Origin of the sequence: Geomonas subterranea (assembly GCF_019063845.1) — a bacterium.
Lineage (GTDB): Bacteria > Desulfobacterota > Desulfuromonadia > Geobacterales > Geobacteraceae > Geomonas > Geomonas subterranea.
Map to the genome: position 1 here is coordinate 4383464 of NZ_CP077683.1, position 115343 is coordinate 4498806.

Consider the following 115343-nt stretch of genomic DNA (forward strand, 5'->3'; position numbering starts at 1 on the left):
GACGCCGAGATCGAACGCCTCATCGAGGTGCCGCTGGCGCACTTCTCCAAACCCGGCGTCTACCGTGTCGAGTACTGGGACCACAAGGGCTTCAAGAACTACCCCATGTACTTCTACCTTTACGGGGATGACGAGATCTGGGGGCTTACCGCCCGCATACTGAAGAACTTCCTGGACGTGTTCTGGGGGGTGGAACAGGCGGGCGAGGAGTCGGAGCAGTTTTAGCGTGCCCCGGCGAGTAGGCTCCGAAGGGGGACAGACACTCTGCGGAGCCAGTCCCCCCTTCAGCGGTCGGGCCAGCAGCATCCTGTGAAAGGGGGACAGGCACCTTGCGGAGCCAGTCCCCTTTCAGTTTCTAGCGCGGTCCGGGCAGCAGCATCCTCTTCAGGTCGATGGCGAGACGCTTCTGCTCCTTTTGCAGCACGAAGCCCCGCTCGAGCACCCCTTCCTCGATTCCCTTCATGTGCAGCGCCCCCCATGGAACCACCACGGTGTCATAGCGCTCCAGCGCCCGGTCCAGGTTGCCGAGCAGCACCTGGTTGCGGCGGGTCAGGATGTCGTCCATGATCACCTCCTGCATCTGCGGGGTGACGTTTCGCTCCGCCCACCGGTTCAGGTTGAGCGCCGCCTCCGCGAAGGACGGGGTTTTTTGCAGCTCCTTGCCCACCTGGTCGAGAAAGCGGAGGGTTTCGGGGCGGAAGGTGCTCAGGTCGGTGTCGGCCACCAGGATGTCCGGCTGGTTTCCCGCCGCCTTGTCCGGCTCCTGAAGCTCCTCCTGGTCGATCATCCTCCCTGGAATCACGACCTTTTCCTGCGAGGCGAGCCCCAGAAAGCCCGCCACCTCCCGGTAATCGAAATGGTGCCGCAGCACCTGCTTTTGGTCGGTCACCCCTTCCGCCAGCACCACGGTCCGGCCGCTGGCGGGAACCCGTGCCACGTCCTGGTAATACCCCTTCTCCCCGATATGGACCATTCCGGTCAGCCGCACCGTCTGGTTGCCCCGCCGGTACACCCGCTCGGCCAGATAGAGCCCGCGTGGCGTCACCCTGATGAAACCAGACGTGTTGGTGAGGGCCAGCGCGTCGGCCGCGAACAGGGACAGCGTCGCCAGTACGACGGGGAGGAGCACGACGTTGACGGCTATGAAGAGCATGGTGTTCTTCGCGCCGAAGAACGGCCCCTCGAAGCGCCAGGGGGGGAGGGTGAGCCCCGGGTCCTTGCCGTCGCGATAGCGCGCGATCATGAGGGGCGGGACGCCGAGCTGCAGTGCTGACATCAAGATCGCGTAAAGCTTGGAGCTTCCGAGGGCGGGGAGGAGCCAGGCCGCCAGCGGGCAGATGAACAGGAATGCTATCAACGGGACGAAGAGCTTCTTGGGGAGGCGCCGGTCGATTCCCAGGCAGAGGTAGAGGATGACGGCGAGGAGCAAGACCGTGTTGGCCACCTGCATCCTGAACATGGTGAGTTGGACCACCGGGGCGACCAGCGAGGAGAGTTCGTCCAGGACGGAAAGAAAGCCGTCGGCGAAGAAAAGGATCAGGAAGATGTTGGCGAGGGATCTCATGGTGCTCCGGGGGTAAGGGTGGCGTGGCTGCAGGCGTCGCGCAGCGGGCAGCCGTCGCAGCTGGGCCTTTTGCGGCAATGGCGCTTGCACTGTTCCACGATCAGTGCGTGGTACTCGTTGAACAGCGGGACCTCGTGCGGCAGGTGGTTCATGAAAAGTGAGCGCACGTGGTGATAGTCGTCCTTCTCGTCGACGAGGCCGAGCCTGGAAAAGAGGCGCCGGGTATAGGCGTCCACCACGAAGGATGGTTTTTCGCCTGCGTAGAGCAGGATCGAGTCGCAGGTCTCGGGGCCGATGCCGCGCACCGCGATCAGTTCACCGCGCAGCGTCTCCCAACTTGCGGCAAACATCGCTTCCAGGGTGCCGTGGCGCTGCAACAGCCACTCCACGAATCCTTTCAGCCGGACGCTCTTCACGTTGAAAAAGCCGGAGGGACGGATCTGCTCGGCGAGGACGTCGTGGCTGGCGGCGCTGACCGCCTCGATGGAGAGGAGTCCCTCCCGTTTCATGTTGGCTATCGCCTTCTCGACGTTGTTCCAGTTGGTGTTTTGGGTCAGGATGGCGCCGACACAGACCTCGAAGGGGGAGTCGGCGGGCCACCAGTTGAGGGCGCCGTAGCGCCGGTACAAGGAATCGTAGATTTCGAGCAGGCGGGTTTGTGGTTGCTTTGCTGCCAACTGCTTCTCTCCGGGCCGGGGGATGTGCCGATGGCGGGGGGATTCCCGCGCCGGCGGCCGACCTGGCTACGGTAGCAGCATTGCGCCCTTCGTGTCCAGAGGTTCGTCGTCCGTCGCCGTAGGATGGCGACTCCCACCCCCGCGAGGGGAGGGGGCTGGGGGATGGGACCACGGGGCCTGCTCAGGATTTCCCTGAGACGTCCAAAACGAAAGGGCCGGCTGGTAGAGCCGGCCCTTCCTGGCGTTGTTTATTGCTGAGGCGAAGCTAGGGGGTGTTGTTGAGGTTCTGCGCTTCGGTGGCGGCGTCCTCGAGATACTCCCTGGAATACCTGACGTAATTGCCGGCGGAGCGTCCCAGCCAGGCGATCTCGTTCTCGGTGAGGTCCCGCTTGTACTTGGCGGGTGAGCCGACCCAGAGGGTGCCGGGGGGGATGACGGTCCCTTCGGTGACCAGGGCGCGGGCGCCGACGAGCGCACCCTTGCCGACCACGGCCTTGTCCATGATCATGGCCTGCATGCCGATGAAGGCGCCGTCCTCGATGGTGCAGCCGTGCAGGGTGACGCTGTGCCCCACGGTGACGTCGTTGCCGATGACCAGCGGAGCGCCCGGGTCCTCGGCGTGCTTTTTATGGGTGACGTGCAGCATGGAGAGATCCTGGATGTTGGTCCGGTCCCCGATGCTGATCGAGTTCACGTCGCCACGCACCACGCAGTTGTACCAGATGCTCGCTTCCTTGCCGATAGTCACGTCGCCGATGACGACGGCCCCCTCCGCGATGAAGGCGGACGGGTCGATCTTGGGGCGCATGCCTTTGAAGGGGCGGATCATATGCCTTCTCCTGTGTTTCGTGCACTCCCTTTCCCTCTGGTGGGGAGTGTTTGTTCTACTCTCCCCTAGGGGGAGTGCTTCGTCTAATCTCTCTCTCCCTCTGAGGGAGCTTCGTCTACTCTCCCTCTCCCTCTGGGAGAGGGGAGCCTCGGGCCAGAGGGGCAAGCTAGTCCCTCGGGATGGCGAGCATCCGGTCCAGGGCGCGCTTGGCCGGGATACGGACCTCTTCGGGGACCTTGACCACGGGGCTCATGCTCACCAGCGCCTCGTGCACGTCCTCGAGCGAGGTGAGTTTCATGTTAGGACAGATGAGGGCCGGGGAGGCGAGGATGAACTCCTTGTCCGGGTTCTCACGCTTGAGCCGCCACAGGATGCCCGCCTCGGTGCCGATGATAAAGCGCTTGGCGTCGCTCTTCTTGCAGTAATCGTACATGCCGGTGGTCGAGCAGACGTGGTCGGCGAGCGCCACCACGGCCGGATTGCACTCGGGGTGGCAGACAAACGGCGCCCCGGGGTTCTGCGCCTTCAATTCCTTGACCACCTCCGGACGCAGCCGCTCGTGAGTCGGACAGTAACCCTCCCACAGGTGGAACTTCTTGTCCGTGAAGCGGGCCACGTAGCTCCCGAGATTCTTGTCCGGGGCGAAGATGATCTCCTTCTCGGTCATGGATTGCACGACCTTGAGGGCATTGGCGGAGGTGCAGCAGATGTCGCTCTCGGCCTTGACCGCGGCAGAGGAGTTCACGTAGGTGACCACCGGCACGCCGGGAAGCTGGGCCTTCAGTTTCTTCAGCTCGTCGGCCGAAACCATGTCGGCCATGGGGCAACCCGCATCGAGGCGGGGGAGAAGTACGGTCTTGTCCGGTGCCAGTATCGAGGCTGATTCGGCCATGAAGTGCACGCCGCAGAAGACGATCACCTCGGCATCAGTCTTGGCGGCCTCCATGGAAAGGGCCAGCGAGTCTCCGGTTATGTCAGCGATCTCCTGCACTTCGTCACGCATGTAGTTGTGTGCCAGGAGCACGGCTTTGCGCTCTTTGAGCAGCGCTTTAATATCCGCCTTTAAAGATTCCTGCGTCATGTTTGTCACCACCAAAATCTGTCTTTCTCATTTGAAATATATGGTAAACAGGACCGATAGTAGACAATGTTCGGGATCATGTCAAACCAATTAAGGTCCTACCTTTGCAAGCTTGACACCCGTCGGTAAAACCTCTATTATTTTTTACAATTTTTGTATGACAAACGCGTGTTTGAACGCACACCAAGCGAGGTAGATAGTATGTTCGGAATCGGGATGCCTGAACTGGTCATAATTTTGGTCATAGCGCTCATCGTCATCGGACCGCAGAAGCTGCCGGACCTGGCGAAGTCGCTGGGGAAGGGGTTGGCGGAGTTCAAGAAGGCGACCGACGACTTCAAGCAGACCATAGAGGCCGACAGCAGGACCGAAGAGGAAAAGGAGCACCTGGCGAAGCTCGCCGAGGCCAAGAAGAAGGCTGAGGAGGAGAAGGTGCGCGAGGCCGAGGAACTGAAGGCCAAGGTCGAGGGTACCGCTGCCGCCGAGCCGGCGGCTGCCGCAGCCGCCGTGGAAGCGGAGAAGAAAGCCTAGTCTCTCCTCAATATCTGCACGTGAAAAAGGCGGGGTAACCCCGCCTTTTTCTTATTGAGCTGATAACCCAGCACCCGCCGCGGGGCGGGCACAGGTGACGCCATGTTCAACTGGTTTCGGAGCAAGAAAGAGGAAATCCGGTTCGCCGATAGCGCCGCCGCCTTCGCGCACGCCTGCTCCATCGGCTATACCCCACTCATCGGCGGTCTGGTTCCGGCGCTGGTGGAGGAGTCCGGCGGCTTGAACCGCGACGGCGAACGGTCCTTCCTGATCAGCCTGGCCGCCCCGGCCGGGGAGGTGAAACTCTGGAGCTGCACCCTCAAGGGGGCGCCAGGCTACCCGGAAGAGGGGGAGTTCGTCGGCTTCCGGATCGTCACCATCGCCTCGGACCTTCCCGATCCCGTCAACCTGATCGGTTACATCGCCTGCCGGCTCGAGCCGAGGCTGGTGCCGGGCAAGGGATGGGCCGTGGCGCAGAACTACACCCCCGAAAACATCAAGCCCGACTTCCGCCCCATGTAGGTAAAGGCGGGCGAATGATTATTCGCCCCTACACCCCGACAACATCAACCCCCGATTCCCGGCCCATATAGCCTATTTCTGCGCCAAAACCAGCTCGGCCGGGACCGGCTCGCTCTCCCAGGTGATTTCCGGGTAGAGGGACTTGTCCAGCTTCAAGTAGGTGCCATCCACCCCCGTTTCCGCCCACCAGCATTCGTTCCCTTTCACCGGGAGCTTGTCGAAAAGGTACAGGTCGTTGTTCTTGTCTCTGGCGAGGAACATGGTGCTTCTCCTTTTTCCGTGGCGGCCGCTGCCGCAAACGGGAAGGCCCCCCCGCTCTGGCAGGAGGGCCTTTCGGTAATCCGTCCTTGGCTTTCGCTACTTGATCTTGAACTTGTCTCTGGCGATCTTAGCCTCTTCCGATTTCGGATGCTCATCCACCAGCTTCTTCAGGATGTAGGCGGCGCTCTTGCTGTCCCCCAACTCCCTGAAGGCCATCCCCTGTTTCAGCATGGCGGCGGGAGCCTTCTCCTTGTCCGGGTAGTTCTTGATGACCTCCTGGAACTCCAGCACCGCCTGCTCGTAGTTCTTCTCCTGGTAATAGCTCTCGCCGATCCAGTACTGGGCGTTGGCGGCCAGGTTGTGCTTGGGGTACTGCACCAGGAAGCTGGCGAAGAACTCGCGGGCTTTGGCGCCCTGTCCGGCCTTGAGGGCGTCCTGTCCCTGCTGGTACAGCTGCTCGGGGGACTTGAGCGCAGCGGCCGCCTTCGCCTGCTGCTCCTCGATCCCTTTCTCCAGCTTGGCCATGCGCGCCTCGAGCGCGCCCAGCCTCTTGTTCAGGTCTTCCTTCAAAAGGGCGATGTCGTCGGCCGGCTTCTGGGCCAGGATGCGGACGTCATCGACCTTGCCGGTCAGAAGTTGCATGTCCACCCTGGCGCTCTCCAGGGTCGCCTGCAGGTCCGCTCCACCCTTGCGAATGGAGGCCATATCCTTTTGGTACCCCGCCATGTCCGCCTGCAGCGCCTCCAGGCTCTGCCGGTAGCCGGCCAGGGACTTTTCCACCCCTTCCTTCACCTCGCCGCGAACCTCGTTCAACCCACGGTCCAGCGTGAAAAGACGGTTTTTGATCTCGTCGTTGTCGCGGCGCACCGATTCCAGATCGCTTTGGCTGGCGCAGCCGAAAATGGTGAGAATAGCCAGCGCTCCCAGCGCCCCCCTCGTAAACGTCATGTCAAACCTCCTCCCGGGACGGTCGATAAAAAAAGGAGCCCGAAGGCTCCTTTGAGCTGCGTGGCAAACGTCACTTCACTACGACGAACTCGTCCCTTCTGTTCTTGCTCCAGGCAGCCTCGTCGTGGCCGGAATCGACCGGCTTCTCTTCGCCGTAGCTGATGGTGGCGATGCGCTCGGAGGAGATGCCCAGGTTCACCAGGTAGTCCTTGGCTGCCTTGGCCCTTCTTTCGCCCAGCGCCATGTTGTAGTCGTCGGAGCCGCGCTCGTCACAGTTCCCCTCGATACGGATCTTGACCGACGACTGACGGCTCAGGTACTCCGCGTTCTTGGTGAGGGTGTTGCGGGAGTCCTCGGAGAGGTCGGAAGAATCGAAGTTGAAGTAGATCTTCTGCAACTGGCCCTGCAGGTCTCCCGCCGGCGCCTTCTGGGTCTCACGGACGGGTTCCTGCGCCACCACCGGTTCACGTACCGGGGTCTGTTCGGTGACCGGTGCTTTCTGCGTTTCCGGCCGCTCCTGGGCCGGTTTAGCTGTTTCGGAGGCGGGGGCCGTGACTGACGGAGCGGGCTCCTCGGTTTTGACCAGATCCTTTTTGGCGCAGCCTCCAGCTACCAAAGCTCCCATGCAAAGAACAACGAGGCATCCGGCGATATTCTTGCGCATTCCCCACTCCTTTTGATTATGGAATATGAGCATCGCTGCTCCCGATGCCCTTGAAAAAAACGAATGAAGTATACCCACGTTTTCCTGGTTAATCAACGATCACTATCAGACCTTACCAGTTCACCGACCATGTCGGGTGCGTGTTCAGTGCCCGGTCCGGAGAGATTCTGGTCTGCCCGCTGCCGTCGGCGCGCATCAGGTACAGCCCCTCGCCGCCGTCGCGGGTGGAACTGAAGACGATGAAGCGGCCGTCCGGAGAATAGCGCGGATGCTCGTTGCTACCCGCGCTGGTCAGCTGGGTGTCCCCTGAGCCATCCGGGTTTATGGCGTAGATCTGGAAGCCGCCTTCCTTGCGCGCGTACACGATACGGTCCCCCTTTGGCGACCAGCGCGGCGTCACGTTGTAGGCGCCGTTGGTGGTGAGGCGCCTGAGGTTCCCGCCGTTGGCGTCCATCACGAAGATCTGCGGTTTGCCCATCCGGTCGGAGACGAAGGCGACCCGGGAGCCGTCGGGAGACCATGCGGGGGAGACGTCGATGGCGTGGTTGTTGGTGAGCCGCACCGCTTCCTTGCCGTCCCGGCCGATCTGGTAGATCTCGGAGTTGCCGTCCTTGGAAAGGACCAGGGCGATCTTGTTGCCATCCGGTGAGAACACACCCATCGCGTTCAAGCCGCTGCGGGACGAAACCCGCGCCTCCTGCCCGGTGAAAAGCTCGCGCCGGTACAGGTCGGGGTTCCCCTTCTTGTACGAGGTGTAGATGAGCTCCTTGCCGGAAGGGGCGAAATCGGGATAGAGGTTGATCGAGCCGTTGTTGGTGAGCCGCTGCGGGTTGTGCCCGTCGTAGTCCATGATGAAGATCTCCTTGTTGCCGGAGACCTTCGAGACGTAGGCTATCTTGCCGGTGAAGGGGCCCTTGGCGCCGGTCAGCACGCGCAGCACCTCGTCGGAGAAGGCGTGCCCCATGCGGCGCAGGTCCTTCACTCTGCCGCTGTAGCGCTTGGCGATCACCTCCCGGTGCAGCACCTGGTCGACCAGGCGGCACTCGATGATGGCCGTGTCACCCTGTACCCCGTAGGCGCTCTTCAGAAGAAGGGCACCCGCTGCCTCGCTGGGCGCGATCTCGAAGGGGCCGGCGATGCCGAGGTCGAAGCCGAACAGTTCGGGGAGCTCACGCGCCACCTCGGCGGGGAGGGAGCCGGAGAGCGCCGTGGTCGGGGCGATGGCGAGCTTCAACTTCCCGGTGGTCGGGGCGGTGACGTCGAGGTAACTCTCCGCCGCGAAGCTCTGAGGTCCCAGAAGCAGTAACAGCAGTAGTAAGATGATTTTCATCATATCTATTTCACCCCTTCAGGCATGAAGCGGAACACGCGTTTGTACTGCGAATGGTTGGGCGGCGGCTCCAGCGTCTTGCCGGCGAGGACGACGGCCCGTTGCACGGCGTCGTCGAAGAAGGGATCCCCTGACCCCTTTTCCACGCGGCACTCGATGCGGCCGTCGGGAGACACCGTGATGGTAGCGATTACCTGCGGCGCCCTGGTCTGGGTGGCGATGACCTGCTTGAGGGCGTCCCTGAGCCGGGACTGCAGGTACGAGGAATAGTCGCTCCCCGCCTGGGTCCCTGTCGCACCGGGCATGCCGGTGCGGGTGCTCCCCTTCTTCTTGAGTGCATCCAGCGCGACGGCCTGGCGCCGGTCCTCGGCCTTTTGCTGCAGCTTGGCCATCCGCTCGTTGAACGCCTTGTCCTCGGCCTCTTTTTGCTGCTGTTCGGTTTTGGCCTGGGATTTGGCTGGCGGACTCTTCGTTGCGGGCTTGGCCGGCAGCGCCATGGCCGGCTTAGCCGGCGGGGGGGCAGGAGCCGGCGCGGCAGGGGCCTTGCTTTCGGCCGGTGCCGGCGCTGCGGGCATGCCGCTTTGTGGCGAAGCGACCGGTAGCGTGACCATGTCGACGTAGGTGACCGGGGTTTCGTCCCGATGGAACTCAGGGAGGAAGTGCCAGTTGGCGATGATCAGGAACACGGCCAGGTGGCAGACAAGGGAGAGCGCCAGCATCCCCCCCGGCCCCGGGTAGTTGCGTGTGAACCCGGTTTTCATCGGCGTTGAGGGGACTCCGTCACCATGCCCAGGCGCTCCACCCCGGCTCCCTTGATCTGGGCCATGACCCGGACCACCTCGCCGTACGGTACCGCCTGGTCAGCCTTGAGGAACACCTCGCGCTTTTCCCGCCCCGCCAGCATGGTGGTTAGCTTGTCCTTCAACTGGTCGCCCGGGACTTCAGTGGAGTTGATGAAGGTCTTGCCGGACTGCTCCACGGAGACCACCAGGGTGTCCTCCTTGGGCGCCAGCGACTTGGTGTCCGCCTTGGGGAGGTTGACCTGGACCCCCTGCTGCATCATCGGCGCGGTGACCATGAAGATGATCAAGAGCACCAGCATGACGTCGACCAGAGGTGTGACGTTTATCTGCGACATGGTGCCGCGATCGCCGTTATCCCTGTTGCCGAACTCCATGGTTTATCTCCCCGCGAAGTTGCGCTGTACGATGTTGAGGAATTCCGTGGAGAAGCTGTCCATCTCCGAGATGAGCACCTTGATCTTGTGCTGGAAATGGTTGTAGCCCATGACCGCCGGGATGGCGGCGACCAGGCCGATGGCGGTGGCGATGAGCGCCTCGGCGATGCCCGGTGCGACGACCGCGAGCGACGCGGAGCCGCTCTGGCCGATCTTCTCGAAGGCGGTCATGATGCCCCAGACGGTGCCGAAGAGGCCGACGAACGGCGCGGTGGCGCCGGTGGTGGCCAGGAAGGTGAGGTATTTTTCCAGCCTGGTGATCTCGATGGTGGTGGCCCGGCGCAGAGCGCGTGCGATGTTGTCGACGCCGCCGAGATCGGTGCTGACGATGTTGGGGTCAGCTTTCTCCTCGACCTTTTCCTGCAGCTTTCTCAGCTCACCATACCCCTCCTGGAACAGGACGGTGAGGGGGGAGTGCTCGAAGCGGTCCAGTTGGGAGTTGATGGCGTCGAAGCGCTTGGCCTTCCAGAAGAATTCGAGGAAGCGCTCGGAGGCGCCGTTGGCGCGGTACACCTGCAGCAGCTTGTAGAAGATAATGCCCCAGGAGACCACCGAGAAATAGAGCAACAGCAAAAGTACCAGTTTTACGACCAGGCCGGTCGATGCAAGCATGCCCACGTAGCAACCTCCGCGGTTAGATGGAAACAAGCTGAAAAAATATGCTGAACCCTTTGGGAAGTCAACAGGAAACACGTGCCGCAGGATGCCCCGGAGGCGGATTGGTGATCGCGGCTTATACCTTTTTCGCCAGTTCCCCCTCGCCCCCCGGGAGAGGGAAGGGGTGAGGGCGCCTGTTGTCTCTACCGCAGTCGCAGTATCGCCCATGGCACCGCCCTCACCCGGCCTTCGGCCACCCTCTCCCATGGGGCGAGGGGGATGGACTGGTCATTCGTCGAGGGGAGAGCTGTCGTCACCGAAGTCTAGTAGCATTCCGGCCGCCGGTCCTGGAAGCAGTTGATGCTTGCGCGCCAGGAGGTGATCTCGGCGGGGTCGAGGAGCGCGGTGGGCTCGCAGTTGTCGTAGCCACCTTCGGCCAGCAGCTCCCCTTTCGGGTTGACGATGAGGGAGGAGCCAAAGAAATCAAGCTTGCCTATCAAGCCGCACGTGTTGGTGGCGACCACGAAAAGCTGGTTCTCTATGGCGCGGGCGCGGATCAGGGTGCGCCAGTGCTCTTCGCGCGGCTTGGGCCACTCGCCGCTGATAACGATGATCGCGGCGCCGTCGACGGCGAGCCTGCGCGCGAGCTCTGGGAAGCGGATGTCGTAGCAGATCATGACCCCCAGCTTTCCGACGCTGGTGTCGACCAGGCAGACGGCATCGCCGCGGTCCAGGTGCCGGTCCTCGTTCATCAGGCCGAAGAGGTGCATCTTGCGGTAGCTCCCCGCCAGCCTGCCGCGGTCAGCAATGTAGGCGGTGTTGTAGACCTTGTCGCCGTGCGGCTCAGGCAGGCTCCCCACGACGGTCAAGGCGAGCTCCGCGGAGAGTTCCAGCATCCGCTCCACCAAGGCAGGGGTCCGCAGGGCCAGCTGGTTCAGCTGACGGTAGTCGAAGCCGCAGCTCCACATTTCCGGCAGCACCACGAGCTCGACCCCGTCCCTGGCGAGCTGGCGCAGCTTGTCGGTTACGTACGCGAGGTTCTTGTCGATGTCGCCCAGCGCTATGTTGAATTGCAGTGCCGTGGCCTTAATGCTCTTCTGCATGTCCCCTCCTGTTTGAGCCCGGTGCCCTCTCCATACGGAGCGCACAAGAATTTGTAGGGGCGAATAATCATTCGCTCTTCTTTGGCATCTCCGCCCTTTTTGCCATGGTCAGCGGCGAGGCACCGGCCGCTGGGCAAATGTTTATTTGCCCCTACAGGGGGGCCGCCATGTTGTGTAGGGGCGAATAATCATTCGCCCTCTTTGGCCTCTTCGACCCTTTTGCCATCGTCAGCGGCAAGGCACCGTCCGCTGGGCAAATATTTATTTGCCCCTACAGGGGCCCCGCCATGTCCTGTAGGGGCGAATAATCATTCGCCCTCTTTGGCCTCTTCGACCCTTTTGCCATGGTCAGCGGCGAGGCACCGTCCGCTGGGCAAATATTTATTTGCCCCTACAGAGGCCCCGCCATGTTGTGTAGGGGCGAATAATCATTCGCCCTCTTTGGCCTCTCCGACCCTTTTGCCATTATCAGCGGCGAGGCACCGACCGCTGGGCAAATATTTATTTGCCCCTACGGTGGCCGGCCATGTCCTGTAGGGGCGAATAATAATTCGCCCTGTCCTTCGCAGCGTTGCTGGCACCCCGCCGCAAGGGGGAGGGGAGCTGGCGGAGTTGGAGTGTAATATTCCTAACCGGGGATTTCAAGCATCTTCATGCAGTTGCGGCGCTTTTGCGTGACAAGAGGAGAGCCGTTCTGCTAGAACGATAGCTGGTGTGTAAAGGAGCACGAGAGCCATGCGAGCTGGTTTATATATTCATTTCCCCTTCTGCCTCAAAAAATGCCTGTACTGCGACTTCAACTCCACCGCCTGGTCCGGCGACCAGTTGGACGGCTACGTGGAGCTGTTGCTGCGTGAGATGGAACTGCGCCAGGAACTCCTGCCCGAGGCGGTGCAGGCGCCTACCCTGTATTTTGGCGGGGGGACACCGTCACTCATGACCCCTGAGCTGGTGGGCCGCCTGATCGAGCAGGCCTCGCTGCGCTTCGGGGTGGAGCAGGGGGCTGAGATCACCCTGGAGGCGAACCCGGGGACGCTCACCCCCGAGCGGCTCGCCGGTTACCGCGCCGCCGGCGTGAACCGCCTGTCGCTGGGGATCCAGTCCTTCGACGATCGCCTGCTGCAGAGGCTCGGGCGGGTGCATACGGCAGCCGAGGCGCTGGCGGCCTTCGGGCAGGCACGCCGGGCCGGCTTTGACAACATCAGCATCGACCTGATGCACTCCCTGCCCGGGCAGTCCCTGGACGAGTGGCGCGCCGCGCTCGGCCAGGGGATCGCGCTTGCTCCCGAACACGTTTCCGCCTACGCGCTCTCCATCGAGGAGGGAACCCCGTTCGAAGGGCTCCACCAGCGGGGGGAACTCCAGTTGCCGGGGGAGGAGGAGGGAGCCCGGATGTTCGAGACGACCGGCGAACTTCTCACCGGCGCCGGCTATCTCCACTACGAGATCTCCAACTTCGCCAGACCCGGCCGCCTTTCCCGCCACAACCAATCCTACTGGAGCCGGCAGAGCTACCTTGGCTTCGGCTCCGGCGCCCATTCCTTCTGGAATCCCGACGGTCTTGGGCGCCGCTGGAACAACGCCGCCGACCTCGACGGCTACCGGGCCGCCATCGACGCCCGCCACCTCCCCGAGCGGGACGAGGTGTTGCTTTCCCTGGAGGACGCTGTGGCCGAGAGCTTCTTCCTCGGGCTTAGGGTGCTCACCGGGATGGAACTTGCTCCCTTGAAGGCGCGCTTTGGCGAGGACGCGCTGGCAGATCAGTTGGCGGAGGTCGAGCGGCTGCTGCAAGCCGGCCTGCTGGTCGCCGACGGGGAACGCATCCGTCTTGCCGGCAGCTCGGTAATCATCGCCAACAGCATCTTCTCCCGCTTTCTGTAAATCCGCCCTGTCCCGCCAGAGAACCCCTTGACAAAGCACAGGTGCGTTGCTAACTTGAAGCTCGTTTAGCACTCGAACTTTTTGAGTGCTAAAAGCTTTTGAGGACCCAGGCTATGGAAGAGCAACTTTCTGAACGAGGCAAACGCATCCTTGAAGCGGTCATCGAGGATTACATAGCCACCGCCGAACCGGTGGGGAGCAGGACCATCACCCGCAGCCACGAGCTGGCGCTCTCGCCGGCCACGGTGCGCAACGTCATGGCCGACCTGGAGGAGATGGGGCTGCTCGCTTCACCGCACACCTCCGCCGGCCGCATCCCCACCGACAAGGCCTACCGCCTCTACGTCAACTCGATCCTGGAGGCGAAGCAGAATCTCACCGTGGGGAAGCGTGACGAGATCCGCAGGCGCTGCCGCATGGCGGGCAAGGATCCGGCCGAGATGCTCAAGGAGGCAAGCCGGCTCCTCTCAACCACCTCGAGCTACATGGGGGTGGTGATGGCGCCGCGCATGGCGGCCAACGTGTTCCACCAGATGGAATTCGTGAAGCTGTCGAGCCATCGCATCCTGGCGATACTGGTCTCGCAAAACGGCACCGTGCAGAACCGGCTCCTGGAAACCGACGAGGAGATCCCGCAGGAGGACCTGGTCCGCATGGCCAACTACCTGAACGGGATGCTGCAGGGGCTCACCCTGGCCCAGGTGCGCGAGCGGCTCTTGGCGGAGATGCAGAGCGAGAAGGTGCGCTACGATTCGCTGATGACGAAGGCAATCGCCCTTTCCGAGCAGACCATCAGGACCGACAGCACCGAGATCTTCCTGGAGGGGCAGGCGAACATCCTGGACCAGCCGGAATTCGCCGACGCCGCCAAGATGCGGGAGATATTCAGGGCTTTCGAGAAGAAGAGCCTCCTTTTGGACCTGCTGGACCGCTCCATGCAGGCCGAGGGGGTGCAGATCTTCATCGGGTCGGAGTCACCCCTGCTCAAGATGGAGGGGATGAGCCTGGTCACCTCCACCTACCTCACCGGCAAGGACACGGTCGGCGTGCTGGGGGTCATCGGCCCGACCCGGATGGGTTACGGACGGGTGATACCGATCGTGGATTACACGGCCAAACTGATAAGCCGCCTGCTCGACACCGAGTAGCGCGTAGAAAAGGAGACGATAAAAGGATGGACAAGAAAAAACACGATGCGCACCAGCACGACAAGAAAGCGGAGGGGGCGCCGCAGGACCATGTAGAGCTGGCGCAGCCGCTGTCGGACGCGGATCGGATCAAGGAACTCGAAGAGGCGCTGGCCGCCAAGGGGCTGGAGTCGGCGGGCAACTGGGACAAGTACCTGCGCGAGCGCGCCGACCTGGAGAACTACCGGAAAAGGGTGCAGAAGGAGAAGGAAGAGATCCTGAAGTACGGCAACGAGCAGATCATCATGGAACTGCTCCCCTCGGTTGACAACCTGGAACGCGCCATCGACCATGCCAGCGAGGACGATCCCATCGTCGAGGGGGTGAAGCTCACCCTGAGCATGCTCGTTTCCACCTTGAAGAAGTTCGGCGTCACCGCGGTGGAGACCCCTCCGGGGACCCCGTTCGATCCCGCGTTTCATCAGGCGATGACCCAGGTGCCGAGCGAGGAGCAGGAGCCCAATACCATCGTGAACGTGTTCCAGAAGGGATACATGCTGAACGACCGGCTGCTCCGTCCCGCCATGGTCACGGTTGCCGTCAAACCGTAGAGGCAGGGACTAGGGACTGGGGGCTAGGGGCTAGTAAAGACTTTGTTTTTGCCAGCCCCTAGCCCCCAGCCCCTAGCCCCCAAAGTTTTTTTCCCCCGCCCCTTGTTTTTTACCGGGGGCATGACTAGCTTGCTGAGTGACAGTTACCATATGAGGAGGCAATCACATGAGTAGAGTAATAGGAATCGACCTCGGGACCACCAACTCCTGCGTGGCAGTGATGGAAGGTGGGGAGCCGGTTGTCATAGCGAACGCAGAGGGAAGCCGCACCACCCCTTCCATGATCGCATTCGCCGAGAACGGCGAGCGGCTGGTGGGCCAGCAGGCCAAGCGCCAGGCGGTCACCAACCCCGAGAACACCCTGTACGCAATCAAGCGCCTGATCGGGCGCAAGTACGATACCGAGGCGGTCAAGAAGGACATCGCCATCTCCCCGTTCAAGATCGTCAAGGCCGATAACGCCGACGCATGGGTCGAGGTGCGCGGCCAGAAGTACTCCCCCCCCGAGATCTCGGCCATGGTGCTGCAGAAGATGAAAAAGACCGCCGAGGACTACCTCGGCGAGACCGTCACCGACGCGGTCATCACCGTCCCGGCTTACTTCGACGACTCCCAGCGCCAGGCTACCAAGGACGCCGGCAAGATCGCGGGCCTGAACGTCCTGCGCATCATCAACGAGCCGACCGCTGCGGCCCTCGCCTACGGCCTGGACAAGAAGAAGGACGAGAAGATCGCCGTGTTCGACCTGGGCGGCGGCACCTTCGACGTCTCCATCCTGGAACTGGGCGAAGGGGTCTTCGAGGTGAAGTCCACCAACGGCGACACCTTCCTGGGGGGCGAGGACTTCGACCAGAAGATCATCGACCACATCGCCGACGAGTTCAAGAAGGACCAGGGGATCGACCTCAGGGGCGACAAGATGGCGCTGCAGAGGCTGAAAGAGGCGGGCGAGAAGGCCAAGTGCGAACTCTCCACCTCGCTTGAGACCGACATCAACCTCCCGTTCATCACCGCCGACGCTTCCGGTCCCAAGCACCTGACCATGAAGCTGACCCGCGCCAAGCTCGAGTCCATCTGCGCCGATCTCATCGCTAAGCTGGAAGGGCCCTGCCGTACCGCCCTCAGGGACGCCGGCCTCTCCGCTTCCGACATCGACGAGGTCATCCTCGTGGGCGGGATGACCCGCATGCCGATCGTGCAGAAAAAGGTGCAGGACATCTTCGGCAAGGTCCCCAACCGCGGCGTCAACCCGGACGAGGTGGTCGCCATCGGCGCAGCCATCCAGGGGGGCGTTCTGCGCGGCGACGTGAAGGACGTGCTGCTCCTCGACGTCACCCCGCTCTCCCTGGGTATCGAGACCCTGGGCGGCGTGATGACCAAGCTGATCGACAAGAACTCCACCATCCCGTGCAGAAAGAGCCAGGTGTTCTCCACCGCGGCCGACAACCAGCCGGCGGTTTCCATCCACGTCCTGCAGGGCGAGCGCGAGATGGCGGCGGACAACAAGACCTTGGGCAACTTCGAGCTTTCCGGGATCCCGTCCGCACCGCGCGGGGTGCCGCAGATCGAGGTCACCTTCGACATCGACGCCAACGGCATCGTCCACGTCTCCGCGAAAGACCTCGGCACCGGCAAGGAGCAGTCCATCCGCATCACCGCCTCCTCCGGCCTCTCCAAGGAGGAAGTGGATAAGATGGTGCGTGACGCCGAGGCGCACGCCGCGGACGACAAGAAGAAGCGCGAGCTGATCGAGGCGAAGAACCAGGGGGACAACCTGATCTACTCCACCGAGAAGTCGCTTAACGAGTTCGGCGACAAGATCGACGCCTCCGAGAAGCAGAAGATCGAGGAAGGTATCGCGGCCCTCAAGAAGGCGCTGGAAGGAAGCGACGCCGACGAGATCAAGAAGGCGAGCGAGACCCTGATGCAGGCTTCCCACAAGCTGGCCGAGGCGGTCTACGCCAAGGCCCAGGCCGCCGGCGCCGAGGGCGCCGAGGCGCACGCCGAGCCGGAAGCCGGCGGAGCAGCCAAAGGGGAGAAGGTGGTCGACGCCGACTTCGAGGAAGTGAAGGACGACAAGAAGTAAGTAATGGTTGCAAACCGGTGCCTGTTTGATAGAAGATGGCGCTGCATTTAGAAAATGAAAACGCGCAACGGGCAGCGTCTCATGAAATGGGACGCTGCTCTTTGTGTTACGAGGGCTTACATTGGCAAACGGCGACAAACAGGATTACTACGAACTGCTCGAGGTTAACAAGAACGCCTCCGAGACCGAGATCAAGAAGGCGTACCGGCGGCTGGCCATCAAGTACCACCCGGACAAGAACCCCGGCGACAAGAGCGCCGAGGACAAGTTCAAGGAGGTATCCGAGGCCTACGAGGTGCTCTCGGACCCGGAGAAGCGTGCGCGCTACGACCAGTTCGGGCACGCCGGCGTGGGTGGGGGCGGCTTCAACGGCTCACCCTTCGGCGGTTTCGGCGGCTCGCCCTTCGGGGACATCTTCGGAGACATCTTTGGTGAGGTGTTCGGCGGACGCCAGAAGACCTCGCGCGGCAGGCGGGGCGACGACCTTCAGTACAACCTGGAGATCAGCTTCGAAGAGGCCGCCTTCGGGGTGGAGAAGAAGATCGACATCCCCTACGCCAAGCGCTGCGAGGCGTGCGGCGGTTCCGGCGCCAAGGCCGGCACCCAGCCCAAGACCTGCCCCACCTGCCAGGGCGCGGGGCAGATGCGCTTCCAGCAGGGGTTCTTCAGCGTTTCCAAGACCTGCTCGCACTGCAACGGCGAGGGGCGCGTGGTGGAGCATCCCTGCCCGGGCTGCCGCGGCACCGGCACGGTACGGGACAAGAAGACCATCTCGGTGAAGGTTCCCGCCGGAGTCGAGACCGGCATCCGCCTGAAGCTCTCCGGCGAAGGGGGGCAGGGGATCAAGGGAGGGGGGAACGGCGACCTCTACGTGGCCCTCACGGTGCGTGACCACGCCCTCTTCCGGCGCGAGGACAACGACGTCCTGTGCGAGATTCCCATCAGCTTCACCCAGGCGGCCCTCGGATGCGAGATCGAGGTGCCCACCCTGGACGGCAAGGTGAACATGAAGATACCCGAGGGGACCCAGTCCGGCGCCGTCTTCAGGATGCGCGGCAAGGGTGTCCCGGCGCTGCAGGGGTACGGGCGCGGCGATCACCTGGTCATCGCCAAGGTCGAGACCCCGACCAACCTGAACAAGCAGCAGCGCGAACTCCTGGAGGAGCTGGCGCGCATCAGCGGTGAGGACGTGAACCCGATGCGCAAGAACTTCTTCGCGAAAGTGATGGACATCCTCACGTGAAAAGCGGGGTGGCACGCGGGGCGGTCCTGGCGCTGGCGGTTGTTGTGCTGGCGGCCCGTCCCGTACCTGCCCTGAGTGCCCCGGCCCAGGCGACGCTCCTTGCCGATGCCGCCTACGGCGGGGCGTTCAGGGAGCGGATCCGCGAGGCCAAAAGGCGCATCATCTGCGCCTTTTACCTTTTCAAGGTCACCGACCGCAGGGGGAACCTCCCCGCCGGCATCGCGCAGGACCTGGCGCAGGCCAGGGGGCGCGGGGTGGATGTCACGGTGATCCTCGAGGGGGACGATTCCGTGGGACGCGAAAACCGCGCCGCCGCGGGGTACCTGGCGCGCAAGGGGGTGCGGGTGATCTTCCCGCGCGGCAGGCGGACCACCCACGCCAAAGCCGTGGTGATCGACGACCGCTTCGTCATGATCGGGAGCCATAACCTCTCCCACGCCGCGCTGAGCCGGAACCGGGAGCTGTCGGTTATTCTGGACGCGCCCGAACTGGCGGCGCAGGTGACCCGGTACCTGGAGGGGATCAGGTAAGCGGGACGATTCGGATGGGGTCGGATGGGGACAAAGGCGGGCGAATGATTATTTGCCCCTACAGGTCACCCGGATCACGACAGCACCTCATTTAGGGCGCCATCACTGTAGGGGCGAATAACCATTCGCCCGGCGCTCTCGCCTCCCATACGTTCGTTGCCATCACGAAAACCGCAGCATCACCGTCGTCCACCTCCTTACAAGGAGTAGCAACCTTGCATAACCGTCGGCACGCATCACTCAAGAAGCTCTTCTCCCCGGTTTTCCTCGTCATCCTCCTGGCACTCACCTGCGCCGTTTCGGCCCACGCCGCCATCGCCACCTATCCCGAACTCCCGGCCGGCTACACCTCCATCCGGGTCTTTGACGGGCAGCAGCGCTACGTCGGTCGCATCCTCCCCACCCAGCGCTACTGGGTCTCCATCGACCGCATCCCGCTCTTTCTGCGCAAGGCGCTGGTCGCCACCGAGGACGCCCGGTTCTACGAGCACGGGGGCATCGACGTGCGCGGCATCGCACGCGCCCTGGTGAAGGACGTGGTGAAGGGAAGGCTCGCCGAGGGGGGCTCCACCATCACCCAGCAGCTGATCAAGAACAAGTTCCTCACCGGGGAGAAGTCGATCGACCGGAAGGTGAAGGAGGTGCAGCTCGCCATCGACTTCGAAAAGAAGTACACCAAGGACCAGATCCTGGAGATGTACTTCAACGAGATCTACTTCGGCAACGGCGCCTGGGGCATCGCGCAGGCGGCGCGGCTGTACTTCGACAAGAACCCGGAAGAGCTGACCGAGGCGGAGTGCTCGCTTCTGGCCGGGGTCCCCAAGAACCCGGGACGGTACAACCCGCTGGGGGACCTGGCCAAGGTGAGCCTGCGCCGCTCCGTGGTGCTCAAGCGGATGCTCGACGTGAAGATGATCTCGGCGCAGCAGAAACGGGCTATAGAGGCGCATCCGGCGACGGTTATCAAGCCGGGGCAGGCGCAGGGGTACCTCGACCTGGTGCGCAGGCAGCTCGTGGAGCGCTACGGCGCGCACATCGTGGAGCAGGGGGGGCTGGACGTGATTTCGGCCATGGACGTGAACCTGCAGAAGCAGGCGGAGCAGCTGCTGCGCGAGGGCGTGCGGAAGGTGAACCCGAACCTGCAGGGGGCACTCATCTGCATGGACCTGAAGACCGGGGACGTGCTGGCCGCGGTGGGTGGCGTCGACAACGCCAAGGGGGGCTTCAACCGGGCCTTCGCGGCCAAGCGCCAGCCCGGCTCCGCCATCAAGCCGCTCATCTTCGCCGCGGCGCTGGAGCAGGGGTACACCCCGGCGAGCCTTTTGGACGACGCTCCGGTCTCCTACAACAAGGGGAACGGCCAGACCTGGCGGCCGCACAACTACGAGAAGAAGAGCTTCGGGGAGCTGTCGCTTAGGCAGGCGCTGGCGCACTCCAACAACGTGATCACCGTGAAGCTGCTGGAATCGCTGGGGGTGAACAACTTCGTCACCTTCGCCGGGCGCGTGGGACTTCCCCTTCGGACACCCAACGACCTCTCGCTCGCGCTGGGGACCGACGAGGTGACCCTGAACGACCTGGTCTCCGCGTACTCGCCGCTTGCCAACGGCGGGATGCGCAGCGAGGGGCGCACCATCATCCGGGTCTACGACCGCAACCGCAAGAGCTGGAACGAGAATCCGCCGCAGGTGGCGCCGGTGCTCTCTCCGGCCACGGCCTTCGTCACGACCTCGATGATGAAAGATGTCCTGACCTACGGCACCGCCAAGGGGCTGAAGAACTTCAGCCGCCAGCGCCCCGCCGCCGGCAAGACCGGCACCACCGACGATTACCGCGACGCCTGGTTCGTGGGGTACACGCCGCAGCTGATCACCGGGGTCTGGGTAGGGTACGACAAGCCTAAGCCTGGGGGGAGGGGTTTTACCGGCGGCGTGGTCTCCGCGCCGATCTGGGAGAAGTTCATGCGTAGCGCCAGCGCCGGCAAGCCCGCGCTGGACTTCCCGAGGCCCGAGGGGGTGGTCACGGTGAGCATCGATCCCTCCACCGGCCAGCTGGCCACCCCCGACTGCCCGACCACGAAGGAAGAGGATTTCATAGCGGGGACCGAGCCGGCCAGCTACTGCTCCAGGCACGGCGGCGACGCGATGCCGCCGGCCGCGCCGGCACAGCCTGTGCGGCCGGGAGCCGCCGCTCCCGGCGACGAAGCCCCGCTGCAGGAGCCTGCCAGGGAACCTGCCAAGGCTCCCGTTGAGGTGCCGGGCAAAGGGGAACCGGGGGGCGAGGGGGGTACGGGTAGCGGGGGGAACCGCGCTAGGCGGGGGTGCCGCTCTCCGTCGCGTAGTAGTGACGGACCGGCTTCAGGTCGTCATCCAGCTCGTACACCAGCGGTGTCCCGGTCGGGATCTCCAGGTTGACGATCTCCGCGTCCGAGACCCGGTCCAGGTACTTGATGAGGGCGCGCAGGCTGTTGCCGTGGGCCACAACGAGCGGGCGGCGGCATTCCAGCAGGGCCGGGGCGATCTGCTGCTGCCAGCAGGGGAGCACCCGCTCCACCGTGTCCTGCAGGCATTCGGTCTTCGGGATGAGATGCCGCGCGAGGGAGGCGTAGCGCGGGTCGCTGCCGGGGTAACGCTGGTCCGCTTCGTTGAGCGCGGGCGGCCGGACATGGTAGCTGCGCCGCCACAGCTTCACCTGCTCCTCCCCGTACTTCTCCGCGGTCTGCGCCTTGTTCAGTCCCTGCAAGGCCCCGTAGTGCCTCTCGTTCAGGCGCCAGTCCTTGCGCTCCTCTATCCACATCAGGTCCATCTCCTTCAGCACGGTCCATAACGTGTCGATGGCGCGGCGCAGCACCGAGGTGAAGGCGACGTCGAAGAGGAAGCCTCTTTCCTTCAGGAGCCGCCCCGCGCTCCTGCTCTCCTCCCTGCCGCGTTCGGACAGATCCACGTCGGTCCAGCCGGTGAACAGGTTTTCCTTGTTCCAGACGCTCTCGCCATGTCGAACCAGTACCAGCTGCTGCATGAGTTCACCTCCGGAAGTGGCCGTGCCGCCGCGCTACCTGGCGCTTCCCCCCTGTTTTGCCTCTTCGAGTTTGCCGGTGACGTTGTTCCTGATCCAGGTCGGATCCCACCATTCGATAGGGTTTACCTCCTGCCCCGATATCATCACGCCGAAGTGGAGATGGTCGCCGCCGGCAAGGCCGGTATCACCGGTGTCGCCGATGATGTCCCCCTTTCGCACCTCTTCCCCTTCCTTCACCGCGATCCTGCTCAAATGGCCGTAGAGCGTCTGCAGGCCCAACCCATGGTCGATGATCACGCACTGTCCGTAGATGCCGAGATCGTCGGCCCACACCACGCGCCCGCGGTTGGCGGCCGGCACCTTGGAATGGGCCAGCGAGGCGAGGTCGATCCCCAGGTGGTACTGCTCGTCAACCTGTTTCCCCTTGTAGAAGTAGCTGCGCAACTGGCTGAAGGTGCCGCGCGGCGCGGAGTTTGGGAGGCGCAGGAACTCCCCCTCCCAAAGGGGGTGGGTGAGGTCTTGAGGCCGACCTGGTACAGGGTCTTCCGGTCCGCCTGGCGACCTTCGCCGTTCACCTTGAGAAATATCTCCAGCGGAGTGGCCGCCTTGGGAAAGCGGTCCTTGAATTCGCTGGCAACCTTCTCGAGAAAGGCGTCCGATAGTTCGATCCGGTCCCTGGGGAAGGACTTTTCCAGGACGTGGTAATAGATGCCGGTCAGCCGCTCGTTTCCCGCCCTGTCCACGGCCTGGACCTTGGGGATGAAGCGGTCCGGCGGCAGGTCGCTTGGGAAGGGGAACAGGCAGGCGTAGTACCCCTCCGGCTGCCGGTACCCGGGGTAAAAACGGTCGGCGAAGGTCACCCCACTCCTTGCGAGGTCGCGGTTCACCGAGTAGACGACCAACCCGGCACCACCGCGCGAGACGTTGTGGGCGGTGCTGAGGACGGCGACTGACGGCGGCTTGTTCTGATAGTCGAAGGTGAAGGACTGCTCGGTGCGGTTGCCCGAGCCGAACCCGTATATCGAGCGGTCCGTGGCCCGGATCTCCAGCCGGACCGCCCCTTCCTTGAGCCCGGGCTGGGGCGCAAGCCTGAAGGTCTCCGCCGCTTCCCTGGTTCCGGAGGGGAAATCCCTGCTCAGGACGGGAAAGCTCTTCTGTCCCTGCACCAGGTTCACACTCAACGATTTGAGCCCAGACCGGTCGCGCAGTCTCAGTGCCAGATCGAGTTTGGAGGAGACGGGACCGCTCTGGCGTGAGAGCGCGAGGGCGGGGCCGGAGGTGTCGAGAAAGTAATACACGCCGAAGCCGAGGAGAAGCAGGAGGATCAGGATGGCTGCAACAGCTGTCGTTTTCATGGTTCTCCCCCTGGCGGCAGGCTCAGCATGCGCGCCTGCCGCTGTCGAGAAAATTAACCCACGTCGAGCACCACCGGATTTTAGCACCCGCCCCCTCGAAGTCCAGCCTGGGCGCGCCCTGGCGCTCGCCAAAAAAATATATCGACCTCTGTAAAAAATTCAGACAGGTGGTATATTACTCATAAGCTAGCTAGCTGTAACAGAATGTCTCGGATAAGGAGGTAGCGGCATCGAAGTAAACTCCACTGAAGAGGATTCTAATTACCAGACAGCTGTACCAGCTCCGATGCCGAAAGCGTCGGGATGACCCCTGTAACGAGGGGATCGAGTAAAGAAAGAGGCCTTGCGTAGCGACAGCAGGCCTCTTTTCCATTGTCACTGTCACAGGTGGTTGCGTCCCTGTCATGGACGAAGTAATCCGAGCATCTTACATGTGTCTTCTGCTATATTAGGAGAATCGGGATAGAATCATTTCCCATAAATACATCACATGTCATAGGAGGAATTGCGATGAAGAGGATAACAGCGGCATTACTTGCCATGGTGATAGCCATGGTTTCCCTGCAGGGGTGCTACGGCAAGATGGCACTGACCAGGAAGGTGTACCAGGTGAACGGCCAGGTCGGGGACAAGTACCTGCGCAGCCTGGTGACCTGGGTATTCATCATCGTTCCGGTGTACGGCATCGCGGCACTGGTCGACTTCGTGTTGTTCAACACCATCGAGTTCTGGAGCGGCCACAACCCGGTCGCCCAGGGGGAAAAGGATTTTCAGTACAGCGAAAACGGCGACACCTTCAAGGTGCACGCTCAAAAAAGCGGGGATACCCTGCGCTACACATTCAACCGTTACCACGGTGATACCCATCTCGACACTCTGACCATCGACTGGAACGTGAAGACCGGCAACTCGGTGGCGTTACTGCGGGGGGGGGACAACGTGACCCAGTATCAGGCGATGCGCAGCAAGGGAGGAGTACAGGTGACGAGCTCGGCTCCCGACGCTTTCAACCCGGGCCGGCAGGTGACGGCTCTGTACCAGTAGAAGGGGAAGCACTCAGCGGCAGGAAGAGGTGTGGCAATGTTAGCGGATTCAAACTCATAGAGAAGGCAACTTAAGCAGTATACCTGGAAAAAAAAAATTTCAATAGACTGTTTCTTTCAGTCCGCCGATGTTATGTTTGACTCAGCTAGCTAGCTAAGAGGGATCTCGGAAAAAGGAGGTAATCAGCATCAAAGAAACTCCACCGATTCGGAATCTCACAACCTGAAGCTGTAGCCTCCCGGTGCCTACGGGCACTGGCAACCACCCTTGAAAAGGGTACCCAAGTAGACGCAAAAAAAGAAGGCCCGCCATCATGGCGGGCCTTTTCAATTTTGTCTTTCTCTGGTTTCGGTTCAGTTGCAAAAGCGAAGGGGTTACGGCGTGTGCCGTAACCCCTTTTTTCTGGAGCCGAAGAGCGGACTCGAACCGCCGACTTGCTGATTACGAATCAGCTACTCTACCAACTGAGTTACTCCGGCTGATCTGTTACCGAGGCTAATCTATTTACCGTAAATCCCCCCCTCAGTCAATCTCATTCTAAATCCCCAACCTTCAACTTCCCCAGTCACCTCGGCTTGCGAGCGCATCCCCTCGCGCGGCACCTGGTTTTTTCACATAGCCGTCGACGTTTGTATTTGATCGAATTCATTACCACGTACAACAGATGCCGAGAGCAAGGCTCAATCGGACAGGTCAGGGGAAGCTGGCTGTGCTAATCGTGATGTTACCAAAACGTTATCATTGAGGATAAGTCTAACGATGGCGTACTCCGTGTTTTCGCTGCTCTCTAATGTTATACCCCCGCCGGACGGCGGAGTTTGTCCCGTTTTGGAGAATTTATTTTCTTCAGTTAAAGTGCAATGCAAAAAAATTTTTAAAGAAAAAATGTCCAATTTGTTTCCATTTTATCCGGGTGGAGGGCCCTGCTCCGGGTGGAGGGTGCTGTTTGTAGGTACATTTCTTGCGGAGTCGCCCCCCTTGTAGGACTATTTCGTACCTCTAAATCGTCCATAACCGCACGTGAGGACCAGGGACAGGGGAAGGTTATGCTGAGAAAAACACTGGCTGTTCTGGCTGCTACGGCCGTCATATCGGGGGCGCTCTCATGGGCGGCAACATCGTTCCAGCTGCAGACCAAGCTGAACAACAGCGGCGGTACCCTCCAGATCCGCAACAACCCCGTCCAGACAGTGTCCGGCACGGTCGTGTACACCAACTTCACCACGGCGGAGCTGGTTCCGGTGAAGGTGACCGCCAACCCCGGCTACAAGATCACCAGTCTGACCAAGACGGGCGTGGCCCAGGTGATCGGCAACTACACGACCCACTACACCACCACCTTCAAGAAAGCTGACGGTTCGCCCCAGTCCCTGATCGCCGGCTTCACCGCCCAGAAGTACACGGTCACCGGCACCGCCTACGGCCCGGGCGGCATCACCCCGGCCAGCACCCAGGTCACCTACAACGGCACCGCCGTGTTCACCGCCACCCCCAACGCCAACTCGGTCCTGACCGCCGTCAGCGGCGGCACCGCCACCACCCTCTCCGGCGGCGCGATCAGCTTCCCCTACCTCGGCCAGGCCAACATCACGGCCAGGAACGTAACCGGTCCTGCCGCCGTGACCGCGTCCTTCTCCGCGGTCGGCATCAGCGCCGGCGAGAATCAGACCGGGATGGTGGCCACGAAGGTGACCCTGAGGGGCTCCATGCAGGGGGGGGGCACCTTCACCTGGAACCAGGAGAGCGGCCCGGCGGTCACCCTGCTGCAAGCCAGCACGCTGAACCCGGACTTCGTGCCGATGGTGCTGGGGACCTACGTGTTCCGGGCCACCCAGTACATGAACGGCGTCGCGGTCTCCACCTCCACCACCCAGGTCAAGGTGGTGGACTCGCTGATCGACTCCATGAGAACCGACTGCAACGGCTGCCACTCCGCCACCGGCGTTTACCCGACCCCGATGGCCTTCACCCTGTGGTCCTCCTCGAACCACAAGTCCCTGGGCGTATCCTGCGTTTCCTGCCATACCACCGGTGCCATGCCGACCCCGGTCAACGTCTCGAGCGTCGACTCCAACACCTTCGTGAACCTGCAGGCCTCCGCTGGCCCCGTGGGCGATTACTTCTGCGCCGCCTGCCACACCGACTCGATTTTCTCCGGCTACGATCGCTCCATGCATAAGAAGATGGGCGTCACCTGTACCTCCTGCCACAAGGGGGGAGCACACCAGCCCGAGGCGGACCCGGGCGTCTGCGCGGGTTGCCACTACAACGGCCTGGGGATCGTCCCCAACCACACGGTCGAGATCGGCAGGAACGTCCTCTGTATCTCCTGCCACAACCCGCACTCCAGCTTCGCGGCGGTACAGGGTGATCTCGAGACGCTGCACTACGGCAACATGACCACCGGCGCCTACCCGGCCACCTACGTCACCTCGCGTTCGGCCTGCACCGACTGCCACTTCTCGACGGTCAGCAACCAGGCGATCCGCCAGGCATGGTACACCTCCGGCCACGCCAAGGGGAGCGCGCCGGCGTACTCCACCTACGACTTCAAGACCATGAACGGCTGCGTGCAGTGCCACACCACCACCGGCTTCGTGGCCTACTCCACCGCCAAGGTGACCACGGCCTGGGGCGACTCCGCGGACAAGACCAAGGAGATGGTCACCTGCCGCGCCTGCCACGTCGACATCGTCGCGGGTGCGCTGCGCACCATGGCGCCGTCCAAGCCGTTCGCCAACGAGCCCACCTACCTGAACCCGGCGGTGGGCGAGTCCAACCTCTGCATGACCTGCCACAGCGGCACCAATACCGGCCAGGTGATCACGGACAAACTGCAGTCGAACGCGGACTTCACCAACCTCGCCTTCATACCGCCGCACTACGCAGTGTCGGCCGCCACCATGTATGCCAAGGGCGGCTACCACTTCCCGGGGCGCAGCTACGACCTGGGCGCCACCCACAGCAACCTCGGCTTCGACAACGCCAAGGGGCCCTGCATCATGTGCCACAGAAACGGCACCTACGGCCACTCCTTCAGAAGCGGGGTGAGCGCGATCTGCACCAACTGCCACGGCGCCAACATGCCGGAAGAGCAACGCCAGCTGGCGCGCGATTCCTTCACGAGCCTTTTGGAAGTGCTGCGCGCGCAACTGGCGGCCAAGGGGTTCATCTACATGGAGAAGGCGCCGCACTTCAACGAGCGTAACTGGGGCTCCGGTCAGCAGGGCGCGAACGTCATGGGCGCCGCCTTCAACTACGCACTCCTGGTGCGGGAGCTCGGCTCCTTCGGCCACAACCCGCGCTACTCGAAACAGCTCGCCATGGACTCCATCGACATCCTGGACAACGGCGTCATCGACGACTCGGTGACCACGCTGGCGGTGCCGACGCTGCGGGATGCGGGCGCCATCAGCCAGGCGGTGGCCGATTCCGTCGTCGCCTACAAGGCGCGCAACCTGTGCATCACCTGCCACGGCGGCTCCGCTTCGACCCCGAGCCCGATGGCGACCAACCAGCATGCTACCCACATCACCGCGGTCTACGGCCCGGGCGCCTACCTGGGGAGCGAGTACACCGTCTGCCAGGCGTGCCACATCGGAACCACCGCCACCCACAACAACGGCTCGCCGGACTTGAAGAGCGGCGACGGCTCGCTGTGCATGGGTTGCCATGCGGGTCAGCTGGTGGACTGGAAGACCACCGCCCGCATCGAGTGCACCGTCTGCCACGCTCAGAACGCCGCGGTGCTCCCCAACGGCACCCAGGCGCCGTTCAAGGCGTACTTCGGCACCAAGGGTCACGGCCGCTTCGCGGTGTCGAACCAGTGCACCGTGTGCCACGACCGGAACGCCACCCACATCACGGGGACCCTGGGCGACAGCAAGCGCCTCTTGATGACCAACGACAACACGCTGTGCGCCTCGTGCCACAACAACGCCGCGGTGGTCCCTGCGCGCATCCTGAACCTCGGCACGCACGTCACCAAGGACAACATGGAGATCGCCTGCCGCGAGTGCCACGACACGCACGGCACCGGGAACCTCTCCATGATCAGGGGCGAGATCCGGGGCTTCAACATCGCGTACACCGACCGTGTGAACACGCTGGTGGAGACCATCTACAACCGCGGCCTGTGCCAGGTCTGCCACACGAAGACCAACTACTACCGCGCCGGCGTTCCGGAGTCGAGCCACTTCACTTCGGGGTGCCTTGACTGCCACACCCACACCAGCGCGGGCGGCGCCTTCAAGCCGATTGGCGGCGGCTGCGACTCCTGCCACGGCTACCCGCCGGCACCGAAGAACACGGCGACCGGGTTCGGAAGCTACGCCAACTGGGCCAACGCGCGCTTCGAGGACTACTCGGGCGGCGGCGGCGCGCACCTCGTCGCGGCGCACATCTCTCCGTTTGCCAAGGCGGAAGAGGGGTGGACGAACTGCACGGTGTGCCACAACGGCGGCGCCACGGGGCTCACGCCGTACCACAAGATGGTGACGCCGGTTAAGGAGCACATCGAGAACGTGACGGTGCTGGTGGACAACAGCCTGCGCTTCGCGAACAGCTTCACCATCTACACCGGTGCCAAGCTGACCAGCGTTCCGGGGGCGAACCAGACCGGCAGCTGCTTCAACATCGCCTGCCACATGAGCCCGTCGGCACGGTGGAGCACCGAGCGGTAGGAGAGGACAAGTAGCAAAGCCGCACCGTTTCTGAATCAACGGAAGATTCAGCTTTTATACAATGACGAAGCAGGACACCAAGAGGAGGAGAAAATGTTATCAAAGTATAAAGGGCGCTGTTTCCTGGTGCTGGCACTGCTGGTGCTGACACTGATGCAGTTGTCCGCGGGGAAGGCACAGGCCGCCCCACAGTACAACTATGACTGTTCTTTCTGTCACACGATGCCGCCGCTGGATTCGGGTACTGTGAAGAAAGACCCCAACACCGGCGCTGTCCCGGGTAACCATGCCGGTCACGCAACCTCTGCGGTCAACTCCTGTGTGACCTGCCACGGTAACCAGGTGAGCAGCTACGCGATGGGGCACCGCAACAAGACCATCGAGCTTGCCGACGGCATGGGCTACTCCAGGAAGATCGCGGCCGGCTTCGTGAACCAGACTTCGGTACCGCCGAACCCGATGGGCACCTGCTCCACCGCGACCTGCCACAGCAACGGCAAAGGCACCCTGAGGGCGACCCCGGCCTGGGGTAGCGCGGCGCTCACCGTGCCGGGCGGCTGCTCCGCCTGCCACGATGTCGCTCCTTCCACCGGCAACCACCCGACCGCGGGCACCAAGCACGGCAACTACTACGGCCTCGGCACCGGCTCCTGCGTGAAGTGCCACACCGACCACTCGGTACAGGCCAAGCCGTTCGCCCACGCCACCTCCGCCGGCCACCGCGCCATCGAGGTGAAATTCGCTGGCGGCGGCAGCTTCGCAGCCAACCAGTGCTCCAACGTCTACTGCCACAGCAACGGCCGCGGCACCTACACCCCCCCGACCTGGGGTGGGACCCTTACCTGCGCCGGCTGCCATGGTGACGCGACCACCAACACCCTGTCGGGCAACCACGCGAAACACGTGAACAACGCGGCCTTCCTCGGCACCAACTACGGCTGCGTCGAGTGCCACAGCTCGACCGTTACCAACGACACCACCATCTCCAGCTTCGCAAACCACGTGAACCAGACCAAGGACGTGGCCGGCACCCGCGTGGGCACCCCGGTGTCCGGGACCTGCTCCACCTCCTACTGCCACAGCGACGGCAAGGGCACCATGAAGAGCGTGACCTGGACCGGTTCCACCGCGCTGACCTGTAAATCGTGCCACGGCGCCGATGCCGCTCCGGCCTTTACTTCCGTGGCCGGCGAGCCGAACTACACCAACGCCGGGGCCGACCAGCCGCGCGCCAACAGCCATAAAAACCACGTTGCTTCGGCCGCTGACTGCGCAAGCTGCCACGCCGACACCACCGCGAACGGCACCAGCATCAAGGCTGGTGGGTTCCACACCAACAGCACCCGTGACGTCAAGGCCGGCGCCAGGAGCTTCACCGTCGTCGGGAACACCTGCTCCGCGGTATCCTGCCACGACGGCAACGGCATCGTCGCCAACGTCCCCGCTGTCAAGTGGGGTGCTTCCCTTGGCTGCAGCGGTTGCCACGGCAACTCCAGCACCCTTACCACCAACGCGCACGCGGCGCACGTAAGCACCAAAGGGTATACCTGCGACACCTGCCACGCGGCTACTGTCAGCGGGAACACCTTCTTCGTCAACAAGGCTCTCCACGGCGACGCCACCGTCGAAGTCGCCGGCGCCAGCGTGACCACCTGGGGCGGCACCGCCACCAAGACCTGCGCCACCTCCTGCCACCTCTCGGCAACCCCGCAGTGGAACGTCCCTGCATCCGGTGCCTGCGGTACCTGCCACACAGCGCTTTCCAACACCGCCGGCGGCCTGATCAACAGCAACGCGCACACCGCGCACTTCACGGCAGCTTACGGCCCGGGCTTCAACTCGACCCTGACCACCTCCTGCTCGAACTGCCACACCTCGAACACCGCGAGCACCCATGCCGACGGCACCCTGCAGCTCGCCGGCGGCATGAACAAGATCGGCACCTGCTCCACCTGCCACAGCCAGAGCACCAACTGGACCACCGGCCGTGTCACCTGCGAAAGCTGCCACTCGACCGCAGGCGGCCCGCTCTCCGTCATCGGCGGCCTCACCGCTCCTGACAAGACCCTCGCGGCCACCGCGGGCCACGGCAAGGCCGGCGTCGCCCAGGCCTGCTCCGCCTGCCACGACAACAGCTCCGCTCACATCAACGGCATAGCCGGCGATCAGAAGCGTCTGCTCGGCGTCCTGACCGGCGCGGCCAACCAGGAATGTAACTACTGCCACACCAACGCCGCCAAGGTTACCGGCGCGGCACTCAACGTGAAAGTCCACCAGGCCACCGGCCTGGGCGCCAAGTGCTCGGACTGCCACAACGCACACGGCACCACCAACGCCATGATGGTGAACGGCACCATCAACGGCACCGCAGTCAGCTTCACCGGCAACAACACCTTCGCCAACGGTGCCAGGACCGGCGTCTGCCAGGTCTGCCACACCACTACCCAGTACTTCACCAAGGCTGGCCAGCCGCAGGCAGCCCACGTCGACTCCACCACCAACTGTCTCGACTGCCACGCGCACAACCCGGCCACCGGCCTCGCCTTCGTGCCCCCCGGCGGTTGCGACGCCTGCCACGGCTACCCGCCGGCACCGCGTCAGACCATCAGCGCGATCAGCTTCGGCGTACAGGGTAGCTGGTCTTCAGCCCGCTTCGAAGACTACTCCGGCGGCGGCGGCGCCCACATCGTCGCGGGGCACATCAAGAAAGACGCCAAGCCGTCTGAAGGTTGGGCTAACTGCCTCCCCTGCCACAAAGGGAGCGACGCTTCCCACGCCCGTGCCCTGCCGATCAGGACCCACGTGGAAAGCGTGAGCGTCGACATCGACCCGCAGTTCCGTTTCTCCGGCGATGCCCTCGCCACCTACACCAGCGCTACGCTGGTTTCCGGCGGGACCAACAAGTCGGGTAGCTGCTTCAACGTGAGCTGCCACTTCAAGCCAACCGCGAAGTGGAGCATCGAACGCTAAGCAGTTAAAGACGCTTTATCCGTTATAAAACAGCAGCATGTGAAAACCCCGGCGGGGGAGTGGATCCCCCCGCCGGGTCGTGGATGAACTAGCACTACGGTCAGGTGTTTTGAGATAAAGGAGTGGAAATGAGGGGCTACCGCAGACTCGGATGGTATAACCCACGAGTGATAGCTTTGCTGATGACGCTGGGAGTTACACTCTTGGCTGGCACAAAGGCCGAGGCCGCACCGCAGTACAACTACGGGTGCGACGCCTGCCACACCATGCCTCCTCTTGACTCGGCGAACGGCCGGCGTATTCCCGCCACCGGCGCATTCAAGGGCAATCATGGCAGCCACGCCGACAGTAACGCCTTGTCGTGCACGAAGTGTCACGGCTCCGCCGTACTCGTGTACCAGAACGGCCACCGCACAGCTGACATCAAGGTCTCCGGCAACATCAACGGTTCCGCGACGGGTAGTTACAGCCGGGCCTTCCTGAACCAGACCTCGGTGCCCCCGAATCCGCTTGGGTCCTGCTCCAACGTGAACTGTCACTTCGAGCGCACCAGCCCCGAGTGGGGGAGTGCTGCCTACTCCAGCCCCGCCGACTGCAACAGTTGCCACGGCAACTCGCCCAGCGCCGGCCATCCCGTCTCCGGTTCCAAACACGGCACCTATTACGGCACCGGCACCAGCTCCTGCGTCAAGTGCCATACCGACCATACCGTAGCGGCGACCCCCTTCGCGCATGCCACCAGCGTGACCCACCGCGGCATCGCGGTCAGCTTCAACGCGGCACCCAACAACGGCGGGAGCTACTCCGGCCCGACCAACGACTTTCTCCCGAGCCAGACCAACACCTTTGGAACGTGCTCGGGCATCTATTGCCACAGCGACGGCACCACGAAGACCGGTCCCTTCACGGTGACCACCGCCCCTTCCTGGGGCAACGCGACCCTTGGCTGCAACGGCTGCCACGGCGGACCGGCGTCCCTCGGTAGCCCGATCGGCACCGGGAAACACCAGGCCCATATCAACAACCCGGGGGCCCTGGGGAGCAACTACGGCTGCGTCGAGTGCCATGCGAAAACCGCAGCGAGCGACTCCGCAGTCGCCGTTACCGCGAACCACGTCAACACCTTCGTCGAGTACTCCGGCGCGAAGGCCGGCAAGAACTACTCCGCAGGTTCCTGCTCCAACACCTACTGCCACACCTCGGGCAAGAAGGGTGTCGCGGGCGTGGCCTCGACCGTCGAGCCGGGCAACCCGTCCTGGAGCGGCGCGGCCATGGTCTGTAACGGCTGCCACGGTGTCCAGCCGATGGGGACCGCAGGGGTCGCCTTCAGCTCCGTCGCGGGCGAGCCTAACTACGTGAGCTCCGGCCTTGCCGCCGCCAACAGCCATCAGAAGCACGTCGGGGCGGCGGGTGCGTCCACCTGCAACAGCTGCCACGCCAAGACCACGACCACCGGCACCAGCATCGTCGCCGGCGGCCAGCATATCGACGGCTTCATCAACTACACCTCCGGAAGCGCCAGCTTCGGCAAGAAGGCCAACAAGACCTGCTCCAACATCAGCTGCCATTCCGGCAACGGCAAGGTTCCCGTGGTAGCGGACGCCCAATGGGGCACCAGCCTCGGCTGCAACGGCTGCCACGGTGGCCCGCTCGCGTTGGGAAGCAACGTCATCAATACCGGCGCGCACCCCCAGCACACGAACCAGCCTTCGGTGATCGGCGACAACATGATCTGCGCCGAATGTCACGCGAAGACCGTCGCGGTCGACACGGCCATCGCCACTCCGGCGAACCACATGAACAACTTCGTGGACTACTCCGGCGTAAAGGCAGGCAAGAGCAGCACGCTGGTCTCCGGTTCCTGCTCCGCGACCTACTGCCACACCTCCGGCAAGAAGGGGCAGGCCGGCATGGTCGCCACCGTCGAGCCCGCCAATCCGTCCTGGAGCGGACCGGCCATGGGGTGCAGCGGCTGCCACGGCGCCAAGGCTTTCGGGACCGCCGGGGTCGCCTTTACTTCCGTCGCGGGTGAGCCGAACTACGTGAGTTCGGGCCTTACCGCCGCCAACAGCCACGAAAAGCACGTCGGTGCTGCCGGCGCGACCACCTGCGCCAACTGCCACTCTAAAACCACGGCCAACGGCACGGCTATCATCGCCGGTAGCCAGCATCTGGACCGCCTGGCCAACTACACCTCCGCCAACGGCAGCTTCGGCAAGGCCGCCAGCAAGAGCTGCTCCAACATCACCTGCCACAGCGGCAACGGCAAGGTTTCCGGCGTGTTCGACGCCCAGTGGGGCACCGCCCTTGGCTGCAACGGCTGCCACGGCGGCCCGGCTTCCCTGGGCACCAGGAAGCTTGCGTCCGGCAAGCACGCGGCGCACATGGACCAGGCTAACGTCCTGGGGGACAACCTGGGTTGTGTCGAGTGCCACTCCAAGACCGTCTCCAGCGACTCGGCTGTATCCACGCCGCTCAACCACCTGAACTCCTTCGTGGACTACTCCGGCGTCAGGGCAGGAAGAAGCACCACCTACAGCGGCGGCACCTGCTCCGCCAGCTACTGCCACACCTCCGGCAAGAAGGGGCAGTCCGGCATGGTGGCGACCGTCGAGCCGGCGGCTCCCTCCTGGAGCGGCCCCGCCATGGGGTGCAACGGCTGTCACGGCGCGAAAGCCATGGGTACCGCCGGGGTCGCATTCAACTCGGTGGCGGGCGAGCCGAACTACGTGAGCTCCGGCCTCGCCGCCGCCAACAGCCATGAGAAACACGTAGGCGCCGCCGGCGCCACCACCTGCGCCAAGTGCCACGCCAAGACCACGAGCAACGGCACCACACTCATCGCAGGGAACCAGCACCTGAACGGCTTCGCCAACTACACCGCCGCCGACCTGAGCTTCGGCAAGAAGGTGAACAAGACCTGCTCCAACATCAGCTGCCACTCGGGCAACGGCAAAATCGTCTCGGTCGCCGACGCGCAGTGGGGCGCCACCCTCAACTGCAACGGCTGCCACGGCGGTCCGGCTGCCCTTGGCAGCAACGTCATCAACACCGGTGCGCACATGCAGCACACCAACCAGCCCTCGGTGCTCGGGGATAACCTTGTGTGCGCCGAGTGCCACTCCAACACCGTCTCCAGCAACACCGCCATCGGCACGCCTGCAAACCACATCAACAACTTCGTCGACTACTCCGGCGCCAAGGCGGGCAAGAGGAGCACCCTGGTCTCGGGCACCTGCTCCGCAACCTACTGCCATACCTCCGGCAAGAAGGGGCAGGCCAACATGGTGGCCACCGTCGAGCCGGCGGCCCCGAACTGGAGCGCCACCGGCATGGGATGCAACGGCTGCCACGGCGCGCAGCCCTTCGGGACCGCGGGCGTTGACTTCGCTTCGGTAGCCGGCGAGCCCAACTACGTGAACGGCACGGCCGGCTCCACCAACGCCAACTCCCATAAGAAACACGTCGGTGCGGCCGGTGCCACCACTTGCTCCAACTGCCACTCGAAGACCACGAGCAACGGCACGGCCATCATCGCGGGAAGCCAGCACCTGGACCGCCTGGCCAACTACACCTCCGCCAACGGCAGTTTCGGAAAGGTCGCCAACAAGACCTGCTCCAACATCACCTGCCACAGCGGCAACGGCAAGGTGGTGGGCGTGGCCGACGCCCAGTGGGGCGACACCCTGCTGTGCAACGGCTGCCACGGCGGCCCGGCGTCCCTGGGCACCAGGAAGCTCAACACAGGCAGCCATTCGCAGCACATGGACCAGGCCACCGTCCTGGGCGACAACCTGGGGTGCGTCGAGTGCCACTCGAAGACGGTCTCCAGCGACTCGCTGGTCTCCACGCCTGCCAACCACCTGAACAACTTCGTCGACTACTCCGGCGTCAGGGCGGGCCGGAGCACCACCTACAGCGGCGGCACCTGCTCCGCCACCTACTGCCACACCTCCGGCAAGAAGGGGCAGACCGGGATGGTGGCGACGGTCGAGCCGGCAGCCCCCTCTTGGGGCGGCGCGGCCATGGGTTGCAACGGCTGCCACGGCGCGAAAGCCATGGGTACCGCCGGGGTCGCCTTTAACTCGGTGGCGGGCGAGCCGAACTATGTGAGCTCCGGCCTCGCCGCGGCCAACAGCCACGAAAAGCACGTCGGCGCCGCCGGCGCCACTACCTGCGCCAAGTGCCACGCGAAAACCACCGCAAACGGCACCACGCTGATCGCGGGTAACCAGCACCTGAACGGCTTCTCCAACTACACCGCAGCCGATCTCAGTTTCGGCAAGAAGGTGAACAAGACCTGCTCCAACATCACCTGCCACTCGGGCAACGGCAAGATCGCCTCTGTCGCCGACGCGCAGTGGGGCACCGCCCTCAACTGCAACGGCTGCCACGGCGGCCCGGTCGGCCTGCCCACCAACAGGATCGTCACCGGGGCGCACGCGCAGCACACGAACCAGAGCGGGGTGATCGGGGACAACCTGGCGTGCGTCGAGTGCCATGCCAACACGGTCACCAGCGACACCAGCCTGGGCGCCGCCAACCACATGAACAACTTCGTGGACTACTCCGGTGTCAGGGCGGGCAAGAGGAGCACCGTGGTCGGCGGCACCTGTTCCGCGACCTACTGCCACACCTCCGGCAAGAAGGGACAGCCCGGCATGGTCGCCACCATCGAACCGGCGGCCCCGAACTGGAGCGGCACCGGTATGGGCTGCAACGGCTGCCACGGTGCGCAGGGCCTGGGTACCGCCGGGGTAGAGTTCGCCACCGTAGCGGGCGAGCCTAACTACACGTCCGGCCTGCCGGGGACCGAGAGCGCCAACTCCCATAAGAAGCACGTGGGGAGCGGCGGGGCCGGGACCTGCGTTTTCTGTCACTCCAAGACCACCAGCAACGGGATTGCCATCATCAGCGGCAGCCAGCACCTGAACGGCTTCAACAACTTCACCTCGGGTGGCGGCAAAACCTTCTACAAACGCGCCAACAAGACCTGCTCCAACATCAGCTGCCACTCCGGCAACGGCAGGGTGGCGGGCGTGCCCGACGCGCAGTGGGGCGCCACCATTGGCTGCAACGGCTGCCACGGCGGCCCGGTGGCCCTGGGTAGCAACATCCTTGCCACCGGCTCGCATCCCCAGCACGTGAACACCGGCTCCGCCGCGACCAACTACGGCTGCGTGGAGTGTCACGCACAGAGTGTCTCCAGCGATACCCAGATCTCCAACACGCTGGTCCACGCCGACACCTACGTGAACTACTCCGGCGTCAAGGCCGGCAAGAGCAGCACCTATGTCGGCGGCATCTGCTCCGCCAGCTACTGCCACAGCTCCGGCAAGAAGGGACAGACCGGCATGGTTGCGACGGTCGAGCCGGCAGCTCCGTCCTGGGGCGGCACCGCGCTGGGCTGCAACGGCTGCCACGGCGCCAAGACCTTCGGCACCGCCGGGGTCGCCTTCACCTCTGTCGCCGGCGAGCCGAACTACACCAGCGGGTCCCAAGGCTCCCCCAGCGCCAACTCGCACCAGAAACACGTGAAGGCAGCCGGCGCCGCAACCTGCGTGCTGTGCCACAGCAGCACCGTGGATGCAACCGGTACCGTCATCATCGGCAACCACACTAACAAGGTGGCCGACGTCCTTAACGGCGGCACCGCAAGCTTCGGCTACCCGGGTAGCAAGACCTGCACCAACGTCTCCTGCCACGCAGGCACCGGCTACACCGCCACCAACGCCGTCTGGGGCGCAACGCTTGACTGCAAGGGCTGCCACGCCACCCTGTCCGGCGCGCACACCCGCCACGTCGGCACCGCCTGGGGCACCCTGCCGTTCTACAACTACACGGCCAACGTCTCGACCGGTACCGATACCGACGGCGTCACCTGGAAGGCCTACGGCTTCGGCTGCGCCAACTGTCACCCGCTCACCCTGGCCAACCACATGAACGGCACCGTCGAGGTGGAGCTGAACACCGCGACCAACGCCAGCACGCTCAGGAAGAAGAACACCGCCGCCGGCCTCATCGGCAGCACTGGTACCGGTACGGTCTCCTGCTCCAACGTCTACTGCCACGAGAACACCACCACGCCGCAGTGGAACCAGACCTACACCGCGGCGACCCGCTGCTCCGGCTGCCACGAGAACGCGCCGAGCACCGACTCGCACCTGTCCCACAAGGTCGGCATCCACTACGACAACATCTTCAGCGGCACGAGCGGCCTGCTCCCGGCTGCCGGCGCCGTCGGGGTGAACGCGGGCCACGGCGACCCGGCGCAGTCGACCACCATCGGCTGCAACATCTGCCACTACAACACGGTCAACGTTGCCAGGAACAAGTACAACAGCTCCTGCTCCACCGCGGCGTGCCACGGCAACACGACCGGCAACAACACCGACGCCCTTGGCGCTTCCAGGATCACCAACCTGGCCAACCACGTGAACGGCAAGAACGACATAGCCTTCGTGCCGAACGCCTACATGAAGTCGAAGGCCCAGGTCACCGATGCCGCCTTCGTGAACTACACCGGCGGCCTGGGGGGGTGGAACAAGACCCGTACCTACAAGCAGGGTGTGACTTCCTACGATACGTCGAAGAACTACCTGACCGTGGGCACTTACTCCAACGGCAGCTGCTCCAACATCGCCTGCCACAACGGCAACGCCGTACACTGGGTCAACGACTTCGGCGGGGCACGTGATTGCACCATGTGCCATCTCAACCTGTAACCACGTTCCTCCCGGGCTCATGCCCGGGAGGGACTTCCAAAGAACTTTGAGTTTCGATACATAACGGCAAAAAACGATGGGGAAGAGGTCACTATGAAAAAAGCAGTTGTAGAAGCAGGAATCCACCCGGAGAAAGGTTCGGATCTGGCAACTGTCCAGTCGCTGGATGGGATCATTGGGAACGTGAGCGGTCGTGTGCGCACGAACCTGGTGGCGGCACTCGTGATGATCCTGCTGTTCTCCGGATTCTGTGTCACTTCTTACTTCATGCCTAACGCCAACGCGTGGCCGACCAAGTACGGCTCCTGCAGCAACTCGGGCTGCCACGTGCAGATAGACCCCGACGCCACCATCACCACCGCCATCAACGGCGTGGTGGGGACCTCGGTGACCGTCGCTGCGGGCGGCACCTTCGAGGTGGACTGGAAGTTCACCAACGTGACCAACGCCGCCGGCGGCCAAGTCGGCGTCGGCGTTGAGATCAACCTCCCCACCGGATGGGGCCTTGCCAAGGGTACCGTGAACTCCCCGGCCATTCCCGGGTGGAACGCTGTCTGGGATGCCGCCGACGGCGTCCCCGCCGGCTGGGCCACCGCGAACTCCTACAGCGCCGCAGTGCAATATCCGGCCAGCCCGGTGGGTTACACCATCAACTACGACACCACCGCCTGGGACACCGGCACCAGAAACGCGGCCTACGACAACGCCACCGCTGGCAAGGACCTGGACGGCATCGCCGACAACATGGGTGCCGACGCCATCGTGACGGTTCCGGCCGGCACCGCCGCGGGCAGTTACCAGGTCGCGGTGCTCGGCGTCGGCCACGACTCCGCGAAATCCCACGTGGAGCAGATCATCACGGTCACCGTCACCAGCGGCGGCGGGGGCGACACGACGAAGCCTGTGGTATCGGCAGGCTTCGCGGCCACGACGCCGTCGCTCTCAAAGACCATCCCTGTTTCCGGTTTCGCAGCCACCGACAACACCGGGGTTACCGGGTACATCATCACCACCAGCTCTACCGCACCGCTTGCCGGCGCAGCAGGGTGGACCGCTACCGCACCGACCAGCTACACCGTGGCCGCCGACGGCAGCTACACTCTTTACCCCTGGGCCAAGGATGCAGCGGGTAACGTGTCCAACGTGTACGCCTCGCCGGTTGCCGTCTTCGTCGACTCGACCAAGCCGGTGGTAAGTGCGGGCTTTGCCGCCACGACGCCGTCGCTGTCGCGCACCATCACCGTGTCCGGGTTTGCGGCCACCGACGCCAACGGTGTTACCGGCTACATGATCACCACCAGCTCCACCGCACCGCTTGCGGGTGACGCGGGCTGGCTCGGGACCGCGCCCACCAACTACACGGTGGCCTCTGATGGCAGCTTCACCCTGTACCCCTGGGCCAAGGACACCTACGGCAACGTCTCCGCGGTGTACGGCACGCCGGTCGCGGTAGTGGTCGACACTGTGCAGCCGACGGTGTCCAGCACGGTGCCGGTGAACGGCGCTACCGGGACCAACCTGAACGGCGCGGTGACCCTGAACTTCAGCGAGAACATCAACTGCACCACGGTGACCACCAGCACGGTGACCATCTCTCCGGCGGTTGGCTGGACCAGGTCCAGCTGCTCCGGGACCCAGGCGGTGTTCGCCCCCTCCGGCCAGGCCAACACCACAACTTACACGGTGACCGTCGGTGCGGCGGTGGCTGATACTGCGGGCAACACGGTGGCCGCCAGCTACCCCTTCAGCTACACCACCTCGGCCCCGGCCCCGAACAACGCTCCGGGCGCGCCGGCCACGCTGGTTCAGTACAAGAGCGACGGCACCACGGTGCTGACCAAGGGCCTGTACACCAACCTGACCACGCTGGTCTTCAAGGGTACGGTGACCGACCCGGACAGCGACACCGTGCAGCTTGACATCGAGCTTGTCGACGTCGCCGCCGGCTTCACCGGCACCCCGACCTGCAGCAGCACCCTGGTCACCAGCGGCAGCACCGCGGCGGCGACCTGCAGCGGAATTCTCAACGGGCGTTTCAAATGGCAGGCTCGCGCCACCGACAGCAAGGGCGCGACCGGCAGCTGGACGCAATACTAGATAGGAGCGCTCGATGAAGGATTTGAGGAGATCGATGAGAGAGTCGACAACTCAGGAAACAGTTGAAGCTGCATCCGGTGTGGGACTGCTGCGCAACATGAGCGGCAGGACCCGCATGAACCTGATCGGGTCGTTGGTGCTGGCGCTGCTTATCGCTGTGTTCTGCGTCACCAACTGGTTCATGCCGCATAACGCTGACGCGTGGCCGACCAAGTACGGCTCCTGCAGCGCCTCGGGCTGCCATGTGCAGATTGACCCGAACGCAACCATCACCACAGCCATCAACGGCGTGGTGGGGACCTCGGTGACGGTTGCCCCCGGGGGGACCTTCGAGGTGGACTGGAAGGTGACCAACGTGACCAACGCCGCGGGCGGCCAGATCGGCGTGGGCGTCGAGATCAACCTGCCGACCGGCTGGGGTCTCACCAAAGGTACGGTGAACAACCCGGCGATCCCCGGGTGGAACAGCGTCTGGGATGCGGCTGACGGCGTCCCCGCCGGCTGGGCCACCGCCAACTCCTACAGCGCTTCGGGCGAGTACCCGGCGAGCCCGGTCGGTTACACCATCAACTACGACACCACCGCGTGGGACACCGGGAACAGGAACGCGGCGTTCGACAACGCATCAGCCGGCGACCTTGACGGCATCGCCGACAACATGGGTGCCGACGCCATCGTGACGGTCCCGGCCGGCACGGCCAACGGCACCTATACCATTGTGGTCTTGGGTGTCGGCCACGACTCCTCCAAATCGCACGTCGAACAGGCGATCACCGTCACAGTCTCCTCCGGCGGCGGTGGCGATACCACCAAGCCGGTGGTAACGGCCGGGTTCGCCGCCACCAACCCGGCCACTACCTGGACCATCCCGGTTTCCGGCTTCGCCGCGACCGACAACACCGGCGTGACCGGCTACATGATCACCACCAGCGCCACCGCACCGCTTGCCGGAGCGGCAGGCTGGACCGCTACCGCACCGACCAGCTACACCGTCACCGCCGACGGCAGCTACACCCTGTACCCCTGGGCCAAGGACGCGGCGGGTAACGTCTCCGCCGTGTACGCCTCCCCGGTTACTGTCCTCGTCGACAGCGTGCACCCGAGCGTTTCCAGCACCGTCCCGACCAGCGGCGCCACCGGCATTACCCCGGACAGCACCGTTACCCTGAACTTCAGTGAGGCGGTCAACTGCGCCACGGTGACCACTACCAGCGTTACCATTGCGCCTGCGGTCACCTGGACCAAGACCAGCTGCTCCGGCAGCCAGGCAATCTTCACCCCGACGGGCCAGGCGGCCAATACCCCCTACACCGTCACCGCAGGGACCGGCATCACCGACAGCGTTGGCAACGCGATGAACAGCTCCTATCCGTTCAGCTACACCACCGCGACCGCAATCGTCCGCCCCGATACCGCGATCAGCGCCCCGGCGGCAGCCGCAGTACTCTCCACCAGCCCGGCAGCCATCACCGGTAGCGCCACCGCAGGGACCAACGCCCTCGGCTCGGTGCAGGTGTCCACCAATAACGGCTCCACCTGGAGCGCGGCAACCGGCACCTCCGCCTGGTCCTTCTCCTGGACCCTGCCTGCCGAGGACTACGTAACCCACACCATCCTCGCCAAGGCCGTGGACAGCGCCTCCAACGAGGATACCACCCCGGCCTCGGTCACCGTGATCGTCGATACCGTGGCCCCGGCCGGCCTTACCAACACCGCTCCGGCCAACCTGGCCACCAACCAGGCGCTCACCACTTCGCTTTCCTCCGGTACCGCCACCGACGCAAACACCAGCGCCGCGGTGCAGTACTTCTTCGAGCTGGCCACCGACAGCGGCTTCACCACCGGCGTACAGCAAAGCGGCTGGCAGACCACCAGGACCTTCGCACCGACGCTCACCGGCGGCACTACTTATTACTGGCACGTGAGGGCGAAGGACGCGGCGGGCAACACCAGCGCCTACACCACCACCTGGAGCTTCAGCACCATCGCGCCGACCGCGCCGAACGTTCCCTCCGCCAGCCAGTACCAGGCAGATGGCAGCACCGCCATCGCCCAGGCTGGGACCGCGACCAGCACCTCCGTGGTGGTCAAGTCGGCCGTCACCGACGTGAACGGCGACAACGTGACCCTCCAGGTGGAGATGATCACCAACGCCAACACCTTCTCCGGTACGCCGAACTGCTCCTCGGTCGCAGTGGCCAGCGGCTCGACCGCTTCCGCCACCTGCACCGGCCTGACCGACGGGCTCGCCTACAAGTGGCGCGCCCGCACCACCGACGGCACCCTGAATAGCGCCTGGGTCGACTTCGGCGCAAGCAACCCTGACTTCACCGTCACGGTCCCCAACACGACCCCGGCCGCCCCGACCGCCCTGGCCCAGTACCAGGCCGACGGCACCACAGCCATCACCACCGGCGGCACCGCCTCCAGCAACGTGGTGGTCATCGGCGCCACCGTCGACGGCGGCAACGCCGACCCGGTCCTCCTAGAGGTCGACCTGAACAACGACGGCATTGCCGACTGCGCAAGCCCCTACGTCACCGGCCCGGCCACCGCCAAGGCGATCTGCAACGGTCTCGCCGACGGCTCCTACGACTGGAGGGTGAGGGCGAAAGACAGCAAGGCCGTAGCCAGCGCCTGGACCGCCTTCACCGGCACCCCGGACTTCCTGGTCTCCACCGGCCTCGACTTCGGCGTCGACACCACCCCGCCGACGGACGGCATCGCCAGCGCCACCTCCGGCGACGGCTACATCACCGTGAGCTGGACAGCGGCAACCGACTCGGGCGCGGGCCTCGACCCGCTCAACACCTACAAACTCGTCAAATCCAGCGTGTCCACTCCGGCCGACTGCTCGGCCGCGGCGCTCTACACCGGCAACGGCACTTCGTACTTCGACAGCGCCGTCACTAACGGCAGCACCTATTACTATAGGGTGTGCGCCCTGGACGAAGTCGCCAACCTCTCCGCAGGCGTGACCGTGTCGGGATCCCCCTCCACCATCGCGCTCCCGGAAACCACCATCACCGCCCCGGCCGCCAACACCGTGGTCACCACCGGGCCGGTGTCCATCACCGGCGGCACCAGCGCCGGCGCCAACCCGGTAGCATCGGTTCAGGTCTCCACCAATAACGGCACCACCTGGGCTGCCGCCACCGGCACCGCCCCCTGGTTCTTCACCTGGGCACCCCCCACCGAGGACTACGTCGCGCACACCATCCTCGCCAAGGGTGTCGATAGCCTCGGCTACGCCGACGCCACCCCGGCCCAGGTCGTGGTCCGCGTCGACAACGTGGCGCCGGCCAACGTCGCCAACGCGACCCCGGCCAACCTCGCCACCAACGTGGCGCTGGCGACCAGCCTGACCTCGGCCACCGCAACCGACGCCAACACGAGCGCGGCGCTGCAGTACTTCTTCGAGGTCGCCACCGACAACACCTTCACCACCGGGGTGCAGCAAAGCGGCTGGCAGACTGCCAAGACCTTCGCCCCGACCCTCGCCAGCGCCAATTCCTACTACTGGCACGTGAGGGCGATGGACGCGGCGGGCAACATCTCCGCCTACTCAACTACCTGGAGCTTCAGCACCATCGGCCAGAGCGGGCCGGACGCCCCGGTCGCCGCCCAGTACCAGGCCGACGGCACCACCGCCATCGCCCAGGCCGGCACCGCGACCGGCTCCACCGTGGTCATCAAGGCACCCGTCTCCGACCCCAACGGTGACAACGTCACCCTGCAGGTCGAGGTGATCACCAACGGCAACGCCTTCGCCGGCGTCGCCAACTGCTCCTCCATCGCCGTAACCAGCGGCTCGACCGCTTCGGCAGCCTGCTCCGGCCTCACCGACGGGCTCTCCTACAAGTGGCGCGCCCGCACCACCGACGGCACCTACAACAGCGCCTGGGTGGACTTCGGCGGCAGCGACCCCGACTTCACGGTTTCGTTCGCCAACGCGACCCCGGCCGCACCGACCGCCCTGGCGCAGTTCCAGGCTGACGGCACCACGGCCATCGCTAGCGGCGCTGCCGCTTCCACCAACGTGGTGGTCATCGGCGCCACCGTCGACGGCGGCAACGGCGACGCGGTCCTCCTCGAGGTCGACCTGAACAACGACGGCATCGCCGACTGCGCGAGCCCCTACGTCACCGGTCCGGCCACGGCGCAGGCGGTCTGCGGCGGCCTCGCCGACGGCTCCTTCGACTGGAGGGTGAGGGCGAAGGACGGCAAGGGCGCCATTAGCGCCTGGACCTCCTTCACCGGCACCCCGGACTTCACCGTGGGCACCGGCCTCGACTTCGCGGTCGACACCACCCCGCCGACCGACGGCAGCGCGAGCGATTCCTCCGGCGATGGCTACATCAAGATCAGCTGGAGCGCCGCAAGCGACGCCGGCGCCGGCCTCGATCCTGTTAATACCTATAAGGTGGTCAAGTCGAGCGTATCCACCCCGGCTGACTGCTCCGGTACCGCGCTCTACAGCGGCAACGGCACCTCCTACTTCGACAACGCCGTCGTGAACGGCACCACCTACTACTACAGGGTCTGCGCACTGGACGAAGTCGGTAACCTCTCCGCAGGTACCACCATCTCCGGTTCGGCCTCGGCCATCGCGCTCCCCGATACCACGATAAGTGCTCCGGCAGCCAACGCCGTCATCACCACCGGTCCGGTGTCCATAACCGGTGCCGCGAGCGCCGGCGCCAATCCGCTGGCCTCGGTCCAGGTCTCCACCAACAACGGCACCACCTGGGCAGCCGCCAGCGGCACCACCTCATGGTCCTTCACCTGGGCACCGTCCACCGAGGACTACGTGGCGCACACCATCCTCGCCAAGGGCGTGGATAGCCTCGGCTACGCCGACGCCACCCCGGCCCAGGTCACTGTCCGCGTCGATAACGTTGCCCCGGCAGGGCTCAACAACTCGGCTCCGGCCAACCTGGCCCCCGCAGTGGCGCTTAACTCCGTTCTCACCTCGACCAGCGCTACCGACGGCAACACCTCGGCCGCGGTGCAGTACTTCTTCGAAATCGCCACCAACTCCGGCTTCACCACCGGGGTGCAGCAAAGCGGCTGGCAGGCCGGCACCAGCTTCGCGCCGACCCTGGCACCGGGCACCCAGTACTTCTGGCACGTAATGGCAAGGGACGCTGCTGGCAACACTACTGCCTACACCACCACCTGGAGCTTCACCTCCAGCGTTGTGGCCCCTGAGACCGTCCTCTCCGCTCCCGCCGCCGGCACCGTCTTCTCGACCTCGCCGGCTGCAATCAGCGGTACCGCGACCGCCGGCACCAACGCGCTCGGCTCGATACAGGTATCCGTGAACAACGGCACCTCCTGGAACACAGCCGCCGGCACCGGCACCTGGAGCTACTCCTGGACCCTGCCCGCCGAGGATTACGTAGCGCACACCATCCTGGCGCGCGCGGTCGACAACGCTTCCAACGCCGACCCGACGCCTGCCAGCGTCTCGGTCTACGTCGATACCGTGGCTCCGACCGGCTTCGCCAACTCGACCCCGGCCAACCTGGCCACCTCCGTGGCGACGACCACCTCGCTGACCACGACCGCGGCGACCGACGCCAACACCACGGCATCGGTGCAATACTTCTTCGAGGTAGCCACCGACTCCGGCTTCACCACAGGGGTGCAGCAGAGCACCTGGCAGACGGGCCTCAGCTTCGCGCCGACCCTCGCCTACGGCACCACCTACTACTGGCACCTGAGGACCAAGGACGCCGCCGGCAACATCTCGGCCTACAGCACCACCACGAGCTTCACCACCGCGGCGGCCGTCACCACGGTCGGCCAGGGCACCGGCGAGATCAGCCTCACCATCGCACCGGGAGCCACAGAGATCGATCTCGACACCTTCACCCTGGCTACCCAGGCGGGCACCGACACCGTCGCCGGCCTGACCGTGACCCTCGCCAACGGTACCTGGGCGGGCATCGCCTCCATCAACGTGACCGATGACACCGGCACCACCGTCTACGGCACCGCCAACCCGGCGTCGAACACGGTGGCCATCACCCTGACCACCCCGATCACGGTGACCACGACGCCGACCCAGTACGTCCTGGTGATCAACGCCAAGACGGCGGTGGCCATGCCGGCACCTCCGGGTGCCAGCTACGCCGTCACCGGCACGGTGACCGCGATCACCTCCAGCAACCCGAAATCGTACGGCGACACCGCCTCGGCCACCGTCACCATCGACAACCTTTCCCCGGCCAACGTCACCTCCGCAGGCGGGGCGGCGGGTGTTGCCTCCAACTCGCTGTACTGGACCAACCCGGCCGACTCCGACTTCGCCGGCATCGTGGTGCTGCGCCGCGCCGGCAGCGCAGTCACCGATACGCCGGTCGAGGGGACCAACTACCTCACCGGCAGCATCATCGGCTCCAGCACCGTCGCCTACGCGGGCAGCCTCAACAACTTCGTCGATGCCCCGCTAACCAACGGCACGGTCTACTACTATAAGATCTTCGCAGTGGACGCCCGCGGCAACTACACCGCGACCGGCGTAGCAGTCGGCCCCTACACCCCGGTGCGCACCGCATGGGCCAACAGCCCGATGCTGCACACCTCCACCACCACCGGTTCTACCAAGTGGAGTGCCAACGGTGGCTGGGGCGAGCCCGGCAAGAAGTACGGCGCCTTCACCTGCGCCACCTGCCACAACATGAGCACCCCAAACATCATGCGCGCCGTCACCAGCGTAGCGACCGGCGACGGCAGCAACTGGGCTACCAACAACAGCCCGACCATCGCGGTCTCGTACCTCAACCCGGCGACCGACAAGGGGAACGACTCGACGCATGCCACCTCGAACCGCATCTGCGAGGTGTGCCACAGCCAGACCAGCTTCCACAAGTACAACAACCCGACGGCGAACCACAACGGCACCGTTAACTGCACCCAGTGCCACTCGCACAACGCAGGCTTCAAGGGCTCCGGCGGCAGCTGCCTCCTGTGCCACAACTCTCCGCGCGGCGTGCGTCAGCAGGTCGTGGGCGCCACCCTGGGCTCCACCGGCGACGACTTTGTGCGCCCGTCCAGGCACATCAAGAACACCACCGTCAAGAACGTGGACTGCATCATCTGCCACGCCGAGGGCGACACCACTTCGACTGAGACCTCGGTTAAACAGGTGAGCCTCCACGGTACCAGCGGCGCGCCGGTCCTCTTAAGGAACGTCGACAGCCAGGGCAACCCCGGCACCGCCGGCACCAACTACTGGTCCTGGCCGGGGCGCCGCGCGGGTGGCACCGCCATCAGCTCCACCGACCGCGACAACATGGACCGCTTCTGCGTCAACTGCCACGACTCCGACGGCGCCAGCACCATCACCGTCGATACGGCGGGTACCGCCATCACCACCGGCACCGCGCTGGCCAGGAAGCTGACCCCGTTCAACCCGCTGGACGGGGGCACGCCGCTGAACGTCAAGTCGCAGTTCAACTCCGGCATGGCAGTTGGCAGCGCCTACGCCAGCCATCACAACCTGAACATCTACACCAAGCGCTACACCGCGACCTACGCATCCACCTACGCCACCCGCGGCGGCTGGACCGGTAGTTCCAAGGACGGCGTCGCCATGACCTGGGATACCGGCCTGCACTGCTCCGACTGCCACCTCAACGAGAGCAACGCTCACGGCGCGCGTAACGCGACCCGGATGCTGCAGGATAAAAACGGTGCAGATGCCGCAGCTTCCAACACCAACGACGGCAGCGCTACCTTCGTCTGCTACCGTTGCCACCTGAGCACGGTCTACAACTACGCCAACGTCACCGTGACGGGCAAGGCGAGGATTGAGCACAGCAGCTTTGACAACGTTCCCTGGACCGTCGGCTCCTACAACGACCATGGCATCGTCTGCTTCAACTGCCACATGGGCGGCGGGGTCAACAACATCGGCGGCATCCACGGTAACAACCGTTCCATCACCACCCTGACCCAGGGGGCCACCAAGAGCTACCGCTTCATCTACGGCGCCGAGCTCGGTCTCAACATCTCGGATGCCAACTGGTCCACCACCACGGCGCCGACCTGCTATACCGCCTCCTCGACCTGGGGCGGCGCCTGCAATAAGCACGACGGCTCCGCAGGCACCGGCAGGATAGGTACGCCGAACTACGCAAGACCTCTGCAGTAACCCCAGAGGGTGACGCCCCGGCAAGTCCGAGGCGTCACCCTCTGCTCTCACCAATCTACGGTTAGCCGCGTCCATACTTTCGGCCTGGCGGCCACCCTGGCCGGGCGCGCGAACGCCGTGAACCGCGTATTCCACTTGGTTAGTATGGACTTACCTTTCTGTTACCCTATCGTTGCTAATCCCATACCTTTACTCCAAAAGCCTTCTGGTGATATCCCGAAACAGCCCCCGTAGGGGGCACGCGCGGTGCTTTTTTCTTAAAATTCACAAAGCCCTTCCAGTATTGCCTTTCGAAAAAATCCCTTGCTCATTAGAGCGATTGCTTCGCCTGTTCGACAAATCCATCTTCCGCCATATAGCGTATCTGATACCGGGTATGCTTTTTGCTCATTAAGCGCTCTGTAGGATTATTTCGTACCTCTACATTCGTCCATCACCGCACGTGAGGACCAGGGACAGGGGAAGGTTATGCTGAGAAAAACACTGGCTGTTCTGGCTGCTACGGCCGTCATATCGGGGGCGCTCTCATGGGCGGCAACATCGTTCCAGCTGCAGACAAAGCTGAACAACAGCGGCGGTACCCTCCAGATCCGCAACAACCCGGTCCAGACAGTGTCCGGCACGGTCGTGTACACCAACTTCACCACGGCGGAGCTGGTTCCGGTGAAGGTGACCGCCAACCCCGGCTACAAGATCACCAGTCTGACCAAGACGGGCGTGGCCCAGGTGATCGGCAACTACACGACCCACTACACCACCACCTTCAAGAAGGCTGACGGTTCGCCCCAGTCCCTGATCGCCGGCTTCACCGCCCAGAAGTACACGGTGACCGGCACCGCATACGGCCCGGGGGGCATCACCCCGGCCAGCACCCAGGTCACCTACAACGGCACCGCGGTATTCACCGCCACCCCTAACGCCAACTCGGTCCTGACCGCCGTCAGCGGCGGCACCGCCACCACCCTCTCCGGCGGCGCGATCAGCTTCCCCTACCTCGGCCAGGCCAACATCACGGTCCGGAACGTAACCGCCCCGGCGAGCGTCACCGCGTCCTTTTCCACGGTCGGCATCAGCGCAGGGGAGAACCAGACCGGGATGGTGGCCACGAAGGTGACCCTGAGGGGCTCCATGCAGGGGGGGGGCACTTTCACCTGGAACCAGGAGAGCGGCCCGGCGGCCACCCTGCTGCAAGCCAGCACGCTGAACCCGGACTTCGTGCCGATGGTGCTGGGGACCTACGTGTTCCGTGTCACCCAGTACATGAACGGCGTAGCGGTCTCCACCTCCACCACGCAGGTCAAGGTGGTGGACTCGCTGATCGACTCCATGAGAACCGACTGCAACGGCTGCCACTCCGCCACCGGCGTCTACCCGACCCCGATGGCGTTCACCCTGTGGTCCTCCTCGAACCACAAGGCTCTTGGCGTTTCCTGCGTTTCCTGCCATACCACCGGTGCCATGCCGACCCCGGTCAACGTCTCGAGCGTCGACTCCAACACCTTCGTGAACCTGCAGGCCTCTGCTGGCCCCGTGGGTGGTTACTTCTGCGCTGCCTGCCATACCGATTCCATCTTCTCCGGCTACGATCGCTCCATGCATAAGAAGATGGGCGTCACCTGTACCTCCTGCCACAAGGGGGGAGCGCACCAGCCGGAGGCGGACCCGGGCGTCTGCGCGGGTTGCCACTACAACGGCCTGGGGATCGTCCCCAACCACACGGTCGAGATCGGCAGGAACGTCCTCTGTATCTCCTGCCACAACCCGCACTCGAGCTTCGCGGCGGTGCAGGGTGACCTCGAGACGCTGCACTACGGCAACATGACCACCGGCGCCTACCCGGCCACCTACGTCACCTCGCGTTCGGCCTGCACCGACTGCCACTTCTCGACGGTTACCAACCAGGCGATCCGCCAGGCGTGGTACACCTCGGGTCACGCCAAGGGGAGCGCGCCGGCCTACTCCACCTACGACTTCAAGACCATGGACGGCTGCGTGCAGTGCCACACCACCACCGGCTTCGTGGCCTACTCCACTGCCAAGGTGACCACGGCCTGGGGCGTCTCCTCGGACAAGACCAAGGAGATGGTCACCTGCCGCGCCTGCCACGTCGACATCGTTGCGGGTGCGCTGCGCACCATGGCGCCGTCCAAGCCGTTCGCCATCGAGCCGACCTACGTGAACCCCGCGGTGGGCGAGTCCAACCTCTGCATGACCTGCCACACCGGGACCAATACCGGCCAGGTGATCGTGGCGAAGCTGCAGGCGAACGCGGACTTCACCAACCTCGCCTTCATCCCGCCGCACTACGCTGTTTCCGGCGCCACCATGTACGCGAAGGGGGGGTACCACTTCCCGGGTCGCGACTACGACCTCGGTGCCACCCACAGCAACCTCGGCTTCGCCAACGCCAAGGGGCCCTGCGTCACGTGCCACAGAAACGGCACCTACGGCCACTCCTTCAGAAGCGGGGTGAGCGCGATCTGCACCACCTGCCACGGCTCCAACATGCCGGAAGAGCAGCGCCTGCTGGCGCGCGACTCCTTCACGAGCCTCCTCGAAGTGCTGCGTGCGCAGCTGGCCGCCAAGGGCTTCATCTACACCGAGAAGGCGCCGCACTTCAACGAGCGCAACTGGGGCTCCGGGCAACAGGGTGCGAACGTGATGGGTGCAGCCTTCAACTACGCACTCCTGGTGCGCGAGCTCGGCTCCTTCGGCCACAACCCGCGCTACTCGAAACAGCTCGCCATGGACTCCATCGACATCCTGGACAACGGCGTCATCGACGACTCGGTGACCACGCTGGCGGTGCCGACCCTGCGCGACGCGGGCGCCATCACCCAGGCGGTGGCCGACTCGGTGATTGCCTACAAGGCGCGCAACCTGTGCATCACCTGCCACGGCGGCTCCGCTTCGACCCCGAGCCCGATGGCGACCAACCAGCACGGCACCCACATCACCGCGGTCTACGGCCCGGGCGCCTACCTTGGGAGCGAGTACACCGCCTGCCAGGCGTGCCACATCGGGACCACCGCCACCCACAACAACGGCTCGCCGGACTTGAAGAGCGGCGACGGCTCGCTGTGCATGGGTTGCCACGCGGGTCAGCTGGTGGACTGGAAGACCACCGCCCGCATCGAGTGCACCGTCTGCCACGCTCAGAACGCCGCGGTGCTCCCCAACGGCACCCAGGCGCCGTTCAAGGCGTACTTCGGCACCAAGGGTCACGGCCGCTTCGCGGTGTCGAACCAGTGCACCGTGTGCCACGACCGGAACGCCACCCACATCACGGGGACCCTGGGCGACAGCAAGCGCCTCTTGATGACCAACGACAACACGCTGTGCGCCTCGTGCCACAACAACGCCGCGGTGGTCCCTGCGCGCATCCTGAACCTCGGCACGCACGTCACCAAGGACAACATGGAGATCGCCTGCCGCGAGTGCCACGACACGCACGGCACCGGGAACCTCTCCATGATCAGGAGCGAGATCCGGGGCTTCAACATCGCGTACACCGACCGGGCAACCACGCTGGTGGAGACCACCTACAACCGCGGCCTGTGCCAGGTCTGCCACACCAAGACCAACTACTACCGCGCCGGCGTTCCGGAGTCGAGCCACTTCACTTCGGGGTGCCTCGACTGCCACACCCACACCAGCGCGGGCGGCGCCTTCAAGCCGATCGGCGGAAGCTGCGATTCCTGCCACGGCTACCCGCCGGCGCCGAAGAACACGGCGACCACCTTCGGCAGCTACGCGAACTGGGCCAACGCGCGCTTCGAGGACTACTCGGGCGGCGGCGGGGCGCACCTCGTCGCGGCGCACATCTCTCCGTTCGCGAAGGTTGAGGAGGGTTGGGCGAACTGCACGGCCTGCCACAACGGCGGGGCCGTTGGGCTGACCCCGTACCACAAGATGGTGACCCCGATCAAGGACAACATCGAGAACGTGACGGTGCTGGTGGACAACAGCCTGCGCTTCGCGAACAGCTTCACCATCTACACCGGTGCCAAGCTGACCAGCGTTCCGGGGGCGAACCAGACCGGCAGCTGCTTCAACATCGCCTGCCACATGAGCCCGTCGGCACGGTGGAGCACCGAGCGGTAGGCCGCGTAGTCGAGTAGCAAAAGAAGCTTTATCCAGATGTGGGATGCTTGTTACCCCCGGTGGGGAATTGATTTCCCCGCCGGATGAAATAGCACTACTGTCAGGTGTTTTGTGATAAAGGAGTGGAAATGAGGGGCTACCGCAGACTCGGATGGTATAACCCACGAGTGATAGCTTTGCTGATGACGATGGGAGCCGCGCTCTTGGCTGGCACAAGGGCCGAAGCCGCACCGCAGTACGATTACGGGTGCGACGCGTGCCACACCATGCCTCCTCTTGATTCAGCGAACGGGCAGCGCATTCCGGCTACCGGGGCGTTCAAGGGCAATCACGCAGGCCATGCCGACAGTAATGCCCTGTCGTGCGTCAAGTGCCACGGCTCCGGCGTGCTCGTGTACCAGACCGGCCACCGCACCGCCGACATCAAGGTCTCCGGGAACATCAACGGTTCCGCGACCGGCAGCTACAGCCGCGCCTTCGTGAACCAGACCTCGGTACCCCCGAACCCGCTTGGGTCCTGCTCCAATGTGAACTGCCACTTCGAGCGCACCAGCCCCGAGTGGGGGAGTGCTGCCTACTCCAGCCCCGCCGACTGCAACAGTTGCCACGGCAACTCGCCCAGCGCTGGCCATCCCGTCTCCGGCTCCAAACACGGCACCTATTACGGCACCGGCACCAGCTCCTGTCTCAAGTGTCATACCGACCACAGTGCCGAGGCGAAGCCCTTCGCGCATGCCACCAGCGTGACCCACCGCGCCATCGCGGTCAGCTTCAACGCGGCACCCAACAACGGCGGGAGCTACTCCGGCCCGACCAACGACTTTCTCCCGAGCCAGACCAACACCTTTGGTACGTGCTCGGGCATCTATTGCCACAGCGACGGCACCACGAAGACCGGTCCCTTCACGGTGACCACCGCCCCCAGCTGGGGGAGCGCGACCCTTGGCTGCAACGGCTGCCACGGCGGTCCGGCGTCCCTGGGGACCAAAATCCTCGCGACCGGCAAACACCAGGCCCACGTGAACAACAGCGGCACCCTCGGTAGCAACTACGGCTGCGCCGACTGCCACGGCAAGACCGCCGCGAGCGACTCCGTCATCGGCACCGTTGCGAACCACGTCAACGCCTTCGTCGAGTACTCCGGCGCCAAGGCCGGCAAGAACTACTCCGGCGGGTCCTGCTCCACCAGCTACTGCCACACCTCCGGCAAGAAGGGTGTCGCCGGCATGGCCTCGACCGTGGAACCGGCAGCCCCCTCCTGGAGCGGCGCGGCCATGGTCTGCAACGGCTGCCACGGCGCCCAGGTGACCCCGACTGCGGGTATCGCATTCAACGCGGTCGCGGGCGAGCCGAACTACGTTTCCGGCGCTGCCGGGTCCGGCACCGCCAACTCGCACCAGAAGCACGTGGCCGTCGCGGGCGCCACCACCTGCGCCAACTGCCACTCGAAAACCACCACTACCGGCACGACACTGATCGCCGGCGGCCAACACATCGACGGCTTCATCAACTTCACCTCGGGCAACGGCAAGACCTTCGGCAAGCAGGCCAACAAGACCTGCTCCGACATCTCCTGTCACTCCGGTAACGGCATCGTCACCAACGTCGGCACCGCGCAATGGGGCGGTACCCTCAACTGCAACGGCTGCCACGGCGGACCGCTGGCCCTGGGGAGCAACGTCATCGGCAGCGGCAAGCACACCCAGCACGTGAACCAGGCCGGCGTGATCGGCGACAACGTGGGTTGCGTCGAGTGCCACTCAAAGACTGTATCGAGCGACTCTGTGGTTTCGGACAGCTCCAAGCACCTGAACAACTTCGTCGACTACTCCGGCGCCAAGGCAGGCAAGAGCAGCACCTACTCGGCCGGCTCCTGCTCCGCCACCTACTGCCACACCTCCGGCAAGAAGGGCCAGTCGGGCATGGTGGCCACGGTCGAGCCGGCGAACCCCTCCTGGAGCGGCGCCGCCACGGGCTGCAACGGCTGCCACGGCGCGCAGTTGACCCCGACCGCCGGCGTCGCCTTCAACTCGGTGGCGGGTGAGCCGAACTACGTCTCCGGCACCGCAGGTTCCAGCAACGCCAACTCGCATCAGAAGCACGTCGGTACCGCAGGGGCGACCACCTGCTCCAGCTGCCACTCGAAGACCACCACCAACGGCACCAGCATCGTAGCAGGCGGGCAGCATCTCGACCGCTTCAATAACTACACCGCCGGCGGCGGCAAGACCTTCGGCAAGGTCGCCAACAAGACCTGCTCCGACATCTCCTGCCACTCCGGCAACGGCATCGTGGCCAACGTGGCCAACTCCCAGTGGGGTGCAACCCTTGGCTGCAACGGCTGCCACGGCGGCCCGACCGCGCTTGGTAGCAACATCCTCAACACCGGAAAACACGCCGCCCACGTGAACCAGGCCGGCGTTCTCGGCAGCAACTACGGCTGCGTCGAGTGCCACTCCAAAACGGTATCGAGCGACTCCGTCGTATCCGATTCCACCAAGCACCTGAACTCGTTCATCGACTACTCCGGCGCCAAAGCCGGCAGAAGCACCACCTACAGCGCCGGTACCTGCTCCTCCACCTACTGCCACACCTCGGGCAAGAAGGGGCTCTCCGGCATGGTGGCCACCGTCGAGCCGGGCAACCCGTCCTGGAGCGGCGCTGCCATGACATGCAACGGCTGCCACGGCGTCCAAAACCTCCCCACCGCGGGTGTCGCCTTCAACGCGGTAGCGGGCGAGCCGAACTACGTCTCCGGCGCCGCCGGCTCCAATAACGCCAACTCGCACCAGAAGCACGTGGGTACGGCAGGGGCCACCACCTGCGCCAACTGCCACTCGAAGACCACCACCAACGGAACCACGCTGGTAGCCGGCGGCCAGCACGCTGACCGCTTCATCAACTACACCTCCGGCAACGGCGCGACTTTCGGCAAGGTAGTTAACAAGAGCTGCTCCAACATCTCCTGCCACTCCGGCAACGGCATTGTGGCCAACGTGGCCAACGCACAGTGGGGCGCAACCCTCAACTGTAACGGCTGCCACGGCGGCCCGACCGCCCTGGGGAGCAACATCCTCAACACCGGCAAGCACACCCAGCACGTGAACCAGGCCGGCGTGATCGGCGACAACATGGGGTGCGCGGATTGCCACGCCAAGACCGTCTCCAGCGACTCGGTGGTTTCCGACTCCACCAAGCACCTGAACGCCTTCCTCGATTACTCGGGCGCCAAGGCTGGCAAGAGCAGCACCTACGCTTCCGGCACCTGCTCCGCCACCTACTGCCACACCTCCGGTAAGAAGGGCTTCACCGGGATGGTGGCCACCGTCGAGCCGGCGAATCCGTCATGGAGCGGCGCGGCCATGACCTGCAACGGCTGCCACGGCGCGCAGCTGACCCCGACCGCCGGCGTTGCCTTCAACTCCGTCGCGGGCGAGCCGAACTACGTCTCCGGCGCCGCCGGTTCCAGTAACGCCAACTCGCACCAGAAGCACGTGGGTGCGGCAGGGGCCACCACCTGCTCCAGCTGCCACTCGAAGACCACCACCAACGGCACCAGCATCGTGGCGGGCGGGCAGCACCTGGACCGCTTCAACAACTACACCGCGGGCAACGGCAAGACCTTCGGCAAGGTTGCCAACAAGACCTGCTCCAACATCTCCTGCCACTCCGGCAACGGCATCGTGACCAACGTCGGCGACGCGCAGTGGGGCGCGACCCTTGGCTGCAACGGCTGCCACGGCGGCCCGACCTCACTTGGGAGCAACATCCTCAACACCGGCAAGCACGCCGCCCACGTGAACCAGGCTGGCGTCCTCGGCGACAACATGGGCTGCGTCGAGTGTCACTCCAAGACGGTATCGAGCGACTCGGTCGTATCCGATTCCACCAAGCACCTTAACTCCTTTGCGGATTACTCCGGCGCCAAGGCCGGCAAGAGCAGCACCTACTCGGCAGGTTCCTGCTCCGCCACCTACTGCCACACCTCCGGCAAGAAGGGACAGACCGGCATGGTGGCGACCGTCGAGCCTTCCATTCCGTCCTGGAGCGGCGCGGCCATGACCTGCAACGGCTGCCACGGTGCGCAAGTCACCCCGACCGCGGGCGTCGCCTTCAACTCGGTGGCGGGCGAGCCGAACTACGTCTCCGGCGCCGCCGGCGCGGCCAACGCCAACTCGCACCAGAAACACGTTGGCGTCGCAGGGGCATCCACCTGCGCCAACTGCCACTCGAAGACCACCGCCAACGGCACCACGCTGGTCTCCGGCGGGCAGCACCTGGACCGCTTCAGCAACTACACCGCGGGCAACGGCAAGACCTTCGGCAAGGTCGCCAACAAGACCTGCTCCAACATCTCCTGCCACTCCGGCAGCGGCATCGTGGCCAGCGTGGCCAACGCCCAGTGGGGCGCGACCCTTGGCTGCAACGGCTGCCACGGCGGCCCGACCGCACTGGGGAGCAACATTCTCAATACCGGCAAGCACACCGCTCACATCAACCAGGCGGGCGTCATCGGCGACAACATCGGCTGCGCCGCCTGCCATGCGAAGACCGTTTCCAGCGACTCGGTGGTTTCCGACTCCACCAAGCACCTGAACTCCTTCCTCGACTACTCGGGCGCGCAGGCCGGCAAGAGCACCACCTACAGTGGCGGCACCTGCTCCGCCACCTACTGCCACACCTCCGGCAAGAAGGGCTTCACCGGCATGGTGGCGACCGTCGAGCCGGCGGCTCCTTCCTGGAGCGGATCGGCCATGGGCTGCACCGGCTGCCACGGCGCCCAGGTTCTCCCGACCGCCGGGGTCGACTTCAACTCCGTCGCGGGCGAGCCGAACTACGTTTCCGGCGCCGCCGGTTCCGACAACGCCAACTCCCACAAGAAACACGTGGGGGCCAGCGGGGCCGTCACCTGTGTCTACTGCCACTCGAAGACCACCGCCAGCGGCACCAGCATCGTCGCCGGCGGTCAGCACCTGAACTCCTTCAACAACTACACCGCCGGGGGAGGCAAGACCTTCGGCAAGCAGGTGAACAAGACCTGCTCCAACATCTCCTGCCACAGCGGTAACGGCATCGTGGCCGGCGTGCCGAGCGCACAATGGGGTGCGACCCTCGGCTGCAACGGCTGCCACGGCGGCCCGGTTGCCCTGGTGACCAACGTCCTCGTCACCGGCAAGCACACCGCCCACATCAACAACCCGAGCATGGGTGGCAACTACGGCTGTGCCGACTGCCACGCCAAGACGGTCTCCAGCGACAGCGCTGTCTCCGATACCACCAAGCATGGCAACGCCTTCGTCGACTACTCCGGCGTGAAAGCCGGCAAGAGCAGCACCTACGTCTCCGGCACCTGCTCCGCCACCTACTGCCACACCTCCGGCAAGAAGGGACAGACCGGCATGGTGGCCACCGTCGAGCCGGCCAACCCATCCTGGAGCGGCGCGGCACTTGGCTGCAACGGCTGCCACGGCGCCCAGGTCACCCCGACCGCCGGCGTTGCCTTCAACTCCGTGGCAGGCGAGCCTAACTACATAAGCGGCGCCGCCGGCTCCGCCAGCGCGAACTCACATCAGAAGCACGTGAAGGCCGCCGGCGCCAGCACCTGTGTCCTGTGCCACAGCGCCACCGTCGACGCGACCGGCACCCAGATCATCGGCAGCCATACCAACAAGGTGGCCGACGTCGTGGCCGGCGGGACCGCAACCTTCGGGTATCCGGGGAGCAAGACCTGCTCCAATGTCTCCTGCCACGCGGGCACCGGCTACACCGCCGCCAACGCCGTCTGGGGCGCAACGCTTGACTGCAAGGGTTGCCACGCCACCCTGTCCGGCGCGCACACCCGCCACGTCGGCACCGCCTGGGGCACCCTGCCGTTCTACAACTACACGGCCAACGTCTCGACCGGTACCGATACCGACGGCGTCACCTGGAAGGCATACGGCTTCGGCTGCGCCAACTGCCACCCGCTCACCGTGGCTAACCATATGAACGGCACGGTCGAGGTGGAGCTGAACACCGCGACCAACGCCAGCACGCTCAGGATGAAGAACACCGCCGCCGGCCTCATCGGCAGCACCGGCACCGGTACGGTCTCCTGCTCCAACGTCTACTGCCACGAGAACACCACCACGCCGCAGTGGAACCAGACCTACACCGCCGCAACCCGCTGCTCGGGCTGCCACGAGAACGCCCCGAGCACCGACTCGCACCTTGCTCACAAGGTCGGCATCCACTACGACGACATCTACTCCGGCACCACCGGGCTCCTCCCGGCCTCCGGTGCGGTGGGTGTCAACGCGGGCCACGGCGACCCGGCACAGTCGACCACCATCGGCTGCAACATCTGCCACTACAACACGGTCAACGTTGCCAGGAACAAGTACAACAGCTCCTGCTCCACTGCGGCGTGCCACGGCAACACCACCGGCAACAACACCGATGCCCTTGGCGCCTCCAGGATCACCAACCTGGCCAACCACGTAAACGGCAAGAACGACGTTGCCTTCGCACCGACGACCTACATCAAGTCCAAGGCGCAGGTCACCGACGCCAACTTCGTGAACTACACCGGCGGCCTGGGTGGCTGGAACAAGACCCGCACCTACAAGCAGGGTGCTTCCTCCTACGACACGTCGAAGAATTACCTGACCGTCAGCACCTACTCGGCAGGGAGCTGCTCCAACATCTCCTGCCACAACGGCGTGTCCGTACACTGGGTGAACGACTTCGGCGGGGCACAGGACTGCACCATGTGCCATACCAACCTGTAACTAAGTAACGCCCGGGGCTCACGCCCCGGGCGCCTGAGAAGTAAAGACCCCTGGAGGGCATTCGATGAAGTTCGCTGTAAATCGAAAGAGGGAGAACATGGAAAGTTCGAAAGCTCATGAGAGTCGGGAAAAAACAGTGGATGGCATCAGGGGTTTGGCCGCCGTCGCGCTGATCGTGGCCTTCGTCTGCAGCACCTTCACCTTCCTGGTGCTGTCGCAGCGTGAGGCCCTGGCGCAGCCGACCAAGAGCACCAACTGCACCGCTTCGGGCTGTCACGTGTCCGCATCGACCACGGCCACGTTCGCCTGGGGCACCATCTACAACGCTACGAAGAATCCCGCTTCTCCGACCGCCCTGACGGTCAGCGCAGGGTCTTCGTTCGAGGTGGAGTGGATCGCGACTAACATGACCGACTCCGCCCATGGCAACACAGGCATGTCCTTCATGATCGGTCTCCCGACGGTGACCCCGACGGCGTGGACCATCTCCAACGGTACGACCAACAACTCGGGGATCACCGGCTGGAACACGATATGGGACGCCACTGCCGGCCATACCTGGCGTACCGGCACCCTGCTCTCCGTGTCGAACTGGGCCTCCTCGCCCAACGCCTACTCAATAGACTGGACCAACTCGAACTGGGACGTGGCTTCCACTGCGGCGGCGTACGACAACGGTTCAACTACGACCCCGGGTGACCTTGACCGGACCGCTGACAAGATGGGTGTGGACGCCGTGATCAACGTTCCTGCCGACACCCCGGCCGGTACCTACACCATCACCCTGGCCGGTATCGGCCACTACTACACGACGAAGACCAACAAGTGCAACAAGACACAGACCCTCAGCATCACGGTCACTGCGGCAGGCGGCGGTGACACCACCAAGCCGGTGGTCTCGGCGGGCTTCTCCGCCACCACCCCGTCGCTTTCCAAGACCATCTCTGTATCCGGCTTCGCCGCCACGGACAACACCGGCGTCACCGGCTACATGATCACGACGAGCGCCACGGCGCCTCTTTCCACCGACGCCGGGTGGCTCGCCTCCGCGCCCACAAGCTACACGGTGGCCGCCGACGGGAGCTACACCCTGTACCCCTGGGCCAAGGACGCTGCCGGTAACGTCTCCGCCGTCTACGGCACCCCGGTCGCGGTGGTGGTCGACTCCACCAAGCCGGTGGTCTCGGCGGGCTTTGCCGCCACCACGCCGTCGCTGTCCAGAACCATTACCGTCTCCGGTTTCGCCGCGACCGACGCCAGCGGCGTCACCGGCTACATGATCACGACGAGCGCCACGGCGCCGCTTGCCGGGGACGCAGGGTGGCTCGCCACCGCACCGACCAGCTACGCCGTTGGGGCCGACGGAACTTTCACCCTGTACCCTTGGGCGAAGGACACCTATGGCAACGTCTCCGCCGTGTACGCCTCGCCGGTCACCGTCGTCGTCGACACCGTAAAGCCGACGGTCTCTTCCACGGTCCCGGTGAACGGCGCCACCGGCACCGCGCTGAACGGCACCGTCACCATCAACTTCAGCGAGGCCGTGAACTGTGCCACGGTGACCACCAGCTCAGTCACCATCGCGCCAGCGGTTACCTGGGCCCTGACCAGCTGTTCCGGGAGCCAGGCCGTGTTCACACCTTCCGGGCAGGCGGACTCCACCGCCTACACCGTGACCGTCGGGGCCGCGGTGGCCGACAGCGCCGGTAACACCCTGGCCGCGAGCTACCCCTTCAGCTACACGACCTCGGCGCCGGCGCCCAACAACGCGCCGGGCACGCCAGCGTCGCTTACCCAGTACAAAAGCGACGGCACCACGCTCCTTACCAGGGGCCTTTACACCAACCTGACTACGCTGATCTTCAAGGGGGCGGTCACGGACCCCGACAGCGATACCGTTAAGCTGGACATCGAGCTCGCCGACGTAGGGGCTGCTTTCACCGGGACCCCGACCTGCAGCAGCACACTGGTAACCAGCGGCACCACCGCGGCCGCAACCTGCAGCGGCATCGCCAACGGCCGGTTCAAATGGCAGGCCCGCGCCACCGACAGCAAGGGCTTGTCCGGCAGCTGGACGCAATACTAATAGGAGCGCTCGATGAAGGATCTGAGGAGAACAATGAGAGAGTCGAGAACTCAGGCAACTCCCGAAACAGCAACCGCATTTGCACTTTTGCGCAACATGAGTGGCCGCACCCGCATGAACCTGCTCGGCACGCTTTTGATGACCCTGCTGGTTGTGTGTGTCGGGCTCACCACTTATTTCATGCCTAACGACGCGAGCGCATGGCCGACCAAGTACGGCTCCTGCTCCGGCTCGGGCTGCCACGTGCTCGCCGACCCGAACGCCACCATCACGACGGCTATCAATGGCGCGGTTGGCACCTCGGTGACCGTTCCCGCCGGCGGAAGCTTCGAGGTCGACTGGAAGGTCACCAACGTCACCAACGTCGCGGGCGGCCAGGTCGGCGTAGGCGTCGAGATCAACCTCCCGACCGGCTGGGGCCTTGCCAAGGGTACCGTGAACTCCCCGGCGATCCCGGGGTGGAACAGCGTCTGGGATGCGGCCGACGGCGTCGCGGCCGGGTGGGCCACGGCCAGCAGCTACAGCACCGCCAGCGAGTTCCCGAACAGCCCGGTCGGCTACACCATCAACTACAATGGCACCGCATGGGATACCGGGACCAGGAACGCCGCTTACGATACCGGCGCGGCCGGCCTCGACCTCGACGGCACCGCCGAGACCATGGGCACTGACGCCGTCGTCACCGTACCGGCCGGGACCGCCAACGGAACCTACACCATCGTGGTCATGGGCGTCGGTCACGACTCCTCCAAAGCCCACGTCGAGCAGGCCATCACCGTAACCGTTGCCGGTGGCGCCGACACCACCAAGCCGGTGGTTTCCGCGGGCTTCGCCGCCACCACGCCTGCGACGGCGTGGGCGATCCCGGTCTCCGGTTTCGCGGCGACCGACAACACCGGCGTCACCGGCTACATGATTACCACGAGCGCGACCGCTCCGCTTGCCACCGACGCCGCCTGGACCGGCACTGCGCCGACCAGCTACACGGTCGCGGCCGACGGCAGCTACACCCTCTACCCCTGGGCCAAGGACGCGGCCGGCAACGTCTCTGCTGTGTACGCATCCCCGGTGACGGTCCTCGTCGACACGCTGCGCCCGACGGTAACCAGCACGGTCCCGACAACCGGCGCAACCGGCATCACCCCTGACAACACCGTCACCCTGAACTTCAGCGAGGCCGTGAACTGCGCGACCGTGACCACCAGCAGCGTCACCATCTCGCCCGCCGTCACCTGGGCCAAGACCAGCTGCTCGGGCACCCAGGCAGTCTTCACCCCGACCGGCCAGGCGGGTTCCACCTCGTACATGGTAACGGTAGGTACCGGTGTAGCCGACCTGAACGGCAACGCCATGAGCAGCTCCTACGCGTTCAACTACACGACGGCCACGCCGATCGTGCGTCCGGATACTGCCATCAGCGCGCCGCTGGCCGCCACCGTGCTGACCACCACCCCGGTAGCCATCACCGGTACCGCGACCACCGGCACCAACCCGCTCGGCTCGGTTCAGGTTTCCACAAACAACGGCTCCACCTGGACCGCTGCCACCGGCACCGCTTCCTGGTCCTACTCCTGGACCCTCCCGAGCGAAGACTACGTTACCCATACCATCCTCGCCAAAGGCGTTGACAATGCAGCCAATGAGGACACCACCCCGGCTTCGGTAACGGTGATCGTCGACAACGTCGCCCCGGCAGGCCTCGCCAACTCTGCCCCGGTGAACCTCGCCACCAACCAGGCACTAGCGACGACGCTCACCTCGGGGACCGCAACCGACGCCAACACGAGCTCGGCCGTACAGTACTTCTTCGAGCTCGCCACCGACAGCGGCTTCACCACCGGCGTGCAGCAGAGCGGCTGGCAGACCACCAAGACCTTCGCTCCGACACTGGCCGGCGCCACCACCTATTACTGGCACGTCAGGGCCAAGGACGCCGCGGGCAACATCTCGGCATACACCACGACCTGGAGCTTCAGCACCATCGGGCCGACCGCGCCGAATGCACCTTCCGCGACCCAGTACCAGGCCGACGGCGTTACCGCCATCGCCCAGGCCGGGACCGCTACCAGCGCCTCCGTGGTCATTAAGTCCACAGTAACTGATGCCAACAGCGACAACGTCACGCTCCAGGTGGAGATGATCACCAACGGCAACACCTTTGCCGGCGTGGCCAACTGCTCCTCGATCTCGGTGGCCAGCGGCTCCGTGGCAAGCGCCACCTGCTCCGGTCTCTCCGACGGTCTCTCCTACAAGTGGCGTGCCCGCACCAGCGACGGCACCCTGAACAGCGCCTGGGTGGACTTCGGCGGGACCGATCCGGACTTCACCGTTTCGCTCACCAACGCCACCCCGGCCGCCCCGACCGCTCTGGCGCAGTACCAGGCCGACGGCACCACGGCCATCGCCACCGGCGGCGCCGCCAGCACCAACGTCGTGGTGATCGCCGCCACCGTGGACGGCGGCAACTCCGACCCGGTCCTCCTCGAGGTCGACCTGAACAACGACGGCATCGCGGACTGCGCGAGCCCCTACGTCACCGGCCCCGCAACCGCCAAAGCCACCTGCGGCGGCATCGCCGACGGCTCCTACGACTGGAGGGTGAGAGCGAAGGACAGCAAGTCCGCGGCCAGCGCCTGGACCGCCTTCACCGGCACCCCAGACTTCACCGTGGCCACCGGCCTCGACTTCGGCATCGACACCGTCGCCCCGACCGACGGCGCCGCCTCGGCCAACTCCGGCGACGGCTACATCAACGTGACGTGGACCGGCGCCAGTGACTCCGGCGCAGGCCTCGACCCGGTGAACAGCTACAAGCTGGTCAAGTCCGCCGTGTCTACCCCCGCCGACTGTTCCGGTACCGCGCTCTACACCGGCAACGGCACCAGCTACTTCGACACCGCCGTCACCAACGGCACCACCTATTACTACAGGGTCTGCGCGCTCGACGAGGTCGGCAACCTTTCTGCCGGCGCTACCATCTCCGCGTCGCCCTCTACCATCGCGCTTCCCGAGACGGTCATCACCGCACCCGCAGCAAACGCGGTGATCACCGCCGGATACTCCATCACCGGTACCGCGGCCGCAGGCGGCAACCCGCTTGCCTCGGTCCAGGTTTCCACCAACAACGGCACCACTTGGGCCGCCGCCACCGGCACCGCCACCTGGTCCTTCTCCTGGGCACCCGCCAGCGAGGACTATGTGGCCCACACCATCCTCGCCAAGGGCGTTGATACCTTGGGGTACGCCGATGCAACGCCTGCCCAGGTCCTCGTCCGCGTCGACAACGTGGCTCCGGCAGGGCTCGCCAACTCGACTCCGGCCAACCTGGCAACCGGTGTGGCCATCGGCTCCGCGCTGACCTCGTCGGCCGCGACCGACGCCAACACCTCGGCCGCCGTGCAGTACTTCTTTGAACTCGCCACCAACTCCGGCTTCACCACCGGGGTACAGCAGAGCGTTTGGCAGACCGGTACATCCTGGACGCCGACCCTCGCCCCTGGCACCACCTACTACTGGCACGTGAAGGCGAAGGACGCCGCCGGCAACACCACCGCCTACACCACCACCTCGAGCTTCACCACCGGTGTGGTTGCACCTGAGACGGTTCTTTCCGCTCCGTTGGCAGGCACCGTGTTCTCCACCTCGCCCGCGACCATCAGCGGTACTGCCACAGCCGGCACCAACGCCCTCGGCTCGGTGCAGGTGTCAACCAACAACGGCACCTCCTGGAGCACCGCCACCGGGACCGGCAGCTGGTCCTACTCCTGGACCCTCCCGGCCGAGGACTACGTTGCGCACACCGTCCTGGCGCGGGCACTGGATAACGCCTCCAACGCCGACCCGACTCCGTCCAGCGTAAGCGTGTACGTCGATACCGTGGCGCCGGCAGGACTTGCCAACTCGACCCCGGCCAACGCCGCCACCGGCGTTGCCACGACATCGTCGCTCACCGCGACCGCCGCAACCGACGCCAACCTCAGTGGCGCGGTGCAGTACTTCTTCGAGATCGCCACCAACTCCGGCTTCACCACCGGGGTACAGCAGAGTGCCTGGCAGACCGGGACGACCTTCGCACCCACCCTCGCCATCAGCACCACCTATTACTGGCACGTGAAGGCGAAGGATGCGGCCGGCAACACCACCGCCTACAGCACCACCTGGAGCTTCACCACCGCCGCGGCCACCACCACCGTGGGCCAGGGTACCGGTGAAACCAACATCACCATCGCGCCGGGCACCATCGAAATGGACCTCGACGCCTTCACGCTCGCGACGCAGGCGGGTACCGATACGGTTACCGGCATCACCGTGACGCTCGCCAACGGGACCTGGGCTGGCATCGCCACACTGAAAGTCACCGACGACACCGGCACCACCATCTACGGCAGCGCCAACCCGGCGTCCAATACCGTGGCCATCACCCTGACCACCCCGATCACGGTGACCACGACCCCGACCCAGTACGTCCTGGTGATCGACGCCAAGGCGCCGACGGCCATGCCGGTACCTCCTGGCGCCAGCTACGCCGTCACCGGCACCGTTACCGCGATCACGTCCTCGAACCCGAAGGCATACAGCGACTCTGTGTCGGCAACCGTCACCATCGATAACCTCTCCCCGGGCAATGTCACCGCCGCTGGCGGCGCTGCCGGGATCGCCTCCAACTCGCTGTACTGGACCAACCCCACCGACAGTGACTTCGCCGGCATCGTCGTGCTGCGCCGCGCCGGCAGCGCCGTCACCGATACCCCTGTCGAAGGTGCCACCTATCTGGATGGCAATCTCATCGGTTCCAGCACGGTTGCGTACTCGGGGAGTCTGACCAGCTTCACGGACACCCCCTTGGCGAACGGTACGGTTTACTACTACAAGATCTTCGCCAAGGACTCGCACGGCAACTACTCCGCGACCGGGGTGGCTGTCGGGCCGTACACCCCCGCCAGAACGGCGTGGTCCAACAACAACATGCTGCATAACAGCACCAACACCGGCTCCACCAAGTGGAGCGCGAACGGCGGCTGGGGCGAGCCGGGCAAGAAGTACGGCGCCTTCTCCTGCACCACCTGCCACAACATGAGCACCACCAACATCATGCGGGTCGCCACCTCCGTCTCGACCGGCGACGGCACCAACTGGGGTTCGTCGAATACGGCCTCGGTCTCCGTTGCGCTGACCAACCCGGCCACCGACCTTGGCAGCGACACTGTCCATGCCACTTCGAACCGCATCTGCGAGGTCTGCCACAGCCAGACTTCGTTCCACAAGTACAACAACACCGCAACCGGCCATAACGGTACGGTCAACTGCACCCAGTGCCACTCCCACGCCGCAGGCTTCAAAGGGATGGGCGGTAGCTGCCTTGGCTGCCACAACGCCCCGCGCGGCGTGCGTCAGCAGATCGTCGGTGCGACGCTCGGCGCCACCGGCGACGACTTCGTACGCCCGTCCAGGCACATCAAGAACACCACCGTCAAGAACGTGGACTGCATCGTCTGCCATGCCGAGGGCGACACCACCTCCACCGAGACTTCGGTGAAGCAGGTGAGCCTCCACGGCACCAGCGGCGCCCCGATCCTGCTGAGAAACGTCGACAGCCAGGGCAACCCCGGCACCGCCGGCGCCAACTACTGGTCCTGGCCGGGACGCCGCAACGGCGGCACCACCATCACCTCCGCCGACCGCGACAACATGGACCGCTTCTGCGTCAACTGCCACGACTCCGACGGCGCCGCCACCATCACCGTCGATACGGCCGGTACCGCCATCACCACCGGCACCGCGCTGGCAAGAAAGCTGACCCCGTTCAACCCGCTGGACGGCGGCACGCCATTGAACGTCAAGTCGCAGTTCAACTCCGGCAACGCCGTTGGCAGCGCCTACGCCAGCCATCACAACCTGAACATCTACACCAAGCGCTACACCGCGACCTACGCATCCACCTACGCCACCCGCGGCGGCTGGACCGGCACCTCGAAGGACGGCGTAGCCATGACGTGGGATACGGGCCTGCACTGCTCGGACTGCCACCTTAACGAGAGCAACGCCCACGGCGCGAGGAACGCCACACGGATGCTGCAGGACAAAAACGGCGCCGACGCGGCGGCCACCAACACCAACGACGGTACCGCCACCTTCGTCTGCTACCGCTGCCACCTGAGCACCGTCTACAACTACGCGAACGTCACGGTGACCGGCAAGGCCCGCATCGAGCACAGCAGCTTCGACAACGTCCCTTGGGGGGCAGGCACCTACAACGACCATGGCATCGTCTGCTTCAACTGCCACATGGGCGGCGGGGTCAACAACATCGGTGGCATCCACGGTAACAACCGATCCATAACCACCCTCACCCAGGGTGCCACCAAGAGCTACCGCTTCATCTACGGCGCCGAGCTCGGCCTCAACATCTCGGACGCCAACTGGTCCACCACCACGGCGCCGACCTGCTACACCGCCTCCTCGACCTGGGGCGGTGCCTGCAACAAGCACGACGGCTCCGCGGGCACCGGCAGGATGGGCACCCCGAACTACGCAAGACCGCTGCAGTAAAACAGCAGCAGCATAAGCCGCACCCAAGACAGTGCAGGGACCGCGACCGGCATTACGCCGTGCGCAGACCCTGCACTGTTTTTCTTTGCCCTGCTGGAATACAAACTTGATCTTTTTGTTGCTGCTACGGTATCTTTAATGGCCACTGCTCGCCCCTTAGTTCAATCTGCCGGAGGACCTCCTGTTCAAGGGATCTAACAAGACATACCTGCTGGCTCTCCTGGTGCCGCTAGCCCTTTTTCCCCTGGTGGCTTTCGCCTCCGGCGATGGTGCTTACTTCCGTTACATCCTCGGTAAAGTCGTTCCTGCCCTGGACGAGAGCGAGAGGATCAAGGCGGCGGTCACCGAATTCAACAACCGTTTCATGGACATCTATGCCTCGCAGGGGAACAAGCGCGGCATAGGCGCCGTGCCCGCTACCGTCGGCATGCGCCACCACCTGGTCACGGATGCCGGCGCACTCTGGGTCGGCGGGCAGGTGCTCGTCTACGACATCGCCTCCCTGGAGGTCCGCCGCGTTCAGCAGGACGGGCCGTTGAGCGCCACGGTGCTCGTGAAGGAAGAGTGGAACTACCAGTACAAGGACGGCAAAAGCTACAAGGACGTCGGGCAGGTGCACGGCACCGGGTCGCTTCTGCGCTACCGTTTGCTGCAGCAGGGAGGGAAGTGGCTGGTGCAAAAATGCGAGCCGGTACGGGAGTCAGATAACGGGGTGAAAAAGGGTGTCTAGCCTGCAGAGCAAAAACATCATTCCCCTGGTTACCCTTGGTTTCGCCCTGTCCCTGCTGGTGTGGTCCCTGGTGCTGACTCTTGCCGGTGCCGTGAAACCGGGCTGGCAACTGCTCGACCTGACCGTGGTCCGTTTTTGGGGACTGCTCCTCGCGCTGGGGCTGCTGGGCACTCTGGTGACTGCGCTGCTGAACCGGTCCCGCACGCAGCTTTGCCTCTGCCTGTCGGCGCTCCTGCTGCTTCTGGCCACCACCTACGCCTATCTGTTCCAGTTTGAAGGTGCGTTGAGCCTCGCCGAGGGGGAGAGCTACGAACCCTACCCCACGTCGTTCAGTTCCGGCCACAAAGGTGGGCTGGCTCCCTTCCCCCAGGCTCCCTTCACCCTGACCCGTGTCGAGCCTGACGGGAAGAAGGGGCGGGCCGTGATCGTGCAGAAGGGTATCGGGACCGAGATAGACACCAACTGGCGCAGTCTCGGCTCCAGCGAGATCCGCTTTAGAGGGGCGGCGCTGGCGCCGCTCATCGTGGTGAGCAGCAAGGAGAAGGGGGAACTTGAGCGTTCCTACGTGAAGGTCGACCTGAGCCAGGGGGAGCAGGTGTTCGAGTTCGACACGCTTCCTTACCAGTTCCTATTGCGCCGGGATCAGCCCAGGGGGGAGGAGAAGGACCTTTTCCACCTGGAGGTAAGGCGCGGCAAGCTGAGCCTCTTCGAGGGGAGCGCCCGCTTGGGTCAGAAGGTAGCCGTGCAGGGGATGGAGGTCAGCATCAACGACCAGCGCAAGTTCGCCCTCCTGGAGATCCGCACCCGGCGCGGACTGGCGGCGCTGCAGGCTGCTGCCGTGCTGTTCGCTGTGGTAGCCGTGCTGGCAGTGGTGAGACGAAAAGCTATTTAAAAGGGATAAAGGGGATACAAGGGATAAAAACAAAGCGCTTTGGTTTCCATCCCCTTTATCCCTTTTATCCCTGTGAGTCATGTTTTTACGTGAGGTGATCGCTTGGCCTACTACGAAGCAATATGTTTCTGGCTCTCCCTGGTGATCTACGCCCTGTCCGCGGGGGGGTACATCTACGCCCTCGTCTTCCGGAACGAGAAGGTGGTGCCCAAGCTGCTGGTCCTGATCGGAACCGGCCTCCTGGTCCATACCGGCGCCGTGGCCGCCCGTTACTTCGCGCAGGGACACTTCCCCTGGAGCACGGACTACGAGAACGGCCTGATGGGGGGATGGTTCATCATCGCCTCAACCCTCTTCGTCGCCTGGCGTCAAAAGTCGCTGCGGGTCTTCGCGGTGGCCACCGTCCCCACCACGATGCTGATCATGGGGTACGGCGTGATGCGCAACCCGACCCTCGCCCCCATGGCGGCCACCTTGAAGTCCTTCTGGCTCGCCATCCACGTCTTCTTCGCCTGGCTCTCCTTCGGCGCCTACGCCCTCGCCATGGCGGCCGGGGTGATCTACCTCCTGAAGGAGCGCGCCGCGAAGCAAAGGGGACAGGCACCCGCGGAGCCAGTCCCCGAGCGCTTTGCCGATCTCCCGCCGGAGCGGCTCGACGACCTGATGTTCAAGTACCTGGTCTTTGGCTTCATCACCAACGCCATCATGATCGCCGCCGGCTCCATTTGGGCCAAGGACCTCTGGGGCGCCTACTGGAGCTGGGACCCGGTGGAAACCTGGTCGCTCATCTCCTGGCTCATGTACGGCGCCGCCATCCACCTCCGGGTCACCATGGGGTGGCGCGGTACCCGCTTCTCCTGGCTCATGATCGGAGCGCTGCTCACCGTCATCATCAACTTCTTCGGCGTCTCCATCCTGATGAAGAGCTCGGTGCACGTCTTCAAGATGTCCTGAGCCGCCATGTTTAAAAGCACGCTCAAATATCTAGGCTCGCTGCGCTGCACCATCTGGCTGCTCGTCGCGCTGATAGGCGTCCTCTCCATCGGCTTTTTCCTGCCGCAGCGCTCGCTCGTCGGCAAGGTGGCCTACCAGAAGTGGCAGCAGGCCTCACCGGTTCTGGCGCAGATCGACCGCGCGCTCGACCTGACCGCAATTTTCACCGCGCCAGTCACCCTGGTGCTCTGGGGCTTTTTCTTCCTGAACCTGTTGCTGGTGATGAAGCAGCGCATACCGCTGGTGCTCGCCAAGGTGAACGTGGATCCCGAAAAGGCGCTGGAGCGTCACGGCAAAGCCCCCTTCAGCTACAGCCTGGAGCTGTCCGACGTTGAGCTTGAGGGCGTTCCCGCCGCGCTTGCCGCCCAGGGATACCAGGTGCATGGCAACGCCGGGCGTTTCTTCGCGATCAAGAACCGCCGCTCCCCGCTGGCGACGCTCGTTTTCCACCTGAGTTTTTTCCTGCTGCTCGTCGGCGCGCTGGTGCTTTTCTACAGCCGCTTTACCGGCTTTGTGGACGTCGCCGAGCACGAGCCCTTCCTGGGGGAGTTGCCCCGCTACAATGCGTCCCCGAAGCTCCCCAGGTCCGGAGGAGGGGCGCCCGAGGTCAAGTTCCTGGTCGAGTCGGTGCGCCCGGAGGTGTCGCAGGGGGTGGCCACCGGCATCAAGATCGTGCTCAGGGACGAGGCCGGCGCGACGCACCAGGTCGACATCAACGAGCCCTACAAGACCGGCTACACCTCGGTCCTCTTCAACGACCTCGGCATCTCTCCGCTTTTCGTGCTGCAGGACGCATCCGGGCGCGAGATCGACGGTGCCTACGTCAAGCTGGACGTACTCAAGGGAAAACGGGACCACTTCAAGATGCGCGGCTACGAAGTCGCAGCCTTGTACTACCCGGACCACGTGGTGGTCGACGGGAAGGACTCCAGCCGCAGCGATGAGTTCAAGAACCCGGCTTTCCACCTGGAGGTCGCCAGGGAAGGGGTCCCGGTCGCATCGGGGACGGTGCACCCGGGCGAGGCGGTGCTGCTCGACAACGGTCTGCGCCTGGGCTTCAAGGAGCAGAACTTCTGGGTGCGGCTTTTGGTCACCAAGGAGTACGGCCGTGAGTTCATCTATGCCGGTTTCGTGCTGGCGCTCATCGCCCTCGTCTGGCGCCTGGTCTACTACCGCCGGGAAATCACCGGCGTGGTGCGGGATATCGAAGGCGGCAAGGTTCTCGAGCTTACTGCGCGGGGTGATTTCTACCAGGCGCTCGCCAAAGACGAGTTCGACCGGGCGGTGGCGGCACTGACTCGGCGCACTGAGTAGCGCTTTTTCGTTCCCCCTCCACTTGCGGGAGGGGGCTAGGGGGTGGGGGAAGGTGCCACCGTCGAGGTGATGCCAGCTTCACCCACCCCCGACCCCCTCCCGTCAAGGGAGGGGGAGGGGAACCATAGCAGACCATGAAGATCATCTACATCTTTCCCCCCCTGGGGCACGCGGGCGAGCAGGTCAGGAGCATGCCTCTCATGCCGCCGGTCCTGGAGTATCTTGCCGGCCTCACCTCCAGCATCCGTCCCGATGCCGAAATCCGTCTCATCAACGCCAACGTCGAGCGCTTCTCCGTGGACGACCTCTCGGCGGACATCGTCGGCATCAGCATCCTGACCCATCAGTCCTCCTGGGCCTACCGGACCGCCGACCGCCTGCGGGCGCGCGGCGTCAAGGTGATGCTCGGCGGGCCTCACCCGTCGGTGCTGCCGGACGAGGCCAAACAGCACGCGGACAGCGTGGTGGTGGGGGAGGCGGAGAGCGTGCTGGCAACGGTTCTGGACGACGTTCAGCGCGGCGAGTTGCAGCCCTTCTACCACGGTCAACTCCTCCCGGTGGACGGCGCCCCCTTCCCGCGGCGCGACCTGGCTCCCGGATACGTGTTCCGTTCCTTCTTCACCTCCCGGGGGTGCCCCTACGATTGCAAGTTCTGCGCGACGCCGGAGCTGCACGGCAGCCACGTGCGCTACCGCCCCATCCCCGAGGTGATTAAGGACCTCGGCAGCTGCAACCACAAGATGTGGTTCTGCACCGACGCCGACAGCTGGGGACCGAACGTGCCGCGCTACACCGAGCTGTTCCGCGAGATGTCCACGTCGCTACCGGGCATCCGCTGGGTAGGGGAGACCAGCATCGCCTCCGTTCAGCACCAGATGGGGGAGGAGATGCTCAACTGGGCGCGGCGCTCGGGGCTGATGCAGGTCTGGATCGGATGGGAGAGCTTCTCCGAGGCGACCCTCCGCGAGTACGGCGCCACTGCCAAGATGCTCGACGAGCGCCAGGACGCACTGAAGAAGATCCGGGACAACGGCATCGACGTGGTGCTCTTCATCATGCTCGGCTCCAGGAACGAGTCCCTGGACGAGTACCAGCGGGTGTTGGAGTTGTGCGACCGGCTCGCGATCACGCCGCACCCCGTCATGGTGGTTCCCTATCCCGGTACGGCCATGTACGAGGAACTGAGGCAGGACACCCTCCACTTCGGGGAGTGGGATTACTACGACGGCATGCACTCCATCCTGACCCAGAACGGGGGGGACAACCTCGGGCACGAGGAGGCCCTGAAGCAGCTCTGGGTCGACTCCTTCACGTGGCCCCGCATTCTCGCCAGGCTGAGGGCGCTCCCCCTGAAGGGGTTCCCCAGCGCCCACATCGCCTCTGGCATCGTGCAGGCGGCGCTACGGAAGGCGTTCCGGGAGTACGTGGAGCGCAAAGGCTAGTTCCGCAGCACCACCCGACCATCCCCTCACCCCGACCCTCTCCCGGAGGGCGAGGGGGCGTGTTCACGGTGACTGTAGGGGCGAATAATCATTCGCCCGCCTTTGCGGCCCGCCTTCATGAATCGCACATGAAAGCGCAAGGGACCGTTGCAATAACGCGCAGCATTTGAGATATTCGCCGAGTCAGAGAAATCCGCGGCCGCAACCGCTCATAGCTACAGGACGCACCACTCATGAAACTCATTCTAATCTCCCCCCCGTTCGGCGAAAAGGGGCAAAAATCGAAGGGGCTCCCCATCGCCCCCCCCGTGCTGGAGTACCTGGCCGGGCTGACGCTCCAGGTCCGCCCGGACGTCGAGGTGCGGCTCATCGACGCCAACAAGGAGGTGTTCGACCCGGACCAGCTCGATGCGGACCTGATCGGCTTCACGGTGCTCACGCCGCAGGCGCCTTGGGTGTACCGGGTGTCGGACCGGCTGCGCAGCCAGGGGAAACAGGTCCTCCTGGGTGGCATCCACGTCACCGCGCTCCCGGACGAGGCGGCGCGGCACGCGGACGCCATCGTGCTGGGTGAAGCGGAGGAGATCTGGCGCGGACTTCTGGATGACGCCGAAAAACGCCGCATGAAACCGGTCTACCAGGGGGGCTTCCCGGAACTGAAGGGGCTGCCGCACCCGGTGACCAACCTCTGGAACACCAACTACGTCTACGGCTACTTCCAGACCTCGCGCGGCTGCCCGCACCGCTGCACCTTCTGCTCGGTGCACGAGTTCTTCGGCGGCAAGGTGCGCGTGCGCCCCATCGACGAGGTGGTCACCGAGATCGCGGCCAGCAAGAGGCGGCTTTTCTGGGGCATCGACGACAATGTCTGGGGCGTCAACATGAACTACACCATCGAGCTCTACCGCGAGATGGGCAAGAACCTGCGGGGGAAATCGTGGTTCGGTTCCGGCGACCTGGTCTCGGTGGACCATCCCCGCTCCGCGGAACTTCTGAAGAATGCTCGCAGCGCCGGGCTCACCGCCGTCCTGGTCGGGTGGGAGTCGAACAACATCGGCAGCCTGGAGGAGTATAAGGCGACCAACAAGCAGGGGCGGCAGCGCCGCGACGCCATCAAGAAGATCCGCGATGCCGGCATCGAGGTCATGCTCTTCATGATGATCGGCGGGCGCCAGGACCGCCCCGGGGACTACGAGGGGATCCTGAAGCTCTGCGACGAGTTGAAGGTGTCGGCGCACCCGGTGATGACCACTCCCTTCCCGGGGACGGAACTGTACAAGATCTACGAACCGTACCTGATCCCGGGGCACGACTGGGACTCCTTCGACGGCAACCACGCGGTCTTTTCCCACGACGATCCGGCCATGAGCGTGGAGTTCCGCGAGGACGCCATCGTCAAGCTGCGCGCCGAGCTGTTCACCATCCCGCGCATCCTGTCGCGCATCCCGCAGGTGGGGTGGCGAGGCTTCCCCATGTCGCACATCACCTCCTGGATGATCCAGTACCCGCAGGGGAGGGCCTTCAAGCAGTTCGCCCGCGAACGGGAAGAACTGAAGGCGAAGGGAGTCCTGTAAATGAATGAAATGAACCAGTACCTGACCTCGCTCCTGCAGCAGTCCCCCTGGCTCGGGGTCGCCGTGATGATGAACAACTACTTCCACGACGTCGCCACGGCCATGCTGGCGGCCTCCGCCTTCTGCCTGTACGCGGTGCACCGGGTTGAGGCGGCGCTCGCGACTCCCGAGGCGGCGCTCTTCTTCCTCAAGACGCACCGGATCATGGTGCGCTTCTTCCGCTTCGCCTTCTGGTGGATCATCGCAGGCGGCGTGCCCCGCACCATCTTTTACGTGAGCTTCGAGTGGAACCACTTCGCCGACAAGCAGCAGGTGCCGGCGCTGATGGTGAAGCACGTGCTCATGGTGGTCCTGGTGGTCTGGGGCGTCATGGCCTGGAGAAAGCTGAAGGCGAAGGTGACGCGGCTCACCGGCAGCCTCCCGCCGGAGCTGCGCGCAGCGCTCGACCGGGACGGGTGCGGATGCTGATCCGCATCCTGAAAAGCTCCTTCCTGAAACGCCCGAAGCCCGAAGCTCCTGGTGCTCCTTTTGTCTTTTGTCCATGGGCTCGGCCGTCGCCACGGCCTTTCTCGGCATCTCCGGGGAACTGTCGCACAAGATGGCGCTGGAGCTAAGAAGCTACGGCGCCAACATCGTGCTGGAGCCGGCGGCGGGGGAGGCGGGGGCGCTCAAGTCGGACGACCTCCCCAAGATCAAGACCATCTTCTGGAAACACAACATCGTCGGCTTCGCCCCGTATCTCTTCGGGCAGGTCGATTTCTCTTCGGCCGCGGGACGGCAGCGCGGCGTGCTGGCGGGGACCTGGTTCGGCAGGCCGCTGCAGGTGCCGGGAGAGCCCGACTCGATCCAGGGGGTCAAGGTGACCGCACCCTGGTGGGAACTCGAAGGGCGCTGGCCGGAGACCCCGGACGAGGCGGTGATCGGCGCGGCCCTTGCCAAACGGCTCAAGCTCGCGCCGGGAAGCGACATCGCGGCGGCGGCCGCCGGCAAAAATCGCACCTTCCGGATCGTCGGGGTCGCCTCGACAGGTGGCTTCGAGGAGGAACAGCTCTTCGCGCCGCTGGCCGAGGTGCAGGCTCTCTTGAACAAGCCGGGGCAGCTCTCGCGCGTGTTGGTGAGCGCCCTTACCGTCCCCATGGATGACTTCGGCCGCAAGGACCCCTCCCGGATGACACGCGAGGAGTACGAGAAGTGGTACTGCACCGCCTACGTCACCTCGGTGGCCAAGGGGGTGGAGGAGGTGATGGGGGGGAGCCGCGCCAAGCCGATCTGGCAGATCGCCAGCGCCGAGGGAGCGCTCCTCAAGAAGCTGGAAAGTCTCATGCTCCTTTTGACCCTGCTGGCGCTCTTTTCCGCCGCCTGCGCAGTCTCCTCGAGCCTGATGGCGTCCATGGCCAAGAGAAGCCCCGAGATCGCCCTGATGAAGACCATGGGGGCGGACCGGTTCCAGATCGCCGCGATCTTTTTGGGCGAGACCCTCATCATCGCCCTGCTGGGCGGGCTCGCCGGGTATCTCGCCGGGGACCGGCTCGCGGTCGTGATCAGCCGCACCGTCTTCGATTCCACCGTCACCTCGCCGCTGTGGCTCTTCCCCACCGCCATCGGCGCCGCCCTCGTGGTGGCCCTGGCCGGGAGCGCGGCGCCGCTGAAAAGGGCGCTCGCCATAGAGCCGGTGCGGGTGCTGAAGGGGTAATATGACCAGGCGCCGCTGGCTTGCCCATATCGTGTTCCGGGCCCTGAACCACCGCAGGGGGCGCACGCTGCTGCTCCTGGCGGTGCTCACCCTGGCCTCCAGCCTCGCCACCGCCCTGGGGATCGTCTCCGCTTCGATGCGGGCGCGGGTGGCCGAGGAAACCAGGAAGTACGGCGCCAACCTCGTCATCATGCCGGAAAGCGAGCGGGTCGAGGTGGGGAGCGGCGGCTTGCGCTTCGGCGCCATCGGGGAACCCGCATATTTGAACCAGGACCAGGTCCTTGCAGCCCTGGCGCAGAGCGGAGTGAAGGGGGATTATTCTTTCCACCTCAAGGGGACGCTCACCCTGAAGGGTGTGGAGATCCCGTGCGAAGGGGTGGATTTCGCCCAGGTCCGCCGGCTCTCGCCATGGTGGCAGATTGCCGGGAACTGGCCCAGGCAGGGTGAAGTGCTCGCAGGAAGCGACCTAACCCCGCGCTACCACATCCATACCGGTGATCTTTTCGACTTCGCCGGGGGGAAGGGGACGCTGCAGGTGCGGGTCGCCGGCGTCGTGACTACCGGCGGTGAAGAGGACGGTACGCTCTTCCTCGACCTGAAGGAACTGCAGCACCAGATGGGACGCCCGGGACAGGTGAGCCAGGTGCGGCTGCTGGTCGATCCCGGCAAGGGGAACCTGAAGGAGCAGGCGGCCTTGCTGCAGCGGTTCCTTCCCGGCGCGGCGGTTAAAGAGCTGCGCCAGGTGGGGCGGACCAGCGAGGAACTGCTGGGCAAAGTGCAGTTGTTGATGTTGCTGGTCACCGCCGTGGTGCTGGTGACCGCCGGGAGCAGCGTCGCGGGGACCATGGGGACCACGGTGCTGGAACGCGGCAAGGAAATCGGCCTGATGAAGGCGATGGGAGGCTCACGCTGGGACCTTTTGAAGATCTTCAGCGCGGAGGCGCTGCTTTTGGGGCTGGGCGCCGGCGTCGGCGGGTTCCTGTTGGGCAGCCTGATCGCCCAGTTCGTGGCCCGCTCGGTATTCGCGGCTGATGCGGCACCCCGCCCCGAGTTTTTCCCGGTCGCGCTGGGGGTGAGCCTGCTTTTGGCGCTGGCCGGGAGCGTCGGCCCGCTCCTCTCCGTATTCCGGCTCGATCCGGTGGAGAGCCTGCGCGGCGAATGATGCCGGGGAAAGGCGGGCGAATGATTATTCGCCCCTACAGTGGACTGTGGCATCGTAGGGGCGAATAATCATTCGCCCGTGGCTGCTGCCAGGACGGATGGAGACCTTGAGAAGGGTTGACGTCGACATCTGTAACGTTCCCTCCCCCGGAGGGGGAGGGTCAGGGAGGGGGAGGTTCCCGACCACCGATTTCCCCCTCCCAACCTCCCCCTCCGGGGGGAGGAGCTCACAACGAAAGGGCGACCGCATGGCTGCTGCCATCATAGAAACATCCGGACTTACCAGAAGCTACGGCGATATCTGCGCGCTGAAGCCCCTGGACCTCTCCGTCCCCGAGGGGGAGTGGCTTACGGTGATGGGGCACTCGGGCTCCGGGAAAAGCACGCTCCTTAACCTCCTGGGAGGGCTCGACCGCCCAAGCGGCGGCTCCATCCGGGTGCGCGGCACCGACCTCGCCACCCTCACCGAGGACGGCCTCGCGCGCTTTCGGCGGGATTCGGTCGGCATCATCTTTCAGCAGCACCACCTGATCCCGTACCTGACTGCGGTCGAGAACGTGATGATGTCGCAGTACTTCCACAGCGTCCCCGACGAGGCCGAGGCGCGGCACGCCCTGGAACGGGTGGGGCTCGGACACCGGCTCAAGAACCGCCCCGGCGAACTTTCCGGAGGCGAGCAGCAGCGGGTCTGCATCGCGCGCGCCATCATCAACTCCCCGAGGCTCCTCCTGGGCGACGAGCCGACCGGCAACCTCGACCACAAGAGCACCATGATGGTGATGGAGCTTCTGCGCGAGCTGCGTGACGAGGAGCGCTTCAGCATCGTCATGGTCACCCACAACCAGGAAGTCGCCGCATGGGGCGAAAGGACCATCCACATGGACGACGGTTGCCTGGTACGCGAAGAAAGGACGAAAGGTTGCTGACCACTCTGAAGGTGATACCCCAGCTGGTCTGCTGGGCGCTTCTCGTGCCGGTCCTGAGCCGCAGCCTTTCGGGAACGGCGACCGCCGTCGCGGCCGCTGCGGGTTTCGTCGCCGGTGTTGCCGGCGAGAACCTCCTGCTCGCCTACGCCGGCGGGGAACTCCCCTTCCGTCCCCTGCGCGGCGTCTGCGGCGTCATCTTCCTGCTGCTTTGGGGCGCCTCGGTGTGGGCCCTGTACCGCGGAGGCTCTACCCGGTCCGAGGCCGAGGCCGAGGCGACCGCTTCCGCTCCTCTTGCGGCCTGCGCAGTTGCGGTCTGCACCGGCGTTCTGGCCGGAGCACTCACGCTCTGCCGTCTGGCGCCGCTGGACGGTGGCGCGGTGCGGCTCGCCCCCTACCTGACGCTCGCCGTTGCCGGCGCCGTGCTGGCCGTGGGCGCGTCCTTCCCAGCGCGATACCTGTCGCGGCGGGTTGTCCCGCAGGGGATCCCGCTGGCGGCGCTGGTCGTATCGGTTCTCATGTTCATGGCCTGCTCGGTGCAGCGGCTCGACATCTTCTCCCCCCTATCCATGGAGGTGATGAAGTTCGTGCACGACTTCGTGCACCAGTTCTTCGAGTCGATGCTGATCCCGGACCATCCCTTCTTCCGCAGCGACGTCTGGGGGTACATCGGCCTTCTCTTCAGCGACAAGGTGGGCTTTTGGGGCGGCCTGGTGCTCTGGTACCTCCCGGTGCTCCTCATCGCGCTGGCGCTCAGGCTGCGGCGGCTACCGTCGGTTGCCCATATCCGTCAGGGGGCGGAGCGCCGCAAGCTGCTGGCGGCCTTCATCCGCGAGCGCCGTCTGCGCCTTGCGGCACCGCTGCTCGCCCTGGTCTTCCTCACCGCCGCCGCCTACCAAAGCAGGTTTCCCGCCACGGAATACTGGGATCCCAAGCCGATAGAGGTCACCGCGACCCCGGCGGGACAGATCGTGATCCCGAAGAAAGGTGAGGTGGAACTGGAGGACGGCAAGCTGCACAAGTTCAGCTATCGCCAGGGGAGCCGCGAGGCGCGCTTCTTCGTGATGCTCACCCCGGCAGGGCAACTGGTCACCACCCTGGACGCCTGCGCCATCTGCCAGCCGGAAGGGTACGGCCAGGCCGGCAACGCGGTGATCTGCTACTACTGCCGCACCCTGATTCCGCTGGAGACGATAGGGAAGCCCGGCGGATGCAACCCGGTCCCGATTCCGTGTTCCGTGAAAGGCGACGCGGTAGCCATCGACGCCATGACTCTCCTCAACACCTGGGAATCGACCGTGCAGGTCACCAGCCACGGCAAGGGGATGGGCAAATGAGCCGGCTGGCAGCGAGAGTCTTGATGGCCGCGGCCTGGCGTGGCGTCACCCCCTGCGTCATGGGGTTTTTTCTGCTTCTCTACGTCGGCATCGCCTTCGGGAGCAACGAACCGCTCACGAGCCTCATGGCGATCACCCGGGGGAACTTCCCGCTGGTGGCCCTGCTGGCGCTCGTCCCCCTGAACGGCGCGGCGCGTCTGGCCCTGGAAGGGGCGCGATTCTTCAGGCGGCGCGGCGCCCTGGCCGGCAACAGGATCGACGAGGCCGGCGGTCTCTTCGATGACGAGGTGACACTGCCGGCCGTGTCCCCTTTCGAGGCGGAGACGGAGCGGCTGAAATCCTCTGGCTACACCACCTGTAGCGGAGAGAACTGGCTGAGCGCCCGGCGCGGGGTGAGCATCTTCCCCGCCCGCGCCCTGTATCTCCTGGCGATGGTGCTCCTTTTCTGCGGCATCCTGGCGAGCCTCACCGGCCGCGTCACGCACCGTCAGGCGCTGGTGGAGGGGGAGCCGCTGCCGAAAAGCCGGGACCTGGTGCAGCGTGTCGTCTTCAAGGAGGACCCGGGACTCTTCCTTCAGCGCAGCCTCGACATCGAGGTGGCAGGCGAGGCGGGAGGTGTGCGGCACTTCGGGCTCTACCCCCCGGGGACGCACCTCGGCTATTACCTCTACCCGCGCTACCTCGGCGTCGCGCCGCTGCTGCGCTTCAGTGCGCCCGACCTCCCCGGCGGCTTCGAGCAGTACGCGGTGCTGAGCATTTACCCGCCAGGGAAGGAGGACAGCCTCAAGGTTCCGAACTCGCCGTACCGTTTCATCTTCCAGATGGCGGCGGGAGACGGCCCCGACCCGTATGCCACCGGTCAGCTCACGCTGCAGTTCAGGCTCCTGAAAGGAGATACGCAGGTGTTCGCCGGCAGCGCGCCCACAGGGGGCGAGGCGGCCGGTTCCGGGTACCGGGTCGCGCTCCCCGAGTTCCGCAGGGTGGTGATCACCGATTTCGTGCGTGACGGCGGGGTGCCGCTTATCTGGAGCGCCGGGATCCTGTTTCTTTTGTCACTGTGCTGGTTCGTGCCGGTACGGCTTGCCCTGCCGTGCCAGGAGATGCTCTTCGCGCGGCAGGACGGCGCGGTGCTCGCCTGCTCGCGCGCCGAGGGGGGACGCCGCGCCCACGCCGGTCGTTTTCATGAACTTTTGGACCAGGTGCAGCCGGGGGAGGAGGGGAGGGCATGATGCCGTCGCCGCAGGGTTCAGGACCCATGCTCGCCGTCGCCATCTTCTGGATGACGCTGGCGCTTATCTTCTACACCTGGGCCGTGTTCAGCGGCCGCCGGGAAGGGCTGCGCGCCAAGCACCTGGCCATCTTCGGCATCGGCCTTTTCTGCGACTGGCTGGGGACCCACCAGATGAACCTGTACGCGCAGGCCTTCGGCAAGGCGCCGGAGCTGCACAACCTGACCGGGCTCGTGTCGCTATTGGGGATGGCCTTTCATTTCCTGCTGGCCCTCGCGGCCACGCTGGCCGGGCGGGCGGAGGCGGTGAACCACCTGTTCCACCGGGTCAGCCTCACCATATACAGCTGCTGGCTGGTCGCCTTCTGCAGCGGCGCCTTCTCCGGGATGATGAGGCTGCACCGGTAAGGGGTAGGGACGTGGGGAGCGCCCTCATCTGCCCCTGCGGGGCCCCTTCCCCCTGAGGGGGAAGGGGGGCGTAACGGATGGACGTATCCCAAGGGAACGGATGGGTGTATCCCAGTGGGGCGGCTGGTTGTCAGCCCTCGCCCTTTGGGAGAGGGCGGCCGAAGGCCGGGTGAGGGATGCCTTTGACTGGAACTGACATGAGCGGAGCAAAGCACACGATCCTCCTCGTTACCCCTCCCTACCACAGCGGCATCCCCGAGATCGCGGGGCGCTGGCTGCCGCTGGGGCTGGTGTACCTTGCGGGGGCCGCGCGGCAGGCCGGGGTCGGGGCCGAGATTTACGACGCCATGGCCACGGGGGACGGACATGCGGAGATCCGGCGCCGCATCGGAGCAAGCGCCCCCCGCTATGTCGCCACCGGCGCCATGACCGCCACCGCGGCGGAGGCCATCGCGGTTCTGAGGACCGCGAAAGAGCTCGATCCCGCCTGCGTCACCATCCTTGGGGGGGGGCACGCGAGCTTCATGTACCGGGAGATCCTGGCGGCGGAGCCGGCGGTCGATTTCGTGGTGCTGGGGGAGGGGGAGCAAACGCTCACCCACCTGCTTCAGACCCTGGAACAGGGGGAGGATCCCGCAGGCGTCCCGGGCATCGCCTGGCACGATGGCGGCGCGGTCCGCGAAAACACGAGGCGGCCGCTCATCGACGATCTGGACGCGCTCCTCCCGGCCTGGGACCTGGTGGAGTGGCCGCTCTACAGCTACTTCATCATTCCCGATTCCCGCTTCGCCGCCATCAGCACCTCGCGCGGATGCAGCCATCAAGGGGACTTCTGCTGCCAGGAGCAGTTCTGGCAGGGATCCTGGCGCGGGCGCGACCCTCAGAAGGTGGCGCGGGAGGTGGCGGAGCTGCACCGGCGCCACGGCGTCAACGTCTTTCTCGTCACCGACGAGCACCCGGCCCGGGACGCGGCGCGTTGGGAGCGGTTTCTCGACCTCATGATCGAACAGGCCCTTCCGGTGCACCTGATCATGGAGGCCAGGGCCGAGGACGTGATCCGGGATCGCGACATCTTCTGGAAGTACGCCAAGGCGGGGGTCGCTCATGTGATGCTCGGCGTGGAGTCGGCGCAGCAGCAGATGCTGGCGCGGCTGGGGCAGGTGACGGCGCCGGATGCGACAGGCGAGGCGCTTGCGATCATCCGCGATCACGGCATCGTCAGCGAGGCCTCCTTCTTCGTCGGCTTCCCGGATGAAACGCCGGAAAGCGTGCAGGCCACCTTGAAGGAGGCGCAGCGCTGCAACCCGGACAACGCCAACTTCCTGCCGCTGACTCCCTGGCCATATGGCAGCATGTACCGCGAACTGGCGCAGCTGATTCGCGAAACGGACTTTTCCAGGTACAACTTCGTCGATCCGGTACTGGCGCCGAAGACCATGAGCCTGAAGGAACTGCAAAGGGGCATCAACGACTGCTACCGCAGGTTCTATATGGCCAAAATGCTGGAAGTTATGACCATGAAGGACACGTTTCGGCGCGGTTACCTGGTGCGGGCGACCAAGCTGATCATGGGGAGTTCCTTCGTGATCGGGAAGCTGAATCCCTGGGGTTCGGCCAAGTAGCACTATTCTTGCAGCGGTCAGCTGTTGCTGTAAAACCCGGAGAAACAATGAGCAAGATCCTCTTCATCACCGCACCATATCACTGCTGGGGCGTGCAGGTCGTCGGTACCTGGCCCCCCCTGCATTTGGCCTACCTTGCCGGCGCCGCCAGCGACACCGGTCACGAGGCACGCATCTTCGATGCGATGAACAAGCGACTTTCCTTCGACGACATCAGGGCGGAAATCGAGCGTTTCCAGCCGGATATCGTCATGACCCTCGACTACCTTCCCGTCACCGGTGCCATCAGCACGGCCACCGTTCCCTATGCGCTGCGGATTCTTAACATCGCCAAAGAAATCTGTGGCCAAACTGTAACGTTATTAGGCGGACCCCATCCGACCTTCATGTACGAGGAGATTCTCGAGGACCACGGCAACCGGGTGGACTACATCATCACCGGCGAGCCCGAGCAAACCCTCAAGAAGCTCCTGGCGGCGCTCTCCGGCAACGGTGACCCCAAGGCGGTCAAGGGGATCGCGTACCGGGAGGGGGAGCGCATTCTCTACACCGGCAGACAGCCGCACATCGAGGATCTGGACTCCCTGAAGCCCGCCTGGCACCTTCTGGACTGGGAAGACTACAACTACCTGGTGGCCCCCTACGGCCGCATGGCGTCCATCCTCACCTCGCGCGGCTGCGACATGGAGTGCGCCTTCTGCAGCCAGCGCATGTTCTGGCGCGAGGACTGGCGCTGCAGAAAACCCGAGAAGGTGGTCGAGGAGATGGAGCACCTGATCGGCGATTACGGCGTCAGTTTCTTCACCTTGATCGATGCCTATCCCACCAAGCACCGCGAGCGCTGGGAGCTGTTCCTGGACCTGGTCATCGAAAGAAAGCTCGGCGTCCACCTGCTCATCGAGACGCGGGTCGAGGACATCATCCGCGACGCCGACATCCTGCACAAGTACCGCGATGCGGGGATCATCCACGTCTACCTGGGGGCCGAGAGCGCCGACAAGGACGTTTTGGGGAGCCTGAACAAGGGGACCAGCTTCGAGCAGAACAAGCACGCCCTGGACCTGCTAAGGGAGGCGGGCATCATCACCGAGGCCTCCTTCATGATCGGTTTCCCGACCGAGACCTGGGACTCCATCGACAACACCATCGCGTCCGCCATTTACCTGAACCCCGACATCGCGGTTTTCCCGGTGGTCACCCCGATGCCGTTCACCCCGATCCATGCCCAGATGAAGGACCGGATCCGCGTCTTCGACTACGCGAAGTACAACCTGGTCTGCCCCATCATCGAGCCGTACCAGATGACCATGGCGGAGATCACCCAGGCCCTTGGCAAGTGCTATATGACCTTCTACAGCAACAAGATGCAGGAGATCGTCGAGATGGAAGACGGCTTCAAGCGGAAGTACCTGTTGAGCGCCTTCATGCTGATGATGAAGGACCATGGCGACAACTTCGATTTTGAGGGCGCCGACATGGAGCGCATGAAGGAGCGCATGAAAAAGGTAGCCTAGCCCGCCCGACCTCGCGGCGCCGGCCCGCCGGCGCCGCTCTCCTCACCCCCGCTTCCCTTGCGTTGCCGTTTCACGGGCCGATCCTGCTCCCCCGCCTCCCCGCCGACACAACTCGCTCATTGCTCCGTTACCTTTCCGTTACCGTTATATGGCCTTTGGCGGTACCTTTACCCGGAACCCGGCCCGTCATATCACCGGACCGCCCCTGCAGGTCCCGGGGGGATTCCTCCCGTGCTTAAAAATATCCAACCGCTCCCATGGCCACTCTTCAAAAAAAAAATCCCATAAATGCTGCAGTTCGGGCGGCCTTGGCTCTGTCTTGGCCTTTTGGCTATATGGCGTAAACGACAAGGGGTACGCTTCTTGCTCTTGGAAACGCTCTGTAGGATTATTTCGTACCTCTACATTCGTCCATCACCGCACGTGAGGATCAGGGACAGGGGAAGGTTATGCTGAAAAAAACACTGGCTGTTCTGGCTGCTACGGCCATCATATCGGGGGCGCTCTGGTCATGGGCGGCGACGTCGTTCCAGCTGCAGACAAAGCTGAACAACAGCGGCGGTACCCTCCAGATCCGCAACAACCCGGTCCAGACAGTGTCCGGCACGGTCGTGTACACCAACTTCACCACGGCGGAGCTGGTTCCGGTGAAGGTGACCGCCAACCCCGGCTACAAGATCACCAGTCTGACCAAGACGGGCGTGGCCCAGGTGATCGGCAACTACACGACCCACTACACCACCACCTTCAAGAAGGCTGACGGTTCGCCCCAGTCCCTGATCGCCGGCTTCACCGCCCAGAAGTACACGGTGACCGGCACCGCATACGGCCCGGGGGGCATCACCCCGGCCAGCACCCAGGTCACCTATAACGGCACCGCGGTATTCACCGCCACCCCTAACGCCAACTCGGTCCTGACCGCCGTCAGCGGCGGCACCGCCACCACCCTTTCCGGCGGCGCAATCAGCTTCCCCTACCTCGGCCAGGCCAACATCACGGTCCGGAACGTAACCGCCCCGGCGAGCGTCACCGCTTCCTTTTCCACGGTCGGCATCAGCGCGGGGGAGAACCAGACCGGGATGGTGGCCACGAAGGTGACCCTGAGGGGCTCCATGCAGGGGGGGGGCACTTTCACCTGGAACCAGGAGAGCGGCCCGGCGGCTACCCTGCTGCAAGCGAGCACGCTGAACCCGGACTTCGTGCCGATGGTGCTGGGGACCTACGTGTTCCGTGTCACCCAGTACCTGAACGGCGTAGCGGTCTCCACCTCCACCACGCAGGTCAAGGTGGTGGACTCGCTGATCGACTCCATGAGGACCGACTGCAACGGCTGTCACTCCGCCACCGGCGTCTACCCGACCCCGATGGCGTTCACCCTGTGGTCCTCCTCGAACCACAAGGCTCTTGGCGTTTCCTGCGTTTCCTGCCATACCACCGGTGCCATGCCGACCCCGGTCAACGTCTCGAGCGTCGACTCCAACACCTTCGTGAACCTGCAGGCCTCTGCTGGCCCCGTGGGTGGTTACTTCTGCGCCGCCTGCCACACCGACTCGATTTTCTCCGGCTACGATCGCTCCATGCATAAGAAGATGGGCGTCACCTGTACCTCCTGCCACAAGGGGGGAGCGCACCAGCCCGAGGCGGACCCGGGCGTCTGCGCGGGTTGCCACTACAACGGCCTGGGGATCGTCCCCAACCACACGGTCGAGATCGGCAGGAACGTCCTCTGTATCTCCTGCCACAACCCGCACTCCAGCTTCGCGGCGGTGCAGGGTGATCTCGAGACGCTGCACTACGGCAACATGACCACCGGCGCCTACCCGGCCACCTACGTCACCTCGCGTTCGGCCTGCACCGACTGCCACTTCTCGACGGTGACCAACCAGGCGATCCGCCAGGCGTGGTACACCTCGGGTCACGCCAAGGGGAGCGCGCCGGCCTACTCCACCTACGACTTCAAGACCATGGACGGCTGCGTGCAGTGCCACACCACCACCGGCTTCGTGGCCTACTCCACTGCCAAGGTGACCACGGCCTGGGGCGTCTCCTCGGACAAGACCAAGGAGATGGTCACCTGCCGCGCCTGCCACGTCGACATCGTTGCGGGTGCGCTGCGCACCATGGCGCCGTCCAAGCCGTTCGCCATCGAGCCGACCTACGTGAACCCCGCGGTGGGCGAGTCCAACCTCTGCATGACCTGCCACACCGGGACCAATACCGGCCAGGTGATCGTGGCGAAGCTGCAGGCGAACGCGGACTTCACCAACCTCGCCTTCATCCCGCCGCACTACGCTGTTTCCGGCGCCACCATGTACGCGAAGGGGGGGTACCACTTCCCGGGTCGCGACTACGACCTCGGTGCCACCCACAGCAACCTCGGCTTCGCCAACGCCAAGGGGCCCTGCGTGTCGTGCCACAGAAACGGCACCTACGGCCACTCCTTCAGAAGCGGGGTGAGCGCGATCTGCACCAACTGTCACGGCGCCAACATGCCGGAAGAGCAGCGCCTGCTGGCGCGCGACTCCTTCACGAGCCTCCTCGAAGTGCTGCGTGCGCAGCTGGCGGCCAAGGGCTTCATCTACACTGAGAAGGCGCCGCACTTCAACGAGCGCAACTGGGGCTCCGGGCAACAGGGTGCGAACGTCATGGGCGCCGCCTTCAACTACGCACTCCTGGTGCGGGAGCTCGGCTCCTTCGGCCACAACCCGCGCTACTCGAAACAGCTCGCCATGGACTCCATCGACATCCTGGACAACGGCGTCATCGACGACTCGGTGACCACGCTGGCGGTGCCGACCCTGCGCGACGCGGGCGCCATCACCCAGGCGGTGGCCGACTCGGTGATTGCCTACAAGGCGCGCAACCTGTGCATCACCTGCCACGGCGGCTCCGCTTCGACCCCGAGCCCGATGGCGACCAACCAGCACGGCACCCACATCACCGCGGTCTACGGCCCGGGCGCCTACCTTGGGAGCGAGTACACCGCCTGCCAGGCGTGCCACATCGGGACCACCGCCACCCACAACAACGGCTCGCCGGACTTGAAGAGCGGCGACGGCTCGCTGTGCATGGGTTGCCACGCGGGTCAGCTGGTTGACTGGAAGACCACCGCCCGCATCGAGTGCACCGTCTGCCACGCTCAGAACGCCGCGGTGCTCCCCAACGGCACCCAGGCGCCGTTCAAGGCCTACTTCGGCACCAAGGGTCACGGCCGCTTCGCGGTATCGAACCAGTGCACCGTGTGCCACGACCGGAACGCCACCCACATCACGGGGACCCTGGGCGACAGCAAGCGCCTCTTGATGACCAACGACAACACGCTGTGCGCCTCGTGCCACAACAACGCCGCGGTGGTCCCTGCGCGCATCCTGAACCTCGGCACGCACGTCACCAAGGACAACGTGGACATCAACTGCCGCGAGTGCCACGACACGCACGGCACCGGGAACCTCTCCATGATCAGGGGCGAGATCCGTGGCTTCAACATCGCGTACACCGACCGTGTCAACACGCTGATTGAGATAACCTACAACCGCGGCCTGTGCCAGGTCTGCCATACCAAGACCAACCACTATCGCGCCGGTGTGCCTGAAACCAGCCATTACACCTCGGGCTGCCTGGACTGCCATCCGCACAACGGCGTCGGGGGCGCCTTCAAGCCGATCGGCGGCGCCTGCGACTCCTGCCACGGCTACCCGCCGGCGCCGAAGAACACGGCGACCACCTTCGGCAGCTACGCGAACTGGGCCAACGCGCGCTTCGAGGACTACTCGGGCGGCGGCGGCGCGCATCTCGTGGCGGCACACGTTTCGCCGTTTGCCACCCCTGCGGAAGGGTGGGCCAACTGTTCGGTGTGCCACAACGCCGGGATGTCACACCAAATGACCACCCCCATCAAGGATCACATCGAGAACGTGACGGTGGTCGTCGACAACAGCCTGCGCTTCTCGAACAGCTTCACCATCTACACCGGCGCGAGCCTGACCAGCGTGCCGGGCGCCAACAAGACCGGCAACTGCTTCAACATCGCCTGCCACATGAGCCCGTCGGCACGGTGGAGCACCGAGAGATAGTAAGGCTGAATTAAACGCTCAAGTAACTGGATCGATAACCGATCCAGCTTGAATAAAGGTCTGACATAACTGTCTGACCACAGAAAGAGGAGGAGCAGATGGTAGGAAAATATGGAGGTCGATGTTTGTTTGTGTTGGCGTTGCTACTGCTGACACTGGTGCAGTTGACCGCGGGGAAGGCACAGGCCGCCTCGCAGTACAACTATGACTGTTCTTTCTGTCACACGATGCCGCCGCTGGATTCGGCAACGAGCAAGAAAGATCCCAACACAGGCGCTGTGCCGGGCAACCACGCCGGTCACGCAACCTCTGCGGTCAACTCCTGTGTTACCTGCCACGGCAGCCAGGTGAGCACCTATCCGATGGGTCACAGGAACAAGACCATCGAGCTCTCCGACGGCATCGGCTACTCCAGGAAGATCGCGGCCGGCTTCGTGAACCAGACCTCGGTACCGCCGAACCCGATGGGCACCTGCTCCACCGCGACCTGCCACAGCAACGGCAAAGGCACCCTGAGGGCGACCCCGGCCTGGGGTAGCGCGGCGCTCACCGTGCCGGGCGGCTGCTCCGCCTGCCACGATGTCGCACCTTCCACCGGCAACCACCCGACCGCGGGCACCAAGCACGGCAACTACTACGGCCTCGGCACCGGCTCCTGCGTGAAGTGCCACACCGACCACTCGGTACAGGCCAAGCCGTTCGCCCACGCCACCTCCGCCGGCCACCGCGCCATCGAGGTGAAATTCGCTGGCGGCGGCAGCTTCGCAGCCAACCAGTGCTCCAACGTCTACTGCCACAGCAACGGCCGCGGCACCTACACCCCGCCGACCTGGGGTGGGACCCTTACCTGCGCCGGCTGCCATGGTGACGCGACCACCAACACCCTGTCGGGCAACCACGCGAAACACGTGAACAACGCGGCCTTCCTCGGCACCAACTATGGCTGCGTCGAGTGCCACAGCTCGACCGTTTCCAACGACACCACCATCTCCAGCTTCGCAAACCACGTGAACCAGACCAAGGACGTGGCTGGCACCCGCGTGGGCACCCCGGTGTCCGGGACCTGCTCCACCTCCTACTGCCACAGCGACGGCAAGGGCACCATGAAGAGCGTGACCTGGACCGGTTCCACCGCGCTGACCTGTAAATCGTGCCACGGCGCCGATGCCGCTCCGGCCTTCACTTCCGTGGCCGGCGAGCCGAACTACACCAACGCCGGGGCCGACCAGCCGCGCGCCAACAGCCATAAAAACCACGTTGCTTCGGCCGCTGACTGCGCAAGCTGCCACGCCGACACCACCGCGAACGGCACCAGCATCAAGGCTGGTGGGTTCCACACCAACAGCACCCGTGACGTCAAGGCCGGCGCCAGGAGCTTCACCGTCGTCGGGAACACCTGCTCCGCGGTATCCTGCCACGACGGCAACGGCATCGTCGCCAACGTCCCCGCTGTCAAGTGGGGTGCTTCCCTTGGCTGCAGCGGTTGCCACGGCAACTCCAGCACCCTTACCACCAACGCGCACGCCGCGCACGTAAGCACCAAAGGATACACCTGCGACACCTGCCACGCGGCTACTGTCAGCGGGAACACCTTCTTCGTCAACAAGGCTCTCCACGGCGACGCCACCGTCGAAGTCGCCGGCGCCAGCGTGACCACCTGGGGCGGCACCGCCACCAAGACCTGCGCCACCTCCTGCCACCTCTCGGCAACCCCGCAGTGGAACGTCCCTGCATCCGGCGCCTGCGGTACCTGCCACACCGCGCTTTCCAACACCGCCGGCGGCCTGATCAACAGCAACGCGCATACCGCGCACTTCACGGCAGCTTACGGCCCGGCGTTCAACTCGACCCTGACCACCTCCTGCTCGAACTGCCACACCTCGAACACCGCGAGCACCCACGCCGACGGCACCCTGCAGCTCGCCGGCGGCATGAACAAGATCGGCACCTGCTCCACCTGCCACAGCCAGAGCACCAACTGGACCACCGGCCGTGTCACCTGCGAAAGCTGCCACTCGACCGCAGGCGGCCCGCTCTCCGTCATCGGCGGCCTGACCGCTCCTGACAAGACCATCGCGGCCACCGCGGGCCACGGCAAGGCCGGCGTCGCCCAGGCCTGCTCCGCCTGCCACGACAACAGCTCCGCTCACATCAACGGCATAGCCGGCGATCAGAAGCGTCTGCTCGGCGTCCTGACCGGCGCGGCCAACCAGGAATGTAACTACTGCCACACCAACGCAGCCAAGGTAACCGGCGCGGCACTCAACGTGAAAGTCCACCAGGCCACCGGCCTGGGCGCCAAGTGCTCGGACTGCCACAACGCGCACGGCACCACCAACAGCATGATGGTTAACGCCAGCATCAACGGCACCGCAGTCAGCTTCACCGGCAACAACACCTTCGCAAACCCGGCACAGACCGGCGTCTGCCAGGTCTGCCACACCACCACCAAGTACTTCACCAAGGCTGGTGTGCCGGCTGATGCCCACGTCGACTCCACCACCAACTGCCTCGACTGCCACGCGCACAACCCGGCCACCGGCCTCGCGTTCGTGCCCAACGGCGGTTGCGACGCCTGCCACGGCTACCCGCCGGCTCCGCGCCAGACCATCAGCGCGATCAGCTTCGGCGTACAGGGTAGCTGGTCTTCGGCCCGCTTCGAAGACTACTCCGGCGGCGGCGGTGCCCACATCCTCGTGGCGCACATCAAGAAAGACGCCAAGCCGTCTGAAGGTTGGGCTAACTGCCTGCCGTGCCACAAAGGGAGCGACGCTTCCCACGCCCGTGCCCTGCCGATCAGGACCCACGTTTCCAGCGTAAGCGTCGAGATCGACCCGCAGTACCGCTTCTCCGACCAGGCCCTCGCCACCTACACCAGCGCTACGCTGGTCAACGGTGGGACCAACAAGTCCGGCAGCTGCTTCAACGTGAGCTGCCACTTCAGGCCGAGTCCGAAGTGGAGTATCGAAAGGTAGAACTGTTTCTGATAGCAAAAGAAGCTTTACCAATGCAGTAGAAGCATGTTAAAAACCTCCGGCGGGGGTGCCCCCCCCGCCGGAAATTGGCTGTCTCAGGCATTTAGATAAGGGTTTACAGAAGGAGCTTAACATGAAGAGCTACCGCAGACCTGGATATGGCAATTTCCGAGCCCTCCTTCCGCTTCTGCTGTTCGGAATTGTGATGTTCGCTGCATCGCAGGCGCTGGCCGCGCCGCAATACAACCTCACGTGCGTCGACTGCCACACCATGCCTCCGCTTGATTCGGCAACGGGTGAGCGCGAGCCGGATACCGGTGCATTCCGCGGCAACCACCAGACGCATGCGGCGGCGTCGGCCACCAGTTGCACCAAGTGCCACGGTGCCCAGGTGACCACCACCGGACACCGCGACGGGATCATCCAGGTGCAGTCCAACCTGAACGGTCACGCGGGCGCCAGCTACAGCAGGGGCTTCTTCAACCAGACCTCGGTTCCCCCCGCGGTTCTTGGTACCTGCTCCAACGTGAACTGCCATTTCGAGGCCACCACGCCCGAATGGGGGATCACGGCCCTTGATCAACCCAGCGCGACTACCTGCGGGGTCTGCCACCTGGCGGCGCCCGACAGCTACGCCCATTCCAAGCACCTGGCGCTGTACGGCAGCGAGCTTACCGTCTGCGCCAAGTGCCACGTCGACCATACCCAAAACGCGAAGCCGTTCCAGCACGCGACCAGCGCAGGGCGGAACATAGCGGTGACCGTCGGCTCCTATGCCGGGTCCAACTTCGCATACCTGCCGAGCCAGAGCGCCTCGCGGGTAGTGGGTACCTGCTCCAACATGTATTGCCACAGTTCCGGCCAGAACGCGACGGGCGGTCCCCTGGGGGGAGGCGACTACGCTGCGCCCAACTGGGGCAATGCAGCCTCCGGCGCCTGCGGCACCTGCCACAGGACCAGCACCTTGAGTTCCGGCAGCCACAGCCGGCACCTGGCCTCCAATGGCGACTGCAGCAACTGCCACGTTAACGCGCTCCCTACGTCCTACGCGGCGGCGACCCACGTGGACGGCAGCATCGACGTCGGCCTCGGGAGCTACGACAAGGCGGGGGCACCCGGCAACGGCTACGGCCGCTGCTCCACTGCCTCGTGCCACGCGAGCCCCTACTCGGTAGCTTCCACCACCTCTCCTGTGTGGGGAACCTCCGCCGGGTGCTCCGCCTGCCACAACGGCATCGGCCAGTTCGCCGCCAACGGCGCACCTGCCACCGGCAGCCACGACTCGCACATGACTCTTGCCGGCTCGGCCTGCAACCAGTGCCATGACGGCGCCGTCAAGAACACGAACGGCGGCCTGTCCCACGCCAACGGCACCGTTGAGGTCGCCAACGACTACACCGCGACGCCGGTTCAGAAGCATGCCCCCGGCACCTACACCGGGACCTGTCTGACTGCATCCTGCCACGCCGACCCGTACAGCACCGCCGCGCTGGAGTCCCCGGTATGGGGGAGCAGCACCGGCTGCGCCTCCTGCCACAAGGGGACCGGCGCCTTCGCCGCCAACGGCGCACCGGCTACCGGCAGCCACGCCAAGCACCTGGCACAGCCTGGTACCGGCTGCGACAAGTGCCACAACGGCGCGGCAAGCGGCGTTTCGGGCGGCCTGACCCACGCCAACGGCACCGTTGAGGCGATCAACTACAGCGCCTCTCCGGTCGTGAAGCACCCGATCGGCACCTATGACGGCACCTGCTCCAACTCCTGCCACTCCAACGGCAACGGCGTTCAGGCCCAGACCCCGGTCTGGGGCGGCAGCATGCCGGCCAACTGCTCCGGCTGCCACGGCGGCGCCGCAGGATTGGGCACTCCGGCCATGGCGACCGGCAAGCACCAGTCGCACATGAACAACTACACGACCATGGGTCGCGACAACAACCTCATGTGCGCCGAGTGCCACGCGCTTACCGTGTCGCTTGGCAGCAACACCCTGGTCACCGGCACCGGCCACCTGGACAACTTCAAGGATTACTCCGGCGTCAAGGCCGGCGGAAGGTCGAGCTACAGCACGGCGAGCGGCATCTGCTCCAACGCCTACTGCCACAGCTCCGGTCAGCAGGTTCCGGTCTTCGTCAGCATGACGGGCCAGAAGGCCTGGGGCGGCAACGGCAAGCTCGGCTGCAACGGCTGCCACGGCAAGAGCGCCGGGGCGACCTGGACCAGCGCCGCAGGCGCGCCGAACTACGCGAACAAGTACGACGGGACGCTCAAGACCGCCAACAGCCACGAGAAGCACACCGCTTCCATGGCTGACTCCCGCGGTTGCGCCAACTGTCACAACACCACCGTGGACCAGGGTGTCGCCTCCAAGATGCGCGACTACTCTTCTAACCACGTGAACCGCGTCCGCGACGTAGACTTCCGCCTGGGCGGCAGCTACACCGAGGCGAACAAGACTTGCTCCACCTACTGCCACAGCAACGTCCAGGCACCTGGCGGCATGGGAAGCGCCACCACCTCCGGCAACCCCGCCTGGGGTGCCAACGGCTCCATGACCTGCGCCTCCTGCCACAAGGACATGTCCACCCTGCAGGAGAACGCCAACGACCTGAACCTCGGAAGCCACAAGCGCCACACCGTGGACTCCGCGTACAGTTGCTCCATGTGCCACGGCACCGGCTACTCCGCCACCACGACGGCGGCACCGCACGCCGACGGGACCATCAACCTCGCCTTCACCGGCAAGGGGACCGGCACCACCTACTCGCAGCAGGCGGACAACACCCCGGGCGACGGTTACGGCACCTGCTCCACCAGCGCCTGCCACGGTCGCGCCACCCGCAACTGGGGTGTTTCGACCACGCTGCCGACATGCGAGAAGTGCCACGGTTCGGCCAACACCGCCATCACCTCGGCAACCTTCAAGGACACTGCGGGGAGCCCGGCCAGCCCCTACACCGGCACCCACGTATCGCACCTTGCCGGCAGCCACAACTATTCCAACCCGATCACCTGCGACCAGTGCCATTCGGTACCGGCCACGGTTGATGCCGCGGGCCACATGGACGGCCTGCCGGCGACCCTCACCTGGGGCTCTCTCGCCACCCACCCGAGCATCGCGGGCGGGGTTGAAGGGGCCGCCATGGCGCCGAGCTACACCGCCAGCGGGCGGATCTGCAACAACACCTACTGCCACGCCGGTCTCAGAAAGGGTGACGGTTCGGCTCAGGGTAGCGGCTCCGCCCCGTCCTGGAACGACCCGGCTTATCTCGGCGGCACCGGCTGCGGCAAGTGCCACATGAACCCGCCGGCGTACCCGCATACCACGAGCACCAACTGCAGCGCCTGCCACAACCACGTGGCGCAGTCGAACGTCGCCTTCGTGGACAAGAGCAAGCATATGAACGGCTCCATCGAGGTCACCGTCGATGACTGCCTGGGCTGCCACTCCTCGGTCAACGCCTGTGCGCAGAACGATCCGACCTGCGTCAACAAGGAGTTGATCGGAGCGCACAAGATGCACACCGACGCGGAACTGTTCCTTGCGGGCAAGAAGCTCTCCAACGGGGACTTCATCGATACCTCGTGGATCTACTCCATCGAGTACAAGGACGGCTTCCCGAAGTACGGCTGCGGTTTCTGCCACCCGATGGATTCCGGCACCCACAAGAACTCCACCGTCGAGCTCGACCTCGACCCGAGCCACAGCCTGGCCGGCACCGTCAAGACCAAGAACAAGGCGGGCGGCCCCTGGATCGTCAGCTACACCATGGGATCCAACGTGGTCTGCTCCAACGTGTACTGCCACTCCAACGGCTACGTTTCGACGACCACCAACCAGTACCTGTACCAGACCACGCCGAACTGGTACGCGACCGACCCGTGGGCAAGCGTCGACAAGTGCGCCCAGTGCCACGGCAACTCGCCGAACTCCGGCGGTATCGAAGGTTCCGCGGCCCACGGTCGCCACGTGATCGGCAACCACTACGCCGACATCTTCGACGGCTACAGCGCGAGGATCCCGGTCGCTGGCGGGGTAGGCTCCGGCGCGGCTCACGGTGACCCGAACACCTCGACCACCTTCAGCTGCAACCTGTGCCACAACGCGACCGTCGCCGTGTCGTACAACGACAAGGGTAACGCCTGCTCCAGCTGCCACGGCAGCTCGGCACCGCTCAAGGGGAGCCTGCAGGTACTGGCAACCAACCAGACCCACATCAACGGCGACGTCGACGTGGTGTTCATGAGTCCGTTCAACATCAAGTCCAAGGCGCAGCTCAGGCCGGGTGTCGATGCAGTCCAGTCGATCTACACCTCCTGGACCCGCGTGAACGGTTACAAGACCGCCGCTTCCTACGACCAGGCCCGGACCACCCCGAGCTACGTCGGCGGCACCTGCTCCACCGTCGCCTGCCACAACGGCACGCAGATGGAGTGGCGCACCAAGGGGCCGCTGGCCTGCGCAGCCTGCCACATCGGGCTGCCGCAATAGGGGGGCATGAATGTGTACTACCAAGAAGCAAGCAACCACGACACATCGAGTGCAAAGGCAGGTGAACTGACATGGGAAAAGTGATCGTTAAAAATATCAGGGGCATGGGGTGGGGCGCTAAAGCCTGCCTGATCGCGATGTTCACCATGTTGGCGACCGTGCTCCTTTTGCAGATGAAGCAAGTGAGGGACGCCCAGGCTGCGGTAGCGGTGCAGACCCAGTGGGCCATCCTCGGCACCGGCACCACTTCGACGCTGCCGGCCATGACGCTGGCCAAGGGGGCGGGGAGCAACCGCCTCCTCGTGGTCAAGGTGGTAGCGGATTACAGCACTGCCATCACCACCTTCACCCCGACGGTGAGCTACGGCGGCCAGGCGCTCACGAAGATCGTGGCGACGGACACCACGAGCCGCCAGAAGGTCTGGTTCGGATACCTTAAGGAAACCGGCATCGTGGCGGCGACCGGGACCACCCCGTCCCTCACCGTCACATGGGGTTCCGCCCCGCAGACGGGTTGCGGTGTCTCCGCGGCCTTCTACTCCAACGTGGACCAGGGGACTCCGATTACCGGGTCCCGCGCGGTTGCCTCCGATACCTCTGCGACCACGCCGACCAGCGGCACCATCAACGTGACCAATGGCGGCTGGGCCATCTACGGCTCCAACGTTAACACCGCCCTGGCAGCTTCCGTGCCGACCGGCTACACCGAGCACTTCGACACGGCGAACAGCACCCTGTACGAGGACGCGGTCGGTTCCAAGCAGATCACCGCTACCGGGACGGAAAACCCGCTCCCCACCTGGACCACCCAGCGTTACGGCTTCGCGGCCATCGGCCTGAACCCGGCCACGACCACGCTGGGTAACGGCACCATCGGCACTACGGCCAACGTGGCGCCGGGCGCGGCCAGCCAGAAGATCGACGGCTTCTCGCTGGTGACCGGTTCGGCCGGCACCACCGACACCGTGACCGGCCTCACCGTCACCACGACCAACAACGCGGCCATCGCCAGCATGCAGATCTGGAACGAGGCGGGGACCACCCAGTACTTCTCCACGGTGAACAACCCCGGCTCCGATACCTGGAGCTTCTCGGGCGGCACCGCGATTCCGGTGACCAACACCTCGGCCGGCTACAAGATCCTGGTCACCTACAAGACCCGTGCGGCGGGTGCTCCCGCCGGGAACACCGCCACCACGGCACGTGTAACCGCCATCACCAGCGGCAACGTGCTGGCGGGAAGCGACACCGCGGACACCACGCTCACCCTGATCAACACCCATGCCGCCTCCACGTGGGGGACCAATACGGCGACGAGCACTACCATTACGCTCAACTGGACCTACGGCACCCCCGGGCAGAACGTGATCATTGTCCGTTACGCTGGCGCCAAGACCGACACCACGAAGCCTGTGGACGGCACGACCTACGGCCTCGGCGCGGCATTCGGCAGCGGCGGCACCGTTCGCTACGTGGGGAACGCCTCTACCATCCCCGACAGCGTGGGACTGGTGGCCGGCACCACCTACTACTACAAGATTTTCGAGTACGACACCTACACCAACTACTACAACGCTACCGATGTCTGGACCGCAGGGCTCACCCCCTTGAGCTCCGACTCCGTGGCGCCGACCGTGAGTGCAGGGTTCGCCGCCACCACCCCGGTGAACACCCTCGCGGTGCCCATCACCTCCTTCGCCGCTACCGACAACGTCGGCGGCAGCGGGGTCGCTGGCTACATGATCACCACTAGCGCCACCGCTCCGCTCGCCACCGACGCAGCGTGGACCTCCACCGCGCCCACCAGCTACACGGTGGCCGCGGCTGGCACCTACACCCTGTACCCGTGGGCCAAGGACGGCGGCGGCAACGTTTCGCCCGTCTATGGCGCTCCGGTCAGCGTTGTGGTCGACATGACCGCCCCGGTCGTGGCGACCTTCACCGTGAACACGCCGTCGGCCAGCCGCAATATTCCGATCGCGGGACTTACCGGCACCGACGTCGGCACCTCGGTCTCCCGCTACCTGATTACCACAACGAGCACACAGCCCGCCGCCGGCGCGGCCGGGTGGAGCGCGACCGCGCCGACCACCTACACCGTGGCCGCCGACGGCACCTATACCCTCTACCCCTGGGTGAAGGACGCTGCGGGCAACGTCTCCGCGCTCTCCGGGCTCACCCGTACCGTAGTGGTCGACGCCACGGCGCCGACCGGTCTTACCGCGGTCTCGCCAGCGGACACCTCGACTGACCAGCCGCTCAACGTGGCGCTGCAGGCATCCACCGCTACCGACGCCGGGGTAGGTGGCGTCACCTACTACTTCACCATCACCGACGGTGTTTCCTACAATGCCAACTCGGGCTGGATCGCCGCCAACAACTGGGCGCCCGCCGGCTTAGGCTACGGCACCACCTACACCTGGCAGGTAAGGGCCAAGGACAGCCTGGGCAACCAGACCGCGTTGACCACACCGATGACCTTCACCACCGGGGCGGCCTGCGTGCGCAACGACCCGACCGTGACCCTTTTGACCGCGACCGGCGGCATCGCCTCCACCATCAGCGCTGACGGCGGCACCTCGGTCTACAACCTGAAGCTGATCAACAACGACTACGGCGGGTGCGGAGCCACCACCTTCAACCTGGGCGTCTCGGATACCGACGCGCTCGACGTCTTCGATCCGCCCACCCTCGCCAACTCGTCGCTGACCCTGCCGCCGGGCGGCCAGGTGACCACGACCGTGACCGTCAAGGCGACCGTGGACCACATAAGCGGCGTCAGCAAGACCCGCGCCTTCACCACGGCCGATGCCTACCATGCCCAGGTGACCACGGGCGACGTACAGACCACCCTGAACGTGGTTGCGTGTACGCCGAAGACTCCGCTGCTGATCGTTGGCCCCGACTCCGGCTACCTGAACCGCGGCGGCACCCTGAAGTACACGGTCACCGTGAAGAACACCGATTCCGGCGCCGGCTGCGGCGCGGTCACCTACAACCTGGCAATCCCGGCGGAGACCAACTCCACCGACTTCAACGCCTCGACCTTCAGCACGGGGAGCATTTCGCTCGGCTCCGGCCAGCTCGGCTCGGTAACCCTTACCGTCTCCGCCAAGGCCACGGCTGCGAAGAACGTCATCAACAAGACTACGGTGGGCGTTTCCGCGGTTTCGCACACGGCGCCTGCCAACAAGGTGGTCACCTCCACGGTGAATAACCCGATGCTGCACAACTCGGACAGCACCAGCTCCACCAAGTGGAGCGCGAACGGCGGCTGGGGTATCCCCGGTGCCCGTTACGGCGAGTTTGACTGCACCACCTGCCACGTGCAGGGGGGCGCGACCACCCGCAACGTGAACCGCATCCGCGAGACGGTTACCGCTCCCGACACCACCAAGGGGCAGCTCCCGGGCGCCGGCCAGCCGATCAACTACAGAAGGACCGGCGGCACCAGCAAGACCCAGCCGGTACCGGGTTGGGATAGCGGCGCGACGCCGAGGACCAGCTCCGACAAGATCTGCGAGATTTGCCATACCTACGACGCCGCAAGCGCGAACGGAACCAAGGCGCATCCGTACTCCACCACCGCCACCCTCGGGAACCACTTCGGGACCGACGGCCGCGACTGCATCGACTGCCACAAGCACGGTAAGGGCTTCGGCGTGGCAGGGCTTGGCTGCACCGGGTGCCACGGCACCGAAACCGCCACCATCACCCCGGACAACCGCTACGTGGTGGCGCCGCCGAGAAACGCGAACGGCTTCACCGGTACCTTGGCCGGCATCGGCCAGGTCAGCAACGATCCCAAAGTCGGTGCGCACCAGGCTCACCTGAAAAGGCTGAACGGCTTCAGCAACTACTCGACGGTCGATTACACCTGCCAGGCCTGCCACGGCCCGCTGCCGACCGACTTCAGCCACATCAATTCCAACTCCATCCCGGTGTTCCAGGGGATGGCGACGAAGAACGGTGCGATGACCGCAAGCTACACCGGCACCAAGTGCAACAATACCTACTGCCACAACCCGGCAGCCACCGGCGGCACGTTGCTCGCCGCCAACGCCGGTACTGCTGTGTTCCCGTCCTGGACCAGCGCGAACTACGTCGCGAGCGGCACCAAGTCGGTCGCCAACTGCCAGGTCTGCCACAAGGTCCCGGGCAACACCGGGTTCGAGCCGGCCGGCACCCATAACGGCATGAACACCGACGTGACCGACTGCTCCGGCTGCCACGGCCATAACGGCGACGGCAGCGGCACCGTGGCCGGCCGCCGCCACATGGACGGCGTCAAGTTCGGGGCCGGCAACTGCGACACCTGCCACGGTTACGACGTCGGCACCTGGTCCGCGTTCCCCGAGCGCTCCGGCGTAGTCACCGGCAAAGGCGCGCACGAAAAACACATCGCGTACCTGAAGACGCGCTACAACGTGACGCTGACCCCGGCCTCCGATGCCTTCGGCGTCGGTAACTCGTGGACACAGGTCTGCGGCGTATGCCATAATGGCGCGGCCCACAACATGGGCGAAGCCATCCCTGGCACCGGGCGCACCATTTCCATCACTCCGGCCCGCCAGTTCGGCGGTTCGCTGCCGGTCTACAACGGTACCGTCGGGGTAGCGTCCTCGATCAAGCCGAAGACCTGTTCCAACGTCGATTGCCACTACAAAGAGACGCCGTCCTGGTAGTATCCAGCGGGGGGAGGCAGATATAATGCTGAACGTTTTTAGAGAGAAATTTGGAAAGATACTGCTGGTCGCAGGCGCCATCACGGCCTGCGCCGGCATCCCCGGCACGGCCCTCGCGCTCACCTGCGTGGACTGCCACGGCAACCCGCCGGTCGACAACGCGAGCCGCGTCGGTGGGACCACCGGCCAGTTCCCGGGTTCCCACGGCACCCACAGCGGCTCGGGCGCCGGCCAGTACGGCTACGCCTGCACCAAGTGCCACGTGAACAACGCTGCGGCGAACCACGCCAACGGCAACATCGACATGGCAGTGCCCATCAACGGCAACACCGGGGCGACCTACGGCAAGGGGAACAGCTTCCCGGTCACCAACAGCGCCCTGGTCGGGAACACCTGCTCCGCCACCTACTGCCATTCCAACGGCACCTCGTTGGCTACCGGCGCAGCCGCCAGCGGCACTTCGCCCACCTGGGGCACCGGAAGCACCACCTGCATCAGCTGCCACGGCACAGGGGGGACCACCGGCGCTCCCACCTACGTTAACGTCAGGGCGTATCCCTCGGCGGCTCCTACCAGCACCGGCTGGACCACCCCGACCAACGCCTACGTCGACGACAACGTCTACGCGGTGTACAACACCACTACTCAGCAGCCTCTGGTGCTGACCGGCTTCAACACGACTGCGGCCGGTCTCACCGCTGGGGACACCATCACGGGGATCTCGGTCACCGTGCACGGTCTCGCCGCTTCCGGGCTCATCAACGTTGCCCTGACCAAGACCGGCACCACCACCGTCGCGGGTACTGCAAAGACCGCCACGCTCCCCACTACCGACGGCACGGTCATGCTCACCACCACGCCGACTGATCTCTGGGGGACCACCTGGACGGTGGCTGACCTGCAATCGGCCAACTTCGGCGTCATCATCAAAGACAACGACACCACGGCCTCCAACATCCAGATCGACTCGGTCACCGTGATTGTGCACACTGCCGCCGAGCCCAAGATGAACAGCCACGCATCGCACACCTCCAAGACCTGTGATGTCTGCCACAACGCGACCACCACCGACGGCACCACCATCGCCTCACCGGCGAATCACGCTGCCGGCAGCTATAGCGTGGTTGCCAAGACCGGTACTACGTTCACCTACGCCTACAACGCCGCTGGCAGCACCTGCTCGACTGTTTCCTGTCACGGCAATGCCATCTGGGGGGTATCCGTCTTCAACTGCGTCACCTGCCATAACGGGGTCCTGAACACCTCCGCGGCCACCCAGGCACTGGGCGGACCGACCACCCGCAGGAACGTCGTTGCCGAGATGAAAAGCGCCTGGAGCCACAAGCGCTCCACCAACGGCGGCACCCCGGCCAACACCGTCGTCACCGCCGCCGACTGCATCGTCTGCCACATGGAAGGCGACAAGACCACCGGCAAGACCTCCGCAGTGCACGGCAACGGCTACATCAACCTGCGCGACCCCGACACCGGGAACAACATCAAGAACGTCACCTGGAACGGCGCGACCCCGGGAGCGTACGTCGAAGGGACGACCGACGTCCAGTTCACCCAGTTCAGCCGCAATCTCGGTGTGCTTCTTGAAAACGACCCGAACTGGCTGATCATCGCTGCAATCCAGCAGAACCACTGCCTTAAGTGCCACGACGCGGCGGGCGCCACCAGCGCCAACGCGCAGGTTCCCACCACCGGGACCGCGATGCGCCCCTTCGGCGTCGCGATCACCGGCCACGTAGCGCCTTTCAACAGCAACGGTTCGGGTAACGTGGTCAACGTTGTGGCAGGCTTCACGACCACCAACGCGTCCTACCACCCGGTCATCGGCAAGCAGAACAACAGCTACGTCCAGGGCGCCCAGATGGTGGCCCCCTACAGCGGCGTCACCAAGACCAACGGCAACAATACCCAGTACGGGCCGCTGATGTCCTGCTGGGACTGCCATGCAACCCTGGGGCAGACCGGCGTGCAGACCGCCACGGTCACAGCGCACGGCGGAGCGGTCACCCTGCGCGGCCCGATCAGGGCTGCAGGAACGACCGCCACGACCAACCTCTGCGTCAACTGCCACGCGACCAAGTACGCTACCACCTCGACGCAGCATGGTTCCGGCTCGGCGTTCACCCTCGGCAAGAGCAACATGGGCACCACGACCTTCAACAACTGCTCCTACTGCCACGGCTACGGTGTGGTCGGCGCTACCTACTCGGCAACCAGCGTCGCCCGTCCGCTGCGCATGGAAGAAGCGCACGGCTTCAATGACAGGGTAGTAGGTACCGTCGGCTCCAAGTGGTCGGGCGGCAACAGGCCGTACGCGTTCATTCGCAACACCCTGAGCAGCTGGTCGCCCAAGTCGGCGGTCGGCGACACCATCGCCTCGCCTTCGACCTGCACCGGCACCGGCGGCACCTGCGGCAATGACATGGGCAACAGCCCTAACGGTCTGGGCGGCGTGTACTAGGGCCTCAAGGTTAGGCTGAAAGACCAATACCCCGCCCATCCAGGGCGGGGTATTTTTCTTGGGTGTCCGGCCGGATTCAAAGGCCGGAGAAGAGCCGCACGCGCAGTGCCCCTGCCGGCGGCAGGGGCGACAAGGATCACGTATGACAGGAAGTATGAAAGCACTGTCCCTGGCGGCAGTGTTGGCCGTCTGCCTCTCCGGCTGCCAGAAGGAATCCGGCAAACCGAAAGACCTCTCTTTGCTCACCACGACCACTGTGGTCGCTGAAATCCCCGGAGGACCACAAGAAGGCGGCGCATGGAACGCCAACGCCATCCGCAATGTTCCCCAGGTGGAATTCAACGCCACCGGCAGAGGTTTCTTCTATGTCGCGGAGCAGGGAGGCAAATTCCACGTGGTGCACAACGGCAACCGGGGGAACTCCTATACCAACATTTTGACCCCAACGCTCAGCCCGGATGGACAGCGCCTGGCCTACCAGGCCTACGTAGACGATAAAGTACGGATGGTAGTCGACGGGAGGGAGGGGGAGGTCGTCGAGGAGCTGGAGATCCCCTTTTTCAGCCCGGACAACCGCCATGTCGTGTACCAGGCGAAAACGGGGGGACGTTGGTATTTTGTCGTCGATGGCCGCAGCTTCCCTGCCTACAGAACAGAGCATAACCAGTTCGGTTTCAGCGCCGATGGCACCCGAATGGCTTACGTGGACAGTCCGGTGGAGGGCGCCAAGCCGCGGCTGGTCGTCACCGACCTCGACTTCAAGAAACAATTGATCAGGGAAGCAACCGGCGCCGTCATGGTCATCAGCGACGACAAGAGCAGGATTGCCGCTATCTCCGAGGTAAAGGGCAAGCAAAGGGTGATCGAGCTGAGCCTCGCCACGCCGGACCAGGTCAAGGAAGGGGTCCTGTACGACAGCATCAAGGACCTTGCCATCAGCCCGGACGGAACATCTGTCGCCTATGTCGCCGAGAAGGGTGGACGCAAAGTCCTGGTGTGGAACGGTCAGGAAAAGGCGTTTCCTCCCGGCAAGCTGGTAGGTCAGATCGTCTTCCGCCCCGGCAACAAGGGGGTCGGCCTCCTGACCGATTCCAACGGAAGCTGTGCCTTTCATGAGCCTTTCTCCGGCAGCGGTCCCCAGATACGCCCGTACGATGAGGTGGGCGAGCTGGCGTACAGCAAGGACGGCAAGAGCCTGGTGTATCTTGGCCGCAAGGTCACGCCGGGGCAGACGGGAAAGAGCATCTTCATGGTGGTGAACGGCAAGGAAGGGCCGAGGTTCGACAAGGTAATAAGCCCGACCTTCACTCCCGACGGCCAGAAGGTGGTCTACCGGGTCCGCCATGAAGGCAAGCGTTTCATGGTGGTCTCGGACCTGGACGGCAAGATCATCAGACAGGACCCGCAGCATGAGATGGTGTTCCCCCCGGTGTTCTCTCCTGACGGGAAACTCCTCGCCTACGGGGTCAAGGATGGCGGCAAGTTGGTCTGGAACGTGGAGAAGCTGTAATGGCCGAAATAGAAGCACCCGATAACGACAGCGAAGGCGAGCGCTTTCCGCTGGAACCCCGCATTCACCCGGTAAACAAGAGCCTGCGCGCGATCTACGACTTCCTGGCCTCGGCCAAGCTGGCCATGGTCCTGCTGGTCGCCATCCTTACCTGCTGCGTGGTCGGTGTGACACTGTTTCGCGGGCAACGCTCCGGCGAGATGATCTTCGACACCATGTGGTTCAACGGCCTCCTGGTGTTCCTCATCGTCAACGTCGCCTGCTGTTTTTTCGGCAGGATCTGGGGGCGCAGGGTTACCCTGACTTCCTTCGGCATGATCCTGTTCCATCTCAGTTTCGTGGCGATGTTCATAGGCATCATCTACAACAGCCTGTTCTTCTTCCGGGGCTCGATGAGGCTTACCGAAGGGGAGACGGTCCAAAACGGGGAACGCCAGAGCTACGACCAGGTGTCGATGGGGAGGTTCTTCAACGTCATGTGGCTCAAGGGGGAAACCACCCTGAACGCCATGCACCTCAGCTACAAACTGGACGGCGTCGAAAAGAAGAGAGCCTACGACATCACGGTGGGTGAGGGGGAGGTGAAGAAGCAGGAAACCATCTACCTCACCAAGAACCTCAAATACAGGGGATTCAAATTCTTTCCCGACCAGGAAGGGTACAGCGTCCTGACCGTTCTCTACGACAAGCAGGGGAAGGAACTCTACGGAGCCTACGTCCCGCTGCAGAGCCTCAAACACGATGCGAATTCGACCTTCTACACCACCGGGACCAAGGCCGGCCCCGGCAGCCTCACCTTCCCGTACGCCCCCGAGAAGCCGCTCTTCGATCTTCAGGTGGCCTATCGGCCGGACCCGGTGCAGCCGAAGTCGGGAACGGCTTTCTTCATGGTGAAACCTCTTGGTTCCCCCCTGAGCATGGCGGACCAGCAGACCTTCGAAAAGAGCCAGACCCCGCTGGGGGCGCTATACGACGCGGGTGAATACCGCCTCTCCGCGCGAGAGGTCCGCTACTGGGTCAGCATGAAGGTGAGCTACGAGCCGGGCCAGATCATCGTGCTCAGCAGCCTCTGGGTCGGGTTGTTCGGAATGATACTGACCACCGCGGGCCGTATGCTGAAAGGGCGGCGGGATAGCCTGAAGGGATAACCGGGGACGCACCGGCCCTTGCGGGCGGCCCCGGTCTACTGCCGGAACAGTTTCGCGTCGGAGTCGTCGAGCAGGTACTGGTAGGGTGCGACCGGCACATTTTTCGCCGTCGCCAGCGGATAGAGGTAAAGGTTCCAGGCCAGCATCGTCACCAGGACCAGGTGGTATAGACGGGCGTTGACCCGCCCGGTCACCTCTGTCACCAGGCAGCCTATGGCGGTGAAGGCGAAGGGGAGCAGCGGGACCGCGGAGTAGATGAAGGTGGGACGCTTGACCCCGACGAAGAGGGAGTAGGTCCCTAGAAACAGCAGCACCGGCAGGCCGAGCTCGAGTGATTTTCGGCGCTGCGCCAGGACCGCGAGAAAGACCATGGCCGGCAGGGTGGCGATCCAGACCGGCAGGCTGTTCATGTAGAGGATGAACTCGCCGCGGTCGGCACCGATGAAGGTCCCCTGGCCGACGGTGACGGAGCGGATGAACCATTCCAGTGCGGAGGTGTGACTCAGGAAAACCATCTCCGGGTTGTAGCTCTCCGGCCGGTAGGTCTGCAGCGAAAAATAGGCGTCCTGTATGAACTGGAGAAACTCGCTGAAAGTGTAACCGCGCATGAACCAGAAGTAGTAGGAACCGATGAACACGCTCGCCGGAATGAAGAGATAGGTAGCCGTGATGAAGAACGCGGTCCCCACGCTGCGATAGTTCCGGTTATCTCTCAGAAGCAACAGGTAGATCAGCAGCCAACAGGGGACGTAGTACCACTTGGTGGCCAGGGCGCATCCCATGAAAAAGGCGCTCGCCGCGATGAGCCAGCTTCGCCCGGCGTGTCTTTGATAGAGCACGATCGCCGCCAGGAAAAAGGCCCCGCCGTAGATCTCCTCGAAGGTGTAGCGGGACATGACGATGTGCAGGGGATCGGTGGCCAGCAAGACCCCCGCCAGCAGCGCGGCTTTTCTCCCCCCGCTCACGTTGCGCGCGAAGAGGTAGGTGAGCACGCAGGCGGCCGCTCCGAACAGGATGTTCCTCATGCGCCACCCGTACGGGTTGTCGCCGAAAAGCTGCAGGAAACCGTACATGAGGATGTGGCGCAGCGGCGGGTGCTCCCAGTTGTCGGGCTCGAACTGGCCGTTCAGCCAGTAGTTGGTTCCGGCGGGGACGTGGGCCATCTCATCGCCCCATTTGAAGTCGGGATAGGATATCTCGTAGAACCTCAGGCCGAAGGCGAGCAGGAACAGCAGGCAGATAATGATTATCTCGTTTCTCTTCATTGGCGGTTGCCCTGGTAGATGACGGTGATGTCGCTGGAGATGCCTTTGCGGGTGAGCAGATCCTGTGCCTGTTTGGCGTCGAACACGTCGCCGTTGATGTAGACCAGCACCTGTTCGGGGAGATGCGGCAGCGACGAGGGCGTGGTCCCGATCATCGGCAGGCCGTTCAGGTCATACAGCGAGACCCCCCTCTCCAGCCCCGCAATGGGCTTTATGACCTTGGTCGTTGGTTGTTGCAGGAAGTCCTTCCAGTTTTCATCCGGGACGATGAAATAAAGCTTGCGGATGACATTCTGGAATATGGAGTACTCGACCAGGTTGGACCGTTCCAGTCGCGGTTCGCCCTGGTAATTGAAGCGCCCGTGCATGTGCGGGTAGCGGTCGAAAAGAACCAGTGTCCTCCCCTTGACCCCTTTGCGCCGCCATACATCGTAGGCCTTTTCGGGGGAGTCGACGGTTACCGTTTCTCTTCCCGGCGAGAAGTGCCTGTGACGGTTGCCGTGATCGTTTCCGACTGCGATGACTGCGATAAACAAGGCGGTAGCCGCCAGTGACCAGGCTGTTTTGTGTCGGTACATGGTTGCGATCCCGGGAGTGGTTTGAGGTGGCATAGAAACGGCAGTCAGGTCCGGTCGAACAGGTTGTATTTGATGATGCAGCGCAGAGCCGAAATGCCATCCTTCCAGTTGATCTTCTTGCCCTCGGCATATTTCCTGCCGGAGTAGGAAATGCCGACCTCGTAGATGCGCAGGTCCATGCGGGCAACGCGCGCGGTGACTTCGGGCTCGAAGCCGAAACGGTTCTCCTTGAGGACCAGCCTTTGCGCCACCTCAGCGGTGAAGACCTTGTAGCCGGTCTCCATGTCGGTCAGGTTCAGGTTGGTCAGCATGTTGGAGAAAAAGGTGAGCAGCGTGTTGCCCAGCATGTGCCAGAAGAAGAGGACGCGATGCGGACCTCCCCCGGCGAAGCGGGAGCCGTAGACCACGTCGGCCTTCCCCTCCAGGATCGGTTGCAGAAGCTCCCGGTAATCGCGCGGGTCATATTCGAGGTCGGCGTCCTGGATCAGGACCACGTCCCCCTGGACCTTCGGGAGGGCGGTGCGAATGGCGGCTCCCTTGCCCCGGTTCCGGTCATGCCTGAGGATAGTGATGCCTTCCACGGCAAGGAGCCTGTCTGCGGTAGCGTCGGTTGAGCCGTCGTCGACCACGATGATCTGGCAGGGATAGCCGCACTGCTTCACGTGTTCCAGCACCCGGGCTATGTACGCCGCCTCGTTGTACACGGGAACGATGACGGAGAGCGTCCGCATGGGTGCGATGTCTTTGCCGGGCATGGAATTGAACCTGTCCTTGGTCGGAAGTTGAATTTTTGACTGGAGGCGACTCACCACAGGCAAAACCGCCTCGTGGAGCGTTGCCACAATATGAATGAACACAACTATTTCGTCAAGGCGCAGGATGTCGTTACGTTAAGATATTGTGTGACGCAGGGCCTGCTTCTCTCAGGTCCGCTTATGGCCCCACTAGCAGCCGGAGCGCACTGTGTGAGAAAGCTGGAACAGTGCGGGACGTATAAGGTTTGACAGGGCGGGACTGTGCATGTTTTAATGGGTGGTCCGGCGCTGCAGCCCGAGGGGGCAGCCATGTCGGAAACCTACTTCTGGAGGTGAATGGATGAAAGCCGAACTCTTGTTTTTCTGGACTGCGGTTGGACTGTATGGCTTGAGCACATTCTGTTACATCTTCGGTTTCATCGCGAACTATGACAAGCTGTTCCGCGCCGGCCTCTTCAGCGCCCTGGCCGGTTTCATCCCTCACGTGGTGGCGATCGCCATGCGCTGGGCGGCCTCCGGGGCGGGTGTTACTCCGTTCATCTCCATCTCCGAGTCGCTCAGCCTGGGCGTGTTCATGACCGTCCTCATCTTCCTCATTTCCGAATTCACCATCAAGAAGGTGCTCCCGCTGGGCGCGCTGGTCATGCCGGTGGCGTTCGTTCTTCTGGGGTGGGCCGGTACGCTGCTGAAGGAGGTCGCCGCCACCATCGCCCCCGCCCTGCAAAGCGGCTGGATCTGGGTGCACATCACCGGCGCCACCATCGGCTTCGCGTCGGTGCTCCTCGCGGCCGGCATGGGCTTTTTGTACCTCTTCAAGGAGAGAAACGACGCGGGGCTCGCGGCGAAGCTGCCGGAGCTGGCAACCATCGACCGGCTCTCCTACCGCTTCGTGGCCGGCGGCTTCATCATGTACGGCCTCATGATCATCTCCGGCGCCTACTGGTCCAATACCGTCAAGGGGAACTACTGGAACTGGGATCCGGTCGAGGTGTGGTCGCTCATCTCCTGGCTCATTTACGGGATCTATCTCCATCTGCGGGTCACCTTCGGCTGGCGCGGCACCAGGCTCGCCTGGTACTCGCTGATCGCCGTCGTGGTGATGATCGTCAGCTATTGGGGTATTCCCTTCGGCGTGGAAACCTTCCACGCGGGTTTCAGGATCCAGCACTGATTTCAAGTTCTTTCGTAGGAGATTCACCGTATGCGCATCATGCTTGTTCTCGCTTTACTGGCAGTCGTTTCCTTTTCGGGCGCCTACGCGTCGCCGTCCCCGGAAGTGATGATGAACCGGCCGTCCATGATCAGCCCGCATGGTGGCGGCACGGCCGGCCTCGGTCCCGCCAGGCCGATGGCGGAAGTCATCAAGGATGCCACCCTGCCGGGACACCCCAACGTGAAGATCGGCGACGCCTTCGAGAAGTACGGGTACTTCAAGGAGAAACACTGGTACGAGACCAGGGGCACGGCCGGGAACTTCTACGTCGACTTCCGCGGCTCCAGCCCGACCGGGTGGTTCGATTTCAAGGGGCGCCGGGCCGGGATCGCCGAGAAGGGGGTGGTGCTGAAATTCGTCATCTACCCCACCGGTGAATACGGCATCGTCATGGCGTCGAAGACCGTGCAGACCAAGGACGGCAAGACCACGGCATATCCCATCCCCAACATCAAAGGGGTGGTGGACGCCATCTACGCCAACAAGAAGCTCGACTTATAGAAGGGCAATAAAAGGGAATAAAAGGGGACAGGCTACTTTTTCTCCGGGATTTTCTTCCCGAAAACCAGCCTGTCCCCTTTGTAACCCCTTTGTAATCCCGGCGGGGCAACGCAAGCCAAGGTAATACATGAAACTTTGCATCATCTTTCCGCCGCTTCCCTTCGGCTGGACACCGGTTGCACCTCCCATCCTGGAATACCTGGCGGCGCTGACCCGCCAGGCGGACCCCTCCATCGAGATCCAGCTGATCAGCGGCAGCGCCACCCCCGACGCCTACAAAAGCGTCGAGTGCGACCTGGCCGCCATCAGCATCCTGACCCCGACCGCCGTTTCCGGTTATAACATCGCGGATTCGCTGCGGGAGCGCGGCATCAAGGTGGTCTTTGGAGGCATGCACGCCTCGGCCATGCCCGAGGAGGCCAAGGGGCACGGCGACGCCGTCGTCATCGGCGAGGCGGAGAGCTGCTGGCCGCAGGTCTTGAAGGACTTCCGCGCCGGGACGCTGCAGTCCTTCTACAAGGGGGAGCAACTGGAGCTCACCGGGATGCCGACGCCGCTCTACGGCATGCTCAAGAACAACCACCAGTTCCGCATCGTCAACACCTCCCGCGGATGCCCCTTCAACTGCACCTTCTGCTCGGTGAAGCCCTTCTTCGGCGCCAAGATCCGCTTCCGCCCCATCGAGGACGTGGTGCGCGACGTGGCGGCGATCCCCGAGAAGATGTACGAGATCGGGGACGAGAACATCTGGTGGTCCAGCGAGACCACGCGCGCCATCGAGCTCTTCACCGCGCTCAAAGGAAGCCCCAAGAAGTACATGGCCTTCGGGAGCCTGGGGCCCGTGCTGGCGCCGGAAGGGTCGCGCATGCTGAACGCCGCGCGTGAGAGCGGGCTTTTGTCGGTCTGGGTGGGGTGGGACGCCATCTCGGAGCACAGCCTCAAGGCGTACAAGGCCAACGGCAAGATCGGGGTGGACCGCGAGCGCGCAGTGAGGACGCTCAAGGACCACGGCATCGACGTCTCGCTCTTCTACATGCTGGGGTCGCGCGAGGACACCTTCGACGACTTCAAGCGTGCCATCGAGGTGGCGGACCGGCTGGGCGTTTCCATGCACCCGTCGCTGGTGGTCCCCTACCCGGGGACGGTGCTCTCCCGCGAGTACGAGCCGTACATCTACAAGGATCTGGGGTGGGAGTACTACAACGGCTCCTACGCGCTGTTCGACCATCCCGATCCGATGATGACGCCGGAGCTCCGCGAGGAGCATTTCTACATCAGCCTGCTGGAGCAGTTGAGCCTCCCCAGGGTGCTGCGGCACATGATGAAGGTCCCCATGGCCGGCTTCCCCTACGCGCACATCCTGTCGCTCATGTCGCAGCTGCCGGTCAGAAAGGGCGTGAAGATCGCCTTCGAGCAGTGGAAGGCGAACCGGGAATCGGTGCGGGCTAAGAGGCAGAGGTAGGGGAAATGGGGGGAGGCGCAATGAGCCCTCCGCCACTGACGCCTGCAATCCCCTCTCCCTCTGGGAGATGGTTAGGGTGAGGGGGCTGCGTGCAAACACCTCCCTCACCCGCCCTTCGGGCACCCTCTCCCATAGGGAGAGGGATTAGCAGGAGAGTACGATCAGCTAAAAAAAGCCCCCGTGGCACCTTCGGTGCCGGCGGGGGCTCATGTTGCTGTATTTGATTTAAGCTACTTCGGCGCTTTCTCCGTTGCCGGTTTCTCCGACTTGAGCCCGGCCGGGTGATCCACCAGCTTCTGCTTGCCGGCCTCCTCGGCGTACCAGTCCAGCGGACGCTCGGTCTGGTCACGGAAGGCGCCGAGCGACCGGTCACGCAGTTCGGCGGCTTCCTTGTCCGCCTGCGAGACGAGGATCTCGTCCACCACCTGCGGGCAGGAGGCGACGGAACCGGGCCTTGCCTCGATCTCCTCGCGCACGCTCGGGGCCACCTTGGGATCCTTGGCCAGACGCATCTTCAGGTCGATGGAGAAGTTGGTGTAGGTCTCCAGCATGCGGAAGATGGCGGAGTCCCCCATGGGGCCCATGGTGCGCTCCTCATCGGGAAGCGGCGAGACCTTGCCGTTCTCGATCTTCGCGCGCCCGACCATTTCGCAGCTCCTGCCGTTGTCGGTGGTATAGCCCAGGTTGTCGGTGATGACGGCCAGCACCGTGGGGACGTTGGCCAGGTCCCAGTGGGCGAGAAGCCCCACCTCGCCGTCGGGAAGCGGGGAGAGGTCGTCGATGTTCATGGCCAGCACGCGGGACCACGGCGGCACCGGGCGGGCCAGCTTCTTCTCGGGAAGCCCCTTGATGTGGCGGCGCAGCGCGTCGTCGAAGAGGTTGGTGGCGGTCTCCGCCTCGCCCAACACGTTGACGCAGAAGTGGCGCGGCACGCCGAGGATCTCGTCGACCATGTTGTAATAGTCGTCGCGGGTGACGACGCCGAAGCGGCCGCGGTAGCCGCCGCCGTCGCAGACGCGACTACCGGCGGGGAGCTTGAAGGTGATCTTCTTGCGGCGGCAGGCCTGGAAGAAGTAGACGTAGGCGGCGGTAGCACCGATGAGCGCCACCGGGACGCCGCTCGCCTCGGACTCGCGCAGCGCCTTCAAAAGGTTCTTCACGTCGATGCCGGTCTTGCCGAGAAGAAACATGCTGTCCGGTGTGCCGAAGGCCTGGCGGGTCTGGTCCATGCCGATCGCCATCCCCATGGACGGGGCCATCTCGGGGCTCGGGGCCAGGATCAGGATGCGGCAGCGCTTCCCTTCTTCGAAGTCCGGGAACAGGAAGGAGTTGGTCATCATCTTGTTGGCGCCGAAGACCAGCCGTTTGCCGTCCTCGTCGCGGAAGATGCGGCCGCGCTGGGTGAGGCTCGTGGTGCCGCCGGTCAGGCAGGCCATCACCGACTGCTCCAGCGGGAACGAGGCCACCAGGTGGGTCTTGAACACGTCGTTGTAGACCATGGGGACGTCCTGCCAGCGGCTGATGTCGCCGGGGCGGACCTTCTTCAGGTCACAGAACTCGCGGAAGATGGCGTTGCTGTTGTACTGCAGGTCGAAGAGCTGCATACAGTAGTCGTTGAACCTCTCCTCGCTGAGCTCGGCGTCCACGCCGGCTTCGATGATGGCGACGATTTCGTCGGTGAGACGATGGCTCAGGCTCTGTGTTTCGGACATGGAAAACTCCTTTAAAAGGGACTGCTGGCGATTTTCACTATACTAACGATTGGTTGTATAGCAGTCAAGACTATAATTGTGACTATTAGTTAGGCAAATTTCCTTTTTTGAACTGGACTTCTGTGTATTTTTTAAGCAGAAATGGCGTCTCTAACTGCGCCTCAAGGAAATACCCCGTTGTTGTTGGTTCCGATTTAGTAACAAGTGTATTAAAGGAATGCAGTTTTGGCCTTTTCATTTTCATTTTTCTTCGACCTATGGCATATTGTAATGAGATAATAAGTACATTAGTTTTTTGAATTACAAGCTTCACATAAACAAGGGATGGGTTATGAGCATAAAAAGAGTAGCCTTGGTCACGCCGCCGTATCACTCGGGTGTCGTCGAATCGGCGGGGACCTGGCTTAACGTCGGCTTCGTCTATATCGCCGGCTCGCTGCGTGCCGCGGGGTACGAGGTCGACTACTACGACGCCATGAGCCTGTGGCACAAGTGGCCCGAGATCGAGGAGCGCCTGCGCGCCTTCGCTCCCGACGTGGTCGCCACCACCTCATTCACCGCCTCCATCGCGCACGCCCTGGAGCTGACTTCGCTTGCCAAGAAGATCAACCCCCAGGTGGTCACAGTTCACGGCAACGTGCACGCCACCTTCTGCTACGACGAGATCCTGAAGGCCGAGCATGACACGGTCGACTTCGTGGTGCGCGGCGAGGGGGAGGTGACACTGGTCAAGCTCCTTGACTGTCTGAACGCCGGCGGCGATCCCGCCGCCGTGCCGGGGCTCTCCTTCTGGCGCGACGGCGCCGTGGTCTCGACACCCAAGGCAGCTCCGATCCAGGATCTCGACTCCCTTCCCATGGCGTGGGACCTGGTGGAGTGGCCCATCTACCGCTACCGCGCCAAGAACAACGCACGTCTCGCCATCGTCTCCTCGTCGCGCGGCTGCATGGAGAAGTGCTCCTTCTGCTCACAGCAGCTCTTCTGGGAGCGCTCCTGGCGCGCGAGGAGCGCGGAGAACTTCGTTGCCGAGCTCGAGCTTCTGCGCGACAGCTACGGCGTCGAGGTCGCCATGCTCTCCGACGAGATCCCGACCTTCGACCGGGAGCGCTGGGTGCGCATCCTGGACCTGATGATCGAGCGCAAGGTGGGCGTCAAGCTCCTCATGGAAACGCGGGTGGATGACGTCCTGCGTGACGCGGACATCATGGACAAGTACCGCGAGGCGGGGGTGGAGCACATCTACGTCGGCGTCGAGGCGGGGGACCAGGAAACCCTGGACCTCTTCAA

General features: G+C 64.4%; 65 protein-coding genes and 1 tRNA gene (2 of these 66 running past the window's edge). 46 read left to right on the forward strand and 20 right to left on the reverse strand.

Annotated elements, in window-relative coordinates:
• Positions 1–225 carry the end of an NUDIX hydrolase gene (locus KP001_RS19225; protein WP_217287142.1) on the forward strand. The gene continues 315 nt to the left of window position 1, outside the view, so 225 of the gene's 540 nt are visible here — the last part of the coding sequence; its start codon lies beyond the left edge, outside the window; its stop codon occupies positions 223–225.
• A 130-nt stretch (positions 226–355) separates the two neighbouring features.
• On the opposite strand, the gene KP001_RS19230 is transcribed toward KP001_RS19225, so the two are convergent.
• The 4 genes from KP001_RS19230 to nadA form a co-directional block, all read right to left on the reverse strand.
• Positions 356–1564, reverse strand: coding sequence for a TraB/GumN family protein (locus KP001_RS19230; protein WP_217287143.1), 1209 nt, complete (start codon positions 1562–1564; stop codon positions 356–358).
• Positions 1561–2241, reverse strand: coding sequence for an endonuclease III domain-containing protein (locus tag KP001_RS19235; RefSeq protein WP_217287144.1), 681 nt, complete (start codon positions 2239–2241; stop codon positions 1561–1563). The genes KP001_RS19230 and KP001_RS19235 overlap by 4 nt, the downstream gene beginning before the upstream one ends.
• 265 nt (positions 2242–2506) lie before the next feature.
• The gene (locus tag KP001_RS19240; protein WP_217287145.1) at positions 2507–3070 is read right to left on the reverse strand and encodes a gamma carbonic anhydrase family protein; all 564 of its coding nucleotides are present in this window, start codon (positions 3068–3070) and stop codon (positions 2507–2509) included.
• A gap of 166 nt (positions 3071–3236) precedes the next feature.
• Entirely contained in the window at positions 3237–4151 is a 915-nt protein-coding gene (gene nadA / locus KP001_RS19245) for a quinolinate synthase NadA (protein ID WP_217287146.1), read from the reverse strand.
• A 201-nt stretch (positions 4152–4352) separates the two neighbouring features.
• Here nadA and tatB point away from each other — a divergent pair, with 201 nt between their 5' ends.
• Both tatB and KP001_RS19255 read left to right on the forward strand, forming a co-directional pair.
• On the forward strand, positions 4353–4682 hold the full coding sequence (gene tatB / locus KP001_RS19250) for a Sec-independent protein translocase protein TatB (protein WP_217287147.1): 330 nt from the start codon (positions 4353–4355) through the stop codon (positions 4680–4682).
• A gap of 102 nt (positions 4683–4784) precedes the next feature.
• Positions 4785–5204, forward strand: a complete 420-nt coding sequence (locus KP001_RS19255) for a hypothetical protein (protein WP_217287148.1) — start codon at positions 4785–4787, stop codon at positions 5202–5204.
• A gap of 72 nt (positions 5205–5276) precedes the next feature.
• Here the strand turns inward: KP001_RS19255 and KP001_RS19260 are convergent, their stop codons facing one another.
• From KP001_RS19260 to KP001_RS19295, 8 genes are all read right to left on the reverse strand, one after another.
• A complete protein-coding gene (locus KP001_RS19260; RefSeq protein WP_199396022.1) occupies positions 5277–5465 on the reverse strand; it encodes a hypothetical protein in 189 nt (62 codons plus the stop codon).
• Positions 5466–5561: 96 nt separating this feature from the next.
• A complete protein-coding gene (ybgF, locus tag KP001_RS19265; protein WP_217287149.1) occupies positions 5562–6413 on the reverse strand; it encodes a tol-pal system protein YbgF in 852 nt (283 codons plus the stop codon).
• A gap of 70 nt (positions 6414–6483) precedes the next feature.
• Positions 6484–7077: a peptidoglycan-associated lipoprotein Pal gene (gene pal, locus KP001_RS19270; RefSeq protein ID WP_217287150.1), complete on the reverse strand. Its 594-nt coding sequence runs from the start codon at positions 7075–7077 to the stop codon at positions 6484–6486.
• A gap of 112 nt (positions 7078–7189) precedes the next feature.
• A complete protein-coding gene (gene tolB / locus KP001_RS19275) occupies positions 7190–8407 on the reverse strand; it encodes a Tol-Pal system beta propeller repeat protein TolB (protein WP_217289659.1) in 1218 nt (405 codons plus the stop codon).
• 5 nt (positions 8408–8412) lie between these two features.
• Positions 8413–9168: an energy transducer TonB gene (locus KP001_RS19280; RefSeq protein WP_217287151.1), complete on the reverse strand. Its 756-nt coding sequence runs from the start codon at positions 9166–9168 to the stop codon at positions 8413–8415.
• On the reverse strand, positions 9165–9584 hold the full coding sequence (tolR, locus tag KP001_RS19285; protein ID WP_217287152.1) for a protein TolR: 420 nt from the start codon (positions 9582–9584) through the stop codon (positions 9165–9167). Before tolR ends, KP001_RS19280 begins: the two co-directional genes overlap by 4 nt.
• A gap of 3 nt (positions 9585–9587) precedes the next feature.
• Positions 9588–10262: a protein TolQ gene (gene tolQ, locus KP001_RS19290; RefSeq protein WP_216497616.1), complete on the reverse strand. Its 675-nt coding sequence runs from the start codon at positions 10260–10262 to the stop codon at positions 9588–9590.
• Positions 10263–10564: 302 nt separating this feature from the next.
• Positions 10565–11344 carry a carbon-nitrogen family hydrolase gene (locus tag KP001_RS19295; protein WP_217287153.1) on the reverse strand — a complete coding sequence of 260 codons (780 nt, stop codon included), beginning with the start codon at positions 11342–11344 and terminating at the stop codon, positions 10565–10567.
• A 735-nt stretch (positions 11345–12079) separates the two neighbouring features.
• Between KP001_RS19295 and hemW the strand changes: the two genes are divergently transcribed.
• From hemW to KP001_RS19330, 7 genes are all read left to right on the forward strand, one after another.
• Positions 12080–13225: a radical SAM family heme chaperone HemW gene (hemW, locus tag KP001_RS19300; protein WP_217287154.1), complete on the forward strand. Its 1146-nt coding sequence runs from the start codon at positions 12080–12082 to the stop codon at positions 13223–13225.
• Between the two features lie 113 nt (positions 13226–13338).
• Entirely contained in the window at positions 13339–14373 is a 1035-nt protein-coding gene (hrcA, locus tag KP001_RS19305; protein WP_217287155.1) for a heat-inducible transcriptional repressor HrcA, read from the forward strand.
• Positions 14374–14399: 26 nt separating this feature from the next.
• On the forward strand, positions 14400–14963 hold the full coding sequence (gene grpE, locus KP001_RS19310) for a nucleotide exchange factor GrpE (protein WP_217287156.1): 564 nt from the start codon (positions 14400–14402) through the stop codon (positions 14961–14963).
• A 166-nt stretch (positions 14964–15129) separates the two neighbouring features.
• Positions 15130–17049 (forward strand): molecular chaperone DnaK, encoded by a 1920-nt coding sequence (dnaK, locus tag KP001_RS19315; RefSeq protein ID WP_217287157.1) that lies wholly within the window; start codon positions 15130–15132, stop codon positions 17047–17049.
• A gap of 121 nt (positions 17050–17170) precedes the next feature.
• Positions 17171–18292, forward strand: coding sequence for a molecular chaperone DnaJ (gene dnaJ, locus KP001_RS19320; protein ID WP_217287158.1), 1122 nt, complete (start codon positions 17171–17173; stop codon positions 18290–18292).
• Positions 18289–18822 carry a phospholipase D-like domain-containing protein gene (locus KP001_RS19325; protein WP_217287159.1) on the forward strand — a complete coding sequence of 178 codons (534 nt, stop codon included), beginning with the start codon at positions 18289–18291 and terminating at the stop codon, positions 18820–18822. Before dnaJ ends, KP001_RS19325 begins: the two co-directional genes overlap by 4 nt.
• Before the next feature lie 215 nt (positions 18823–19037).
• Entirely contained in the window at positions 19038–21236 is a 2199-nt protein-coding gene (locus KP001_RS19330) for a penicillin-binding protein 1A (RefSeq protein WP_217287160.1), read from the forward strand.
• On the opposite strand, the gene gpmA is transcribed toward KP001_RS19330, so the two are convergent.
• Genes gpmA through KP001_RS19340 form a run of 3 tightly spaced genes read right to left on the reverse strand, consistent with a single transcriptional unit; the run spans position 21133 to position 23195 of the window.
• A complete protein-coding gene (gene gpmA / locus KP001_RS19335) occupies positions 21133–21840 on the reverse strand; it encodes a 2,3-diphosphoglycerate-dependent phosphoglycerate mutase (RefSeq protein WP_217287161.1) in 708 nt (235 codons plus the stop codon). The genes KP001_RS19330 and gpmA overlap by 104 nt on opposite strands.
• Positions 21841–21873: 33 nt before the next feature.
• Positions 21874–22200, reverse strand: coding sequence for a M23 family metallopeptidase (locus KP001_RS22125; RefSeq protein ID WP_239027828.1), 327 nt, complete (start codon positions 22198–22200; stop codon positions 21874–21876).
• Positions 22134–23195: a hypothetical protein gene (locus KP001_RS19340; protein ID WP_239027829.1), complete on the reverse strand. Its 1062-nt coding sequence runs from the start codon at positions 23193–23195 to the stop codon at positions 22134–22136. Before KP001_RS19340 ends, KP001_RS22125 begins: the two co-directional genes overlap by 67 nt.
• Positions 23196–23705: 510 nt before the next feature.
• Between KP001_RS19340 and KP001_RS19345 the strand changes: the two genes are divergently transcribed.
• The gene (locus KP001_RS19345; protein WP_217287162.1) at positions 23706–24239 is read left to right on the forward strand and encodes a DUF3332 domain-containing protein; all 534 of its coding nucleotides are present in this window, start codon (positions 23706–23708) and stop codon (positions 24237–24239) included.
• Between the two features lie 403 nt (positions 24240–24642).
• Here KP001_RS19345 and KP001_RS19350 read toward each other — a convergent pair.
• Positions 24643–24718: transfer RNA gene (locus KP001_RS19350), tRNA-Thr, on the reverse strand.
• Positions 24719–25285: 567 nt separating this feature from the next.
• Here KP001_RS19350 and KP001_RS19355 point away from each other — a divergent pair.
• The 31 genes from KP001_RS19355 to KP001_RS19510 all read left to right on the forward strand — a co-directional run bounded on the left by KP001_RS19355 (position 25286) and on the right by KP001_RS19510 (position 106570).
• A complete protein-coding gene (locus tag KP001_RS19355) occupies positions 25286–28921 on the forward strand; it encodes a cytochrome C (protein ID WP_217287163.1) in 3636 nt (1211 codons plus the stop codon).
• Positions 28922–29014: 93 nt separating this feature from the next.
• Positions 29015–31891 (forward strand): CxxxxCH/CxxCH domain c-type cytochrome, encoded by a 2877-nt coding sequence (locus KP001_RS19360; protein ID WP_217287164.1) that lies wholly within the window; start codon positions 29015–29017, stop codon positions 31889–31891.
• A 203-nt stretch (positions 31892–32094) separates the two neighbouring features.
• Positions 32095–38616: a CxxxxCH/CxxCH domain c-type cytochrome gene (locus KP001_RS19365; protein WP_217287165.1), complete on the forward strand. Its 6522-nt coding sequence runs from the start codon at positions 32095–32097 to the stop codon at positions 38614–38616.
• A 93-nt stretch (positions 38617–38709) separates the two neighbouring features.
• Positions 38710–40713: an Ig-like domain-containing domain gene (locus KP001_RS19370; RefSeq protein ID WP_217287166.1), complete on the forward strand. Its 2004-nt coding sequence runs from the start codon at positions 38710–38712 to the stop codon at positions 40711–40713.
• A gap of 34 nt (positions 40714–40747) precedes the next feature.
• The gene (locus KP001_RS22130) at positions 40748–48874 is read left to right on the forward strand and encodes an Ig-like domain-containing protein (protein WP_239027830.1); all 8127 of its coding nucleotides are present in this window, start codon (positions 40748–40750) and stop codon (positions 48872–48874) included.
• Positions 48875–49342: 468 nt separating this feature from the next.
• Positions 49343–52978 carry a cytochrome C gene (locus KP001_RS19385; RefSeq protein ID WP_217287167.1) on the forward strand — a complete coding sequence of 1212 codons (3636 nt, stop codon included), beginning with the start codon at positions 49343–49345 and terminating at the stop codon, positions 52976–52978.
• A 203-nt stretch (positions 52979–53181) separates the two neighbouring features.
• On the forward strand, positions 53182–59748 hold the full coding sequence (locus tag KP001_RS19390; protein ID WP_217287168.1) for a CxxxxCH/CxxCH domain c-type cytochrome: 6567 nt from the start codon (positions 53182–53184) through the stop codon (positions 59746–59748).
• Between the two features lie 97 nt (positions 59749–59845).
• Entirely contained in the window at positions 59846–61834 is a 1989-nt protein-coding gene (locus KP001_RS19395; protein ID WP_239027831.1) for an Ig-like domain-containing domain, read from the forward strand.
• Between the two features lie 33 nt (positions 61835–61867).
• Positions 61868–68383: an Ig-like domain-containing protein gene (locus KP001_RS19400; protein WP_239027832.1), complete on the forward strand. Its 6516-nt coding sequence runs from the start codon at positions 61868–61870 to the stop codon at positions 68381–68383.
• A gap of 223 nt (positions 68384–68606) precedes the next feature.
• Positions 68607–69113, forward strand: coding sequence for a hypothetical protein (locus KP001_RS19405; protein ID WP_239027833.1), 507 nt, complete (start codon positions 68607–68609; stop codon positions 69111–69113).
• Positions 69106–70005 (forward strand): hypothetical protein, encoded by a 900-nt coding sequence (locus KP001_RS19410; RefSeq protein ID WP_217287170.1) that lies wholly within the window; start codon positions 69106–69108, stop codon positions 70003–70005. Before KP001_RS19405 ends, KP001_RS19410 begins: the two co-directional genes overlap by 8 nt.
• A 102-nt stretch (positions 70006–70107) precedes the next feature.
• Complete coding sequence (gene ccsA / locus KP001_RS19415; RefSeq protein ID WP_217287171.1) at positions 70108–70959, forward strand: cytochrome c biogenesis protein CcsA; 852 nt, start codon at positions 70108–70110, stop codon at positions 70957–70959.
• 6 nt (positions 70960–70965) lie between these two features.
• The gene (locus KP001_RS19420; protein WP_217287172.1) at positions 70966–72312 is read left to right on the forward strand and encodes a cytochrome c biogenesis ResB family protein; all 1347 of its coding nucleotides are present in this window, start codon (positions 70966–70968) and stop codon (positions 72310–72312) included.
• A 134-nt stretch (positions 72313–72446) separates the two neighbouring features.
• Positions 72447–73754: a B12-binding domain-containing radical SAM protein gene (locus tag KP001_RS19425; protein WP_217287173.1), complete on the forward strand. Its 1308-nt coding sequence runs from the start codon at positions 72447–72449 to the stop codon at positions 73752–73754.
• Positions 73755–73987: 233 nt separating this feature from the next.
• On the forward strand, positions 73988–75328 hold the full coding sequence (locus KP001_RS19430; protein WP_217287174.1) for a B12-binding domain-containing radical SAM protein: 1341 nt from the start codon (positions 73988–73990) through the stop codon (positions 75326–75328).
• Positions 75329–75796 (forward strand): hypothetical protein, encoded by a 468-nt coding sequence (locus KP001_RS19435; RefSeq protein WP_217287175.1) that lies wholly within the window; start codon positions 75329–75331, stop codon positions 75794–75796.
• 73 nt (positions 75797–75869) lie between these two features.
• A complete protein-coding gene (locus KP001_RS19440) occupies positions 75870–77021 on the forward strand; it encodes an ABC transporter permease (RefSeq protein ID WP_239027993.1) in 1152 nt (383 codons plus the stop codon).
• A 1-nt stretch (position 77022) separates the two neighbouring features.
• Positions 77023–78183: an ABC transporter permease gene (locus tag KP001_RS19445; RefSeq protein ID WP_217287176.1), complete on the forward strand. Its 1161-nt coding sequence runs from the start codon at positions 77023–77025 to the stop codon at positions 78181–78183.
• Between the two features lie 247 nt (positions 78184–78430).
• Complete coding sequence (locus tag KP001_RS19450) at positions 78431–79108, forward strand: ABC transporter ATP-binding protein (protein WP_217287177.1); 678 nt, start codon at positions 78431–78433, stop codon at positions 79106–79108.
• Positions 79102–80442, forward strand: a complete 1341-nt coding sequence (locus tag KP001_RS19455; protein WP_217287178.1) for a DUF2318 domain-containing protein — start codon at positions 79102–79104, stop codon at positions 80440–80442. The genes KP001_RS19450 and KP001_RS19455 overlap by 7 nt, the downstream gene beginning before the upstream one ends.
• The gene (locus KP001_RS19460) at positions 80439–81671 is read left to right on the forward strand and encodes a hypothetical protein (RefSeq protein ID WP_217287179.1); all 1233 of its coding nucleotides are present in this window, start codon (positions 80439–80441) and stop codon (positions 81669–81671) included. Before KP001_RS19455 ends, KP001_RS19460 begins: the two co-directional genes overlap by 4 nt.
• Positions 81671–82078 carry an HsmA family protein gene (locus KP001_RS19465; protein ID WP_404813604.1) on the forward strand — a complete coding sequence of 136 codons (408 nt, stop codon included), beginning with the start codon at positions 81671–81673 and terminating at the stop codon, positions 82076–82078. The genes KP001_RS19460 and KP001_RS19465 overlap by 1 nt, the downstream gene beginning before the upstream one ends.
• A gap of 197 nt (positions 82079–82275) precedes the next feature.
• Positions 82276–83700: a B12-binding domain-containing radical SAM protein gene (locus tag KP001_RS19470; RefSeq protein WP_217287180.1), complete on the forward strand. Its 1425-nt coding sequence runs from the start codon at positions 82276–82278 to the stop codon at positions 83698–83700.
• 47 nt (positions 83701–83747) lie between these two features.
• Positions 83748–85214: a B12-binding domain-containing radical SAM protein gene (locus KP001_RS19475; protein WP_217287181.1), complete on the forward strand. Its 1467-nt coding sequence runs from the start codon at positions 83748–83750 to the stop codon at positions 85212–85214.
• 449 nt (positions 85215–85663) lie between these two features.
• Positions 85664–89287: a cytochrome C gene (locus tag KP001_RS19480; protein WP_217287182.1), complete on the forward strand. Its 3624-nt coding sequence runs from the start codon at positions 85664–85666 to the stop codon at positions 89285–89287.
• A 131-nt stretch (positions 89288–89418) separates the two neighbouring features.
• On the forward strand, positions 89419–92262 hold the full coding sequence (locus KP001_RS19485) for a CxxxxCH/CxxCH domain c-type cytochrome (protein ID WP_239027834.1): 2844 nt from the start codon (positions 89419–89421) through the stop codon (positions 92260–92262).
• Between the two features lie 205 nt (positions 92263–92467).
• Positions 92468–96751: a CxxxxCH/CxxCH domain c-type cytochrome gene (locus tag KP001_RS19490; protein WP_239027835.1), complete on the forward strand. Its 4284-nt coding sequence runs from the start codon at positions 92468–92470 to the stop codon at positions 96749–96751.
• A gap of 71 nt (positions 96752–96822) precedes the next feature.
• Positions 96823–101436 (forward strand): CxxxxCH/CxxCH domain-containing protein, encoded by a 4614-nt coding sequence (locus tag KP001_RS19495; RefSeq protein WP_217287185.1) that lies wholly within the window; start codon positions 96823–96825, stop codon positions 101434–101436.
• A gap of 25 nt (positions 101437–101461) precedes the next feature.
• Positions 101462–103912: a CxxxxCH/CxxCH domain c-type cytochrome gene (locus KP001_RS19500; RefSeq protein ID WP_217287186.1), complete on the forward strand. Its 2451-nt coding sequence runs from the start codon at positions 101462–101464 to the stop codon at positions 103910–103912.
• Between the two features lie 154 nt (positions 103913–104066).
• A complete protein-coding gene (locus KP001_RS19505; RefSeq protein WP_217287187.1) occupies positions 104067–105422 on the forward strand; it encodes a hypothetical protein in 1356 nt (451 codons plus the stop codon).
• Positions 105422–106570, forward strand: a complete 1149-nt coding sequence (locus KP001_RS19510; RefSeq protein ID WP_217287188.1) for a cytochrome c biogenesis ResB family protein — start codon at positions 105422–105424, stop codon at positions 106568–106570. The genes KP001_RS19505 and KP001_RS19510 overlap by 1 nt, the downstream gene beginning before the upstream one ends.
• A gap of 35 nt (positions 106571–106605) precedes the next feature.
• Here the strand turns inward: KP001_RS19510 and KP001_RS19515 are convergent, their stop codons facing one another.
• From KP001_RS19515 to KP001_RS19525, 3 genes are read right to left on the reverse strand one after another with little or no spacing between them, the layout of a single operon-like run.
• Positions 106606–107835: a phospholipid carrier-dependent glycosyltransferase gene (locus KP001_RS19515; RefSeq protein ID WP_217287189.1), complete on the reverse strand. Its 1230-nt coding sequence runs from the start codon at positions 107833–107835 to the stop codon at positions 106606–106608.
• Complete coding sequence (locus tag KP001_RS19520) at positions 107832–108413, reverse strand: hypothetical protein (protein ID WP_217287190.1); 582 nt, start codon at positions 108411–108413, stop codon at positions 107832–107834. Before KP001_RS19520 ends, KP001_RS19515 begins: the two co-directional genes overlap by 4 nt.
• Positions 108414–108457: 44 nt before the next feature.
• Positions 108458–109168 carry a glycosyltransferase family 2 protein gene (locus KP001_RS19525; protein WP_217287191.1) on the reverse strand — a complete coding sequence of 237 codons (711 nt, stop codon included), beginning with the start codon at positions 109166–109168 and terminating at the stop codon, positions 108458–108460.
• Between the two features lie 388 nt (positions 109169–109556).
• On the opposite strand from KP001_RS19525, the gene ccsA (KP001_RS19530) reads away from it, so the two are divergent.
• The 3 genes from ccsA (KP001_RS19530) to KP001_RS19540 all read left to right on the forward strand — a co-directional run bounded on the left by ccsA (KP001_RS19530) (position 109557) and on the right by KP001_RS19540 (position 112344).
• Positions 109557–110339 carry a cytochrome c biogenesis protein CcsA gene (gene ccsA, locus KP001_RS19530; RefSeq protein ID WP_224963375.1) on the forward strand — a complete coding sequence of 261 codons (783 nt, stop codon included), beginning with the start codon at positions 109557–109559 and terminating at the stop codon, positions 110337–110339.
• Positions 110340–110369: 30 nt separating this feature from the next.
• Positions 110370–110882, forward strand: a complete 513-nt coding sequence (locus tag KP001_RS19535; RefSeq protein ID WP_217287193.1) for a hypothetical protein — start codon at positions 110370–110372, stop codon at positions 110880–110882.
• Between the two features lie 127 nt (positions 110883–111009).
• On the forward strand, positions 111010–112344 hold the full coding sequence (locus KP001_RS19540) for a B12-binding domain-containing radical SAM protein (protein ID WP_217287194.1): 1335 nt from the start codon (positions 111010–111012) through the stop codon (positions 112342–112344).
• 230 nt (positions 112345–112574) lie between these two features.
• Here KP001_RS19540 and KP001_RS19545 read toward each other — a convergent pair whose 3' ends face one another.
• On the reverse strand, positions 112575–114056 hold the full coding sequence (locus KP001_RS19545) for a LuxE/PaaK family acyltransferase (RefSeq protein WP_217287195.1): 1482 nt from the start codon (positions 114054–114056) through the stop codon (positions 112575–112577).
• Positions 114057–114387: 331 nt separating this feature from the next.
• Between KP001_RS19545 and KP001_RS19550 the strand changes: the two genes are divergently transcribed.
• Positions 114388–115343, forward strand: partial view of a B12-binding domain-containing radical SAM protein gene (locus tag KP001_RS19550; protein WP_217287196.1) — the 5' portion only. The gene runs 568 nt beyond the window's last position; only the first 956 of its 1524 coding nucleotides appear in the window; it begins with the start codon at positions 114388–114390; its stop codon lies beyond the right edge, outside the window.

Coding starts and splice junctions, on each gene's coding strand:
- KP001_RS19230 (WP_217287143.1), bottom strand. CDS start 1,564: ATGAGATCCCTCGCCAACATCTTCCTGATCCTTTTCTTCGCCGACGGC.
- KP001_RS19240 (WP_217287145.1), bottom strand. CDS start 3,070: ATGATCCGCCCCTTCAAAGGCATGCGCCCCAAGATCGACCCGTCCGCC.
- nadA (WP_217287146.1), bottom strand. CDS start 4,151: ATGACGCAGGAATCTTTAAAGGCGGATATTAAAGCGCTGCTCAAAGAG.
- tatB (WP_217287147.1), top strand. CDS start 4,353: ATGTTCGGAATCGGGATGCCTGAACTGGTCATAATTTTGGTCATAGCG.
- KP001_RS19255 (WP_217287148.1), top strand. CDS start 4,785: ATGTTCAACTGGTTTCGGAGCAAGAAAGAGGAAATCCGGTTCGCCGAT.
- KP001_RS19260 (WP_199396022.1), bottom strand. CDS start 5,465: ATGTTCCTCGCCAGAGACAAGAACAACGACCTGTACCTTTTCGACAAG.
- ybgF (WP_217287149.1), bottom strand. CDS start 6,413: ATGACGTTTACGAGGGGGGCGCTGGGAGCGCTGGCTATTCTCACCATT.
- pal (WP_217287150.1), bottom strand. CDS start 7,077: ATGCGCAAGAATATCGCCGGATGCCTCGTTGTTCTTTGCATGGGAGCT.
- tolB (WP_217289659.1), bottom strand. CDS start 8,407: ATGAAAATCATCTTACTACTGCTGTTACTGCTTCTGGGACCTCAGAGC.
- KP001_RS19280 (WP_217287151.1), bottom strand. CDS start 9,168: ATGAAAACCGGGTTCACACGCAACTACCCGGGGCCGGGGGGGATGCTG.
- tolR (WP_217287152.1), bottom strand. CDS start 9,584: ATGGAGTTCGGCAACAGGGATAACGGCGATCGCGGCACCATGTCGCAG.
- KP001_RS19295 (WP_217287153.1), bottom strand. CDS start 11,344: ATGCAGAAGAGCATTAAGGCCACGGCACTGCAATTCAACATAGCGCTG.
- hemW (WP_217287154.1), top strand. CDS start 12,080: ATGCGAGCTGGTTTATATATTCATTTCCCCTTCTGCCTCAAAAAATGC.
- hrcA (WP_217287155.1), top strand. CDS start 13,339: ATGGAAGAGCAACTTTCTGAACGAGGCAAACGCATCCTTGAAGCGGTC.
- grpE (WP_217287156.1), top strand. CDS start 14,400: ATGGACAAGAAAAAACACGATGCGCACCAGCACGACAAGAAAGCGGAG.
- dnaK (WP_217287157.1), top strand. CDS start 15,130: ATGAGTAGAGTAATAGGAATCGACCTCGGGACCACCAACTCCTGCGTG.
- gpmA (WP_217287161.1), bottom strand. CDS start 21,840: ATGCAGCAGCTGGTACTGGTTCGACATGGCGAGAGCGTCTGGAACAAG.
- KP001_RS19340 (WP_239027829.1), bottom strand. CDS start 23,195: ATGAAAACGACAGCTGTTGCAGCCATCCTGATCCTCCTGCTTCTCCTC.
- KP001_RS19345 (WP_217287162.1), top strand. CDS start 23,706: ATGAAGAGGATAACAGCGGCATTACTTGCCATGGTGATAGCCATGGTT.
- KP001_RS19355 (WP_217287163.1), top strand. CDS start 25,286: ATGCTGAGAAAAACACTGGCTGTTCTGGCTGCTACGGCCGTCATATCG.
- KP001_RS19360 (WP_217287164.1), top strand. CDS start 29,015: ATGTTATCAAAGTATAAAGGGCGCTGTTTCCTGGTGCTGGCACTGCTG.
- KP001_RS19370 (WP_217287166.1), top strand. CDS start 38,710: ATGAAAAAAGCAGTTGTAGAAGCAGGAATCCACCCGGAGAAAGGTTCG.
- KP001_RS22130 (WP_239027830.1), top strand. CDS start 40,748: ATGAGAGAGTCGACAACTCAGGAAACAGTTGAAGCTGCATCCGGTGTG.
- KP001_RS19385 (WP_217287167.1), top strand. CDS start 49,343: ATGCTGAGAAAAACACTGGCTGTTCTGGCTGCTACGGCCGTCATATCG.
- KP001_RS19395 (WP_239027831.1), top strand. CDS start 59,846: ATGGAAAGTTCGAAAGCTCATGAGAGTCGGGAAAAAACAGTGGATGGC.
- KP001_RS19400 (WP_239027832.1), top strand. CDS start 61,868: ATGAGAGAGTCGAGAACTCAGGCAACTCCCGAAACAGCAACCGCATTT.
- KP001_RS19420 (WP_217287172.1), top strand. CDS start 70,966: ATGTTTAAAAGCACGCTCAAATATCTAGGCTCGCTGCGCTGCACCATC.
- KP001_RS19425 (WP_217287173.1), top strand. CDS start 72,447: ATGAAGATCATCTACATCTTTCCCCCCCTGGGGCACGCGGGCGAGCAG.
- KP001_RS19430 (WP_217287174.1), top strand. CDS start 73,988: ATGAAACTCATTCTAATCTCCCCCCCGTTCGGCGAAAAGGGGCAAAAA.
- KP001_RS19435 (WP_217287175.1), top strand. CDS start 75,329: ATGAATGAAATGAACCAGTACCTGACCTCGCTCCTGCAGCAGTCCCCC.
- KP001_RS19440 (WP_239027993.1), top strand. CDS start 75,870: ATGGGCTCGGCCGTCGCCACGGCCTTTCTCGGCATCTCCGGGGAACTG.
- KP001_RS19445 (WP_217287176.1), top strand. CDS start 77,023: ATGACCAGGCGCCGCTGGCTTGCCCATATCGTGTTCCGGGCCCTGAAC.
- KP001_RS19450 (WP_217287177.1), top strand. CDS start 78,431: ATGGCTGCTGCCATCATAGAAACATCCGGACTTACCAGAAGCTACGGC.
- KP001_RS19460 (WP_217287179.1), top strand. CDS start 80,439: ATGAGCCGGCTGGCAGCGAGAGTCTTGATGGCCGCGGCCTGGCGTGGC.
- KP001_RS19465 (WP_404813604.1), top strand. CDS start 81,671: ATGCCGTCGCCGCAGGGTTCAGGACCCATGCTCGCCGTCGCCATCTTC.
- KP001_RS19470 (WP_217287180.1), top strand. CDS start 82,276: ATGAGCGGAGCAAAGCACACGATCCTCCTCGTTACCCCTCCCTACCAC.
- KP001_RS19475 (WP_217287181.1), top strand. CDS start 83,748: ATGAGCAAGATCCTCTTCATCACCGCACCATATCACTGCTGGGGCGTG.
- KP001_RS19480 (WP_217287182.1), top strand. CDS start 85,664: ATGCTGAAAAAAACACTGGCTGTTCTGGCTGCTACGGCCATCATATCG.
- KP001_RS19490 (WP_239027835.1), top strand. CDS start 92,468: ATGTTCGCTGCATCGCAGGCGCTGGCCGCGCCGCAATACAACCTCACG.
- KP001_RS19495 (WP_217287185.1), top strand. CDS start 96,823: ATGGGAAAAGTGATCGTTAAAAATATCAGGGGCATGGGGTGGGGCGCT.
- KP001_RS19500 (WP_217287186.1), top strand. CDS start 101,462: ATGCTGAACGTTTTTAGAGAGAAATTTGGAAAGATACTGCTGGTCGCA.
- KP001_RS19505 (WP_217287187.1), top strand. CDS start 104,067: ATGAAAGCACTGTCCCTGGCGGCAGTGTTGGCCGTCTGCCTCTCCGGC.
- KP001_RS19510 (WP_217287188.1), top strand. CDS start 105,422: ATGGCCGAAATAGAAGCACCCGATAACGACAGCGAAGGCGAGCGCTTT.
- KP001_RS19515 (WP_217287189.1), bottom strand. CDS start 107,835: ATGAAGAGAAACGAGATAATCATTATCTGCCTGCTGTTCCTGCTCGCC.
- KP001_RS19520 (WP_217287190.1), bottom strand. CDS start 108,413: ATGTACCGACACAAAACAGCCTGGTCACTGGCGGCTACCGCCTTGTTT.
- KP001_RS19525 (WP_217287191.1), bottom strand. CDS start 109,168: ATGCCCGGCAAAGACATCGCACCCATGCGGACGCTCTCCGTCATCGTT.
- KP001_RS19535 (WP_217287193.1), top strand. CDS start 110,370: ATGCGCATCATGCTTGTTCTCGCTTTACTGGCAGTCGTTTCCTTTTCG.
- KP001_RS19540 (WP_217287194.1), top strand. CDS start 111,010: ATGAAACTTTGCATCATCTTTCCGCCGCTTCCCTTCGGCTGGACACCG.
- KP001_RS19545 (WP_217287195.1), bottom strand. CDS start 114,056: ATGTCCGAAACACAGAGCCTGAGCCATCGTCTCACCGACGAAATCGTC.